The sequence below is a fragment of the Archangium lipolyticum genome (genome assembly GCF_024623785.1).
GTDB lineage: Bacteria > Myxococcota > Myxococcia > Myxococcales > Myxococcaceae > Archangium > Archangium lipolyticum.
On the sequence record NZ_JANKBZ010000009.1, the window covers coordinates 169,831 to 285,173 of the forward strand.

91 protein-coding genes (2 of these 91 only partly in view) are annotated in these 115,343 nt (G+C 70.0%); 44 read left to right on the plus strand and 47 right to left on the minus strand.

All coding sequences use genetic code 11. The features are described from left to right. The 3 genes from NR810_RS21065 to NR810_RS21075 form a co-directional block, all read right to left on the minus strand. Positions 1-295: the beginning of a uracil-xanthine permease family protein gene (locus tag NR810_RS21065; RefSeq protein WP_257454927.1), read on the minus strand. Its footprint begins 980 nt before the window's first position; the window shows 295 of its 1,275 coding nt (coding positions 1-295); its start codon is at positions 293-295; its stop codon lies beyond the left edge, outside the window. Positions 296-427: 132 nt separating this feature from the next. Then, positions 428-2,593 carry a xanthine dehydrogenase family protein molybdopterin-binding subunit gene (locus NR810_RS21070; RefSeq protein WP_257454929.1) on the minus strand — a complete coding sequence of 722 codons (2,166 nt, stop codon included), beginning with the start codon at positions 2,591-2,593 and terminating at the stop codon, positions 428-430. Beyond that, on the minus strand, positions 2,590-3,078 hold the full coding sequence (locus NR810_RS21075) for a (2Fe-2S)-binding protein (protein WP_257454931.1): 489 nt from the start codon (positions 3,076-3,078) through the stop codon (positions 2,590-2,592). The genes NR810_RS21070 and NR810_RS21075 overlap by 4 nt, the downstream gene beginning before the upstream one ends. A 242-nt stretch (positions 3,079-3,320) precedes the next feature. Here NR810_RS21075 and NR810_RS21080 point away from each other — a divergent pair, with 242 nt between their 5' ends. Then, entirely contained in the window at positions 3,321-3,920 is a 600-nt protein-coding gene (locus NR810_RS21080) for an imm11 family protein (protein ID WP_257454934.1), read from the plus strand. Between the two features lie 67 nt (positions 3,921-3,987). Here NR810_RS21080 and NR810_RS21085 read toward each other — a convergent pair whose 3' ends face one another. The 12 genes from NR810_RS21085 to NR810_RS21140 form a co-directional block, all read right to left on the minus strand. After that, positions 3,988-4,932, minus strand: coding sequence for a DUF2381 family protein (locus NR810_RS21085; RefSeq protein WP_257454936.1), 945 nt, complete (start codon positions 4,930-4,932; stop codon positions 3,988-3,990). 229 nt (positions 4,933-5,161) lie between these two features. Next, positions 5,162-6,943 carry a serine/threonine-protein kinase gene (locus NR810_RS21090; protein ID WP_257454938.1) on the minus strand — a complete coding sequence of 594 codons (1,782 nt, stop codon included), beginning with the start codon at positions 6,941-6,943 and terminating at the stop codon, positions 5,162-5,164. 121 nt (positions 6,944-7,064) lie between these two features. Then, a complete protein-coding gene (locus tag NR810_RS21095) occupies positions 7,065-7,379 on the minus strand; it encodes a Bor family protein (protein ID WP_257454940.1) in 315 nt (104 codons plus the stop codon). An 89-nt stretch (positions 7,380-7,468) separates the two neighbouring features. Next, positions 7,469-7,918 (minus strand): NUDIX domain-containing protein, encoded by a 450-nt coding sequence (locus NR810_RS21100; protein WP_257454942.1) that lies wholly within the window; start codon positions 7,916-7,918, stop codon positions 7,469-7,471. A gap of 16 nt (positions 7,919-7,934) precedes the next feature. Next, the gene (gene gndA, locus NR810_RS21105) at positions 7,935-9,371 is read right to left on the minus strand and encodes an NADP-dependent phosphogluconate dehydrogenase (protein ID WP_257454944.1); all 1,437 of its coding nucleotides are present in this window, start codon (positions 9,369-9,371) and stop codon (positions 7,935-7,937) included. A 73-nt stretch (positions 9,372-9,444) separates the two neighbouring features. Continuing rightward, positions 9,445-10,110: a 6-phosphogluconolactonase gene (pgl, locus tag NR810_RS21110; RefSeq protein ID WP_257454945.1), complete on the minus strand. Its 666-nt coding sequence runs from the start codon at positions 10,108-10,110 to the stop codon at positions 9,445-9,447. Further along, entirely contained in the window at positions 10,107-11,648 is a 1,542-nt protein-coding gene (gene zwf, locus NR810_RS21115; protein ID WP_257454947.1) for a glucose-6-phosphate dehydrogenase, read from the minus strand. Before zwf ends, pgl begins: the two co-directional genes overlap by 4 nt. A gap of 169 nt (positions 11,649-11,817) precedes the next feature. Further along, entirely contained in the window at positions 11,818-13,914 is a 2,097-nt protein-coding gene (locus NR810_RS21120; protein ID WP_257454949.1) for an ABC transporter permease subunit/CPBP intramembrane protease, read from the minus strand. 12 nt (positions 13,915-13,926) lie between these two features. After that, a complete protein-coding gene (gene ccmA / locus NR810_RS21125) occupies positions 13,927-14,652 on the minus strand; it encodes a heme ABC exporter ATP-binding protein CcmA (RefSeq protein ID WP_257455177.1) in 726 nt (241 codons plus the stop codon). Positions 14,653-14,683: 31 nt separating this feature from the next. Then, a complete protein-coding gene (locus NR810_RS21130; protein ID WP_257454950.1) occupies positions 14,684-15,016 on the minus strand; it encodes a transcriptional regulator in 333 nt (110 codons plus the stop codon). Further along, the gene (locus NR810_RS21135; RefSeq protein WP_257454951.1) at positions 15,013-15,699 is read right to left on the minus strand and encodes a hypothetical protein; all 687 of its coding nucleotides are present in this window, start codon (positions 15,697-15,699) and stop codon (positions 15,013-15,015) included. The genes NR810_RS21130 and NR810_RS21135 overlap by 4 nt, the downstream gene beginning before the upstream one ends. Before the next feature lie 215 nt (positions 15,700-15,914). Further along, on the minus strand, positions 15,915-17,987 hold the full coding sequence (locus tag NR810_RS21140) for a neutral/alkaline ceramidase (RefSeq protein WP_257454952.1): 2,073 nt from the start codon (positions 17,985-17,987) through the stop codon (positions 15,915-15,917). Positions 17,988-18,161: 174 nt separating this feature from the next. On the opposite strand from NR810_RS21140, the gene NR810_RS21145 reads away from it, so the two are divergent. Both NR810_RS21145 and NR810_RS21150 read left to right on the plus strand, forming a co-directional pair. Continuing rightward, positions 18,162-18,938: a hypothetical protein gene (locus NR810_RS21145; RefSeq protein ID WP_257454953.1), complete on the plus strand. Its 777-nt coding sequence runs from the start codon at positions 18,162-18,164 to the stop codon at positions 18,936-18,938. A gap of 89 nt (positions 18,939-19,027) precedes the next feature. Next, entirely contained in the window at positions 19,028-20,308 is a 1,281-nt protein-coding gene (locus NR810_RS21150) for a serine hydrolase domain-containing protein (protein WP_257454954.1), read from the plus strand. An 18-nt stretch (positions 20,309-20,326) separates the two neighbouring features. Here the strand turns inward: NR810_RS21150 and NR810_RS21155 are convergent, their stop codons facing one another. The 3 genes from NR810_RS21155 to NR810_RS21165 all read right to left on the minus strand — a co-directional run bounded on the left by NR810_RS21155 (position 20,327) and on the right by NR810_RS21165 (position 24,143). Continuing rightward, positions 20,327-21,346 (minus strand): alpha/beta hydrolase family protein, encoded by a 1,020-nt coding sequence (locus NR810_RS21155; RefSeq protein WP_257454955.1) that lies wholly within the window; start codon positions 21,344-21,346, stop codon positions 20,327-20,329. Positions 21,347-21,455: 109 nt separating this feature from the next. Then, the gene (locus tag NR810_RS21160) at positions 21,456-23,330 is read right to left on the minus strand and encodes a metallophosphoesterase (RefSeq protein ID WP_257454957.1); all 1,875 of its coding nucleotides are present in this window, start codon (positions 23,328-23,330) and stop codon (positions 21,456-21,458) included. Positions 23,331-23,426: 96 nt separating this feature from the next. Further along, on the minus strand, positions 23,427-24,143 hold the full coding sequence (locus tag NR810_RS21165; protein WP_257454958.1) for a YqiA/YcfP family alpha/beta fold hydrolase: 717 nt from the start codon (positions 24,141-24,143) through the stop codon (positions 23,427-23,429). 76 nt (positions 24,144-24,219) lie between these two features. Between NR810_RS21165 and NR810_RS21170 the strand changes: the two genes are divergently transcribed. The 5 genes from NR810_RS21170 to NR810_RS21190 all read left to right on the plus strand — a co-directional run bounded on the left by NR810_RS21170 (position 24,220) and on the right by NR810_RS21190 (position 31,771). After that, positions 24,220-25,011 (plus strand): SDR family oxidoreductase, encoded by a 792-nt coding sequence (locus tag NR810_RS21170; protein WP_257454960.1) that lies wholly within the window; start codon positions 24,220-24,222, stop codon positions 25,009-25,011. After that, positions 25,008-25,739 (plus strand): lysophospholipid acyltransferase family protein, encoded by a 732-nt coding sequence (locus tag NR810_RS21175; RefSeq protein WP_257454962.1) that lies wholly within the window; start codon positions 25,008-25,010, stop codon positions 25,737-25,739. Before NR810_RS21170 ends, NR810_RS21175 begins: the two co-directional genes overlap by 4 nt. Before the next feature lie 17 nt (positions 25,740-25,756). Beyond that, positions 25,757-26,548, plus strand: a complete 792-nt coding sequence (locus NR810_RS21180) for a PhzF family phenazine biosynthesis protein (RefSeq protein ID WP_257454964.1) — start codon at positions 25,757-25,759, stop codon at positions 26,546-26,548. Positions 26,549-26,744: 196 nt separating this feature from the next. Further along, entirely contained in the window at positions 26,745-27,989 is a 1,245-nt protein-coding gene (locus NR810_RS21185; RefSeq protein WP_257454966.1) for an exonuclease SbcCD subunit D C-terminal domain-containing protein, read from the plus strand. Beyond that, complete coding sequence (locus tag NR810_RS21190) at positions 27,986-31,771, plus strand: AAA family ATPase (protein ID WP_257454968.1); 3,786 nt, start codon at positions 27,986-27,988, stop codon at positions 31,769-31,771. The genes NR810_RS21185 and NR810_RS21190 overlap by 4 nt, the downstream gene beginning before the upstream one ends. Positions 31,772-31,775: 4 nt before the next feature. On the opposite strand, the gene NR810_RS21195 is transcribed toward NR810_RS21190, so the two are convergent. Continuing rightward, a complete protein-coding gene (locus NR810_RS21195; RefSeq protein WP_306818362.1) occupies positions 31,776-32,714 on the minus strand; it encodes a TIGR02266 family protein in 939 nt (312 codons plus the stop codon). 205 nt (positions 32,715-32,919) lie between these two features. Between NR810_RS21195 and cglD the strand changes: the two genes are divergently transcribed. From cglD to NR810_RS52170, 5 genes are all read left to right on the plus strand, one after another. Further along, on the plus strand, positions 32,920-36,270 hold the full coding sequence (cglD, locus tag NR810_RS21200) for an adventurous gliding motility lipoprotein CglD (protein ID WP_257454970.1): 3,351 nt from the start codon (positions 32,920-32,922) through the stop codon (positions 36,268-36,270). 180 nt (positions 36,271-36,450) lie between these two features. After that, positions 36,451-40,602, plus strand: coding sequence for an adenylate/guanylate cyclase domain-containing protein (locus NR810_RS21205; RefSeq protein WP_257454972.1), 4,152 nt, complete (start codon positions 36,451-36,453; stop codon positions 40,600-40,602). A gap of 50 nt (positions 40,603-40,652) precedes the next feature. Continuing rightward, positions 40,653-40,928 (plus strand): hypothetical protein, encoded by a 276-nt coding sequence (locus NR810_RS21210; protein ID WP_257454974.1) that lies wholly within the window; start codon positions 40,653-40,655, stop codon positions 40,926-40,928. Continuing rightward, positions 40,921-42,138, plus strand: coding sequence for a YcaO-like family protein (locus NR810_RS21215; RefSeq protein WP_257454976.1), 1,218 nt, complete (start codon positions 40,921-40,923; stop codon positions 42,136-42,138). Before NR810_RS21210 ends, NR810_RS21215 begins: the two co-directional genes overlap by 8 nt. Beyond that, a complete protein-coding gene (locus tag NR810_RS52170) occupies positions 42,135-43,493 on the plus strand; it encodes a TfuA-like protein (RefSeq protein ID WP_326522513.1) in 1,359 nt (452 codons plus the stop codon). Before NR810_RS21215 ends, NR810_RS52170 begins: the two co-directional genes overlap by 4 nt. On the opposite strand, the gene NR810_RS21230 is transcribed toward NR810_RS52170, so the two are convergent. Continuing rightward, positions 43,494-43,874 carry a hypothetical protein gene (locus NR810_RS21230; protein WP_257454980.1) on the minus strand — a complete coding sequence of 127 codons (381 nt, stop codon included), beginning with the start codon at positions 43,872-43,874 and terminating at the stop codon, positions 43,494-43,496. A gap of 136 nt (positions 43,875-44,010) precedes the next feature. Between NR810_RS21230 and NR810_RS21235 the strand changes: the two genes are divergently transcribed. After that, positions 44,011-44,760: a YceI family protein gene (locus NR810_RS21235; protein WP_257454981.1), complete on the plus strand. Its 750-nt coding sequence runs from the start codon at positions 44,011-44,013 to the stop codon at positions 44,758-44,760. Positions 44,761-44,832: 72 nt separating this feature from the next. Then, positions 44,833-45,834, plus strand: coding sequence for a c-type cytochrome (locus NR810_RS21240; protein WP_257454984.1), 1,002 nt, complete (start codon positions 44,833-44,835; stop codon positions 45,832-45,834). A gap of 123 nt (positions 45,835-45,957) precedes the next feature. Here the strand turns inward: NR810_RS21240 and NR810_RS21245 are convergent, their stop codons facing one another. From NR810_RS21245 to NR810_RS21255, 3 genes are read right to left on the minus strand one after another with little or no spacing between them, the layout of a single operon-like run. Next, a complete protein-coding gene (locus NR810_RS21245) occupies positions 45,958-46,350 on the minus strand; it encodes a DUF2914 domain-containing protein (RefSeq protein WP_257454986.1) in 393 nt (130 codons plus the stop codon). A gap of 58 nt (positions 46,351-46,408) precedes the next feature. Next, positions 46,409-48,166, minus strand: a complete 1,758-nt coding sequence (locus NR810_RS21250) for a M14 family metallopeptidase (RefSeq protein WP_257454988.1) — start codon at positions 48,164-48,166, stop codon at positions 46,409-46,411. Positions 48,167-48,200: 34 nt separating this feature from the next. Continuing rightward, a complete protein-coding gene (locus NR810_RS21255) occupies positions 48,201-49,151 on the minus strand; it encodes an MBL fold metallo-hydrolase (protein ID WP_257454990.1) in 951 nt (316 codons plus the stop codon). Between the two features lie 153 nt (positions 49,152-49,304). Here NR810_RS21255 and sthA point away from each other — a divergent pair, with 153 nt between their 5' ends. The 6 genes from sthA (at position 49,305) to NR810_RS21285 (ending at position 57,197) form a co-directional block, all read left to right on the plus strand. Next, positions 49,305-50,702, plus strand: a complete 1,398-nt coding sequence (gene sthA, locus NR810_RS21260) for a Si-specific NAD(P)(+) transhydrogenase (RefSeq protein ID WP_257454992.1) — start codon at positions 49,305-49,307, stop codon at positions 50,700-50,702. 148 nt (positions 50,703-50,850) lie between these two features. Next, the gene (locus NR810_RS21265; RefSeq protein ID WP_257454995.1) at positions 50,851-51,414 is read left to right on the plus strand and encodes an RNA polymerase sigma factor; all 564 of its coding nucleotides are present in this window, start codon (positions 50,851-50,853) and stop codon (positions 51,412-51,414) included. A gap of 82 nt (positions 51,415-51,496) precedes the next feature. Next, complete coding sequence (locus NR810_RS21270; protein WP_257454997.1) at positions 51,497-52,474, plus strand: hypothetical protein; 978 nt, start codon at positions 51,497-51,499, stop codon at positions 52,472-52,474. A gap of 161 nt (positions 52,475-52,635) precedes the next feature. After that, the gene (locus NR810_RS21275; protein ID WP_257454999.1) at positions 52,636-55,257 is read left to right on the plus strand and encodes a heavy metal translocating P-type ATPase; all 2,622 of its coding nucleotides are present in this window, start codon (positions 52,636-52,638) and stop codon (positions 55,255-55,257) included. A 130-nt stretch (positions 55,258-55,387) separates the two neighbouring features. Beyond that, positions 55,388-56,470 (plus strand): aromatic ring-hydroxylating oxygenase subunit alpha, encoded by a 1,083-nt coding sequence (locus NR810_RS21280; protein WP_257455001.1) that lies wholly within the window; start codon positions 55,388-55,390, stop codon positions 56,468-56,470. A gap of 121 nt (positions 56,471-56,591) precedes the next feature. After that, positions 56,592-57,197 (plus strand): DUF2378 family protein, encoded by a 606-nt coding sequence (locus NR810_RS21285; protein WP_257455003.1) that lies wholly within the window; start codon positions 56,592-56,594, stop codon positions 57,195-57,197. Positions 57,198-57,204: 7 nt separating this feature from the next. On the opposite strand, the gene NR810_RS21290 is transcribed toward NR810_RS21285, so the two are convergent. The 3 genes from NR810_RS21290 to NR810_RS21300 all read right to left on the minus strand — a co-directional run bounded on the left by NR810_RS21290 (position 57,205) and on the right by NR810_RS21300 (position 61,046). Beyond that, positions 57,205-58,374: a zinc-dependent alcohol dehydrogenase gene (locus tag NR810_RS21290; RefSeq protein ID WP_257455005.1), complete on the minus strand. Its 1,170-nt coding sequence runs from the start codon at positions 58,372-58,374 to the stop codon at positions 57,205-57,207. A gap of 31 nt (positions 58,375-58,405) precedes the next feature. Next, a complete protein-coding gene (locus NR810_RS21295) occupies positions 58,406-59,194 on the minus strand; it encodes an SRPBCC family protein (protein WP_257455007.1) in 789 nt (262 codons plus the stop codon). Positions 59,195-59,372: 178 nt separating this feature from the next. Further along, positions 59,373-61,046, minus strand: a complete 1,674-nt coding sequence (locus NR810_RS21300) for a PAS domain-containing protein (RefSeq protein WP_257455009.1) — start codon at positions 61,044-61,046, stop codon at positions 59,373-59,375. Positions 61,047-61,276: 230 nt separating this feature from the next. Between NR810_RS21300 and NR810_RS21305 the strand changes: the two genes are divergently transcribed. The 4 genes from NR810_RS21305 to NR810_RS21315 are packed head-to-tail and all read left to right on the plus strand — an operon-like array spanning position 61,277 to position 67,171. Continuing rightward, entirely contained in the window at positions 61,277-65,653 is a 4,377-nt protein-coding gene (locus NR810_RS21305) for a DEAD/DEAH box helicase (protein ID WP_257455011.1), read from the plus strand. Between the two features lie 39 nt (positions 65,654-65,692). Then, positions 65,693-66,601 carry a hypothetical protein gene (locus NR810_RS21310; RefSeq protein ID WP_257455012.1) on the plus strand — a complete coding sequence of 303 codons (909 nt, stop codon included), beginning with the start codon at positions 65,693-65,695 and terminating at the stop codon, positions 66,599-66,601. Continuing rightward, positions 66,531-66,785: a hypothetical protein gene (locus tag NR810_RS52825; protein ID WP_407653817.1), complete on the plus strand. Its 255-nt coding sequence runs from the start codon at positions 66,531-66,533 to the stop codon at positions 66,783-66,785. The genes NR810_RS21310 and NR810_RS52825 overlap by 71 nt, the downstream gene beginning before the upstream one ends. 14 nt (positions 66,786-66,799) lie before the next feature. Beyond that, entirely contained in the window at positions 66,800-67,171 is a 372-nt protein-coding gene (locus NR810_RS21315) for a hypothetical protein (protein WP_257455013.1), read from the plus strand. A gap of 9 nt (positions 67,172-67,180) precedes the next feature. Here NR810_RS21315 and NR810_RS21320 read toward each other — a convergent pair whose 3' ends face one another. From NR810_RS21320 to NR810_RS21350, 7 genes are all read right to left on the minus strand, one after another. Continuing rightward, entirely contained in the window at positions 67,181-67,429 is a 249-nt protein-coding gene (locus NR810_RS21320; RefSeq protein ID WP_257455014.1) for a hypothetical protein, read from the minus strand. Positions 67,430-67,518: 89 nt separating this feature from the next. After that, positions 67,519-69,312, minus strand: a complete 1,794-nt coding sequence (locus NR810_RS21325; RefSeq protein WP_257455015.1) for an ABC transporter substrate-binding protein — start codon at positions 69,310-69,312, stop codon at positions 67,519-67,521. 4 nt (positions 69,313-69,316) lie between these two features. Then, on the minus strand, positions 69,317-69,595 hold the full coding sequence (locus tag NR810_RS21330; RefSeq protein ID WP_204222113.1) for a DUF2160 domain-containing protein: 279 nt from the start codon (positions 69,593-69,595) through the stop codon (positions 69,317-69,319). Positions 69,596-69,598: 3 nt separating this feature from the next. Then, complete coding sequence (locus tag NR810_RS21335; protein ID WP_257455018.1) at positions 69,599-70,396, minus strand: carbohydrate ABC transporter permease; 798 nt, start codon at positions 70,394-70,396, stop codon at positions 69,599-69,601. After that, positions 70,393-71,265 carry a carbohydrate ABC transporter permease gene (locus NR810_RS21340; protein WP_257455020.1) on the minus strand — a complete coding sequence of 291 codons (873 nt, stop codon included), beginning with the start codon at positions 71,263-71,265 and terminating at the stop codon, positions 70,393-70,395. The genes NR810_RS21335 and NR810_RS21340 overlap by 4 nt, the downstream gene beginning before the upstream one ends. Further along, positions 71,262-72,350, minus strand: coding sequence for an ABC transporter ATP-binding protein (locus tag NR810_RS21345; protein ID WP_257455022.1), 1,089 nt, complete (start codon positions 72,348-72,350; stop codon positions 71,262-71,264). Before NR810_RS21345 ends, NR810_RS21340 begins: the two co-directional genes overlap by 4 nt. Then, entirely contained in the window at positions 72,337-73,455 is a 1,119-nt protein-coding gene (locus NR810_RS21350; RefSeq protein WP_257455024.1) for an ABC transporter ATP-binding protein, read from the minus strand. Before NR810_RS21350 ends, NR810_RS21345 begins: the two co-directional genes overlap by 14 nt. Before the next feature lie 173 nt (positions 73,456-73,628). Between NR810_RS21350 and NR810_RS21355 the strand changes: the two genes are divergently transcribed. The 7 genes from NR810_RS21355 to NR810_RS21385 all read left to right on the plus strand — a co-directional run bounded on the left by NR810_RS21355 (position 73,629) and on the right by NR810_RS21385 (position 82,986). Beyond that, positions 73,629-75,791, plus strand: coding sequence for a S8 family peptidase (locus tag NR810_RS21355; protein ID WP_257455026.1), 2,163 nt, complete (start codon positions 73,629-73,631; stop codon positions 75,789-75,791). Between the two features lie 133 nt (positions 75,792-75,924). Beyond that, the gene (locus NR810_RS21360) at positions 75,925-76,551 is read left to right on the plus strand and encodes a biliverdin-producing heme oxygenase (RefSeq protein ID WP_257455028.1); all 627 of its coding nucleotides are present in this window, start codon (positions 75,925-75,927) and stop codon (positions 76,549-76,551) included. Continuing rightward, on the plus strand, positions 76,532-78,769 hold the full coding sequence (locus NR810_RS21365) for an ATP-binding protein (RefSeq protein WP_257455031.1): 2,238 nt from the start codon (positions 76,532-76,534) through the stop codon (positions 78,767-78,769). Before NR810_RS21360 ends, NR810_RS21365 begins: the two co-directional genes overlap by 20 nt. Further along, a complete protein-coding gene (locus NR810_RS21370; RefSeq protein ID WP_257455033.1) occupies positions 78,769-79,215 on the plus strand; it encodes a response regulator in 447 nt (148 codons plus the stop codon). The genes NR810_RS21365 and NR810_RS21370 overlap by 1 nt, the downstream gene beginning before the upstream one ends. After that, a complete protein-coding gene (locus tag NR810_RS21375) occupies positions 79,212-80,387 on the plus strand; it encodes a hybrid sensor histidine kinase/response regulator (RefSeq protein ID WP_257455035.1) in 1,176 nt (391 codons plus the stop codon). Before NR810_RS21370 ends, NR810_RS21375 begins: the two co-directional genes overlap by 4 nt. 91 nt (positions 80,388-80,478) lie before the next feature. Continuing rightward, positions 80,479-82,314 (plus strand): hypothetical protein, encoded by a 1,836-nt coding sequence (locus NR810_RS21380; protein ID WP_257455037.1) that lies wholly within the window; start codon positions 80,479-80,481, stop codon positions 82,312-82,314. A gap of 6 nt (positions 82,315-82,320) precedes the next feature. Beyond that, on the plus strand, positions 82,321-82,986 hold the full coding sequence (locus NR810_RS21385) for a hypothetical protein (protein WP_257455038.1): 666 nt from the start codon (positions 82,321-82,323) through the stop codon (positions 82,984-82,986). Between the two features lie 62 nt (positions 82,987-83,048). Here NR810_RS21385 and NR810_RS21390 read toward each other — a convergent pair whose 3' ends face one another. Next, positions 83,049-83,615, minus strand: a complete 567-nt coding sequence (locus NR810_RS21390) for a DUF420 domain-containing protein (RefSeq protein ID WP_257455040.1) — start codon at positions 83,613-83,615, stop codon at positions 83,049-83,051. 167 nt (positions 83,616-83,782) lie between these two features. Here NR810_RS21390 and NR810_RS21395 point away from each other — a divergent pair, with 167 nt between their 5' ends. From NR810_RS21395 to NR810_RS21415, 5 genes are read left to right on the plus strand one after another with little or no spacing between them, the layout of a single operon-like run. After that, complete coding sequence (locus NR810_RS21395; RefSeq protein WP_407653811.1) at positions 83,783-85,810, plus strand: DUF1585 domain-containing protein; 2,028 nt, start codon at positions 83,783-83,785, stop codon at positions 85,808-85,810. Then, positions 85,810-86,469: a hypothetical protein gene (locus NR810_RS21400; protein WP_257455042.1), complete on the plus strand. Its 660-nt coding sequence runs from the start codon at positions 85,810-85,812 to the stop codon at positions 86,467-86,469. Before NR810_RS21395 ends, NR810_RS21400 begins: the two co-directional genes overlap by 1 nt. Positions 86,470-86,489: 20 nt before the next feature. Next, the gene (locus NR810_RS21405; protein ID WP_257455044.1) at positions 86,490-87,881 is read left to right on the plus strand and encodes a DUF1501 domain-containing protein; all 1,392 of its coding nucleotides are present in this window, start codon (positions 86,490-86,492) and stop codon (positions 87,879-87,881) included. 56 nt (positions 87,882-87,937) lie between these two features. After that, positions 87,938-89,428, plus strand: a complete 1,491-nt coding sequence (locus NR810_RS21410; RefSeq protein WP_257455046.1) for a hypothetical protein — start codon at positions 87,938-87,940, stop codon at positions 89,426-89,428. An 11-nt stretch (positions 89,429-89,439) separates the two neighbouring features. Continuing rightward, positions 89,440-93,192, plus strand: a complete 3,753-nt coding sequence (locus tag NR810_RS21415) for a VCBS repeat-containing protein (protein WP_257455048.1) — start codon at positions 89,440-89,442, stop codon at positions 93,190-93,192. Positions 93,193-93,198: 6 nt separating this feature from the next. On the opposite strand, the gene NR810_RS21420 is transcribed toward NR810_RS21415, so the two are convergent. Further along, positions 93,199-93,633 carry a CBS domain-containing protein gene (locus tag NR810_RS21420; protein WP_257455049.1) on the minus strand — a complete coding sequence of 145 codons (435 nt, stop codon included), beginning with the start codon at positions 93,631-93,633 and terminating at the stop codon, positions 93,199-93,201. A gap of 140 nt (positions 93,634-93,773) precedes the next feature. Between NR810_RS21420 and NR810_RS21425 the strand changes: the two genes are divergently transcribed. Then, the gene (locus NR810_RS21425) at positions 93,774-94,106 is read left to right on the plus strand and encodes a PQ-loop repeat-containing protein (RefSeq protein ID WP_306818366.1); all 333 of its coding nucleotides are present in this window, start codon (positions 93,774-93,776) and stop codon (positions 94,104-94,106) included. 66 nt (positions 94,107-94,172) lie between these two features. Here NR810_RS21425 and NR810_RS21430 read toward each other — a convergent pair whose 3' ends face one another. Next, positions 94,173-94,487 carry a hypothetical protein gene (locus tag NR810_RS21430; RefSeq protein WP_257455052.1) on the minus strand — a complete coding sequence of 105 codons (315 nt, stop codon included), beginning with the start codon at positions 94,485-94,487 and terminating at the stop codon, positions 94,173-94,175. Between the two features lie 188 nt (positions 94,488-94,675). Between NR810_RS21430 and NR810_RS21435 the strand changes: the two genes are divergently transcribed. Continuing rightward, positions 94,676-95,143, plus strand: a complete 468-nt coding sequence (locus NR810_RS21435; protein WP_257455054.1) for a ferritin-like domain-containing protein — start codon at positions 94,676-94,678, stop codon at positions 95,141-95,143. A gap of 25 nt (positions 95,144-95,168) precedes the next feature. Here the strand turns inward: NR810_RS21435 and NR810_RS21440 are convergent, their stop codons facing one another. The 5 genes from NR810_RS21440 to NR810_RS21460 all read right to left on the minus strand — a co-directional run bounded on the left by NR810_RS21440 (position 95,169) and on the right by NR810_RS21460 (position 99,820). Continuing rightward, complete coding sequence (locus tag NR810_RS21440; protein WP_257455056.1) at positions 95,169-95,363, minus strand: hypothetical protein; 195 nt, start codon at positions 95,361-95,363, stop codon at positions 95,169-95,171. A 14-nt stretch (positions 95,364-95,377) separates the two neighbouring features. Beyond that, the gene (locus tag NR810_RS21445) at positions 95,378-96,091 is read right to left on the minus strand and encodes a YcnI family copper-binding membrane protein (RefSeq protein WP_257455057.1); all 714 of its coding nucleotides are present in this window, start codon (positions 96,089-96,091) and stop codon (positions 95,378-95,380) included. 101 nt (positions 96,092-96,192) lie between these two features. Next, positions 96,193-97,926 carry a cupredoxin domain-containing protein gene (locus tag NR810_RS21450; RefSeq protein ID WP_257455058.1) on the minus strand — a complete coding sequence of 578 codons (1,734 nt, stop codon included), beginning with the start codon at positions 97,924-97,926 and terminating at the stop codon, positions 96,193-96,195. A gap of 2 nt (positions 97,927-97,928) precedes the next feature. After that, positions 97,929-98,804 (minus strand): c-type cytochrome, encoded by an 876-nt coding sequence (locus NR810_RS21455; protein WP_257455060.1) that lies wholly within the window; start codon positions 98,802-98,804, stop codon positions 97,929-97,931. Positions 98,805-98,818: 14 nt separating this feature from the next. Continuing rightward, positions 98,819-99,820, minus strand: a complete 1,002-nt coding sequence (locus NR810_RS21460) for an SCO family protein (protein WP_257455061.1) — start codon at positions 99,818-99,820, stop codon at positions 98,819-98,821. A 182-nt stretch (positions 99,821-100,002) separates the two neighbouring features. On the opposite strand from NR810_RS21460, the gene argE reads away from it, so the two are divergent. From argE to NR810_RS21480, 4 genes are all read left to right on the plus strand, one after another. Further along, on the plus strand, positions 100,003-101,163 hold the full coding sequence (gene argE / locus NR810_RS21465; protein ID WP_257455063.1) for an acetylornithine deacetylase: 1,161 nt from the start codon (positions 100,003-100,005) through the stop codon (positions 101,161-101,163). A 172-nt stretch (positions 101,164-101,335) separates the two neighbouring features. Then, positions 101,336-101,932, plus strand: a complete 597-nt coding sequence (locus tag NR810_RS21470; protein ID WP_257455064.1) for a hypothetical protein — start codon at positions 101,336-101,338, stop codon at positions 101,930-101,932. Between the two features lie 150 nt (positions 101,933-102,082). Further along, a complete protein-coding gene (locus NR810_RS21475; protein ID WP_257455065.1) occupies positions 102,083-103,768 on the plus strand; it encodes a diguanylate cyclase in 1,686 nt (561 codons plus the stop codon). Positions 103,769-103,850: 82 nt separating this feature from the next. Beyond that, a complete protein-coding gene (locus NR810_RS21480; protein WP_257455067.1) occupies positions 103,851-104,675 on the plus strand; it encodes an OmpA/MotB family protein in 825 nt (274 codons plus the stop codon). A 57-nt stretch (positions 104,676-104,732) separates the two neighbouring features. Here NR810_RS21480 and mfd read toward each other — a convergent pair whose 3' ends face one another. From mfd to NR810_RS21500, 4 genes are all read right to left on the minus strand, one after another. Beyond that, entirely contained in the window at positions 104,733-108,311 is a 3,579-nt protein-coding gene (gene mfd / locus NR810_RS21485; RefSeq protein WP_257455068.1) for a transcription-repair coupling factor, read from the minus strand. Between the two features lie 119 nt (positions 108,312-108,430). Then, positions 108,431-108,757, minus strand: a complete 327-nt coding sequence (locus NR810_RS21490) for a c-type cytochrome (protein WP_257455069.1) — start codon at positions 108,755-108,757, stop codon at positions 108,431-108,433. Between the two features lie 119 nt (positions 108,758-108,876). Then, positions 108,877-109,920, minus strand: a complete 1,044-nt coding sequence (locus NR810_RS21495) for a hypothetical protein (protein ID WP_257455070.1) — start codon at positions 109,918-109,920, stop codon at positions 108,877-108,879. Next, the gene (locus NR810_RS21500) at positions 109,895-111,319 is read right to left on the minus strand and encodes an MBOAT family O-acyltransferase (protein ID WP_257455071.1); all 1,425 of its coding nucleotides are present in this window, start codon (positions 111,317-111,319) and stop codon (positions 109,895-109,897) included. Before NR810_RS21500 ends, NR810_RS21495 begins: the two co-directional genes overlap by 26 nt. 173 nt (positions 111,320-111,492) lie before the next feature. On the opposite strand from NR810_RS21500, the gene NR810_RS21505 reads away from it, so the two are divergent. Then, entirely contained in the window at positions 111,493-112,632 is a 1,140-nt protein-coding gene (locus NR810_RS21505; protein WP_257455072.1) for an acyltransferase family protein, read from the plus strand. A gap of 21 nt (positions 112,633-112,653) precedes the next feature. Here the strand turns inward: NR810_RS21505 and NR810_RS21510 are convergent, their stop codons facing one another. Next, positions 112,654-114,582: an ArnT family glycosyltransferase gene (locus NR810_RS21510; RefSeq protein ID WP_257455073.1), complete on the minus strand. Its 1,929-nt coding sequence runs from the start codon at positions 114,580-114,582 to the stop codon at positions 112,654-112,656. A gap of 197 nt (positions 114,583-114,779) precedes the next feature. Continuing rightward, positions 114,780-115,343: the 3' portion of a hypothetical protein gene (locus tag NR810_RS21515; protein ID WP_257455181.1), read on the minus strand. It continues 1,014 nt past the right edge of the window; 564 of the gene's 1,578 nt are visible here — the last part of the coding sequence; its start codon lies beyond the right edge, outside the window — the gene reads right to left on this strand; its stop codon occupies positions 114,780-114,782.

A 115,343-nucleotide genomic window follows, 5' to 3' on the forward strand; every position in this document is an offset into this window, starting at 1 on the left:
AGAAGACGATGTACATGGCGCCGGCGGCGAGGAGCCCGCCACCGACGGCGGCGGGGCCCTCGGCCTTGAGCACGGCGATGATGGGGGCGATGAAGGCGAAGCTGCTGCCCAGGAAGATGGGCACGCCGAGCCCGGTGAGCACGTGGAAGAGGAGGGTGGCGAGCCCGGCGCCGAAGAGGGCGACGCTGGGGTTGAGGCCGGTGAGGAGCGGCACCAGCACGGTGGCGCCGAACATGGCGATGGTGTGCTGGAGGCCCAGCACGACCTTCTTCTGGAGCGGGAGGGGCGGCTGCATGGTGCGCGCTTACTCCACCGGTGACCTTGCCGGGTACTGACTTCTTGTTCGGGTGGGAGCGGGCGGTCGGAGGTGGAGAAGACGCTCGCGGCCATCCGCGAGCTGGCGTGAGCCACCGCCCCCATTCCGGCCTCACCCCAGCCGCAGGGGCAGGCTCCGCAGGCGCTTCCCGGTGAGGGTGAAGACGGCATTGGCCACGGCGGCCGCCACGGGTCCCATCGGCGGCTCGCCCATGCCGTGCGGCGTGTCGCCTTCGCCCACCAGCACCGTCTCGACGTCCGGGGCGTCCGCCATCGTCAGCAGCGGGTAGTCGTGGAAGTTCTCCGCCTCCACCTGCCCCTGCTTCACGGTGATCCGCTCGGACAGGGTGGAGCTCAACCCCATCATCACCGCGCCCTCCACCTGGGCCATGGCTCCGTCCGGGTTGATGACCAGGCCGCAGTCCACGGCGCTCGTGAAGCGGTGCACACGCACCCGGCCGCCCTCGACGGAGACCTCGGCCACCTGGGCCACCAGGGTCTTCACGTCCATGGAGCACGCGATGCCTCGGGCGCGGCCCTCGGGCGCGGCCGTTCCCCAGCCCGCGCGCGAGGCCGCCGCCTCCAGCACCTTGCGCCAGCGGCGGCCCAGCTCGTCTTCCGGCAGGTGCTTCAACCGGAAGGCCAGCGGATCCTCCCCGGCCGCGTGGGCCAGCTCGTCCATGAAGCTCTCCAGCGCGAACGTGTTGGCCAGTAGGCCCAGGCCGCGCCAGGTGCCGGTGGGCACGGGCAGCTTCACGCGCTGGGCCCGCGCCTGACGGTGGGCCACGGCGTAACGGATGGAGCCTCCCCGCCAGGCGCCGAGATCCGCCCCCAGCACCGCGGCCGCGACCTCCGGTATCAGCGAGAAGATGACGTCGCCGCTGGCCTGCTGGTGCTCGAACGCCAGCACCCGGCCGGACTCGTCCAGCGAGGCCCTCAGCTGGTGGTGCGTGGGCGGACGGAAGAATCCCTGGCGGAACTCCTCGGTGCGGTTCCACCCCACGTGCACCGGCCGGCCCGTGGCCCGCGAGAGCCTCGCGGCCTCGATGGCGGGCCGCGCGTCCAGGCGCCGTCCGAAGCCTCCTCCCAGGTAGGTGGGGAGGAGCTCGACGCTCTCCTCCTCGCGGTCCAGTGCCTTGGCCACCTGCTTGCGGATGCTCCCGGGCACCTGGGTGGCCATCCACACCCGCACCCGCTCCGGCTTCACCTCCACCAGCGCGGCCTGCGGCTCCAGGTGCGCGTGCGCCGCGATGGGCGTGCGGTACTCGGCGCTCAGGGGCTTGCCCCGTCCCAGGTGCGCCGGTGCGTCGCCCTCGTCCTGGACGATTACCCCCTCGCCCTCCTTCACGGTCGTCAGCGCCTCGATGTCCGCCTGCTGGAGGGACTCGCCCTCGGACCACTCCAGCTCCAGGTGGGCCAGGGCGGCATAGGCCTGCGCGCGGGACTCGGCGGCCACCGCGGCGAAGTCACCTTCCACCACCACCGCCACCACGCCCGGCTGCTGGGGCGCCTGGCCCTCGCGGGCACTGCGCAGCGTGCTCCCGAGTCTCGGCGGCCGGGCCACGGCGCCGTACAACATGCCGGGCAATCGCTGGTCATACGCGTACACCGGCTGGCCGGTGAGCTTGGCCTCCATGTCCACGCGCGGCATCGACTGGCCGATGAGCTGGAAGTCCTTCGCGGGCTTGAGGGCCGGAGCCTGCTCGGGCACCTCCCACGTGCCCGTGTGCTTCGCCACCACCTCGCCGTAGCGCAGCTTCCGCTCGGGCTGGTCTCGCACGCTGAACGTCCCGGCCGCCGCCACGAGCGACGCGGCCGGCACGCTCAACTGGCGGGCAGCCTCGGCGCGCAGCATCTCCCGGAGGGTGGCGGCCACCTCGCGCAGCGGGGTGAACAGGCCGACCACGGTCTGGCTGCCCGAGGTGCCTTGCGAATCCACCGGCCCACGGGAGGTGCTGGCGTGCACCACCTCCAACTGCTCCCAGGGGACCTCCAGCTCCTCGGCGGCGATCTGCGCCAGCGCGGTGTGGACGCCCTGGCCCATCTCCACCTTGGGCAGGTGCAGACGCACGCGGTCATCCGGGAAGAGCTCGAACCAGACGGTGGGATCCAGCTTGCCTTTCGGGGTGGGCATGTCGCCCTTGTCGAACCACTCCGCCACTCCCAGGCGCAGGGCGGGCAGACCCAGGGCCACGGCTCCGGTACCGCCTACGCCCAGGCCGAGCAGGAACTGCCGGCGCGTGGGACGCCAGCCCTTCTTCGGGAGCGAGTCGCTCATGGCTCCGTCTCCTCGGCCAGCTGGCTCGCCGCCGCGAGCACGGCCTTCTTGATGCGGGGGTAGGTGCCGCAGCGGCAGTAGTTGTGGCTCATGGCCTCCACCACCTGCTCGGGCGAGGGGCTCGGGTTCTTCTCCAGGAGGGCGGCGGCGGTCATCATCTGACCGCTCATGCACCAGCCGCACTGGGGGGCCTGGACCTGGAGGAAGGCCCGCTGCACGGGGTGCAGCCGCGGCTTGCCATCGGGGCCCGGGCGGGACAGGCCCTCCACGGTGCGGATGCGCTTGCCGGCCAGCAGGGAGATGGGCGAGATGCACGCGCGGGTGGCGACGCCATCCACGTGGACCGTGCAGGCGCCGCAGATGCCGGCACCGCAGCTGAAGCGGGTGCCCACGAGGCCCAGCTCGTCCCGAAGCACCCACAGCAGTACGCGGTGGGGGTTCTCGTCGGAGACCTCGTGTTCCTTGCCGTTGATGTCGAGCTTCATGGGGGCTCCCCGTCCTTCCAGCGGAGGTCCGCAGTCTGCGGAGGGTCGCCCGAAATATCCAGGAACGGTTGTGCTGGCCTGCCTGCCTGGCGTCCAGCTCAAAGGGGCCGAATGGAAGAGGAGGGTTACCGGCCCAGCAGCTTGACGGACGCACTCGCATTTCCTTGTGGTCCTGGGTGCGGCTGTCAGGCCATACAGCATCTGGGGAGGTGTGCCGAGGTGAGTGCCGCGAGGAGAGTGACATGACGCGCTACTTCAGGCTCACCGACGACATGACCAGCTCGGGGCGCTGGGAGTTGGGCACTCCCGTCAACGACCAAGGCCAGGAATGTGGGTCGCGGCTGTTCATGGCGGGAGAACCGGCTCATGTTGACGGCCTGCTTCGGGTTCCCGTCGATCATCCGGGCGAAGTGCTCGACTTCTCCCTCGCGGATGCTGGGGGATTCCCCGTCGTCACCAAGAGAGTGGCGAATGTCTTGTCCGAAATGGCTCCGGGGGATGTTCAGATCTTCCCCGTGGAGGTGGGCTCACAGCGCGAGCCGTACTTCCTGGTCAATGTCGTGCGGACTGTGAAGTGCATCGATGACGAGGCCTCCGAAGAGGTGCAGTACTGGAAGCTGGAGGATGGGGAGCCGGACAGAATCGGGGAGTACCGTGTCGTCGCCGGGATGCGCATCGACCCCTCCAAAGCAGGTGACGCCAGGGTGTTTCGCCCCTGGGGGTGGAAAGTCGTCCTCGTCGTATCCGAAGAGATCAAAGAGGCCCTCGAGCGCACAGGCGCAACGGGTATGGAGTTCACGGAGGTATTTGAAACTCGTCCTCGAAAACTGATGAGCCCGTAAAGGATGTCGAGTGGTGCTGGACCTTCTTGGTCCTCCAACGTGGCTGGGTGGTTCGGTTGGAATACGCTTACGGGAACGCCACGCCGTCGAGGAACTCGACCCTGGTGCCGCCTTCCTGGCCCCACAGCTTCAGGGTGAACGTGCCGCGCGCCTCGTTCTCCGTCGTCTCCAACTCCACCACGACGAGCAGCTTCCTCCCAGGGGGAGTCGTCTCCAGCGGCCAGAAGCTGAGGGGCTCCAACTCCACGTGATTGGAGCCCGCCAGCACCGCACCGGCGGGCGTCCAGGCCCGTGTCCCCGTGTTCTCGACCTTCATCTTCACGGCCAGGCGCACCACCTTCTGCCCTCTCTCCGTGCGCGCGGTGAGGGAGCGGTAACTGCGCGCTGACAGGAGTTGGATCGTGTTGCCTGGTCGTGCGGTGACGGCGTCACTGATGTCCTTGTATGCAACGCCCCCTTCGCCCATGAGCTCGTGGGCGATGAGACCCGTGAGCCCCACCTGCCCGGCGCACTCGGCCTGGATACGAGCTTTCTCCTCCCGGCATTGCCGCGCTTCGGCCCGCGCCTGCTGCTCACCCTGCCGATAGGACGCGAGCGTGCGCGATTGGCGAGTCACCTCCACCAGTTGTTCGGCCTGGGAGGGGTGCACCACCAGCCAGAAGGTCGCGCTCGCGGGGGCCGCGCCGTCCTCGAAGTAGACTGTCACCGGCACACGGTCCCCATCGGTCAATGCTTCCGAGGGGATGAGCGTCAGGGACACCGTTCCCGCATCCACCACCTGGAAACGTTCCGGCCTGGCCAGTTCCACGCGCGCCACTCGCGAGTCGAAGACAAGGGTGGTGGATATCCCAGGGTGGATGCACACCTCTCCCTGATTGTTTGGGGCTTCCGCTGTCAGCCCCAGGTGGCGCGTGCCCATCTCGCAGACAGGGAGTGGCGACTGTGCGGCGGCATGGGTGGGGGCCGCGAGCAGAGCCCATCCCACGAGGGCGGTGGAAGGCAGTACCAACACGGAGCGAGGACCTCCAGAGCGAGCGGACGAAACTGGAAAAGTTGGCCTCTATCACACTTCCTGCCCGGTAGTGTATAGGGTGCACTTGTCGCTCGGTGCGCTCCGCGCGTGGGCGCACAATAGGAGGAGGACCTTCCGGTCGCGCGCCGCACGAACTGGTCCGACCATCGGACCAGTTTCTCCCAAGCGCGCCCGGGAGCTCCCCTGGACAGGACCTACCCCACCTGACTCAGTCGAAGTGGTCCACCACCCGCACCTGTGCAACGGGGCTGACCAGCACATTTCCTGGTGGCTCGCTACCGGGCTTGAGGGCGAGGCCGACATTGTCACTCGTATCCAGCAGCTCCATGCACACCCGGTACGTCTCCCCGCTGGGCGTGTGGGCCGTGGTGAAGCGGCCGTACACGCGATTCTCCCCGAAGAAGAGCCGCCCGGAGAGTCGGGTGTTGGTCGGTAGAGCGATCTGTCCCTGGGCGTTTACCCAGTGGCCACCAACACGGACCGGCGTGTCTTCGCGCACGGGGACGGGCCTGCCCCGCACTTTGGACCAGTCGACCTCCGTTCTTTCTCCGATGTGCAGGCCCAGTATCTCGGTCATGATCTTCACGGCGCCCGCCGGGCACTCCTGGGGTAGAGGTTCCTGGCGCACCGGCGGCACCTGCTGCTGCGCGCTGAGACAGGCCTGCAGGGCGGCTCCAGCCAAACCCAGACATACGTTGCGCGCGGCGGTCCCCGCGCTGCTGGGCTGTGTGTCCCGCTGGGGGTCATTCGTCTTCTTTTGTTTCTTCTTCACGGGAGCTGTGTCCTTTCCGGACGCGGCGGCCGCGGGGAGTGGCTCCACCGGCGGCGGAGCCGCGGCCCGTGCAGATTCCGGCGGCGTCTCCGGGGGCGCCACTTCCTGGCCAGCACTGGCCTCTGGCGTTGGCTGCACGGCGGGGGACGTGACGGGTGAGGACCCGGTGGCCACCTCGCGCCCAGTCCTCCATTGTGCCGCGAGCCATGCACCGCCCAACACCAGCCCCAACCCCAATCCCACGCCCGCCCAGGTCGCTGCGTGTCGCGGCGTCATTCTCGCCCGCCTGTTGCCAGCCAACTCCGCCCTGCCGCTCAGTGGTACCTTCCAGGATGCGTCCGCTCGGGCCCTGAGCGTCTCCAATGCCGCGCACAGCGCCACGGCACCCGGGTAGCGCTCCTCGGGCGTTTTCGCCAGCAGCCGCAGGCACACCTCCTCCACCGCCAGGGGCACTCTCGGGTTGACGAGGTGCGGGGGCATGGGCGCCTGGTTCAGGACGGCCTCCACGTCCACGTTGCCGTGCTCACCCGGCAGGAAGGGGTCGCGCCCCGTCAGCAGCCGGTAGAAGACGACTCCCAGCGCGTACAGGTCATCTCCCACTCCGGCCCGGTAGTGCGCTCCCTGTACGCCCTTGTTCTCCCGGCCGAAGCGCCACGCCTCGGGGCTACGGTACCGGGGCGTACCCGGGGGAAACAGCCCCTCGGTAAGGGTGGGCGCCCCGTCGTAGTAGCCCACCCCGAAGTCCACCAGCACCGCCTGCCCGTCACTGCGGCGCACCAGGATGTTGGCCTCCTTCACGTCCCGGTGCACCACTTGCGCCTCGTGTGCCACCGCCAGGGCGCGTGCCACCTCCATCACCCTGTCCACCACCTGGCTCGTGTCCACGTCGTGCTCGCGCGCCCAGACGTCCAGCCTCACTCCGTCCACCAGTTCCTGTTTCAGGTAGATGAAGCGAGGGTCCTGGGCGGGCCAGCGGCCCGCCTCCAGCACCCGCGCCAGGTTGGGGTGGCGCAGGTGCAGACGCGCTCCGATGAGGGCCTCGCGCCAGGCGCGTGTCTCGCCGTTCACCAGGGGCACCATCTTGAGGGCGGAGCGGTCCCCCTTGGGGCCTCGTGTCTGGTACACAGTGCCGAAGCCGCCCGCCCCGAGCACCGCTTCCACCACGTCCCCCCCGATGCGCGTGCCGGGTGGCAGTGGGGGCGTTTCGAGCGCACTCATGGAGTCCTCGCGCCAGAGGTATCTGGAACATGGGAATGGAGATGTGAAGTCATGGGGGGCCTACCTCCCAGGACCTCAACTTAGCAGGTTCTGCGCCGGAACCGCCTCTTCCAACGCGAACTCAGGGCCGCTCTAGCGGGGTCTCCTGGACCGCGCACGTCACGGAGAGGGTGTGGGGCGTGTAGATGAGGAGCGTGCCCAGCGAGAGCAGCACGTCGATGGCGCTCACGCGCAGCTCGGTGCGCACGGGCTGTGCGCAGTAGCGCGTGGTGTCGACGGTGCCCGTCCCGATGAAGCCATTGAGGTACGTGGGAACCCGCTCCTCATAGGTGACGAGCTGATCCTCGGGAGGAGGGGGCCGCTGCTCGAAACGGAAGTGATAGCAGCCGGTGCTGCATCCCAGGACGAGCAGGGGCACGAGAACGGAGCGCATCATGTTTCCATGCTGGCCCCCTTTGCCGTGGCGAGGGAGCCACGGCGCGAGCCGTTGATGCCGGGCGAACACTCCCGCCTGGGTCTGTGAGATCAGACCACGCCGAGGTACCCGAACTCCTGGCCGCGCTCGAATGCGTCGAGCAGTGCTCTTGGGAAGAAGCAGAGCTGGCGGAGCTCTTCCTCCTCGCGCCATTCGACGCCCTCTTGATCCGGGTCTTGCTCCTGGCCCCGGATGTCCTTCGAGAGCGGCCGCTCCAGCGTGCACTCGAAGAACAGCTCCACCTGGTGGAAATCAGGTGGCAGGGCCCGATCCTCGGGGCCCGCGATGCACTCGCGAACGAACCGGAGCGGCCCCACGCGGATGCTCGCCCCGGTCTCCTCCTCCACCTCACGAACGAGCGCGGCTTCCATTCCCTCCCGATGCCGCTGCCCACCCCCGGGCAGCGCGTACCTGTCGCCCCTCTCGTCCCGGTAGCGGATGACGAGGAGCCGTCCTTCGTGACGGATGATGGCTCGCGCCGCCGTGCGGATGGTGGTCATGGTGCTCCCGCGAGCCTCAGCTCCAGTCGGAGTGCACGAAGCCCGCCTCGGGCCTGTCCCGGCGCTGGTACGTGTGCGCGCCGAAGGCGTCTCGCTGCGCCTGCGTCAGGTTCTGCGGCAGCTCCGCGCTCCGGTAGCTGTCGAAGTACGCCAGGCTCGCGCTGAACACCGGCACCGCGATCCCCAGCCGCGTCGCCACTGCCACCGTGCGCCTCCATGCCGGCGCCATCTTCTCCAGCACCGGTGCCAGGCTGTCCGCCAGCATCAGATTGCTCAGGTCCGGCTTCTTCTCGAACGCCTCCCGCAGCGGCGTCAGCAGCTTCGCCCGGATGATGCACCCCGCTCGCCAGATGCGCGCCATCTCCGCCAGCGACACGTTCCACTTGTACTCGTTCGACGCCGCTTGGATGAGCCTCAAGCCCTGCGCGTACGTCACCACCCTCGCCGCGTACAGCGCGTCGTGCACCCACGCCGCCAGGTTCGCCTTCTCCTCCGCCGACAGGCTCTCTCCCGTGGGCCCGTGCAGGATGCGGCTCGCCGCCACGCGCTCGTCCTTCATCGACGAGAGGTTGCGCGCGTCCAGCGCCCCGGCGATCGACGGCACCGGCACCCCCAGGTCCAGTGACACCTGCACCGTCCACTTCCCCGTGCCCTTCTGGCCCGCCTTGTCCAACACCATGTCCACCAGCGGCTTGCCCGTCTCCCCGTCCTTCTTCCTCATCACCTTGACGGTGGTCTCCAGCAGGAAGGACTCGGCGATGCCCTGGTTCCACTGCGCGAAGAGGTCCGCCAGCTGCTCCGCCGACAGCCCCAGCCCCCGCCTCAGCAGATCGTACGTCTCCGCCAGCAACTGCATGTCCGCGTACTCGATGCCGTTGTGCACCATCTTCACGAAGTGGCCCGCTCCGTCCGGCCCCACGTGCGTGACGCACACCCCCGCCTCGCTCCTCGCCGCGATCGCCTCCAGCACCGGCCTCACCAGCGCGTACGCCTCCGCGGGGCCTCCCGGCATGATCGACGGACCGTAGCGCGCTCCCTCCTCACCCCCCGACACCCCCACCCCCAGGAAGTGCAGCCCCTTCGCCTTCCACTCCGCCTCTCGCTTCCGCGTGTCCTGGAACCAGGAGTTCCCTCCGTCCAGCACCACGTCCCCAGGCTGCAGCAGCGGCTCCAGCTTCTCCAGCATCGAGTCCACCGCCGCCCCCGCCGTCACCATCAGCAGGATCCGCCTCGGGCGCTCCAGCGCCGCTACGAACTCCTCCAGCCCCGCGTACCCCCGCAGGCTCTCCGGCGCTCCCTTCCGGCGCAGCTCCTCGAAGCGCTCCGGGTGACGGTCCCAGACGGCCACCCGGAATCCGTGGTCCGCCACGTTGAGCGCGAGGCTTTGTCCCATCACGCCCATCCCGGCTACGCCGAACTGCGCTCGCCCCTGTTGCGCCTGTCCTGTGGTCATCGTGTTGACTCCTGTGTGTCGGTTCCGGGGGCAGACCCTCACCCCAGCCCTCTCCCAGAGGGAGAGGGAGCATTCACTGGCCCGCGGCCGCCTTGTCCATCATCCACTGCGTCCGCTCCACCTTCGCCGCCGGCAGGTCCTCCCCCGCCAACACCCGCCTCACCATCTCCTTCTTTCCCGCTCCGCTCACCAGCCCCAACACCTTCCTCGCCGACTGGAGCACCGGCAGCGTCAGCGTCATCCTCCACGGCGGCGGTTTGGGTCCCACCACCGCCAGCACCCGCCGCTCCTTCTCCTGCAACGACGTGCCTCCCGGGAACAGTGACGCCGTGTGCCCGTCCTCCCCCATCCCCAGCACCACCACGTCCATCACCGGCGGCAACAGCTTCTCGTAGTCCCTCGCCGCCTCGTCCCGGTCCGCTCGCTCTCCCGGCATCCGGAAGATTTGATGCACCGGCACCCCCAACGGCTTGAAGAGTGCCTCCTCCGCCAGCAGGTAGTTGCTCTCCGGGTGGTCCGGCGGCACGAAGCGCTCGTCCACGAAGTAGAAGTCCACCAGCGCCCACGGCACGTCCCGCTTCGCCAGCTCCCGGTACACCGGCCCTGGTGTGCTCCCGCCCGACAGCGCCAGGCTCGCCCTCTGGCCTCCCGCCACGCACTCGTTCAGCGCCTGGGCCAGCCAGTCCGCCGCCTCGCCGACCAGCTCCTCCTTGTCCACCACGATCGGCGCCGGCCTCATCCCTTCAGCTCCGTCCAGCGCCGCCCGTCGCGCGCCAGCAGCGCCGCTCCCGCATCCGGTCCCGCGCTCCCCTGCGCGTAGGTGTGCATCGGCCCTCCCTGGCCCGAGTCCAGTGACTCGATGATGGGGGTCACCCACGCCCACGCCTGCTCCACGCTGTCCTGCCGCGCGAAGAGCGTCGTGTTGCCCCTCATGCAGTCCAGGATCAGCCGCTCGTACGCCTCCGGCACCGGCTTGTTGAAGCTCTTCGAGTAGTCGAAGTCCATGGTCACCCCCGACAGGTTGATGTCCTCGCCGGGTACCTTCGACTCGAAGCTCAACCCGATGCCCTCGCGCGGCTGGATGCGCAGCGTGAGCACGTTGGGTTGCAGCCTCTGGCACGTGTCACTCGTGTTGAAGAGGCAGTGCGGCACCGACTTGTAGTGGATGGACACCTCCGTCGCCCGCTTGCTCAGCCCCTTGCCCGCCCTCACGTAGAAGGGCACTCCCTGCCACCTCCACGTGTCGATGTACGTCTTGAGTGCCACGTAGGTGGGCGTCTTCGAGTCCTTCGCCACGCCCTGCTCCTCGCGGTACCCTTCGTACTGCCCCTGCACCACGTATTTGGCGACCTCACCTCCCACCATGGGGCGCAGCGCTCGGAACACCTTGTTCTTCTCGTCCCGGATGTCCTCGGACGCGAACGACACCGGCGGCTCCATCGCGCACATGGCCAGCACCTGCAACAGGTGGTTCTGCACCATGTCCCGGATGACGCCCGTCTCGTCGTAGAAGCGTCCCCGCCCCTCCACTCCTATCTTCTCCGCCGCCGTGATCTCCACGTGGTCGATGTGCTGCCGGTTCCACAGCGGCTCGAAGATGGCGTTGGCGAAGCGGAAGACGAGGATGTTCTGCACCGTCTCCTTCCCCAGGTAGTGGTCGATGCGGAAGATCTGCTTCTCGTCGATGACCGCCGTCAGCGCCCGGTTGAGCTCCTTCGCGCTGACGAGGTCCCTCCCGAAGGGCTTCTCGATGACCAGCCGCCGCCAGGGGCGCTTCACCGAGGCGTCCTCGCGGTACAGCAGCCCGGAGCTGGACAGGCCATCGAGCAGCGCGGGGAAGGTCGAGGCCGGGGTGGCCAGGTAGTAGAGCTGGTTGCCCTGCGTGCCGAAGCGCTCGGAGATGCCGTCCAGGTGCTCGCGCAGGCGGATGAAGGACTCCGCGTCGTAGCCGCCCGTCATCATCTCCAGCTTGCTGGCGAGCCGCTCCCAGGTGGCCTCGTCCAGCGGCTGGGTGCGGGCGAACTTCTTCAAGCCCTCCTTCACCTGCGCGCGGAACTGCTCCAGGTTGTGCTCGGAGCGGCTGAAGGCCACCACCGCGAAGTTGTCGGGCAGCATCCGCTGGCGGGCCAGCTCGAAGAGCGCCGGGAAGAGCTTGCGCTGTGCCAGGTCTCCCGTGGCTCCGAAGAGGACCATCGTGCACGGGTCCGGTCTTCCCGCCCGTACCAGTGGGTCGCCCTCGCGAGGGTGGGTCTCGATGTGCAGGCCCTGCTCTTCCATGTCGTCCTCCGGAACGGCGGATGCGGGAGGAACATATGCGCTCGAGAGCTCGTGAGCGCATCAATACATCGTGACCCGCACCCGTCCCCGAGGCCGAGGGAGCCGTCCGGTGCGGGAAGGAGGCGCTGCAATCGTTGGCCGGATGACGGGCCGAGCCCGTGGGCCCTGCTTATCCATGTCTTTCCGAGCGCTCTGTTCTCGCCCCGGTCGAGGTGGAGCGCGTCAGGACCAGGGGGAGCTCCACCGGAGCAGGGTCGGGCACCGGCTCCTCGCCGCGCAGCAGCCACAGCGCCACCCATCCGGGCACGCACAGCGCGAGCGCCACCGGCCAGGTGTCCATCCACGCCCACACCTCGGCCGTTCCGGTCCGGATGTTGACCACGGAGAGGGCGTTGTTGGCGAAGTGCAGCACGACCCCCGCGAGCAGCGAGCGCGTCCGCAGCGTGGCGTAGCCGAGCACCAGCCCCAGTATCGTCGCGTGCAGCACGTGGATGGGGTGGATGTGGAGGAGCCCGAAGGCGAGCGCGCTGCCCGCCACCGCCACCACCCGTGAGCCCGTACGCGACAGCCCCACCAGCATCACCCCGCGGCACGCGGCTTCCTCGCAGAGCGCCGGGGTCAGCGCCAGCGCCGCCAGCGCCAGGGGGAGCGGCCAGCTCGCGCTCTCCTTCATCAGCAGCTCCAGCACGCGCAGGAACTCCTCCAGCCCGGGAGTCGAAGCGGCCTTCAGGGCTTTGCTCAGCAGGCTCTGCATGCCCAGGACGCCGGGCACCAGCAGGAGCACCGCGAGGGCGCCGCGCCGCGAGGGCGGGCGCAGCGAGAACACCTCGCGCACGTCCGCTCCCCGGTGCCGCACCCACCACACGGCGGGCACGAGGAAGACGCCCACCTGTATCACCGCCAGCAACCCCCACAGCGGCAGCCGCTCCCGCAGCAGGATTCCCGCGAACAGCGAGCCCACCAGGATGATGGCGAAGTAGAGCAGGGCGCTCCCGGGCGAGAAGTCGTCCCCCCTGCGCACCTTCCGGCCGAACACGTCCCGCCAGGGCCTCTCGCCCGACAGCAGCACCTGCTCGCTCTCGAAGACGCGGGCCGCGAAGAGGACCCCCGCCACCGCCCAGGCCAGTGTGCTGACGAAGACCACCGAGTAGAGGCCCACGTCCACCCGCCCGGTGAGCAGCTCGCGCAGCAGCACCGCCACGTTGACGATGGGAACGAGCGCCAGCTTCGGCGTCAGCTCCACGCTCGGAATCATCGCCCCATGGGCGAGCACCATCACCCCCAGCAGCACGGGCATCAGGTGGTTCTGTCCCTCCTTGAAGCTGCGCGCCGTCACTCCCACCGCGATGAGCAGGGCGCTCACCAGCATCGCCAGCGGCACGAGCGCGCCGAAGGCCGCGGCCAGCATCCCGGCGCTCATGTGTACCCGCCCGACCGTCCCTCCGGCGATCGCCATGAAGGCCAGCCCCATCCCCAGCAGGTTCATCAGCGCACCGCCCAGCGTGAAGAGGCTCACCACGCCGTACTTGCCCAGCACCACCTCCAGTGGCTTCACCGGCGCGCACAGCAGCGTCTGCAGCGTGCCCCGCTCCTTCTCTCCCGCGGTGACGTCGATGGCCGGGTAGAAGCCCGACATCACCAGCGCGCACAGCAGTACGTACGGCAGCATGTACGCGAGCCACAGGCCCAGCGAGCGGAAGTCCGAGTCCTCCACCTGCAGTGGCGCGGCCAGTGCTCCGGACATCCCCGCCTCCTCGAAGCGCACGCGCACCGTGTCGAGGTGCACCTGGTCGAGCACCTCTCCCAATCGCTTGCGGGCGGCCCTCGACTCGGGGCGGCCCGAGTCGAAGTAGACGCGCACGCCGAGGTTCTCCGCGGTGCCCTCGAGGGCGGAGCCCGTCCCCAGGGCGCGCTCCACGGAATCCGGCGTCAGCGCGAGCACCACGTGGGCCTTGCGCTCGTCGAGCAACCGCTTCGCCTCACGAGGGGCGTCCCCGGGCGCCTTCTCGTGGACGCCGGCCCACTCCACACGCTCCATCCCCTTCAGCGCTTCCTGGAGCATCGGCGTCGGGGAGCCCCAGACGACGAGCTTCAGCGGTTTCTCCTCGGTGCTCCGCGCGAGCGCGCCGGATGTCAGCGCGGTCACCACCAGGAGCAGCGGGTAGAGCAGCAGCGGCACGGCGACGAGCAGCGCCAGCGTGCGGCGATCCCTCAGCGCCTCGAGCAGATCCTTCCGGAAGAGGGTACGGGCGATGGACCAGCGCATGGGATACCCCGTTCAGGCGGACCGCGAGGGGAGATAGTGGAGGAAGGCCTCGGTGAGCGTGCGGACTCCGGCGCGGGCGCACACCTCGGGGATGGGACCCTGGTCGAGCACCTGGCCCTGGTGCAGCAGCACCACCCGGTCGCACAGGTAATCGACCTCGCCCATCACGTGCGTGGAGAAGAGGATGGCCTTGCCCGCGTCCTTCGCCGCGCGGATGGCGTCCAGCAGGAAGCGCCCGCTCAGCACGTCCAGCGCCGTGGTGGGCTCGTCCAGGATGAGCGCCGGTGGGTCGTGCAGGAACGCGCGCGCCACGTTCGCCCGCTGCTTTTGCCCCGCCGACAGCGTCCCGCACGGCTTGTCCGCGAACGGCCCCATCTCGAACCGCGCGATGAGCTCCTCCGTGCGCCGCTTCAGCTCCGCCGGCTTCAGCTCGTGCAGCTGGCCGAAGAAGGTCAGCACCTCGCGCGGTGTCAGCCGCTGGGAGAGCGCCGTGTCTCCCGAGAGGAAGCCCAGCCGCTGCTTGATGCCGAAGGCGTCCGTCGCGGTGCTCGACCCCGCCACCACGCCCTCGCCCTCGGACGGCGTGAGGACTCCGGCCAGCATGCGCAGCAGCGTCGTCTTCCCCGCGCCGTTGGGGCCCAGCAGGCCCACCACCTCGCCCGCGGCCACCGTGAAGCTCGCGTCCTTCACGGCCGTGGCGCTCCCGTAGTGCTTCGTCAGCTTCCGGGCTTCGATCATCACGTGTCCCTCCCCCTGGGCTACCCGGTGGCTACTCGGTGCCCCGCGGGACCCAGCTCCGTGCCTTGCCGCGCAACTGCTCCAACCGCCGCCAGTGCTGCTCCACCGCCTCGCGTCCCTTCTCCGTCACCGCGATGCGCGTGAGGGGCGTCTTGCCCTTGAACTGCTTCTCCACCGTCACCAGCTCCGCCTCCTCCAGCTTGGACAGGTGGCTGGACAGGTTGCCCTTGGACAGCCCTGTGAGCCGCTGCAGGTAGAGGAAGTCCGCGCTCTCGCACGAGGTGAGGGCGGTGAGCAGCGCCAGCCTCGCGGGCTCGTGGATGAGCCGGTCGAGCGCCGCCAGCTCCTCGAAGGGGGCCTTCATTCCGGCACCTCCGCCGTCTCCGGCTCGGGCTCGTGTCCCAGCGTGCGCGCGAGCAGCCGGTGGTCCATCACCCCCATGATGATGACGGCCACTCCCCACGTGCCGGCCAGGGTGACCGCCGCGCCATGGCTGTCCGTGGTGAAGGGCAGTGTCCGCAGCAGCGCATACACCGGGCTGGCATCCACCGCGTGCAGCCCCGCCAGCAGTGCGAAGAGGGCCGCCACGCCCAGGTAGTGGCCCGCCACACGGCCACTCCAGTACCAGTACCCCACGATGCTCCCCGCCGACAGCAGGAGGAACTCCGTGAGCGGCAGCCCCGACGCGCTCGTGGACGCGCGCAACAGCGCGGTCAGCAGCCCCGCGAAGAGCCCGAAGACCGCCGACAGGCCAATGGCCCGCTGCATGCGCTGGTGCGTGGCCGCGCTCCTGCGCACCTCGCCGAACCGCTGGCGGTAGTACGCCCCCAGCAGCGCGTAGAGCCCCGTCGCCACCAGCATCCCCCCCATGTTGGCCAGCAGCGCCACCGCGAAGTACCCCTTCGCGTCCGCTCCCTCCGGCTTCGGCAGCGCCAGCCACGCCGCGAAGAGCAGCTGCACCAGCCCGAAGGGCACGAAGCGCAGGCCCTGGAGCCAGTCGTAGTACGTCGTCACGAACTGGATGCGTTGGAGCTGTTGCTCGGACATGGCGGCCTCTCCCCTCAGGTGGGGCAGACAGGTTTGCGGTACAAACCGAGAGGTAACGCGCCTGGCTGGTCGGTGTCAATAACTGGTTTGTGGTGCAAACCACTGCCGGTTCTGGAGGGCGCGGTGGGGGTTTTGACGGGTGGTGAGGATCGGGATGTTCACGACCCTCACCCCCCGCCCTCTCCCAGAGGGAGAGGGTGCATGCGCAACTGGGCTCAGTTGACCGTGAACTCGCGCGAGGTGCCGGAGTAGGCGCGGATGAGCCCGTCCCAGCCGGACTTCCAGTCCCCGTCATGACGGATGCGGTAGGTGCCCGGCGTGGCGTCCGCCGGAATCTTCCACTCGGTGGTGACGTGCGAGCACCCGAAGGTGGGGGCGCAGTCGTAGCGCTGCCAGCGGTACTTCGTCTCCCAATCCCAGTCGTTGGCCACCGTCACCCACGAGGTGCCCGACTTGCGTTGCACCTGGAGGAAGGAGCCCTGGCGGCGCAGGTTGTTCTTCGGGTGGCCACCCCAGAACTTCACGCTCACCGTCTCGCCGCGGGTATAGGCGGCGCGTGCGTCCGCGACGAGGCCACCGAAGCTCGCCAGCAGCGGCTTGTCGTCGTACACCACGCCCGTCTGCACCGTCGTCTGCTCGTTGCGCAAATCCCTCGGGGTGGGGCCCGGCGCCACGGTGGCGCCCGTGCGCATCGCGAGGGTCAGCTTGTCCACCTCCTGCTGCACCGCCGCGAGCTGCCACGGACCGAAGTGGGTGGAGGCCCCCTCGTAGTCCTGCTTCGCGTACTCCTCGCGCGTCGTCAGGTATCCCGCGTAGGCGTTGGACAGGCCGGCGATGATCACCTGGTCCACCCCCAGCGGCGAGAGCTGCGCGAGCACCGACTTGCGCAGCCTCCGGCCCGCCATGGTGGTGGGCTCGAAGGGCACCGCCACCAGCGCCACGTTGCCCAGCTTCACCACCTGGAGCGGCAGCACCTCGGGCGTCCACGGGTAGGGCTGCATCGTGCCCATCTCCAGCGCGATGGGTTTCTCCCCCTGGCATGGCGTGGTGAAGAGGGTGCAGTTGAAGACCGTCCAGACGCTGTCGATGTCCTCGCACGTGGCGCCCTCGTAGCCGAAGCCGGGGCCGTCCTCGGCACCCGCCAGCATGGAGTCGCCGATGGCCGCCTCGCAGGTGGTGTGTGCCAGGCCATCCGCGTATTGCGGCGCCACCTGCACCTCGTCCATCTTCACGTAGGCGTGCCGGTAGTCCACGCCGCCCGTCAGTGGCACCGTCGCCGAGTCGTAGAGCGTCTTCGCCAGCGTGTACTGCTTGCGGCCGGAGAGCTCCGTGCTCTCGAAGTCGTCGGCGCCGCCGCCGTTGGTGCCACCGTGGATGTTGGGCGTCACGTCGCCCTCGTTGCTCTGCGCGAAGGCGGCCACGAAGGTGCGCTGCGCGGTGTAGTTCGCCCCCTTGTTCTTCTCGAAGAGGTACGACGCGTAACCCTTGTTGTCGCCGCTGATGAGCAGGTTGTCGTTGCCCATGGACGTTCCATGGACCGCGAACCAGTTGATGAGCCCCACCTCGCGCCCGTCATCGCCCTGGAGCCGCAGCAGCGTCATGCGCTTGTCCGTGTCGTAGGCGGACTGGGCCCGCTCGGTGGAGGGGTTGCGCAGGTAGGCCTCGGGGGAGCGGTTGATGCTCGCGTCCAGCAGGTCGCCCGAGGCCACACGGATGCCGCCGGGGGCGAGGTTGTCATGGGCCCGGACGATGGACTGGTAGATGCCGTCCACGATGGCGTCGAAGTTCTGCTTGTCGTAGCCGAGCACGGTGAGGTTGTAGAGCGCGTAGTGCGAGAAGCCCCCCGGGCCCGAGTGCGTGTGCGTGGCGCTCAGCAGCACGTTGTCATCCGTGTAGAGGGGGCCGTACCTCGCGCGCAGCCTCTCCACCACCTGCTGCCTCACGCCCTGGAACACCTGTCCGACGTCCGCGCTCACGAACACCGCGCGCTTGCCGTTGCAGGCCGAGGAGATGACGAAGGCCCGCGAGCGCAGGCGCTGGTGGATGCCCGCCGTCTTCTGGTCCACCATCGCGTAGCCCATCATCCCCAGCTCGGCGGCCGGGCCGGTGATGTCGTAGATGCCCGCGCCCACCTGGAAGCTCTGGTTGCCCGCGCATGGGTCGGCGAGCGCGTCGCTCCGTGTCGACAGGGCGTCCTCGTCCGGGGTGTCCGTGTCGCACGCACCCAGAGCGAGCGCGAGCGCCACGGCCGCCAGCAGGCGGGGGGAGGAGAAGAAACGTCGTTGCATGGGGGCTCCTGTATCGGTTTCTGAGAATTGTCGGCCCGAGCCCACCCCGATGGCAGTCCCCTTCGCCCGCCGCGATGCGTCGAGAGGGGCTTCTGTCCACCACAGGCACCTCGGACCCGGGCCGCCCGCTTCTTCCATGGAATACGGGGCACGCTCCCCCGTCCGGAGAGACATATGAATCGGTTCCTCGGCTTCGCATCCTTCGGTCTGTCCGCCCTGGCGCTCGCGGTCACCCTCCTGGGCTCTCGTGGTGAGACGGAGGCCCCCGCCCCCTCCCGCGAGCCTCCGGCCGCAGCCGCTTCACCCCAGGAGTTGGAGGCGCTCGAACGGCGGGTGAAGTCCCTCGAGGACTCCGCGCTGAGCCTGTCCCAGCGGTTGATGCTGCTCGAGCAGCGGCCGGTGGCCGCCTCCGATGGGGGCCTGGTGGCCGCGGTTCCTCCGTCCCTGGCCGCCGAGGTGGAGCAGCTCCGCACCGAGGTGCGCGGGATGATCGCCGGCGAGGCCTTGAGCTCCGAGGGCGGGCGCGAGTTCCTCAAGGGCATGGTGCGCTCGGTCCAGGACGAGATGCGCACCGAGCAGCGCGAGCTCCGCCAGCAGCAGTTCCAGCAGGCGCAAGCGCAGGCGCTGGCGGGACGCTCCGAGCGCCTGCGGCAGTTCGCCACCGACGCGCGGTTGAGCTACAGCCAGGAGCAGGAAGTCACGCGCCACATGGACAACGAGGCCGCCCAGCGTCAGGCGCTCCTCGACGCGGTGCAGGCGGGCAACAAGTCGCCCCAGGACCTGCGGCGGGAGATCCGCCAGCTGCGTGACCAGACGGACAAGGAGGTGAAGTCCCTCCTCGATGAGACGCAGCAGGCGAAGTACGACGAGATGCGCCGCGAGGAGCGGCAGCAGTCCCGTCCCGGCGGCTGGCGGGGACGGGGTGACGGCGAGCAGCGCGGGAACCCGTAGGCACCCGGGCCCGGGGCCTCACACTCCTGCCGTGAGGCCACTCCCCGGGCTTGTTACTGTCCGGCGCTTCTCTTCAAGGAGCGTCCGTCATGGTTCGATTCCCAGGAAGGTCGTGGTCGAGATTCCTCGTCGCGTTGAGTGCCCTCGCGCTGTCCGCGTGCGTGTCTCCGCTCGGACGGCAGATGAAGCCGGTGGAGGCGCTCCTGCGCGAGCAGGTGGACTCCCAGAAGATTCCGGGGGCCGTCGTGCTCCTCCAACGCACCGATGGCTCGGACTCCTATGTGAAGGCCATCGGTCACCTGGACCGCGAGAAGGGGGCGGCGCTGCGCGAGGACGCCCTGTTCCGCATCGCGTCCATGACGAAGCCCATCACCAGCGTCGCCGTGATGATGCTGGTGGAGGAGGGCAAGCTCGGCCTGGATGAGCCCATCTCGAAGTACCTGCCCGAGTGGCAGAACGTCCAGGTGCTGGCCGCCCCGCCGTCCACTCCGGGCGGGAGCTACAGCACCGTGCCGGCCCAGACGCCCATCACCGTGAAGCAGCTGCTGACGCACACCTCCGGCATCTCGTACCGCTTCATGGGCCCGCCGCTCGGTCCCCTCTACCAGCAGGCCGGTATCACCGACGGCTTCGAGCACACCTCGTTGACCCTCGCGGATCAGTCGCGCGCCCTGGCCGCGCTGCCCCTCGAGCATCAGCCGGGCGCGGCCTACTCCTACGGCCTCAACACGGACCTCCTCGGCTACCTCGTCGAGCAGGTCTCCGGAGTGCCGCTGGACCGGTTCTTCCAGGAGCGCCTCTTCACGCCCCTGGGGATGAAGGACACGTACCTCTTCCCGCCCGAGGACAAGGCCACCCGCATGCCCGCGCTGTACCGGCGCGCCGCCTCGGGTGCGCTCGAGCGCGTGCCCGAGACGGGCACCAACGTGGTCGAGGGTTTCTTCACCTACGCGCCGGACTTCCAGACCACCGGCAACAAGGGCTTCCGCTCGGGCGGCGCGGGGCTGGTGTCGACGGCGAGCGACTACTCGCGCTTCCTCCAGATGATGGCCAACGGCGGGGAGCTCGGCGGCGTGCGCCTGTTGAAGAAGGAGACCGTCGAGCAGATGACCCGGAACCAGATCGGCGAGCTGCGCGCGGACTTCGTCGGCACCGGTTTCGGTCTCGGCTTCGCGGTACAGGAGGATCCCGCGCTCGTGGAGAAGCAGGGCCCGGTGGGGAGCTACTTCTGGTCCGGCATCTTCAAGAGCCACGCCTGGGTCGACCCCCAGAACAAGCTCGTGGGCGTCATCATGGTCAACATGTGGGACCAGACCTCCGACACGCCCAACGACATCTTCCTCCGCATCTACTCCGCCCTGAAGGAGTGAGGCGCGTCCGCGCCCCGCTCAGGCCGGCTGCTCCTCCGGGGGCAGCTGGAGGGGCTCGATGCGCGAGAAGGCATCGACGATGGAGCGGATGATGGCGGAGCGCCCGGTGGCGAAGGCGCTCATGTGTCCGCCCGGGAGGTAGCGCAGCTCGGCCCCCCGCCAGTGCTGAAGCAGGCGCAGCGTGGAGGACGAGGGGACGAAGCCATCCTGGCGCGCGGCCACGAGGATGGCGCGGCGCGGGTTGGACAGCGGAGGCAGCGCGGTGGTGGCCGCCGCGGAGAGCAGCTCGGAGAGCCGCTGGCGCGCCGCCTCGGCTCCCCCGGTGGTGCGGCCCAGTACCTCCCAGTCGGGGACGGCGGACAGCACGCCCTCGGTGTAGACGGGAGCCGCCGAGTGCGCCGCGGCCAGGGGGATGACGGCCGCGGGCAGCGGGAACATGGCGGCGGCGTAGGCGGCGATGCTTCCCCCCATGCTGTAGCCGGAGATGCCCACCTTCGGGTGTCCGCACGCCAGCAGCCAGCCCAGCAGCGCCGTGGCCTCCACCGCCGTGGCGCGGAACATGAGCAGCAGGTCCGCCACCGTGCGCACCGACGCTCCCTTCTGTCCGGGCGGGCGGCGCGAGCCGTAGTAGGGATTCTCCAGCAGCAGCGCGCCCACCCCGTGCCGGGCCAGCTCCCGCGCGATGAAGCGGCGCAGGCCGAAGCCCTCGTCCCCGGAGGCGGCCAGGAAGACGCACACCGGCGGACGTGGGCCGGCATCCCCGGGCAGCAGCAGCTGGAAGCGCGCCTCCCGGCACGCCTCCGGCAGCGAGCCCACCGCGGCGGGGCTGGGGAAGCGGCCCTCCCGTACGAGCAGCCGCCCCTCGCGCCGCGCCTGGCTCATCGTCACCTCGGCCAGCTCGGGGAAGGCGAAGCCCTGGGGGCCTCGGGTGAGCTTCTCCAGGAGCGCGTTGGAGCCCCAGCCCTCCTCGAAGAAGCGGGGCTGGCGCGTCACCAGGAATCGCGCGGCGAGTGCGTCCAGCCAGTGCATGCGGTTCATTCTCGGGCTCCAGGGAAAGGCCGCCGCATCCTGTCCGCGTCCGGGCGGCATTCCAACCGGAACCCGCGAGGCGGCGGGGGCCGTGTCACCCCCGCCTCATGGGCTCGCGTTACTTCAGCTCGCGGACGACGGTGTCCGGGGGCTCGGGCGCGTCCGCCACGGACTCCAGCGTGTCGGCGGGCGGCACCGGCGCCCGGGGGCGCATGTAGGCGGGCTGCCGGGTGGGGTCGTCCACCGGGCCCGGAGGCGTCTCCATCGACATGGCCGAGACACCGGACGTCTGGGGCGCCGCCGCGGGCAGCGTCTTCGTCAGTGTGAGGCTATCGCGCACGGTGCCGCTCGGGGTGATGAACTTCGCGGACAGCGTGCCTCCATCCACCGTCACGTCGAGGTAGCCCGCGTTGGTGTTGTCGCGGAAGGCCGTCCAGCTCGGCTGCGAGCCGGGGAAGGCGCGCAGGCTGGCGCCGCCGCTGCCCACCACCATGTAGACGATGCCGCGCGTGCCCGAGGCCGCCACCGCGTCACCCTTCATGGGCTTGGAGCGCTCGTAGTTGTGGTCATGGCCGGTGAGGACCAGGTCCACGCCGTACTGCTCGAAGAGCGGGGCGAACTCGCGGCGCATCTTGAGCTGCGAGCCGTGCTCGCCGCTGCTCCACGTCGGGTGGTGGAAGAAGACGACCTTCCAGGGCCGCTTCGTGGCGGCCAGGTCCTGGGCGAGCCAGCTCTTCTGCGCGGCCAGCGTGCAGCGGTCGGACGTGGCCAGGCCGATGACGCAGTTGGAGTCGAGCGAGGCGAAGTGCACCGGACCCCAATCGAAGGAGTAGTAGCGCTCGCTCTTCTCGGGGTTGTTGGCCGGCAGGTAGAAGTTGTCGAGGTAGGGCTGGCCCTGGTTGGTGACGTACTCGTGGTTGCCCGGCGCGGGGAAGATGGGCGTGGCGCGCAGCAGGGCCGCCATGGGCTTGAACATGTGGTCCTGGAAGTCCGCCTCGGTGCCGGACTCGTACGCGTTGTCGCCGAGCGCGAGGAGGAACTCGCCGGCGCGCGAGGGTTGCGCGAGCAGCTTGAGCACCTGGCTCTGCGCCGTGCCGCCGGTGCCGAAGTCACCCATGGCGGTGAAGCGCACGCGCGTCGTCTCGGGGCCGGTGGCCGTCTTGAACTGGCGCACGCCGGCGACGGAGCCGCATGCCTCGACGACGTAGCTGTACGTCCTGCCCGGGAGCAGCCCATCGAGCTTCACCGCGTGCCGCCAGCCGGCCACCGTGGCGGTGGCGGTGCGGGAGATGTCCGAGCCCTCGCCGAAGCGGACGAAGGGCGTACAGGACACGCCGGTGCGGAAGGCCACGAGCGCGCTGGTGGGGCCCACGCTCTGCAGGTACGGCAGGCGGGGCAGCGCCGCCCCCGAGTCCGTGGTGGGCACGGTGGGAGAGGGTGTGGCGTCATCGGCACAGACGCGGGACTCGGTGATGGAGGCCCAGTCGTTGACGGTGTTGCCGTTGACGGTGACGCGCAGGTAGCGGGCCTTGCGCGCGGTGAAGCGGTACGTCTGGGCCGCGGTCGTCAGGGTGCTGTCGGCCGCGTACGCCTGGGTGAAGGTGGTGCCGTCCTCGGAGGTGGAGAGGATGAAGTGGTTCTGGCGCGTGTCGCCCTGGTGCCAGGCGATGGCCGCGCCCGCGATCGACTGCGAGGTGCCGAGGTCCATCGTCAGCCACGCACCCTTGCCCGGGCCACTCCAGCGCGTGCCCGTGTCGTCGTCCTGGGTGTTGGCGGCCACGCTGCCGGCGCCGTCATCGCCGCTGGCGCTCGTGCCGGCGGTGGTGAGCATGCGGCAGTTGGTCACGGTGAGCCCGGCCGCGGTGTCGTGCACCTCCCGGGGCGCTGGCGTTTCGGCCACCGTCGGGGAGGGCGGGGGAGTGGAGGGGGATTCACAGGCCGTGGTGAGCAGGGCACCCACCAGACAGGAGGATGAGAGGATTCGCTTGTGCATCGTGGGGCCTCAAACGGAAGGCCCCGACAGGCATTCCTCGCCGCGCCTGGGCTTGCGTGCGCTCGGCCGCTGGGCTGCCGTGGGACCCCGCTCCTCTCAACGAGGGCCCACCGTGCCATCTCCCGTCACGAGGAAGGGCCGCAGGAAGTCGTCCGCCAGGGAGGCGATGAGCCCGAGGGAGCTCACCAGCTCGTGGCCGTCGTCCACCTCGACGAGGCGGACGTGGCGTTTGCCGTGTGCCCAGGTGCGTGAGTACGAGAGCAGCGTCGTCGTGTCCTGGCGCCCGTGGATGAGGAGCGTGGGGACGCGCACGTCCGGCCAGCCGCCCGAGCGCGAGTCGATGGTGTCGATGTCGTGGAGGAGGCCGGCGTGCACGCGCGCCTTGCGCTTCTCCGCGTAGTCGGTCGTCTCCAGCCAGCCCGTTGCCTCCCACTGGCGCAGACCCTGCTCGCCCACGTTGCGCCGCATCTGCTCCGGGGAGCGCAGGGCCGGCGCCAGCAGCACCAGCGCGCACACCCGCGCGTCCTCCTCCGCCACGCGGCAGGCCGTCAGTCCGCCCAGGCTCGAGCCGAAGAGGATGGCCCTGTCCCGCTCACCGCCGATGGCGTCGCGCACCGTGCGCATCATCGCGCTCAGGCTCAGGTACTCGAGCGAGGGTTGCCGCAGGTTCAACCGCTCCAGGTGGATGCCCTGGCGCGCGTAGTGCCCGGCGAGGGCCACACCCTTGGCGGACTCCGGCCCCGAGGCGAAGCCATGCAGGTAGAGCCAGCGCGGGCCGGTGGAAGGCGGGGCGGGAGTGGAGGCGACGTTCATGGCGGCGCACTCTATCCGACACCCTCCCGGCGCAGGGGAGCGCGCGATGCGGCCGGAAGGTGCTATGCCCGGGGTCATGACTGCTCCCGTGGCGCTCATCACCGGCGGCTCGCGAGGCGTGGGCCGCGCCCTCTCCCTGCGACTCGCGAAGGCGGGTTACGACATCGTCTCCACCTACCGGCGAGACGCCGAGGCCGCCGAGGCCCTGGCGAAGGAAGTGGAGGCCCTCGGCCGCCGCTGCCGCACCGTCATCGCCGACCAGCTGGAGCCGGCCAGCCTCCATGCCGCCTTCGACCTGGTGCAGCAGGAGTTCGGCGGGCTGGACGTCTTCGTGGCCAACGCCGCCTCCACCGCCTTCACCCCGCTGATGCAGATGAAGCTCCACCAGATGGACAAGACGTTCAACGTCACGGTGAAGAGCTTCGTCCTGGGCGCCCAGCGCGCCGTGCCGCTGATGGAGGGCCGCAAGGGCCGCATCGTCATGGTGTCCGGCATGGACTCGCGCATGCCGCTGCCCTTCCACGGCTTCCTCGGCGCGATGAAGGGCGCCATGGAGATATTGGTGAAGTACCTGGCCGCCGAGCTGGCCTCCACCGGCATCCGCGTCAACGCCGTCAACCCGGGCTACATCGACACCGACTCCAGCCGCTTCTACATGGGCGACGCCTGGACCGCGCTCGAGGCCAAGGTGAAGGAGAGCGTGCCGGTGGGCTACGTGGCCAGCGCGGATGAGATCGCCAAGACGATCGAATGGCTGTGCTCCGAGGGCTCCTCGTACATCAACGGCCAGACGCTGGTGGTGGATGGGGGACTGGAGGTGAACTACGCCATGCAGTTCGCCAGCGTCCTCACCCAGTCCTCCAAGTGAGATACGCCGCCACGCTCTGGTTCTGGGCCGTCTTCGGGCTCACCGCGGTACCGGGGTTCCTGCTGGGCGTGGTGCTGTGGTTGGTGACGCTGCCGTTCGACCCGGAGCGGCGCGTGCTGCACGCGTACGTGTGCCACTGGTGCTTCCAGTACCTGCGCGCCTGGCCGGGGTGGAGCGCGCGGGTGGAGGGGCGGGAGCTGCTGCCCGAGGGCCCGTGCGTGCTGGTGGCCAACCACCAGTCCATGGCGGACATCCTCGCGGCCATGGGCCTCTTCCACCCCTTCAAGTTCGTCTCCAAGGCCTCGCTCTTCCGGATTCCCCTGCTGGGATGGATGATGAGCCTCCTGCGCTACGTGCGGGTGGAGCGGGGGCGGCCCCAGTCCATGCGCGGGATGCTGGACGTCTGCCGGGCCTGGCTGGGGCGGGGCATGCCGGTGCTCCTCTTTCCGGAGGGCACCTACGGCGAGGCGGGCCGGCTGCTGCCCTTCCGGCGCGGCGCCTTCCGGCTGGCCCAGGAGGCGCGGGTGCCGGTGGTGCCGGTGGTGATTCAGGGCACCACGGACCTGGTGGAGGGCGACGGCCCGTGGATGAACCCCCGCGCGCGCGTGTACGTCCGGGTGCTGCCGCCCGTCCGCCCGGAGGACTTCGGCTCGGACGAGGGGGTGCTCGCCGATCGTGTCCGGGGCCTCTTCCTCCAGGCCCTGGGTTCTCATGACTCCTCGGGTTGAGATAAACACGTCCCCCCATGCCCACGCGCCTGCGGCTCTACCAGGTCGATGCCTTCACTTCCCAGGTCTTCGGCGGCAACCCCGCCGCGGTGTGCCCGCTCGATGCGTGGCTGCCGGACGAGGTGCTCCAGGCCATCGCCTCGGAGAACAACCTCTCGGAGACGGCCTTCGTCCTGCGAGACGAGGTGCGCGGCTGGCAGATCCGCTGGTTCACCCCCACGCAGGAGGTGGACCTGTGCGGTCATGCGACGCTGGCGTCGGCCTACATCCTCTTCACGCGCCTGGCGCCGGGGCTTGAACGGGCGCAGTTCAACTCGCGCTCGGGGCCGCTGGTGGTGACGCAGCTGGAAGGGGACTGGATGGAGATGGATTTCCCGGCCCGGCCGCCCCAGCCGTGCGCGGTGCCGGAGGGGCTCGTCGAGGCCCTGGGCGCCGAGCCGCGGGAGACGCTCCTGTCGCGTGATCTGCTGGCGGTGTTCGACAGCGAGGAGCAGGTGCGGGCGCTGGCGCCGGACATGGCGAAGCTGGCGCAGCTGGACTACTTCGCGGTGACGGCGACGGCGCGAGGCTCGGAGGCGGACTTCGTCTCGCGCTTCTTCGCGCCGCGGGTGGGCGTGCCGGAGGATCCGGTGACGGGCTCGGCGCACTGCACGCTGGTGCCGTACTGGGCGGAGAAGCTGGGCAAGCAGCAGTTGCTGGCGCACCAGGTGTCCCTCCGTGGCGGCGTGCTCCAGTGCGAGGACCGCGGCGAGCGCGTGGGGATCGCCGGACAGGCGGTGCTGTACCTCGAGGGACACATCATCTTGTGACGCCCCCTCTCCCTTTGGGAGAGGGCTGGGGTGAGGGTCTTCCCCTACCGTTCGCTCCGGGTCCTCGGTGTAGGCCCCATTCTCACCGTTGGCACCGTGCCCGGTGGCGTGCACACTGCGCGCCGCCTGAACGTACGAGCAGGCAGCGGAACCCACCGCTTCCGGCTCGTGGCGGACACAGGAGGGGAGCGCACGGATGCGCCTGCTGCACACTTCGGACTGGCACCTCGGGCATACGCTGTACGACACCTCGCGAGAGGCCGAGCACTCGGCCTTCCTCGAGTGGCTGCTCGACACGCTCGAGACGCAGAAGGTCGACGCGCTCCTGGTGGCGGGCGACATCTTCGACACCGCCAACCCCAGCGCCGAGGCCCAGGCCTCCTGGTACCGGTTCGTCGCCCAGGCGCGCCGGCGCTGCCCCCGGCTCGACATCGTCGTCATCGGCGGCAACCACGATTCGGCCGCGCGCCTGGATGCGCCGGATCCCCTCTTCGCCGCGCTCGACGTGCGCGTGGTGGGCGGGCTGCCCAGGTCACGCGGCTCGATGGACCTGGAGCGCCTGCTGGTGCCTGTGAAGGACGCGCAGGGCAAGGTGGGCGCGTGGGTCGCGGCGGTGCCGTACCTGCGGCCCGCGGATCTACCGCTCGTGGCCGAGGAGGTGGGCGACAGGCTCGTCGAGGGCGTGCGCTCCATCTACGCCGAGGTGCTGGAGGGCGCGCGCTCCAGGCGCAAGGCCGGACAGGCCCTCGTGGCCATGGGCCACTGCTACATGGTGGGCACCGAATTGTCCGCGCTCAGCGAGCGCAAGATCCTCGGAGGCAACCAGCACGCCCTCCCGGTGGACCTCTTCCCCGAGGACGTGGCGTACGCGGCGCTCGGGCACCTGCACAAGGCGCAGCGCGTGGGTGGACGCGAGGGCGTGCGCTACAGCGGCTCGCCCCTGCCCCTGTCCCTCTCCGAGGCCAGCTACGCGCACCAGGTGCTGCTGGTGGAGCTGGACGGCGAGTCGCTCTCCTCCGTGAGGCCGCTGCACGTGCCTCGCCGGGTGGAGATCCTCCGGGTGCCCGCGCGCGACGTGGCCACGCTGGATGACGTGGTGCAGCAGCTGGAGGCCCTGCCCGAGCTGGAGGCGGAGACCCCCGATTGGCGCCGCCCCTACCTGGAGGTGTGCGTCGCGCTGCCCCGCCCCGAGCCCGCGCTGCGCCGCCGCGTGGAGGCCGCGCTCGAGGGCAAGGCCGCGCGCCTGGTGAAGCTCACCCCCGCCTATACGGGCACGGGCAACGCGCTCGCGGATGGCCGGCCGGGCCTCTCCCTCAAGGAGCGCACCCCCGAGGACGTCTTCCGCGCCCGCTACGCGCGTGACTACACCGAGCCGCCGGAGCCCGCGCTGTTCGAGGCCTTCCACTCGCTGCTCACCCAGGTGCAGGAGGACGCGTCGTGAGGATTCTCGCCATCCGTGGCCGCAACCTGACGAGCCTCGCGGGCGACTTCGCGCTGGAGCTGGACCAGCCGCCGCTCGACAAGCTGGGGCTGTTCGCCATCACCGGCGCCACGGGCGCGGGCAAGAGCACGCTGCTGGACGCCATGTGCCTCGCCCTCTTCGATCGCACGCCCCGGCTGAGCGATCGCGGAGGCGCGCCGGTGGGCCGTCCGGACGAGGACGAGGAGGCGCGGCTTCAGGCCAACGACGTGCGCGGCATGCTGCGGCGGGGCGCGGGCGAGGGCTTCGCCGAGGTGGACTTCCTGGGCAAGGATGGCAGGCGCTACCGCGCGCGCTGGTCTGTGTGGCGGGCGCGCAACCGCGCCGAGGGCCGCTTCCGTCCCCAGGAGATGAGCCTCACCGACGCGGCCACCCAGCAGACCTTCGGGCGCACCAAGTCCGAGGTGCTCAAGGCCATCGAGGAGCGGCTGGGCCTGTCCTTCGACCAGTTCCGCCGCTCGGCGCTGCTGGCGCAGGGCGAGTTCGCCGCCTTCCTGCGCGCGGATGCCAACGAGCGCGCGGAGCTGCTGGAGCGGATGACGGGGACGGAGGTGTACAGCCGGGTGTCCATGGCCGCGCACCAGCGCCACAAGTCGGCGCAGGAGGAGTTGGACGCGCTGGAGAGGGGCGTGAAGGCCATTCCCCGTCTGCCGGACGAGGAGCGCGCGGCGGTGGAGGAGAGCCGCGCCCGCGAGGAGTCGGCGCTGGTGGAGGCCCGGGCGGTGCAGGCCCGGGCCGAGCAGGCGCTCCTCTGGTACACGGAGCGCTCGCGGCTGGTGGCACAGGAGGCGGATGCGGAACGGGCCCTTCAGGGCGCGGCGGAGGCGCTGCGGGCCGCGGAGCCTCGGAAGGCGGAGCTGGAGCGGGTGCGTGCCGCGGAAGTGTTGCGTGCTCCGCTGAACCGGGCGGACGAGGAGGCGCGGCGCCTGGCGGACGCGGAGTCGGCGCTGACGGCGCGGCGCGCGGAGGCGGAAGCGGCACGGGCCTCGGAGCAGGTGCGCGAGGAGGTGCGGGCGAAGGCGGAGGCGCGGGCGAAGGCGGCGGTGGATGCGGAGGCGGCCGCGCGCCCGGCATTGGAAGAGGCGGTGAAGCTGGACGCGGCGCTCGAGCGCGCGCGGAGCGATGCCCAGGAGGCAACGCGGAAGCTGGACGAGGCCCGGGAGGCCGAGCGGCGGGCCCAGGAGGAGGTGGCGCGGGTGGCGCGGGATGAGTCGTCCGCGCGCTCGGAGGTGGAGTCCGTGCGGACCTGGCTCACCGAGTACGCACGCCTGGAGGCGCTGGCTCGCGAGTGGCCTCGGTGGGACGCGGAGCTCACCCGCTATGGCCGCGCGGCGCGGGAGGAGGCCACGGCCCGCGAGTCGCTCGCGAAGGTGAGTGCCCAGGCTGGCGCGCTGAGCGCGGACGCCGAGCGCCGTCGTGAGGAGCGCCGGAAGGCGGGCGAGTCCGTGCAGGCGGCGGAGGCCACCGTGGCCAGCGCCGAGGCCGCGCTGGGGGTGGATGCCGGTGCGGAGCGGCGGGCCCGGCGGGAGTCGCTGCTGTCGCGGCAGGAGGGGCTGCGGACGCTGACGGAGGCGCGCAAGGGCGCGAGCGAGGCGGCCCGCGCCGAGCAGGAGGCCACCGAGGAAGCCGCGAGTGCCCGTCTGGAGCAGGGCGCCGCGACGGCCGAGGCCGAGGCCGCGAAGGTGCGCCGCATCGAGCGGGAGGCCGCGCTGAAGGAGGCACGGCGGGCGCTCACCGAGGCCCGGGCGACGCTGGACCTCGCGGAGCACCGCGCGGAGCTGCGCGATGGCCACCCCTGCCCGCTCTGTGGTGCCACCGAGCACCCCTACCGCCGCTCCGGCACCGCTCTGGAGGGGCTCGCCACGAAGGCGCGGGAGCGCGTGGAGGCGCTGGAAGGGGAGCTGAAGGCCGCGGTGCAGGAGGAGGCCTCGGCCAGCGCGCGCGCGTCGGCGGCGGGCCCACGTGCGTCCCAGGCGGAGACCCGGCGTGAAGCCGCGGCGAAGCGGCGGCTCCAGCAGCGCGAGGCGTGGAGCCACTCCCGCGCGAAGCTCCCGGGCGCGCTGCCCCCGGAGGACGTGGAGGCGCCGGACGTCGAGGCCTGGCTGGCGTCGGCGCTCGCGGAGGCGAAGGACCAGCTGGCCTCGCTGAAGGCCGAGGAGGAGATGGCGGAGAAGCTGGCCCGCGAGGCGAAGGAGGCCCGGGCCGCGCTGACCGTGGCGCGTGAGCGCCTCGACGCAGTGGAGAAGGTGCTGCGTCAGTCGGAGGAGGCACTGCGCCAGAACACCGAGGCCCAGGCCGCCGCCACCCGGGACGTGGAGCAGGCCACGCGCGTCCGCCAGGAGGTGCTGGCCGGGCTGGCGGCGCCCTTCAAGGACTCGCAGCGCTGGGAGGAGTCGCTGACGGCCGACCCGGCGAGCTTCCGCGCGCGCTGCGCGAAGTGGGTGACGGAGTGGAACACCCGCGAGCAGGCGCTCCGCGAGGCGGAGGCGCGCGTGGCGCAGGCGGAGAAGAACCGGGGTCCCGCGGAGACCCTCGCCAAGGAGCGGAGCTCCCAGGCCGAGCTGTGCGCACGGGAGCTGGCGCGGCTGGAGTCCGCGCTCCAGGAGACGCGGGCCGCGCGCGCGGCGGTGCTCGGAGGGCGTTCCACCGCCGAGGTGCGTGCCGAGCTGAAGCGGGAGTTGGAGGAGTCCTCCCGCCTCTTCGAGTCCGTGCGCACCGACGCCGAGAAGGCGAAACAGCAGGCCGCCGCCGCCGCCGCGCGCGTCGAGGAGGCGGTGCGCGCCCGTGAGTCCGCGAGCGCGGCCAGGGCCGAGGCCGAGGCGGCGCTCTCGTCGCAGCTCTCCGCCCGGGGCCTCACGCTCGAGTCCGTGCGGGCCCTGCTCGCGCGGGATGCCGCCTGGTGCGCGGCCGAGGAAACCGCGCTGACGGCACTCCGCCAGGCGCACGAGCACGCGCTCTCCGTACGCAAGGAGCGCGAGGGCCAGCGCACCCGGCACGAGTCCACTGGCCTCCCGTCCATCGCCGAGGCGGATGCTCCGAAAGCGTGCGAAGACGCCCGCGCGGACACCGAGGCCCGGCGCCAGGCCGCCGCCACCCTGAAGGCCCGGCTCGACCAGGATGACGAGGCCCGCCGCCGTCAGGGCGAGCAGGCCCGGCTCCTGGAGGAGTTGCAGCGCGCCAGCGGCGTGTGGCGCACGCTCAGCGAGCTCATCGGCTCGCACGATGGCCGCAAGTTCAAGGTGTTCGCCCAGAGTCTCACCCTGGATGCGCTCCTGCACCACGCCAACGCGCACCTCGAGGAGCTGGCCCCTCGCTACCGCCTCATGCGCGTGCCGAAGTACGACCTGGACCTCCAGGTGGTGGATCAGGACATGGGCGACGAGGTGCGCGCCGTCTCCAGCCTCTCGGGCGGGGAGAGCTTCCTCGTCTCGCTGGCGCTCGCCCTGGGCCTCGCCTCGCTCTCCTCGGAGACGACCCAGGTGGAGACGCTCTTCATCGACGAGGGCTTCGGCACGCTCGACCCGGAGACCCTGGAGGTGGCCCTGGCCACGCTCGATGCGCTCCAGGCCACCGGCCGGCAGGTGGGCATCATCTCCCACGTGTCGGGACTGGCCGAGCGCATCGGCGTGCAGGTGCGCGTGGTGAAGCAGGGCGCCGGGCGCAGCCGGCTCGTCGTGATGGGCGAGCCGGGACTCCTCGCCTCCCTGGTTCCCGATGCGAGGCCCTCGGCGTCGGTGGGGTAGGGCCTCAGCTCAGCGGGCCGGCCAGGCTCGCCAGGTAGCGGTCCAGCGTCTGGGAGAAGCTGGGGTCGTCGTTGACGAAGGCGAGCCCCACGCCTCCTTTATACGGATCATCCACCACGTGCACCACCAGGGCGTCTCCCTGGAGGCGCTCGCCGTTGGGCAGCTTCACCAGCACCGTCACCACGCTGTCCACGGGCGGGCGGTGCGCCGTGCGCACGAAGAGGCCCCCGTTGGAGATGTTCGTCGCGTGCTCGCGCACGAAGTCCAGCTCCGTGCGGAACTCCATCTCCAGCTTCACCGCGAAGCGGCGGCCCCGGCGCTGCGTGTCGAACGTCTCGTAGACCTGGCCGGCGGGCCTGTCATCCGTCTCCGCCGGCTCGGGTTCAGGCTCGGGCTCGGGAGCGGTGGGCTTCGCGGCCGGCGCGGCCTCCTCGGGCTCGGGGGTGGAGTCCGTCGCGGCCCTGGCCGTGTCTTCGAAGAAGGCGATGGGCACGGAGGCGGGCCCCGGTGGAGGCCCGTCCGGGATGGGCTCGCGCACGGCGAGCTGCTGCAGGTGCCCGTGCAGCACGATGGCCGCCGCCTCGAAGTCCTCCAGGGCGTGCGTGTCCGGCCCGGTGAGCGCGCCCTCGCGGAACGCATCGCGCTGCGCCTTGGGCAGGCGCCACAGCTCCACCAGCGTCCCACCGCTCTGCTGCACCTGCTCCGTCAGCGCCTCCACCGCCGCTCGCGGGTAGCTGGGCACCTCCACCTTCAGCTCCAGCGACGCCTCCGCCTCTCGCAGGGCCACGACGATGCCAGGCGGCTTCGGCGAGGGCAGCAACGCCCCGAGCCCCTCCACCAGCTCCCGCACCCGCTCCGCACGGGCCGAGCCGTTCCACAACGCCGCGAGACCGAACACTGGCACGTCGACGGAGGATAGCCGAGCCTGCCTCCCCTGGGTCATCTATCGTGTATTTCCTGTTAATGGCCGTTCTGCAACCGGACAGCTGCAAATGTTCCAGGCGCCTGGACACCTACCATGCGGGCATCAGTCAACTGGAGACATGCGCCTAGACTCCCACCTCAACAAAGGAGGAGTGCAATCGTAGGCTTCGCGGAATGCAGTCCCCCTCTTACCACCTCCTCACTTCCGCGGGTTTCGATTTGCTATGAGTGTCCCTTCCAGATTCCTTGCGGCCGCTCTGCTCGTGGCCGCTCTCGTTACGGGTTGTCCGGGTCCAGGAGTCGATCCGGGCGAAGATGATGCCGGTCATGTCGACCCCATTCCCACCGACGACGGTGGCACCCCAGACGCCGGTGATGGAGGTTCTCCCGACGGTGGTGGCCAGAATCCCGACCAGGTCGAGATTCCGGTGCCCAGCACTCGCGATCCGAACAACAACAAGATCGACACCGACTGCGACGGCCTGTCGAACGCGGAGGAGTGGGGCAACCTCTACGCGCCGGGCAGCCTGAAGACGAAGCCGGGCGTGCGCGACTCGGACGGCGACGGCCTGCGCGACGGCGTCGAGGTGGGTCGCACCACCAGCAGCTTCAATACGACCGCGGAATGCCTGGCCCTCTTCATCGCCGACGCGGACCCGGCCACCCGGACCAACCCCACCAACCCGGATACGGATGGTGACGGCCTGAAGGACGGCCTGGAGGACACCAACCGCAACGGCAGGAAGGACCCGGGTGAGACGGACCCGGCCAACCCGGACACGGACGGAGATGGTCTGCTGGACGGCGCCGAGGACGCCAACCTCAACGGCGTGCTGGACCTGGGCGAGACCGACCCGCGCCTGCGTGACATGGACGGCGATGGACTCTCGGACAACATCGAGCTGAACGTCACCCGCACCGACCCGCGCAACCCCGACACGGACAACGACACCTGCAAGGACGGCGCGGAGGACATCAACGGCAACGGCCAGAAGGACCCGGGCGATACGGATCCGCTCAACGGCAAGGACTGCGGCACGGGCACCCGGCCGGACTCGGACAACGATGGCCAGCCGGACGACGTCGAGGATCGCAACGGCAACGGCATCGTGGACCCGGGCGAGACCGACAAGAACAACCCCGACACGGACGGTGACGGGCTGAAGGACGGCGTGGAGGACAAGGACCACAACGGCGCGGTGGACTCGGGCGAGTCGAACCCCCTCTCCAAGGACTCGGACTGCGACGGCCTGCTCGATGGCCCCAACCAGGGCACCTTCCTGGGCGAGGACGTCAACGGCAACGGCCTGAAGGATCCGGGTGAGACCGACCCGTCCAAGCGCGACACCGACGGCGACGGCCTGCTGGACGGCGTGGAGCGCGGTGTCACCACCGCCGCGGCTCCCGTCACCAATTGCGGCTACTCCGGCGACCAGGACCCGGGCACCAAGACGGACCCCCTGGACAACGACTCGGACAACGACGGCATCGCCGACGGCGCCGAGGACGCCAACCAGAACGGCCGCAAGGACCCCGGCGAGCTGGACCCGAAGAATGGCGCGGATGGCGCCGTCAACACGCCGGCCGGCCAGGCCTGCTCCGCCAACAACCTGCGGCAGGTGACGTTCCGCGAGGACAGCGGCGGTGACGTCCGCCTGGCGCTCCGCCCCGAGTTCCAGGAGGTGAAGCAGATCGTCGTGAACGGCGGCGGCAAGGGTTTCGTCGGCTATGACGACACCCACAAGGTGGCGTTCATCGCCTTCAAGCGCGGGCAGGCGGGCACCTCGACCACGGCGATCGGTGACGAGGCGTACGTGCGCGGCCTGTTCAATCCGTCGGTGACGTCGACCACGATCACCACCCAGACCTTCACCACCTGGGACAACCACCCGGCGGTGCTGGCCTACTATGACCAGCCCGCGACCACCAACCTGCGCGACTACGCCAACACCATGGCCAACTCGCTCGTCGGTGCGGGCGCTGGCACGCTCACGGGCGGCTCGGGCGTGACCGGTCCGTACAAGATCCAGGCGCAGTACGTGCACCGCTCGAACTCGAGCGTGCTGGTGGTGCTGGCCATCACTCCCGCCAACCGCTTCGTGGAGCCGGGCCTCTTCGTCATGAGCGACACCGCGGGCGGCACGGCGCTGGCCCAGTTCGGTGACGCGGACGCGGTGCAGTGCGAGACCTTCACCACGGGCAACGGCATGGCCGACTTCCTCTTCGTGGTGGACGACAGCGGTTCCATGGAGACGTCCCAGAACGCGCTGGGTCAGGCCGCCACGGCCGTGGCCAACCGGTTGAGCAACTCGCAGCTCGACTGGCGCATCGCCATGGTGAGCTCGTCCTACACCCAGACCGGCTATGGCATCCCCAACGCCGGAGTGTTCCGCGGCTTCACCAACAACATCGATCAGTTCAAGGCGTGGTTGGTGAAGGGCGCCACGTGCCCCGACCCCACCCAGGGGTGCTGGATCGGCATCAGCGGCTCCAGCGACGAGAAGTCCCTGCACAGCGCGCGCGGCGCGGTGGACCACATGACCAATGCCGGCACCGCCGCCGCCCAGAAGTACCGTCCGGGCGCGAAGCTGGTGGTCATCATCCTCACCGACGTGCGTGACACGAACGACAACACGCCCGTCAGCACGTACATCGACTACTTCAAGGGCGCGAACCCCACCGGCCAGCTCATCCAGATGCACGGCATCATCTGCGACCCGGCCGGCGGCGGCGAGTGCTACCCGGGCGAGCCCATCAACGATCAGCGGCACATCGAGGTCATCCAGGCCACGGGCGGTGTCACGGGCAGCATTCGCAGCGCCACGTCCATCCAGAACACCATCAACACCATCATGGACAGCGCGATCGCCTCCTCGGGCTACCGCACGCTCAAGCCGCCCATCGGCGCCTCGGTGCGTGTGGCGGTGGCGTCGGTGAGGGATCCCTCGCAGTGCAACGCGAGCGACCTGCCGCGCAGCCGCGTGAACGGCTTCGACGTGGACGGCGTCAGCCAGGCGCTGGCCTTCTACGGTGCGTGCCGTCCCGCCGCCGCGGGCTCGACGCAGGCCGCCATCTCCTACCGCTACTGGTCCGACCTCACGCCGAACAAGGATGGCAACCCGCCGCCCTGCTCGGGCGACACGGGCTACTACGACCCGACGCAGGCGGACTTCTGCAAGAACAACCTGGTCTGCAACCGGCAGACGAACCGGTGCGAGTGCCCGTCGAACTGCGGTGGCGGGGGCTCTCCGGGCCAGGTGTGCAACACCAGCAAGGACGTGTGCGGCTTCGTCTGCGCGGCGGACTGCGGTGGGGCGTGCGGCAGCTTCCAGCAGTGCAACACCAGCACCTGCTCCTGCCAGTGCGTGGCGAGCGCCACCTGCGCTCCGGGCTTCAAGTTCAACGCCGCCAGCTGCAGCTGCGTCTGCGACACGGCGGCGCTCAACTGCGGCTCCACCTACCAGGCCGACCCGAACTCCTGCTCGTGCGTCTGCAAGGACAACTGCGGTGGCAGCTGCACGGGCAGCACGACGTGCAACATGAGCACCTGCCGCTGCGAGGGGAAGATCGGCTAGCTCGCGTAGGTAGCTGAAGAGCCGGGGCCGGAAGCCGCTGATGTCCCAGCGGCCTCCGGCCCTTGCTTTTTTCGGGGCCGGGTTCTTCCCGGGGCCGCCACTTGCTACGCTTCCAGTCCCCGCGTAGGGGTCCAGCCCAGGCGAAACGAGGTAGCGAGCTCCGTGACCAGTCCCGCACGCATGAAGACCCTCGCGGCCTTCGTGCCAGCCTCGTTGGTGCGTGGGCTCCTCCAGGACCCTTCCCGCCCTCGAGAGGGGGCGCGCACGGACGGGCCGGCGGTGGTCCTGTTCGCCGATCTCTCCGGCTTCACCCAGCTGGCCGAGTCGCTGGAGCGCAAGGGCCCGGAGGGGGCGGAGCGTCTGGCGGGCTGCCTCGACTCCTGCTTCGCGGTGCTGGTCTCCGCCATCCTCGACCATGGCGGGGACGTGCTCCGCTTCGCGGGGGACGCGGTGCTCGCCGCATGGGAGGCCGCGTCCGACGAGGAGCTGCCGCGGATGGCCCACCAGGCGGTACGGGCCGCGATGGAGATGCAGGCCGGGCTCGAGCGGCTCGAGTTTCCCGGAGGTGGGCGGCTGCGGCTGCGGGTGGGCATGGGGGCGGGCGAGGTCCGCTTCTTCGACATCGGCGGCGTGGGCGAGCGCTGGGAGTTCCTGGCCGCCGGGCTCCCGCTGCTGGAGATGGCGCGGGCGGAGGGGCTGGCGCGGCCCGGGGAGATCCTCCTCTCCGCCTCGGCCTGGAGACTGTTGGAGTCACGGGCGCGGGGCGAGCCGCTGCCCGGTGGGGAGTGGCGGCTGCGCTCCGTCGAGCCGCTGCCGCCGTCGCATCCCGGGCCCGCCGAGCCGCCGCCCCACCTGGAGCCACGGCTGCGCGCCTACGTGCCCGAGGTCGTGCGCCGCCGCCTGGAAGCGGGGCACACCCAGTGGCTCGCCGAGTTCCGCAACGTGACGGTGCTGTTCGTGAACCTGACGGACCCGGAGGTGGCGGCGGGGATGCGCCAGGCGGAGTTGCAGCGGGCGTTCCGCGCCATCCAGGAGGCGCTGGCGCAGTACGGGGGCTCGCTCAACCAGGTGGTGGTGGACGACAAGGGCGTGGTGAACGTGGCGGCCTTCGGGCTGCCGCCACTGGCGCACGAGGACGACGCCGCGCGCGCCACCCTGGCGGGCCAGTGCATCCAGGCCTCGCTGCGGGCGCTGGGGGTGGCGCACCGCATCGGCATCACCAGCGGCCGGGTGTTCTGCGGCGTCTACGGCAACGCGCGGCGCCGCGAGTACGTGACGCTGGGCGACGTGGTGAACCAGGCCGCGCGGCTGATGCAGGCGGCGGGGGAGGGGCAGGTGCTGTGCGACGCGGCGACGGCGCGGCTGGCCTCGTCCCGCGTCCGTTTCGAGCCGCTGCCTCCCGTGCGCGTCAAGGGCAAGACGCAACCGCTCGAGGTGTACCGGCCCGAGGAGCGGGTGGTGGCGCGGGACCTGCCCGGGGCGAGCCCGGATGCACCCATGGTGAACCGGGACGTCGAGCGGGGCCACCTGGCCGAGGCGATGCGCGCGCTCGTCGAGGAGGGGAGGGGCGGAGTCGTCTTCATCGAGGGCGAGCCCGGCATCGGCAAGTCCCGGCTGCTGGCCCACCTGCTGCGGGGCGCGGAGCGGGCCGGGCTCACGCCGTGCTTCGGCGCGGGCGAGGCGCTGGAGCCCTCCTCCACCTATCTCGCGTGGCGCGCGCCCCTCTCGCGGCTGCTGGGACTGGAGGGGCTGCCGGACGTCGCCACCCGCACCGCGCGGTTGATGGAGCACCTGCGGCGCTTCCCCGAGGTGCAGGCCTGGGCCCCGCTGCTCAACGCGGTGCTGCCGGTGGCGGTGCCGGACAACGAGGTGCTCCAGTCCATGAGCGGCGCCACCCGCGCCGAGAGCACCCGGGAGCTCGTGGTGCGGCTGCTGCTGGAGGCCGCCGGCTCCCGCCCGTTGCTGCTGGTGCTCGATGACGTGCACTGGATGGATTCCTCCTCCTGGGCGCTGGCGGTGGCGGCGCGGCGGCAGGTGGAGCGGCTGCTGCTCGTCCTCTCCGGGCGGCCCATGGGCGAGAGCGCCCCTCCGGAGTACCGGCTGCTGCGCGAGCAGCCCGAGGCGGTGTTCCTGCCCCTGGAGCGGATGACGCAGGAGCACGTGCTCGACCTGGTGTGCCAGCGGCTGGAGGTGCGGTACCTGCCCCGCGAGGTGGCGGAGCTCATCCGCGAGCGGGCCGAGGGCCACCCCCTCTTCAGCGAGGAGTTCGCCTACGCGGTGCGCGACTCCGGGCTCTTGCGAATCCAGGGCGGCGAGTGCCGGATGGCGGAGCGCGGTGTGCCCCGGGCGCTCGGCCTTCCCGGCACGGTGCAGGGCATCATCACCAGCCGGTTGGATCTGCTCTCGCCGCCGCAGCAGCTCGCCATCAAGGTGGCCAGCATCCTGGGCAGGAGCTTCACCTTCCAGGAGCTCTCCGAGGTGTACCCGGTGGAGGAGGACCGGGCGCTGCTGCCCGTGCACCTGGAGGCGCTCGTCCGCATGGAGCTGGTGGTGGAGGCGCCGCGCGAGGCCGGGCCCGCGTATGCCTTCAAGCACGCCCTCATCCAGGAGGCGGCGTATGCCCTGATGACCTTCGCCCAGCGCAGGTTGCTGCACCAGTCGGCGGCCCTCGCGCTGGAGCGCAGGTGGGCGGTGGACGGCGGGAGCCTCTTCCCGCGTCTGGCCCACCACTGGCGGATGGCGGAGGAGCCGCGCCGGGCGCTGGAGTACCTGGAGCGGGCGGGTGAGGAGGCCTTCGGCAAGGGGGCGTGGCGCGAGGCCATCACCTTCTATACGCAGGCGCGGGAGCTGACGGAGGGGGTGGGGGCGGGCCTGGTGGCGCCCGACGACGTGCGCCGCGCCCGCTGGTGCGCGCGGCTGGGCGAGGCCTTCTATTTCGGCCTGGGTGACCTGGAGCGCAGCCGGAGCTATTTCACGGAGGCGCTGCTGCTGCTGGATCGGCCGCTGCCCTCCTCGCGGGGAGGCTGGCTGGTGCGCGCGGTCCGGGAGTCACTCCGGCAGCTCACCCACGTGGCCGCCCTGCACCGGTTGCGGCCCCGGACGGAGGATGACCGCGAGCGGCTCGCGCTGGCGGCACGCATCACCTCCCTGGTGGGCCGCGAGCGCTCCATGTCCCTGGACACGCTGGGCTGGTTCACCGCCGCGCTCGCCGCCATCAACGACGCCGAGGCCGCGCGCCAGCCGGTGCCCGCTTCCCAGGCCTACTCCGGACTGGGCTCGCTGGCCGGCATGGCCCGGTTGCACCCGCTCGCCCGGCGCTACTTCCTGCGGGCCCGCCACACGCCGGACTCCTCTCACGTCGCCTATGGCGACTACCTCGAGGGCTCCTACCTGCTGGGCTTCGGCCGCTGGGAGGAGGCCTTCGGCCGGGCCGAGCACTGTCTGGACATCGCCCGGTGGATGAACGACCGCGTCAGCGCGGAGCTGGGCTACACGGTGATGGCGCTGGGCACGGACCTCAGTGGCGAGCCCGCCGCCGCGCAGCGCTTGCGCGAGGCCCAGCTGGAGGCGGCGCGCGCGGCGAGGAACCTGCAACTCCAGGTGTGGACGCTCACGGATCTGGCCTCGACGCTCTTGTGTCTGGGACGGCTGACCGAGGCCCAGGCGCGGCTGTCCGAGGTGGAGCTGATGCTCTCGGGCAACGTGCTGCCGCTGCTGCTCGTGCACTTCAGCGGCATCCGCGCGCTCGCCGCGCTGAGGGCCGGAGATCTCACCCGGGCGCGGGCCGAGTCGCGGCAGGCGCTGGGGTTGATGAGCAAGAAGCTGGCGTCGAGCCTCATCATGCTCCCCTCGTACTCGGGGTTGGCGGAGACGTGCCTGGCGTTGTGGGAGGAGGCACGGCGCACGGCGGCTCCCGAGACGCGGGAGTGGTCCGCTCGCGCGGCGGAGGCGTGCCGGGCGTTGAGGAGCCTGGCGCGCATGTTCCCCGTGGTGGGGACGAGGGCCCTGCGCCTGGAGGGCGTGTGGCTGTCGCTCGCGGGCAGGCCGTCGCGCGCCGCCAGCCGCTTGCGCCGCGCGCTGGCCGTGGCCCGGAGATACGGGATGCCCTACGACGAGGGGCTGGCCCATTACGAGCTCGCTCGCGCCCTGTTGGACCCGGCGCTTCGGACCCGGCACCTCGTCGAGGCGCGCGCACTCTTCACCCGGCTGGGGTGCGCCCATCATCTGAGGGCGACGGAGACGTTGGCTCTCCAACTCGGACTCGGTGGCGCGCTCACCGCGAGCGAGGCGGCGAGCCGTGAGGATTTGACCCGCACGGGAAGTGGTGGCTAGCCTTTCCCCCAAGCCGCCTCCACGTGGAGTCGCGGCCGTGAGGGGGAACAATGAAAGAGCTGCAGATCGTCGGGGATGACGGACAGGTGTACCGGATGTCGGGGACTCCGGAGCGCATGAGCGTGGCGTCAGACCCCAATCCGAAGCCCACACAGCCGCCCAAGCCCACGCAACCGCCCACGCCGGAGAAGCCCGGGCCAGGCCCCGGTGAGCGCGAGCCCGATACCGACACGCCTCCGGCGGTTCCCATCGTCGTCCCGACGAGCAAGGCGGGTTACCGGACGTCGGGACAGGGCCGTCCCTCGCACTCCGGCACGAATGGTTGAGACACCCAAGCGATTCCAGGCGGGAACCCACCGCCTGGTGTCGCCCGAGGAGACGGTGGCGCGGCTGCGCCCCCTCCTGCCTGTGATGGGCATCACCCGGGTGGCCAACGTCACCGGGCTGGACACCATCGGCATTCCGGTGGTGATGGTGTGTCGGCCCAACTCGCGCTCGCTGGCGGTCTCCCAGGGCAAGGGGTTGGACCTGGCGTGCGCGGAAGCCTCCGGGCTGATGGAGTCGGTGGAGTCCTACCACGCCGAGCGCATCACCTCGCCGCTCAAGCTCGCCAGCCATGACGAGCTGCGCTTCACCCATGCGCTGGCGGATGTCTCCGCGCTTCCCCGCTCGTCGCTGGGCGCCTTCCATCCCCGGCTCCGGCTGATGTGGATCGAGGGGCAGGACCTGCTGAGGGACATGCCGGTCTGGGTGCCCTTCGAGCTGGTGCACACCAACTACACGCTCCCGTTCCCACCCGGCAGCGGCGCGTTCCTGCCGAGCTCCAACGGGCTCGCCTCGGGCAACCACCGCCTGGAAGCCATCAGCCACGGCCTGTGCGAGGTGGTGGAGCGCGATGCGACCTCGCTCTGGCTGAAGCGGGACGCTGAGGGACGGCGGCGCACGCGGGTGGCGCTGGAGACGGTGGACGACGCGGCGTGCCGGCAGGTGCTGGAGCGGTACGAGCGCGCCGGAATCGAGGTGGGCGTCTGGGAGATGACCTCGGACGTGGGAATCGCGGCCTTCTTCTGCGCCATCGTCGACAAGGCCCAGGAGTCGCTCCGGCCGTCCTGCGCCGCGAGCGGCATGGGCTGTCACCCGGCGCGTGGGGTGGCGCTGCTGCGGGCCCTCACCGAGGCGGCCCAGAGCCGGTTGACGATCATCGCGGGCTCGCGGGACGACATGGACTCGCGGCTCTACCAGAACGCGCGGGAGGCGGAGTGGCCCCGGCGCCTGCGTGACTGGATGGGAGAGGAGGGCCCGCGGCGGAGCTTCCGGGACGCGCCCGACGGGGCGGGCCAGTCGTTGGACGAGGACCTGGCCTGGGAGCTGGAGCGCCTGCGCGCCGTCGGCATCACCGAGGTGGTGGTGGTGGACCTGACCCGGCCCGAGTTCCAGATACCGGTGGTGCGCGTGGTGGTGCCCGGGTTGGAGGCGCTCTCCACGCTGCCGGGGTACGTGCCGGGCGCCCGTGCGCGCGGCGGGAGGTGGACGTGAAGGTCTTCGTGTTCACCGGGCCCACGCTCTCCGAGGAGGACGTGCGGCGCGAGCTCGACGCCACGTGCCTGCCGCCAGCGGCCCAGGGGGACGTGTACCGGGTCTCGCTCGAGCGGCCGGGGGCCATCGGCATCATCGATGGCTACTTCGAGCGGGTGCCCTCCGTCTGGCACAAGGAGATCCTCTGGGCGCTGAGCCAGGGCATCCACATCTTCGGGAGTGCCAGCATGGGGGCGCTACGGGCCGCGGAGCTCGCGCCCTTCGGGATGGAGGGGGTGGGCACCATCTATGAGGCGTTCCGGAGCGGTGAGCTGCGGGACGACGACGAGGTGGCGGTGACGCACGGTGCCGCCGAGGATGGATACCGCGTGCTCACCGAGGCGATGGTGAACATCCGGGGCACGCTGCGGCGCGCGGAGGAGGAGGGGGTACTCCGTCCGGCGACGAGGGCCGGGCTGGAGCGGATGGCCAAGAGTCTCTTCTACGCCGAGCGGGCCTGGCCGACGCTCCTGGCGGGCGCGAGGCGCGAGGGCCTGCCGGAGGACGAGGTGGCGGCGCTGCGCGCCTGGCTGCCCCGGGGACGCGTCGACCAGAAGCGGGAGGACGCGCTGGCGATGTTGCGGGTCATTCGCGAGCGGCTGGCGGAGGAGCCGGGACCGAAGCAGGTGCGCTTCACCTTCGAGCACACCGATGCCTGGGAGGAGATGCGGCATCGCGCGGCCCGGCTTCCGCTGGGAGGCCGTGGAGACGGGCCGGGGATGGAGGAGGCGCTGCTCGAGGAGCTCCGCCTGTCCGGGAACTACGCGCGGGCGGCCCGGGGCGCGCTGGGGCGTGCGCTGGCGCTGGAGGAGGCGCGGCGTCAGGGGCGGCGGAGCGACGAGGCGTCCCTGGGCCGCGCCGAGCTGGACCTCCGCCGCGAGCACGGTGTCCTCACGCCGGAGGGGCTCACCCGGTGGCTCGAGGAGAACGGGGTGGAGGACTTCCAGCGCCTCCTGCGTGACGAGGCGGACGTGCGCTGGGTGCACGACGTCCTCGGGTTGGAGCTGGAGCGCTGCCTGCCGGACCACCTGCGGGTCTCCGGCGAGTACGCGGCCCTGGTGGCCCGTGCGCGTGACAAGCTGCGAGTCCTCGGTGCGCACGAGCCGGAGGGCGCGGAGCCCGGGATGACGGAGGAGGCGCTGTGGCGCTGGTACTTCGTCACGCACCTCGGCCGCCCGGTGCCGGACGACCTGGAGCACTACGCGCGCACCGCTGGCTTCGGGGAGGTGCGGTCGCTGCGGCGGGCCGTGCGGCGGGAGCTGCTGTACGCGCGCCGGCGGATGGAGGAGGGGCCGGAGTCCTCCGGCGGCGCGTAGTCACTGGATGCAGGTGATCTGCTCGTTCTGCACGGCACAACCCTGACAGGTCTGCGCCGTCCAGGTGCCCGAGGTGCAGCGCAGCGCCTCATCCGGGTTGCCCACCGCGCACTGGCCCTTGTTCTCGCTCGTGGCCGGGCAGGCATCGCCCGCCTGTGCGCGCGAGAAGTCACACGTCAGGCTGCCATTGCTCTCGGTGCAGCCGCTCGGGCCGCTGCAGGGAATGGCGCGGAGCTTGCCGCTCTCGCACCACAGGGCCTCGGAGGTGCTGCTGCAGGTGGCGCTGTTGTCCGGAGCGCAGTCGTCACCCGCCTCCATCTTTCCACAGGCGGTGAGGGCGAGGGACGCGAGCAGGGTGACAAGGGAGGGAAGAGCCTTCACGCGAGGAGCTCCAGTCGTGGGTGGGGGAACGCGGTGGGCACGGTAGCAGCGCCCTCCGCGCGGCCAGAGCACATCCGGCGCCGATGTTAGAGTCGCGTGCCTCTGTTTGACACTCATCCCCAACACGGAGCCTTCCATGCGGAGCCGATTCTCCCTCTTCCTGTCCGCGACGCTGCTCGGCGCGGCCGCCCTTTCTGGTTGTGGCACCACCCCCACCGAGGACCGGGAGCGCATCACCTTCCCCGCTCGCGGTGACTTTCCCGGCGGCACCAGTGGCTTGGAGTCCCTGTCGCCCGGCACGCGCACCTACGCGCTCGACACGGACCTGGAGAAGAGCCACCTCTACGTGCAGATCTTCACCGCCTCGCTCGGGCACGACCACGTGGTGCGCGCCACGGATTGGGCGGGCACGGTGCGGTTCGACCCCTCCAACCTGTCTGGCTGCTCGGTGGAGGTGACGGTCCAGGTGGAGGGGTTGGATCCGGAGCGTGACGAGATGCGCGACCTCACCGGCCAGGACCGTGTCCCCGAGGGCGACCGGGAGTCGATCCGCGAGAACCTCCGGGCGGAGGATCAGCTGGATCTGGCCAGGCACAAGACGATCCAGTTCACCTCCAGGTCCTGCACCCTCACCGGAGAGCGGGGCGAGGGCGGACACCCGGTGGTGGAGGTGACAGGCGACATGACGATGCGGGGCGCGACCCACGAGGTGAAGCTGCCGCTGGAGGTGGCGGTGGACGATCAGCGGGTGGCCGCACGCGGGGTGCTGACGACCCGCCACACGGAGTTCGGCTTCGAGCCGTATTCGATGGCGGCGGGGCTCTTCAAGAACAAGGACGAGCTCTTCTTCGTCATCGACGTGCGCGGGCAGCGCGCGGCCCCGTGAGCCGGGCCGGGGGGATGGGTCGAGACCGGGAATTCAGCTAAAAAGGGCCATTCCCCCCCGTAGAGGATGTGAATGATGAAGAAGGTCGTCGTGGCGGGTCTCGCCGTGCTCTTGCTGGTGGTGCTGGGTGCGGCGGGCTTCGTGCTGGGAGTGATGCCGCGGTCGCGCCCGGCCTCGACCCGGAAGGTGGAGGCCACCCCGGAGAAGGTCGCGCGGGGCCGCTACCTCGCGGAGAACGTCTTCGTCTGCTTCCACTGCCACTCGCAATCGGACATGAGCCTCTTCGGGACGCCCTCGAAGCCCGGCACCCTGGGCGGTGGAGGCCAGTGCTTGAGCCCGGAGATGGGCTTCCCCGGCACGATGTGCATGTCCAACATCACGCCGGATGCCGAGACGGGTCTGGGCCAGTGGAGCGATGGAGAGATCATCCGCGCCATCCGCGAGGGCGTGAGCCGGGATGGCCGGGCGCTGATGCCGATCATGCCCTACCGCCTCTACCGGGAGATGTCCGACGAGGACGCGGAGGCACTCGTGGCGTACTTGAGGTCCATTCCGGCCATCCGCAATCCCCTGGCGAAGACGCGGCTCGACTTCCCGATGAACGTCCTCATCCGCTTTTCGCCCGAGCCCCTGGAGACGGCCGTCACCGCGCCGGCGCGCTCGGACACGGTGGCCTACGGCCGGTACCTGACCACCGTGGGAGGTTGCGTGGACTGCCACACGCCCACCGACGAGAAGCGCGAGCCGCTGCCAGGAAAGCACTTCGCCGGAGGCCAGGTGTTCGGGCTGGAGAACGACGCCCTGGTGCGCAGCTCGAACCTCACTCCGCACGAGACGGGAATCGGGGGGCTGAGCCGGGGCACCTTCATCGCGCTCTTCAAGCGCCACGCGCTGCCCGAGGCGCGGCGCCAGGTCGCCCCGGAGCGCAACACGGTGATGGCCTGGCTGGCCTACGCGGGGATGACGGAGGAGGACCTGGGCGCCATCTACGACTACCTGAAGACGCTGCCCCCGGTGGACAACGACGTCCTGCCGTGGAGCACCCCGCCTGTCGTGGCGCCCGCCACTCCGTGAACCGAGCCGAGGAGCCGCGTGTGGTGGTGAGCGCGGACTCGGGCTCGCTGTCTGTCTTTCGGGTGAGCGGCAAGCGAGGGGCACCGGGTGGGGTACACCCGGTGCTCGATCGCGCCCGTGGGGTCAGCCGGAGACTTCGGCCTTGAAGGAGGCCGAGCCAAGCTCCGCGCCATCGGCACCGACCACCTTCACGGTCCAGGAGCCGGAGTCACCCGCGCGGAAGGTGCGGTAGGCGTGGGTGCGGTAGGACGCGCGAGGCACCTTCAGCTCCGTCTTGGAGACCTCCTGGCCGTCCTTGGACCAGACGACGGTCACGGTGCCGACTTCCGCACCAGTGAGCTTCGTGGCGGCGTAGATACGGGTGTTCGGGGCGACGGTGAAGCTGTCGGAGGCGCCGGTGATCTCATACTTCTCGATGCCGGTACCGACCTTCACCTCGGCGGTGCCAGCGGCGAAGGCGGAGGTGGTGAGCAGCAGGAAGGGCAGCAGGTACTTCATCCAGGCGTTCTTGGACATGGTGTCTCCTCGGGTGAGGGACACCGACGCTAATCCAGGCCCCTGACGCGTCGAGCTTTCAACGAACTGGTTGGAGCCCCACGGGAGTCGAGTCCGTGCGGAAGACGGGGTAGAGGTTGAGGCGCGTGTCGTTGGCCGGGTGGCGCTCGTAGAAGAAGCGCAGGCGGGCGCGGGGGTTGCTGGCGAACTCCTTGTTCTTCAGCTTCTCCTCCCAGGCGGCCTTGACGGCGGGGTCCTTCGCCAGCAGCTCGCGGGCGAAGGGCTCCAGGATGTAGTCCTCGACGTACTCCTTCTGCTCGAAGTGGTTGTTGAAGAAGCCCCAGGAGAGCAGGGAGTCCGGTCCGAGCGGCTCGAGCAGGTGCGCCACCAGGGGCGCGCTCTTCTGCGCCGCCGGCACGTAGAGCGTGCCCTTGGGGAGCGGTTGGGTGTCCTTCTTCCAGTCGCCCTTCACGGAGAGCACCTGGTGGCCCTCGACGGAGGCGGGGCGGAGCTTCGCCTCGGTGGCGCGGAACACCTCCACCTGGGCCGAGGGCACATCCTGGCCGAGCCGCTGGAAGCGCAGGCCGTGCGTGGTCAGCTTCTCCGCCACCCAGGCAGCGTGCGCCGGGGGAATCAGGTAGCCGCCGGTGGGCAGCGTGGCGGTGAGGCCCGGGCGCAGCTCCTCGTAGTAGGGAATCGTCCACACCTGCGGCTTCGTGTCGTCGTAGCGGATCCACGGCTGGCCGGACACCTCGGAGGGCATGCGCTCGTAGGCGTAGCCGCGGAAGGAGATGGGGCGGCTCTTCTCGGTGTTCTCCCAGAGGAGCACCACCTCGCGGACCTTGCCGGACTCTGCCTCGGCGTCAGCGGCCTTCCGCGCGGCCATCAGCGTCTGGCCGTCCCGGGCGACGAGCCGCAGCAGGCCCTCCAGCACGTGACGCGTGGTGGCCACGCGGTGGGCGTAGGGCTTCCAGGAGTGCGTCTCCACGAGGATTCCGTAGCGCCGGTTCACCGCCCAGTACGGGTGGCTGAAGCGCGGGGGAGACACGCCGTAGCTCACGCCGGAGGCGGGGTCATCGTTCTCCCGGAAGGAGGGGTAGAAGGCGAGGGGCAGGTGGCCCTTGGACTCCAACTCGGTGAAGAGCTCCTCGCGCAGCTTCGTGCCCAACGTGCGCAGGGCCTCGGGGCCCGTCTTCTGCGGCTCCATCTGCACGCTCACGTCGTGCTCGAATTTGGCGCCATCCGTGACGTGCAGGTCCACGTAGAAGAGGGGGTCCCAGGAGTGCAGCAGCTTCAGCACCGCGACCATCTCCGGGGCATCCGCCTTCACGTAGTCGCGGTTGAGGTTGAGGTTCTGCCCGGTGACGCGCCAGCCCATCTCCTCGGGGCCCACCTGGTTGGGGCGGTTGTTGGGGCCGAAGCGCTCGTGGCCATCCACGTTGAAGACGGGCAGGAAGACGGCCGTCACCTGCTTGAGCGCGCCCGGCAGTGCCTTGCCGTCGAGCATGTCCCTGAGCAGCCAGAAGCCGGCGTCCTTGCCGTCGATCTCCCCGGCGTGGATGCCGCCCTGGAAGAAGACGACGGGGCGGCCCTTCTTCGCGGCGGCGGCGGGAGTGAGGGTGCCATCCGCGCTCGCGACGAGCACGAGCATGGGACGGCCCTCGGGCGTGGTGGCGAAGGTGTCGCAGCGCACCTTGCCGGGGTAGCGCTTGGGGAAGGCGCGGCAGAGCGACTCCACCTCCGCGTAGCGGCCGGTGCGGATCCATCCGCTCTGCTCGGCGACGGTGGTGAGGGGGGCCTGACTGAGAGCGAGTGTGAGGAGTACGGGCAGGAGCATGGCGGCCCCTACTGAGCACACCGCCCGTCCTCGCTCAACCCCGACGAGCCGCGTCGTGGCGGACGGTGAGGCTCTCGCCCACGGCGAGCACGTGGAGCGGCTCGCGCGGAAGCTGGCGGCGGTTCCACTCGGCGTCCAGCCGCTGGGGCGGCTCGTCCAGGGGCTCGTCGGTGAGCTTGAAGGTGCCCCAGTGCATGGCGAGGAATCGCCGCGCCCCGAGGTCCTCGTAGGCCTGCACCGCCTGCTCGGGGTTCATGTGTTGCTTCTCCATGAACCAGCCCGGGTCATACGCGCCAATGGGCAGCATGGCCGCGTCCAGCCCGGGGAAGCGCTGGCCTATCTCCTTGAAGCCGTCGAAGTACGCGGTGTCCCCCGAGTGGTAGACGCGCGCGCTGGAACCCTCGACGACGAAGCCGCCCCAGAGCGTCTCGTTGGTGTCGTTGAGGCTCCGGCGGCTCCAGTGCTGCGAGGGGACGAAGTGCACCGTCACCGGGCCTACCTTCGTGGAGCCCCACCAGTCGAGCTCGGTGGCCGGAGGCGAGCCGTTGCGGAAGTAGTGCGCCACCCCGAGCCCCGTGATGACGGGTGCGCCCACGCGTAGGACGGTGGGCATGTCCAGGTGGTCGTAGTGGTTGTGGGACACCAGCGAGGCGGCGATGGGGGGCAGCTTCTCCATCGGGACGCCCGGGGCCACGTTGCGGCGGATGAAGCCGGTGATGGTGTCGCGCAGCGCGGGGTCGATGAGGAGCGATACGCCGTCGAGCTGCACCAGCCAGCTCGCGTGGCCCAGCCAGGTCAGGCGCGCGCCCTCGCCGGGCGCGGGCGGAGTGGCGAGCACGGTGAGGTCCGGCTCCACGCGGCGCACCGGGGCGTGTTCCGGGCTCTTGCGGCGCCTGCCCGCCAGCTTGTCTCCGACGGCCCATTTGAAGACGGTGCCGAACGGATGCGGGCCACTGCCGTCCAGGTTCTTGAATCGTACCGCCATGAGGCTCTCCGGAGGCCCTTGAGAAGGTGGGGCCCACCCCTGTCATGTTCCGTCGGCCCCCCGGATGCAAGGGGGACGGGCGGGGGGGCTTGGTCCCTCCCTTTTACCGGGTGATTTCTTTGCCGGATGCACGGGCTCGGGAAATATCCGGCCATGAGCGTGCGGCAATTCGACGTCGTGGTGATCGGCTCGGGCCCCGGTGGTGAGGGGGCCGCCATGAAGGCCGCGAAGTCTGGCAAGCGGGTGTGCGTGGTGGAGCAGCAGATGTTGGTGGGAGGCGCCTGCACCCACACCGCCACCATCCCCTCCAAGGCCCTTCGCCACGCCATCCAGCGGCTGGTGGACGTGCAGACCGACCACCCGGAGCTCCGCGTCGAGCTGGCCCACCGCTGGAAGTTCAAGGACATGATGCGGACGGCCTCGTCCGTGGTGTCCCGCCAGGTGCAGTTGCGGACCACCTTCTACGAGCGCAACCGGGTGGAGCTCGTGGTGGGGCGGGCGCGCTTCCGGGACGCCAACACGGTCGAGGTCAGCGAGCCTCGGGGCGCCAGTGAGCTGCTCTCCGCCAAGGCCTTCGTGCTGGCCACCGGCTCGCGGCCCTACCACCCGCCGGACCTGGACTTCCGCCACCCGCGCATCTTCGACTCGGACACCATCCTCAAGCTGCGCGAGACGCCGATGACGATGATCATCTACGGCGCGGGCGTCATCGGCTGCGAGTACGCCTCCATGTTTCGCATGCTGGGCGTGAAGGTGGACCTGGTGAACACGCGCGAGCGGCTCCTGTCCTTCCTGGACGATGAGATCTCTGACGCGCTCTCCTACCACCTGCGCGAGCAGGGCGTGCTCATCCGCCACCACGAGCAGATGGAGCGGGTGGAGGCTCGCGAGGAAGGCGTGGTGCTGCACCTCAAGAGCGGCAAGCGGCTCAAGGCGGACATCCTCCTGTGGGCCAACGGACGCACCGGCAACACCCAGGACCTGGGGCTCGAGGACCTGGGCATCCAGATGGACTCGCGCGGCAACGTGCAGGTGAACGACGCGTACCAGACGGTCGTTCCGCACATCTACGCCGTGGGAGACGTGGTGGGCATTCCGTCGCTGGCGAGCGCCTCGTACGACCAGGGCCGCTTCGCGGCCACGCACATCGTCGAGGGGCGGTTGGAGCACAAGCTGGTGAAGGACATGCCCACCGGCATCTACACCAGCCCGGAGATCAGCAGCCTGGGCCGCACCGAGCAGGAGCTCACGCGCGACGGCGTGCCCTACGAGGTGGGACACGCCTTCTTCAAGAGCCTGGCGCGCGCGCAGATTACCGGCCGCACGGTGGGGATGCTCAAGCTGCTCTTCCACCGCGAGACGCGGGAGATCCTCGGCATCCACTGTTTCGGGGACAACGCGTCGGAGATCATCCACATCGGCCAGGCCATCATGGCGCAGGAGGGGCCGGGCAACTCCATCGACTACTTCATCAACACCACCTTCAATTATCCCACCATGGCCGAGGCCTACCGGGTGGCCGCCCTCAACGGCCTCAACCGGCTGTTCTGACGGGGTTGAATCCCGCCGGGCCTCGGATATGGGACAGGACAGGGGCGCGAGGTGCGCTCCGGGTAGAAGCTCGAGGTACGGAATGCGGGACGGTGACGGATACCCTCACCCCGACCCTCTCCCGGAGGGAGAGGGAGGGGGAGGGGGGATGTTGAATCCAGGGGTCGTGGAGGCGCTGGTGGGAAATCACCGGCGCTTCTTGAGCTTCCTCGAGAGCCGGGTGGGCAGCCGGGCGCTCGCCGAGGAACTGCTGCAGTCCGCCTATGTGCGGACGCTGGAGAAGGGCGGTGACCTCCAGGAGGGCGAGGGGGCGGTGGCGTGGTTCTACCGGCTGCTGCGCAATGCGCTGGTGGACCACTACCGCCGGAACGCCGCCGAGGGCCGTGCGCTGGAGCGGGAGGCTCGCGAGGCCTCCGAGGTGGGTGAGGATCCGGAGCTGACGCAAACGGTTTGCGCGTGCATCCATGACCTGCTGCCCGCGCTGAAGCCCGAGTACGCCGAGATGGTGCGTCAGGTGGACCTCGAGGGGCGGAGCGTTCCCGAGGTGGCGCGGGAGTCGGGCATCACCGCGAACAACGCGGGGGTGCGGCTCCACCGGGCGCGCCAGGCACTGAAGAAGCAGTTGGAGCGGAGCTGCGGCACGTGCGCGGCGCACGGGTGCCTGGACTGCACCTGTGGAAGGCCGGGCGGGGGCTGCGAGACACCCGTCTGACGCAGTACCCTTCGAATGGCCGCGCTGGTGACGCTGAGCCTCTGCTGAAAGCGGCTACGTCCACCGACCTCGGAGTTGCTCTTTGTCCATCGACATCGTCGTCCCGGTTGCCCCCAAGGACGTCTCCAAGCTTCCGTCCTGTCTGCGGGGGATCGTCCGGCACTCCCGGACCGCCATCCGGAGGATCTACGTCCTCTCCGAGCAAGCCCCCGTTGTCGAGCCCCTGCCCGGTGGAATTCCGGTGCACCACGCTCCCGAGTCGTGGTTTCCCTTCACGAAGCAGGACATCAGCCGGGTCCTCGCGGCGCGCGGCTGCCCCTACCCCAGTGGCGGCTGGTACTACCAGCAGCTGCTCAAACTGTATGTCTTCCGGGCCATTCCAGGGCTCTTGCCCGAGGTGCTCATCCTGGACTCGGACTATGTCTTCCTCCAGGACGTGCCCTTTCTGAGCGAGGACGGGCGCGCTCTGTTGGCCATGGGTTACCCCTTTACGTGGCTGCTCGGCACCCGGCGGTACCCGTCCACGGTGGAGCATGTGCATGCGGAATTCGCCCGGAGGTTCGTCCCCGGCTGGAGCCACCAGCACCCGTTCAGTGGCATGCAGCACCACATGCTCTTCCAGGCGGACATCCTCGAGGAACTGCTCTCCCTCGCGGAGCGGGCGCATGGGCTGCCAGCCTGGCGGGCCTTCATGAAGCAGGTGTCGGTGGAGAAGTGGAACGCGGCCTCGGAGTATGTCCTCTACCACCACTTCGCCCTGGGCAGGCACCCCGAGCGCGTGGCGCTCCGGCACCTACGGGCCTCCGACATCATTCACGACGCTGACGACGCGCGAGGAGGCCAGGCGCACTTCGACCGCTTGATGGCGCGCGGAGACTTGCAGGCCGCGGGCTGCCACGCCTTCCTGGGTCTGCGCGAGCGCCTGGAGACGATGGACTACATTCCGCCGCGGTTGCGCACGCGAATGCTCGCCGCGGACTCGCTCGTCTACGCGCTGCATCTCGAAGAGGGGTTGCTTCAATTGGAGTGCGTGGGTGAGCTGGTTCGGCGCGTGGGGTAGAGGCAGGTCTCCTGGTTGGAGTACCTGGTGGCTGTCAGAGGCCCGCTTGGCGGGTTGAAAGCCCAGGTCACCTCCCGGACCGGAATCCGGGCGCGGAGCATGACCACTGTAAGAGTCTGGCGGGCGCTCCGTCAGCCCGGGTGAAAGGAGCAGTTCCTTCAATGGCCCACGAGCACACCCATTCGCACGACCCCCATGCCGCCCACTCGCACGGCCCGCCCCCCGAGGCCTCGGGCAAGGTGCTGGACCCGGTCTGCGGCATGACCGTCGACCCCGCGAACGCCAAGGGTGGCAGCCACGTCCACAAGGGCGCGACCTACCACTTCTGCAACCCGAAGTGCCGGGAGCGTTTCGCCGCCGAGCCCGAGAAGTACCTCCCGAAGGACCCGGTGTGCGGGATGTCGGTGAACCCGAACGCCCCCAAGGGCGGCACCCACGTCCACGAGGGGAAGACGTACTACTTCTGCAACCCGAAGTGCCGGGAGCGCTTCGCCGCCGAGCCCGTGAAGTTCCTCGAGGCGAAGGGGGAGCCGGAGCCGGTGGAGGCTCCGCCGGGCACGATGTGGATCTGCCCGATGGACCCCGAGGTCCGCCAGGACCACCCGGGCGCGTGCCCCAAGTGCGGCATGGCGCTGGAGCCGGAGCAGCCGGTGATGATGACGGCGCGCACCGAGTGGGTGTGCCCGATGCACCCGGAGGTGGTGCAGGACCATCCGGGCACCTGCCCCAAGTGCGGCATGGCGCTGGAGCCGCGCACGGTGCTGCCCGAGGAGCAACCGGACCCGGAGCTGCTGAGCATGACGCGGCGGTTCTGGGTGGGCGTGGTCCTCTCGTTGCCGCTGCTCTTCCTGGGCATGTCGGAGATGATTCCGGGCCAGCCGGTGCAGCGCGCCTTCGATGCGAGGCTGCTGGCGTGGGTGCAGTTCGCGCTGGCGACGCCGGTGGTGCTCTGGGGTGGCTGGCCCTTCTTCGAGCGTGGGTGGGCGTCGGTGAAGAACCGGCACCTCAACATGTTCACGCTCATCGCCATCGGGACGGGGGCGGCGTACCTCTTCAGCGTCTTCGCCACGGTGGCGCCGGGGCTGCTGCCGCATGCCTTCACGGGCCATGGCGGCGCGGCGCCCGTGTACTACGAGGCGGCGGCGACCATCACCACGCTGGTGCTGCTCGGACAGGTGCTGGAGCTGCGCGCCCGGCGTGCCACCTCGGGAGCGCTGCGCGCGTTGCTCAGCCTCGCCCCGGCGGTGGCCCGGCGCATCCACGCGGACGGCCGGGAGGAGGACGTCTCGCTGGAGCAGGTGAAGGTGGGGGACTCGCTGCGCGTGCGCCCCGGCGAGAAGGTGCCGGTGGACGGCGTGGTGCTGGAGGGCGAGAGCGCGGTGGACGAGTCCATGGTGACGGGTGAGTCCATCCCGGTGGAGAAGGTGCCCGGGGCGCGCGTCACCGGAGGCACGGTCAACGGGACGGGCAGCCTGGTGATGAAGGCCGAGCGGGTGGGGCGGGACACGCTGCTGTCGCGCATCGTGCAGCGGGTGGGCGAGGCCCAGCGCTCGCGTGCGCCGATTCAACGGCTGGCGGACAAGGTGGCCGGGGTGTTCGTGCCGGCGGTCATCGCGGTGTCGGTGGTGACGTTCCTCGTGTGGGCCTTCGTCGGCCCGGAGCCGCGGCTGGCGCACGCGCTGGTGAACGCGGTGGCGGTGCTCATCATCGCCTGCCCGTGCGCGCTGGGACTGGCGACGCCGATGTCGGTGGTGGTGGGGACGGGCAAGGGGGCCGGGGTGGGGGTGCTCATCCGGGACGCGGAGGCGCTGGAGCTGCTGGAGAAGGTGGACACGCTGGTGGTGGACAAGACGGGGACGCTGACGGAGGGCAAGCCGAAGCTGGTGTCGGTGGTGGCGGCGGAGGGCGTGGACGAGGCGCGGCTGCTGCGGCTGGCGGCGAGCCTGGAGCGGGGCAGCGAGCACCCGCTGGCGGCGGCGGTGGTGGCGGGGGCGGAGGAGCGCGGTGCGGTGCTGGTGGGGGCGCAGGGATTCCGCTCGGTGACGGGCAAGGGCGTGACGGGGCGGGTGGACGGTGCGGAGGTGGCGCTGGGCAACGTGGCGCTGTTCGAGTCGCTGGGGGTGGACGCTGGGGGGCTGCGGCCTCGGGCGGAGGAGCTGCGGCGCGAGGGGCAGACGGTGATGTACGTGGCGGTGGACGGGAAACCGGCGGGGTTGCTCGGGGTGGCGGACCCGGTGAAGAGCACCACGAAGGAGGCGCTGACCACGCTGCACCGGGAGGGAGTGCGGGTGGTGATGCTGACGGGGGACAGCCGCACGACGGCGGAGGCGGTGGCGCGCCAGCTGGGCATCGACGAGGTGGTGGCGGAGGTGCTGCCCGAGGGGAAGGGCGATGTGGTGAAGCGGCTTCAGGCCGAGGGCCGGACGGTGGCGATGGCGGGTGACGGGGTGAACGATGCACCGGCGCTGGCGCAGGCGGACGTGGGGATCGCGATGGGGACGGGGACGGACATCGCGATGGAGAGCGCGGCGGTGACGCTGGTGAAGGGGGACCTGAGGGGAATCGCGAGGGCGAGGAAGCTGAGCCGGGGGACGCTGGGGAACATCCGGCAGAACCTCTTCTTCGCCTTCATCTACAACACGATGGGAGTGCCGATCGCGGCGGGGGTGCTGTACCCGTTCTTCGGGCTGTTGCTGAGCCCGATGTTGGCGGCGGCGGCGATGAGTCTCTCGTCGGTGTCGGTGATCGGCAACGCGCTGCGCCTGCGCAAGCTGGACCTGTAGACCCACCCACCCCTCTCCCTCTGGGAGAGGGACGGGGTGAGGGTCTGCCGGCCCGCTCGCCCGTCCAGCCCGGACGTGAAGAGACCACGAGGAAGCGTGCACTCCTCGGGCGTCTCATTAGACTGAGCCCATGTTCTCTTCTCGTGAAGAAGGGCGCGCTTCCGGAGCGCCCTCGGGACTGGTCTCGGTGGTCCGGCTCCCGCAGAGCTGGTTCATCCTCTGCACCTCGCGCGAGCTGGGCCGCAAGCCGCTCGCGCGCATGCTGCAGGGCACGCCGCTGGTGCTCTTCCGGACCGAGACGGGCAAGCCGGCGGCGCTGGTGGATCGCTGCCCGCACCGCAACGTGCCGCTGTCGATGGGGCGCGTGGTGGGGGGCCAGTTGCAGTGCGGCTACCACGGCTGGCGCTTCGACGGAGCGGGCCAGTGCCGGGCCATTCCCGGCCTCATTGGCGAGCCCGGGGCGAAGTCCCGCTGCTCCACCTGGCACGCGACGCGAGAGCAGGAGGGCTTCGTCTGGGTGTACTCCACCCCTGGTGTCGAGCCCACGCACGAGCCCTACCGCTTCCCGCTGCTGGACGCCCACGGCTACAGCACGGTGCGCCGCACGCTGAGGGCGAAGGGCTCGCTGCATGCGTTGCTGGAGAACACGCTCGACGTGCCGCACACGGCCTTCCTGCACGGGGGCCTGTTCCGCACGGAGAAGAAGCGCGCCGAAATCGACGTCGTGGTGCGCCGGGGCGCGGACCGGGTGGAGGCCGAGTACATCGGCGAGCCGCGTCCGGAGGGAGTAGCGGGCAAGCTGCTGGCGCCTGGGGGCGGCGTGGTGCAGCACTTCGACCGCTTCCTGCTGCCGTCCATCGCGCAGGTGGAGTACCGCCTCGGGGACGACAGCCACCTGCTCGTCACCTCGGCGATGACGCCGGCGGACGACTGGGACACATGGGTGTACGCGGTCGTCACCTTCCGCATGCCCCTGCCGCACTGGCTGGTGAAGCCCTTCATCACGCCGGTGGCCCTGCACATCTTCGGGCAGGACGCGCGCATCCTCGAGCGCCAGACGGAGACCATCCGCCGCTTCGGCTCGGAGACGTTCGCCTCCACCGAGGTGGACGTGCTGGGCCCGCCCATCCTGCGCCTGCTGCGCCAGGCCGAGCGCGAGAAGGCGGCCACCTCGGCGGAGGTTCAGGAGACGCGGCTGAAGATGCAGGTGTGAACGAATCGGCTGCGCGGCAGCGGACAATCCGGGACCTTCGGGGCTCGCGGAGTTTCCACCAGCGCACACAGGGGGGGGAGGGGGGTGGCCGGAAGACGGAGGGCATTGTCACCCTTCCGCCATGCCCTCCTCAGTGCTGGCCAATGAGAAACTGCTCTTCGCCCAGTCCGTGGATGCCCTCTTCGTGCGAGCCCTGGGGCCGCACCTGACGCGGGAGGGTCGGCGCCGGTTGAAGGAGCTGGGCCTGGACCTGAACGAGCCGCTGCGGCCGGCCTACCCGCTGGAGCAGTGGAAGTCCTTCCTGCGCGTGGCGGCGAGCGACGTGTTCCCGGCGGCCTCGCCGCGGGAGGCGTGGTTCAACCTGGGCGAGCGCTACCTGCAGGGCTACCGGCAGACGGCGCAGGGGCGGGCGAGCATGGCGCTCGTGACGCGGCTGGGGCCGCGGCCCACGCTGGAGCGCGTGCCGCACAACGTGCGCGCGGGCAACAACTTCAACGAGGTGCGGGTGGAGGAACTGGGCACCCACGCGGCCACGCTGTGGATGAAGGACGTGACCGCGGACAATCCCTTCTTCGCCTGTGGCTTCCTCTCCGAGACGCTGCGCTCGGCGGGAGCGGGTGACATCTCGGTGGACCCGGTGGCCTTCGACGGCACGGCGGCCACCTTCCGCCTCACGTGGACCCACGCGGCCACCCGTGCGGCGGCCGTGGGGCTGACGCGGCGCTGAGACCGGCCTACGCGGTGAGGACCACGCGCAGGCAGTGGTCCTTCTTCTTCTTGAACATGTCGTACGCCCGGGGGGCCTCGTCGAGCGCCATCCGGTGCGTGGCCACGAAGGAGGGGTCCACCTCGCCGCGTTCCACGTGGCCGATGAGCCGGTCCAGGTAGCGCTGGGCATGCATCTGCCCCATGCGCAGCGTGAGGCCCTTGTTCATCGCCGCGCCCATGGGGAACTTGTCCACCAGGGCGCCGTACACGCCCATGATGGAGACGATGCCACCCTTGCGGCAGGCCTGGATGGCCTCGCGCAGCACGTAGGGGCGCTCCGTCTCCAGCCGCATGGCCTGCTTCACCCGGTCATAGGCGCCCTCGTACCCGACCTCGTGGGCCTCCATGCCCACCGCGTCGATGCACGCATCCGGGCCCTGGCCGCCGGTGAGCTCCTTGAGGGCCTCGGGGATGTTGACCTTGGTGTAGTCGAGCACCTCGGCCTGGCAGTGCTCGCGCGCCACGGCGAGCCGGTCCGGCAGCCGGTCGATGGCGATGACGCGCCCGGCACCCAGCAGCCAGGCGCTCTTCATGGCGAAGAGGCCCACCGCGCCGCAGCCCCACACGGCCACGGTGTCGCCGTGCTGGATGTTGCAGAGGTCGGCACCCATGAAGCCGGTGGGGAAGGCATCGGAGATGAAGAGGGCCTGCTCGTCGCTGAGCCCGTCCGGCACCTTGCGAGGCCCCACGTCGGCGAAGGGCACGCGGATGTACTCGGCGTGGCTGCCCGCGTAGCCGCCCATGAGGTGCGAGTAGCCGAAGATGCCGCACGTGGCGTGCCCCCACATCTTCTCCGCCATGGCTGGCTTGGGGTTGGAGTTGTCACAGAGGGAGAACTGGCCCTTCTTGCACCAGGCGCAGTCACCACAGCTGATGACCGAGGGGACGATGACGCGGTCTCCCGGCTTGAGGTGCTTCACCTTGCTGCCGACCTCGACGATCTCCCCCATGAACTCATGGCCGAGGATGTCGCCCTTGAGCACCGAGGGGATGTAGCCGTCGTAGAGGTGCAGGTCGGAGCCGCAGATGGTGGTGGCCCGCACCTTCACGATGGCGTCCCGAGGATTGAGGAGCGAGGGATCTGGGACCGTCTCCACCCGCACGTCGTTCACACCCGTCCAGCACACGGCCTTCATGGTTCTTCCTCCATCCTCTTGGTGCGTGTCCTCAGGAGCGCGGCGCCAGCGTCCGGCCCAACCCGGAGCGGTGGCCGTGGGGCTGGGAGTCGACGGTGGCCACCTCGCCCGTCTCCATCAGCTGCTTGAACTGACGCAGACCTCGGGAGAGATGCTGCTTGGGCTCATCGCCGAGCAGCTTCGCCACCACCGCGGCCGCCCGGCCTCCGGGCACGTGGTAGCGCAGCTCGAGGTGCACCACGGTGCCACGGCCGGCCGGTGCGTCCTCGAAGCGGACGGTGCCGGTGTGTTGAATCACGGAGCCGGGCATGGTGCGCCAGACGATGCGCTCGCCGGGCCGGTCCTCCGTCACGCGGGACTCCCACTCGACGACGGAGCCCGCGGGCCCCTGGTACACCCAGTGACTCTTGTCGTTCTCCAGGTTCCGCACGGAGAGCAGGTGGGGGATGAAGCGCGGGTGCTTCTCGAAGTCGCGCCACGCCTGGTACAGCTCCTGGCGGGGCTTGAGGATGGTGGTGCTCAGCTCGAAGGCGACACCCGGCTTCTCGCCCGGCACCTCCGTCATGCCCATGAGGGCGAGCGCGCGGCTGCGTCCCGTCAGTCCCCGGTGCACGAGCGAGCCGCCCACCACGGCGAGGAGGATGGCCGGCACGGTGCGGCGCCGCAGCCCATAGCCCACACAGCCGAGTCCCACGACGAGGGAGATGAGCCGCTCTCCGGGGCTGACGTTCACCCCCTTGGTGCCGTGTTGGAGCGAGGGGTCGAGCTGGGGCTTGTGGGCCCCCCGGGTCGAAATCAGTTCGCTTTCCTGCAGCATCATCCGGGCGTTCCTCCTACATGCGGTGCAGGAAGCTCTACATGCTCGTGGATGGGACCCACTGCCCCGCTGGACGAGATGGGTGTTCACTGTCATCGGGTTGCGCATGCTCCCTCTCCCCCTGGGAGAGGGCGGGGGGTGAGGGTCGTGGGCTCGGTGCCCCGATAGCCGAGCGACCTGACTAGCCGTCACCCTGTGCGGCGCTGCCGATCAACCCCACCGCGTTCCGCTCGCCGCGTTCTGCCTCGGAAACCTGCTCTTGCAGCACGAGACTGGTCCGTTGTCCGTGGAGGGCAGGCTCACCCATCGCCACGCGCGAGACATTCCGGGGGCGGCGGAGGCCCGAGGGCGCGGGAGCCACGTCCGCGCGAGGATCCACCTCGACGCTCAAGGCGGGAGTCCGCCCCGACAGGTCCTCCAGCACACCCAGCACGCGGAGCTGCCCCTGGGCGTCGGCACTCGCCCGGGTCCGGAGTGAGTGCCGCCGTTCGGAGCCATCTGGTGCCAGCACCCGGTACGTCAGGGACACCTCCCCCAAACCCGTGGCGCAGCGCGCGAGGGCCTCGGACACCCCCGGCTGGTCGTCCGGGTGGACGCGGGAGAGGAAGGACTCCATCGGCTCCTCTGGGGCGAGCGACTTGAGCGCGAAGGAAGCGGCGGCTCCACGTTCCCAGCGCAGGCGCCGCTCCGGCAGCCGCAGGTCCCACAGCGTCAGCGACGCGGCCGACAGCGCCTCCAGCACGCGCGCCTCGTTCTGCCGCAGCGCCTCCTCGAGCAGCTTCAGGTCCGTGATGTCGCGCGAGATGCCGAAGAGGCCGAACACCACACCGGCCTCGTCGCGCAGTACGCCCTTGGTGGACAACCACACCCGCTTGACCGGCCCGGGCTCCGAATCCGACTCCTCGTAGGTGAAGGTCTGCCGGAAGGCGAGCACCTCGCGGTCATGGGAGAGGGTTGCGCGGGCCGCCTCGGGCGACCACAGCTCGGCGTCGGTGCGGCCGATGATGGCCTCGGCGGGCTTGCCGATGAGCCGGGCCCCGGCGGTGTTGATGCGGGTGTACCGGCCCTGGAGGTCCTTGGTGTAGATGGCGTCCGTGGCGCCCTGCAGCACCGCGTTGAAGAGGGCGCTGGCGCGCCGGGCGGCATCCGAGGTCCGGTGGTGCGAGGTGACGTCGCGCAGGTAGACGAGCACCCCGCTGTCCGAGGGCACCGCCGTCACCTCCAGGTGGAGGCCGTTGAAGCGCTCCTCGAAGTCCACGGGGGCGCCCGTGGCCAGCGCGCGCTGCACCTGGGAGCGCAGCATCGAGCCGGGCTCCTCGGCGTACTCCTGCCAGAGGTTGCGGCCCACGAGGAGCTGGCGCCGCTTGCCCAGCAGCCGCTCCGCGGCCCGGTTGACGTAGACGAAGCGGCACTGCCGGTCGAAGGCGAGGAACGGGTCCGGCATGCACTCCATGAAGGAGAGCACCTTCTCCTCGAAGGCGGCGGTCTCGCTCACGAAGCGCTCGGTGTCCGTCACGTCCGACAGCCACACCGCCAGCAGTCCTTCCTCCACGCGCGCGGCCCGGGCCATCACCCGGCGCGCGTCCAGACCCCGGCCCAGCGCGAGCAGGTGCGTGCCCGTCACGCCCGTGGCGAGCACCTGGCCCCAGGTCTTCACCGCCTCGACGAGCTCCGGCCGCCGTGCCAGCAACCGCCGGCCGATCAGGTTCTCCTCGAGCAGCGCCTCGGAGGCCGGGTTCGCGTACTCGCAGAGGAAGTCCTCGGGAGCGCCCTCCACGCCGCCTTCCGGGCGAAGGGCGAGGAACCCATCCGGGTTGATCGCCTCGATGGCGTAGCGGCTGCTGGGGGGAAACATGGGGGACTCCTCACCCTGGGAAGTAAGCACGGGCTCTCCTGGCCGCTGGCGGAGTGGGTCGGGTTCGGGGTCCCGAGTGGGGAAGAGGAGACAGTCCCATGTCGGCGCTTGTGCAGTGCTGTACGTGTGCCCTGTCTTCACGCGAGGTCCGTGCAGTGACGCTGGACGAGCAGGCGGGCGGATGCGTTGACGCTCCTCCTAAACCGGTGTTCAGTCTGAGGGAGAGCGCCATGGCCCCTCAGATTGCCCTCGATTTCGCCGAGTCCCAGGCCGCCCATCCGGCCCTCGAGTCGTTCCACCCGGTGGTGCGGCGGTGGTTCGCCGAGCGGCTGGGCGAGCCCTCGCGTCCCCAGGTGGAGGGCTGGCCCCTCATCCAAGCGCAGCACGACGTGCTGATCGCCGCGCCCACGGGCAGCGGCAAGACGCTCACGGCCTTCCTCGCCGCGTTGGACCGGCTCTTCCGCCTGGCCATGGAGGGGCGGCTGCCGGATCAGACGCAGGTGCTGTACGTGTCGCCGCTGAAGGCGCTGGGCAACGACGTGCAGAAGAACCTGCTCCAGCCGTTGGAGGAACTGCTCCAGCGGGCGCGTGCGGCGGGCTACACGCCCCAGGAACTGCGGGTGCAGGTGCGCACGGGGGACACGTCCGCGTCCGAGCGCTCGCAGATGGTGCGCCGGCCGCCGCACATCCTCATCACCACGCCGGAGTCGCTCTACCTCTACCTCACGGCGGACCGGGCGCGGGCGACGCTGCGCGCGGTGCGCACGGTCATCGTGGACGAAATCCACGCGCTGGCGCGGGACAAGCGGGGCAGCCACTTCGCGCTGTCGTTGGAGCGGTTGAAGGCGATCACCGAGGTGCGGCCGCAGCTCATCGGGCTGTCGGCGACGCAGAAGCCGCTGGAGGCGATCGCGGGCTTCCTCACGGGAGAGAAGGCGGGGGAGTGCCGGGTAGTGCAGGTGGGGCACCAGCGGCCGTGGGACTTGAGGGTGGAGATACCGGACGCGGAGCTGGGCTCGCTGGCCACGAACGAGATGTGGGGCCAGGTGTATGACCGGCTGGTGCAGCTTGCGGGGGAGCACCGGACGACGCTCGTCTTCGTGAACACGCGGAAGATGGCGGAGCGGGTGGCGCACGACCTGGGGGAGCGGCTGGGGCCGGACAAGGTGGCGGCGCACCACGGCAGCATGTCGAGGGAGATGCGGCTGTCGGCGGAGGAGCGGCTGAAGGGGGGGCAGCTGTCGGTGATGGTGGCGACGGCGTCGCTCGAGCTGGGCATCGACGTGGGGAACGTGGACCTGGTGGTGCAGCTGGGGACGACGCGGTCCATCGCGGTGCTGTTGCAGCGGGTGGGACGAGCGGGCCACTACAAGGGAGGAATCTCGAAGGGAATCCTCATCGCGATGACGCGCGACGAGCTGATGGAGTGCGTCGGGCTGTTGAACGCAGTGCGCGAGGGGGACCTCGACGCGGTGCGGATGCCGGAGAAGCCGCTGGACGTGCTGGCGCAGCAGGTGGTGGCGGCGTGCGCGTGCGAGGAGTGGGACGAGCGGGCGCTCTACAGCCTGTTCCGGAGGGCATACCCGTACCGGGACCTGACGTACGAGGAGTACGAGAAGGTGCTGGAGACGCTGTCGGAGGGCGTGTCGTTGCGGCGGGGTCGTGCGGGGGTGCACCTGCACCGGGACCGGGTGAACCAGCGGCTGAAGGCACGGAGGGGCGTGAGGATTACCGCGCTGACGAACGGTGGAGCGATTCCAGACACGTTCACGTTCAACGTGGTGGCGCAGCCCGAGGGGAAGGTGGTGGGGACGCTGGACGAGGACTTCGCGGTGGAGTCGACGCCCGGGGACATCTTCCTGCTGGGGACGACGGCGTGGAGGATCCAGCGGGTGATGGGGGCGTCGGTGATGGTGGAGAACGCGCACGGGCAGCCGCCGACGGTGCCCTTCTGGCGGGGCGAGGCGCCTGGGCGCACGGACGAGCTGAGCGCGCACGTGGGCCGGCTGCGCGAGGAGCTGCTGGCGCGTACGGACGCGGCGGTGTTCCTGGAGAAGGAGCTGAAGGTGCCGCCCGCGGCGGTGGACGCGCTGCTGGCGTACCTGAGAGCGGGGCAGCAGGTGCTGGGCACGGTGCCGAGCCACACCACGGTTGTGGCCGAGCGCTTCTTCGACGAGGCGGGGGGGATGCAGCTCATCCTGCACGCGCCCTTTGGGAGCCGGATCAACCGGGCGTGGGGCCTGGCGCTGCGCAAGCGCTTCTGCCGCACCTTCGACTTCGAGCTGCAGGCGGCGGCGACGGAGGATGGCCTGCTGCTGTCCCTGGGTGAGCAGCACTCCTTCCCATTGGAGGACATCTTCCAGTTCCTGAATCCGGAGAACGTGGAGGAGGTGCTGGTGCAGGCGGTGTTGCAGGTGCCGCTGTTCGGGACGCGCTTCCGGTGGAACGCGACGCGGGCGTTGTCGCTGTCGCGCTTCTCGGGAGGGAAGCGGGTGGCGCCGAACCTCCAGAGGGCGAGGAGCGAGGACCTGCTGGCGGCGGTGTTCCCGGCGCAGGTGGGGTGCCAGGACAACCACGGGGGAGCGGACGTCGAGCTGCCGGACCATCCATTGGTGAAGCAGACGATGGAGGACTGCCTGCGCGAGGCCATGGACATCGAGGGCCTGCGCGAGGTGCTGAGGAGGATGAAGGACGGGCGCATCAAGCTGGTGGCGAGGGACGTGCCGGAGCCGAGCGTGTTCGCTCACCAGATGGTGAACAGCCAGCCGTACACGTTCCTGGACGACGCACCGGCGGAGGAGAGGCGGGTGCGCAACGTGGTGCTGAGGCGCACACTGCCGGCGGAGGACGCGGCGTCGTTCGGGGCACTGGATGCGGACGCCATCGAGCAGGTGGTGAGGGACGCGGCGCCGCCGCTGCGGGACGAGGACGAGTTGCACGACGCGCTGCTGCAACTGGTGCTGATGCCAGAGGAGCAGGTGCCACAGCGCTTCGTTTCGAGCCTGATGGCGCAGCGCCGGGTGGCGTGGCTGGAGACAGGCGAGAAAAGGTTCCTCATTCCGGCGGAGCGACAGGGAACGATCCGGGCGTTGTTCCCCGGGGTAGCGCTGCAACCGGAGCTGCAACCCCTACCGGGAGACAAACCGGTGGATCGGGAAGCGGCGGTGGCGCAGGTGGTGCGAGGGTGGATGGAGCAACTGGGGCCGACGACGGCGAGGGAGCTCGCGGAACAGACGGCGTTGGACGAGTCCGAAATCAACCTGACGTTGCACCAGCTGGAGGCAACGGGAGGAATCCTGAGAGGCCGATTCCGTCCCTCGAGTATGACCCTCTCCCCCTGGGAGAGGGACGGGGTGAGGGTATCGGAGACCTCGGATTCCCCCTCGACCGTGGTGGAGTGGTGCGACCGTCGCCTCCTACAACGAATCCACCGGCTCACGGTGGGGCGCCTGCGCAAGGAGATCGAACCACTCAGTGCACAGGACTTCATGCGCTTCCTCTTCCGGTGGCACCACCTGGAGGAGGTGGACGCCCTTCGAGGCTCCACGGGCCTGGCGAAGGCGATCAGCCTGCTGCAGGGCTACGAGGCACCGGCATCCGCGTGGGAGCGCTACCTGCTACCGGCGCGGATGAAGGGCTACCTGGGGGACCTGCTGGAGCGGGCCTGTTACTCGGGAGAAGTAGCCTGGGGCCGACTGACGATGAAGGATGCGAAGCCCGCGCCGGGCCCGCGCCGGGGAGCGCCCGCGACGCCACCCGAGCCCGAGGCGCCCCGGTCTCGAGCGGCGACACCGAACCGGAACGCGAGCCTCACGTTCGTGAAGCGCGAGGACATGGACTGGATGCTGTCGGCGGCTCGTCCGAACGCGGTGCTGGCGGACGGAGGGGTCTGGGTGCCACCGGACCTGTCTGGACCAGCGAAGGACGTGGTGGCGGTGTTGGAGCAGCGGGGCGCGTGCTTCTTCAACGACCTGTGCTCGCGCTCGCGGCGGCTGCCGGCGGAAGTAGAGGACGCACTGTGGGAGCTGGTGGCGCGGGGCCTCGTGACGGCGGACGCGGTGCAGAACCTGCGAGTGCTGCAGAGCCCGGCGCAGCGCAAGCGCCAGAAACTCCTGCAGCGAGGCGGTCCAGGCCGCTGGAGCCTGCTGGTGCCGTCGGAGCCGAAGCCGGAGGACGAGGTGCGGGACGCACTCGCGCGACTCTTCCTGCAACGCTACGGCATCGTCTGGCGGGACCTGGTGATGCGCGAGTCGTTGGCGCCCTCGTGGCGCGAGTTGCTGTACGTGTACCGGCGGATGGAGGCGCGAGGGGAGATCCGGGGAGGCCGCTTCGTGGCGGGCTTCGTGGGGGAGCAGTTCGCGCTACCGGAGGCGGTGGACGTGGCGCGAGCGGTGCGAAGGCAGAGCCCTTCGGGAGTGCGAGTACAACTCTCGGCGGTGGACCCACTCAACCTCACGGGAGTGGTGACACCGGGCCCGCGAGTGCCCGCGACGGTGGGCAACATCGTCACCTACGTGGACGGTGTACCCCAGGGCTTCGACGCACAGGGAGACGAAGAAGAAGGGGAGGGCGAGGACAGCTCTGGAGAGGTGGCACAGGTCAGCTAACATCGAGCGCTCCTGTCGTTCGGCCGGAGGATGCTCTGCGTGAAGGGCCTTGCCTTTTGTTTGACCCTGCTGCTGGCGTTCTCCGCCTCCGCCAACTCCCTTGAGGATGCCCTGTGCAGGACGACGTCCCTGTCCGTGGCACGGATGGAGAACTCGGAGAAGCTGTGTCGCTCGTTCTCGCGGGCCCTCGCGAAGCTACCGGCGACGATGACGGATGACGCCAAGGCCCTACTTACCCCCGAGAACCTTGCTCTCATGGGGACCCTGACGGTTGCATGGATCGGGTCTCAAGGTGTTCCGGTCGTTGGCGAAGTGGTGGACGCCGCGCTGCTCGCACTCGGTGTGACGCTCCTGGCTGGGCAAGCAGTAGAGCTCACACAGTTCCTGTGGACCTACGTGAACCGGGCCATGACAGCCAGGGACGCGGCTGCTCTCGACGAAGCAGCCACATACCTGGCGCGAGCCCTCTCGTTGGTGGGCATCAACGTCGTGGCCTTCATCCTGACGAAGAAAGCCATGGCGAAGGCGCCCCGGGGACCACCGCCGCCGCCCGGGGAATTCGCATTGCCTCAAGGGGTCCGCATTGCCGCGGGGTCGATGGAGCGGGCACCCTCTTCGGCGAGCGCTCCCGCGGTCCTGATGGCGGGAGGGGCGGGTAGCGGGCGTGAGCCCCCCGAGCGCGAGGGCCGCCCACCCAAGAAGCCGGACCCCACTGCCTTCGACAAGTGGATCCAGCAAGCCGAGCGAAAGCCGGCCTTCGAAGAGCCGGGAGCAGCTTCTGACTTCCAAAAGAAGCACGCGGGAACGCAGGAGATTCTGGTCGAAGGGGGGAGGAAAGCAGATCTGGGCGGACGGCGCTCGTGTCAGCGATGCGCACCTGCTCGAGACCAAGTACATCGAAAAGCCTGGGATGAGCCCCTTCATCGAAGGATCTGCATGCAACGATGACATCAGGCAGATCATCCGAACAAAGCAGGAGAAGGAGTTCGGACGGTATGCCGCGGTCATCTTGGACCCTGCTACTCCCGCCGTAGGGCTCGAAGTGATTGTCAATGATGCCCGTGCTCTCCCTTTCTTTCGGGAGTTGATGAGCGAGCTTGGGATTCCAGGCAGAGTCGTGGTCAAGCAGTGACCAGGAGATGCAAGGTGAATTACTTCATCATCGTCAAGACGGGGTGGGTCTTTACTGCGCAGGAGTTCTCGAAACAACTGCGTGATCGGTGGCCGGTGAGCCTGATCAAGGAGGTTCAAGATCCCCGCGATAGTGAAGCCCTGGAGTTCGAATTGCCGATGGAAAATTCAAAAATCTATGGTTCGCTCAACAGAAAGGGAAATGCCGTCATCTTCATTGGTAGCCTCCAGGATTGCGCGGAGTTCACTCAATGGTGCCGTTCGTTCATCCCTCCTTCCGAGGAGGTTGTCTTCTGTGATGAGTCGATGAGCATCAACTTCGAACTGGCCGCTGGAATGAGCCCGGCCGATATCGTTCAGGCAATGCGCGCTTCCGAATATGGATGAGGTGACTGCTCAGGGCTTTGGGGGGAGCAAACCCTCCTGAGCAGCGTAGCGCTTCGTAGTCTGTATCTCCTCCTCCAGGAGGACATTCGGATCGGGTTGCAGCCCGGCGAGATAGAGCAGGTTGTGAGTGAATGCAGGGCATTCATCAGCGAGCGCTCGGTGCAATCGCAATTGCTCAGGGTTCCCACGCTCGCGCTCACCGGCTTTCCTGGCCGCCTCGAACTTCTGGACCAATTCTTCAAGGCTGGGATGTGCCATGCGCTCCACCTCACAGCTTGTTTCTTCTCAGAGGCGGACGGGGAGGCGGGGGACACATCCCCACGCCTCCCCCGGGTACCGCGGGGCGCCTACTTCACGCGCCCTTCCTTCCAGGCCTGCACGAGCTGCTCATAGGGCACGGTCTCGCCCTTGGGCTTCTCGTTGGCCAGCTTCGGGTGCGGGGCGCCCGGCGCGTCGAACCAGGTCTTCGCGTCCTTCTCCGGGTTGAGCTTCGGCGGGCAGTTCTGCATGCCCGCGCGCTCCAGCCGCCCCATCACGTCGTCCATCTGCTTCGCCAGCGTGTCCATGGCCTCCTGCGGCGTCTTCTCGCCCTCGACGGCCAGGCTGATGTTCTGCCACCACAGCTGCGACAGCTTCGGGTAGTCCGGCACGTTGGTGCCCGTGGGCGTCCACGCCTCGCGCGCGGGGCTCCGGTAGAACTCCACCAGGCCTCCCAGCTTGTCCGCCACCTTCGTCACGTGCTCGGAGCGCACGTCCGAGTCACGAATCGGCGTCAGTCCCACCAGGAACTTCTTGAGCGACGTGCTCTTGGCCACCACGAACTGCGCGTACAGCCACGCGGCCTTCCGGCGCTCCAGCGGCGTGCTCTTGAGCATCGTCCACGAGCCCGTGTCCTGGTAGCCCAGCTTCGTGCCCTCCTGCCAGTACGGGCCGTGCGGCGAGGGCGCCATGCGCCACTTCGGCGTGCCGTCCGCGTTCACCACCGGCAGGCCCGGCTTGGCCAGCTGCGCCGTGAAGCCCGTGTACCAGAAGATCTGCTGCGCCACGTTGCCCTGGCCCGGCACCGGTCCCGCCTCGGAGAACGTCATGCCGGCCGCCTGCGGCGGCGCGTACTTCTTCAGCCAGTCGATGTACTTCGTCAGCGCGTACACCGCCGCCGGGCCGTTCGTCTCGCCGCCGCGGGACACCGAGGCGCCCGCCGGGTTGCAGCCCTCCACGCGGATGCCCCACTCGTCCACCGGCTTGCCGTTGGGGAAGCCCTTGTCGCCCACGCCCGCCATGGACAGCCACGCGTCCGTGAAGCGCCACCCCAGCGACGGGTCCTTCTTCCCGTAGTCCATGTGGCCGTACACCTTGACGCCGTCGATCTCCTTCACGTCGTTGGTGAAGAAGTCCGCGATGTCCTCGTACGCCGACCAGTTCACCGGCACGCCCAGCTCGTACCCGTACTTCTTCTTGAACCGCTCCCGCAGGTCCGGCCGCGCGAACCAGTCCGCGCGGAACCAGTACAGGTTGGCGAACTGCTGGTCCGGCAGCTGGTACATCTTCCCGTCCGGGCCGGTGACGAAGCTCTTGCCCATGAAGTCGTCCACGTCGAGCGTGGGCAGCGTCACGTCCTTGCCCTCGCCCGCCATGAAGTCCGACAGCGGCACCACGTGCCCGTAGCGGATGTGCGTGCCGATCAGGTCGCTGTCATTGACATACATGTCATAGATGTTGCGGCCCGACTGCATCTGGGTCTGCAGCTTCTCGATGACGTCGCCTTCCTGGATGAGATCGTGCTTCAGCTTGATGCCGGTGATCTCCTCGAAGGCCTTGGCCATCGTCTTGGACTCGTACACGTGCGTGTCGATGCTCTCCGACACCACGTTGATGGCCATGCCGCGGTAGGGCGCGGCGGCCTCGCGGAACCACTTCATCTCCGCGAGCTGCTGCTCACGGGTGAGGGTGCTCGGCTGGAACTCCTGGTCCACCCACTTCTCGGCGGCCTTCTCCAGCGCGGCCACGTCCACCTGCTGGGGTTGCTGTTGCTGCTGCCCGGCGGCGGGCTTCTCACCTTCCGCCGGTTTCGACTCCTTCTTACATCCGTACACGGGGACTGCCAGGGCCAGGGCCAGCGTCCATCTCAGCGCGTTCTTCAACGGGTTACCCCCATCGTGCAATGAAGACCATGAACAGCAACGACAGACCTACGGCGAACCAGACGGAAGCATCCGTCACCCCCACCCAGGCCAGGTGGATGAAGGCGCTGCCCAGCAGCCCGACGAAGAGGCGGTCTCCCCGGGTGGTGGTCATGGGCAGCAGCCCCTTACGGGGCAGGGAAGGGGAGCGCATTCCCCAGACGGTGTAGACCGCGAGCAGCAGCGCGATGACGATGAAGAAGCTGGCCGTCGGCGCCGTCCAGGCCATCCATTCGAAGTCCATGGCTCACACCCTCCCCAGGGCGAAGCCCTTGGCGATGTAGTTGCGGACGAAGTAGATGACGACCGCGCCCGGCACGAGTGTCAGCACGCCGGCCGCGGCCAGCACACCCCAGTCCATACCCGCCGCGCTCACCGTGCGCGTCATGGTGGCCACGATGGGCTTGGCCTCCACCGACGTCAGCGTGCGCGCCAGCAGCAGCTCCACCCAACTGAACATGAAGCAGAAGAACGCCGTCACGCCCACGCCCGAGCGGATGAGCGGCAGGAAGATGCTCAGGAAGAAGCGGGGGAAGCTGTAGCCGTCGATGTACGCCGTCTCGTCGATCTCCCGCGGTACTCCGGACATGAAGCCCTCCAGAATCCACACCGACAGCGGCACGGTGAAGAGCATGTGGGCCAGGGCCACGGCCCAGGGCGTGTCGAACAGGCCGATGCTCGAGTAGAGCTGGAAGAAGGGAAGGAGGAACACCGCCGGAGGCGACATGCGGTTGCTCAGCAGCCAGAAGAAGAGGTGCGAGTCCCCGAGGAAGCGGTAGCGCGAGAAGGCATAGGCCGCGGGCAGCGCCAGCAGCACCGAGAGCACCGTGTTGATGCCCACGTACGTGAGCGAGTGGACGTAGCTGCTGCTCCAGTCCGCGTCGGTGAAGATGACGGCGTAGTTGGCCAGCGTGGGGTTGCGCGGCCAGAGCGTGAAGCCTCCGAGGATCTCCTCGTTCGTCTTCAGCGACATGCCCACCAGCCAGTAGATGGGGATGAAGCTCAGCAGCAGGTAGAGCGGAACCACGAAGCGGGAGAGCCTCATCGCGCCTCCTTGCGGTCCGCGCTCGTCATCGCGGTGTAGAAGACGTAGCTGAACAGCAGGATGACCAGGAAGTAGACGAGCGAGAAGGCTGCCGCCGGACCCAGGTCGAACTGTCCCACCGCCAGCCGCGTCAGGTACTGGCTCAGGAACGTGGTGGCGTTGCCGGGTCCGCCGCCGGTGAGGACGAAGGGCTCGGTGTAGATCATGAAGCTGTCCATGAAGCGCAGCAGCACCGCGATGGTCAGCACCCCGCGCAGCCGGGGCAGCTGGATGAAGCGGAACGTGGCCCACGCCGAGGCGCCGTCGATGCGCGCCGCCTGGTAGTAGGCCTCGGGGATGGCGCGCAGGCCCGCGTAGCACAGCAGCGACACCAGCGGCGTCCAGTGCCACACGTCCATCAGCAGCACCGTGAGCCAGGCGTCCAGCGCGTTGGCCGTGTAGTTGTATTGGAAGCCGAGCGAGTTGATGAGCACGCCGAACAGGCCGATGTCACCCCGGGCGAAGATCTGCCAGATGGTGCCCACCACGTTGAAGGGGATGAGCAGCGGCAGGCCCAGCAGCACCAGGCTCACGGACGCGGCGCGCCCCTGCCTCGGCAGCACGAGCGCCAGCGCCACGCCCAGCGGAATCTCCAGCGCCAGCACCGCCAGCGAGAAGCCGAGCTGCCGGCGCAGCGCTCCGTGCAGCTCCGGGTCCCTCAGCACCTTGCGGAACCACTCCGTCCCCACGAAGACGCGCTGCTCCGGTCCCAGGATGTCCTGCACCGAGTAGTTCACCACCGTCATCAACGGGATGACGGCGCTGAACGCGACGGCCACCAGCACGGGCAGCACCAGCAGCCAGGCGCGGTTGTTGATGGGTTTGCTCATGAGATGGCACTGCCTCCGGCGTACAGCGTCGTCCAGCGCGGCGGCAGCTCCAGCCAGCAGGACTCGCCGGGGGCGAGCCGCTCCTCCTCGGGCAGCCGCACCTTGAGGGTCTGTGTCCCCAGCCGCGCCGTGGCCAGCTTGTGGCGCCCCAGGTCCTCCACCTGCGTCACCTCGACGCGCACCGAGGAGGGCGTTCCCTCGGCCACCCGCCGCAGGAACTCGGGCCGGATGCCGAGCCGCAGCTCGCCTCCGGCCGCCCGCGCCCTCGCGCACACGCCCGCGTCCAGGGCGAGCCGCTGCCCCTCCACCACCACCGCGCCTTCCTCCACCGCGCACGGCAGCAGGTTCATCCCCGGGCTGCCGATGAAGTAGCCGACGAAGGTGTCCGCCGGGCGCTCGAAGAGCTCCTGCGGCGTGCCCACCTGCACCACGCGGCCCTGGTTCATCACCACCACGCGGTCCGCGAGCGTCAGCGCCTCCACCTGGTCGTGCGTCACGTACACGAGCGTCACCTTGAGCTGCTCGTGCACCTGCTTCAGCTTGCGGCGCAGCAGCCACTTCACGTGCGGGTCGATGACCGTCAGCGGCTCGTCCAGCAGGATGGCCGCCACGTCCCGCCGCACCAGCCCGCGCCCCAGGGAAATCCGCTGCCGCATGTCCGCGGACAGCCCGCTCGCCCGCTTGCGCAGGTCCGGGGTGAGCTCCAGCAGCTCCGCCACCTCCTCCACCCGCGCCCGCGTCTCCCCGGCACCCAGACCCCGGTTGCGCAGCGGGAAGGCGAGGTTCTCGGCGACGCTCATCGTGTCGTAGATGACCGGGAACTGGAACACCTGGGCGATGTTGCGCTGCTGCGGCGGGGCCGCGGTGACGTCCACGCCGTCGAAGAGCACCTGGCCCCGCGACGGACGCAGCAGGCCGGAGATGATGTTGAGCAGCGTCGTCTTCCCGCAGCCCGAGGGCCCCAGCAGCGCGTAGGCGCCGCCGGGCTCCCAGACGAGCTCCAGGGGTCTCAGCGCGTAGTCCTTGTCGGACGCCGGTGAGGGCACATAGGCGTGGGCGATGCCGCGGAGCTCAATCCTGGCCATTCGCGGGCTCCTCGGGGGTGAAGGGAGGGGCGGCCATGAGCCGGCCCTCGGGGCTGAACACGAACATCCGGGAGGGCGGGACGAACAGCTCCACCGGCGCGCCGTACGGGTGCCGGTGCACGCCCTCCACCTGCGCCGTCAGCGACAGCTTTCCGTGCGCCGCGTGCACCAGCGTCTCCGAGCCGCTGATCTCCTCCACCTCCACGTGCGCGGGGATGCGGACGTCCTCGGGCGAGCCGGGCTCGAGCCTCAGGTGGTGGGCGCGGAAGCCCAGGCGGTAGCGGCCCGGCGCCAGGCCCTTCAGGTGTCCCGACAGCGGGAAGGCCACCTCGGGCGAGAGGCGCGCTCCCCCGTCCGTGGAGACCTCGACGTCCAGCAGGTTCATCTGCGGATCGCTGAAGACCTGGCCCACCTGCTCGGTGGCGGGCGCCTGGTACACGTCCAGGGTGCGGCCCACCTGCAGCAGGCGCCCCTCGTGCAGCACCGCGGTCCGTCCGCCGAGCAGCAGGGCCTCGGTGGGCTCGGTGGTGGCGTACACCACGACGGCGGGGCGGTTGCGGAAGAGCTGGCGGATCTCCGTGCGCAGCTCCTCGCGCAGCTTGTAGTCGAGGTTGGCCAGCGGCTCGTCGAGCAGCAGCAGCGAGGCCTCCTTCGCCAGCGCGCGGGCCATGGCCGTGCGCTGCTGTTGCCCGCCACTCAGCTCCGCGGGCAGCCGGTGCAGGTAGGGCTCCAGCCGGAGCGCGGCGGCCGTGTCCCGCACGCGCTTGTCGATGTCCTGCTTGCCCAGCTTCCCCGCCAGCCGCAGCGGCGAGGCGATGTTCTCGTAGACGGTGAGCGAGGGGTAGTTGACGAACTGCTGGTACACCATGGCCACGTCGCGGCGGCGCACGTCCACGTGCGTCACGTCCACGTCGTTGGCGCGCAGTGTCCCCGTGGTGGGCTTGTCCAGCCCCGCCATGAGGCGCAGCAGCGACGTCTTTCCGGCGCGCGTGCGGCCCAGGAGGATGTTGAAGGAGCCGGGTTCGAGCCTCAGGCTGATGTCCGCCAGGTGCGTCTCGCCCTCCACCACTCGTGTGACCTTGTCGAGCTCGATGCCGTGCTTCACCCGGTGTATCCCCTCAGATGCGTGTGCCGTGAGCGACCGCGGGCGCGCATCGTAGGGAGAAGGTTCGCGCGGGGTCCAGAGAACAACCGAGCGGCCAGGGGCGTCTGGACGCACCCGCCCATGCGGTTCTAGCGTCCGGCGCGAACCACACCTGCATCTGAGGACAATTTTTCATGATTCGCCGTCTTGCCTTCCTGGGGCTGTTGGGCCTCTCCACCTGTACCTTCCCCGAGGAGCTCCTCGGGCCCACGGGCACGGTGCGGGGCTCGCTGACCCCCTTCCGTCTCCAGTCGACTCCCGCCGCCACCGTCTCGCCCGCGCTCCTGAAGGACGCCGGTCTGCGGCGGAAGCTCTCCCAATCCATCGGCCAGGCCGTCGCCGCGAAGAAGGGCATCCAGCGCGCGGAGCTCACCACGGGCACGTCCACCGAGGGCGACTCCATCCCCGGTGACGTCATCGTCCGCTTCGAGGAGGCCCACCTCCCCGAGGCCGCCGCGCTCGCCCGTGTGCACCTGCCCGGCTACCGCGCGGTTCACAAGGGTCATATCTCCGAGTACCTGCACGTCATCGGCTACGCGCCCCTCGAGCGGCGCGCCATGAAGGCCGGGGAGACGGGCGGTCTGGTGCGGCAGGTGGCGAAGCTGAGCGGCGTGCGCTACGCCGAGAAGAACGGGCGCGTCCAGGCCCTCGCCACGCCCAATGATCCGGGTTACTCGCGCCAGTGGCACTACCCGATGATGAACCTGCCCGCCGCCTGGGACGTCACCACGGGCTCCTTCAACTCCTCCACGGGCATCAGCAACGTCGTCATCGCCGTGCTGGACTCGGGCATCATCCGGCACTCCGACCTGGACAGCCGCGTCCTGCCGGGCGCCGACCTGGTGTCGGATACCACCTCGTCCCTGGATGGTGACGGGCGCGACGCCGACCCCACCGACCAGGGCAAGGACCAGCCCAACGGTGGCTCCTCGTACCACGGCGCGCACGTGGCCGGCACCATCGCCGCCGCGACGAACGACGGCCGGGGCGTGGCCGGCATCTACTGGGGCGGCCGCGCCATCCTCCCGGTGCGCGTGCTCGGCAGTGGCAGCGGCTCGTTCGCCGACATCGCCGCGGGCATCCAGTGGGCCACGGGGGTCAGCGTCCCGGGTCTGCCCGTCAACAAGTACCCCGCCAAGGTCATCAACATGAGCCTCGGTGGACAGAACAGCCCCAGCCAGTCGCTCCAGGAGGTCATCGACGCCGCCGTGGCCAAGGGCGTCATCATCGTCGTCGCCGCGGGCAACTCGAACATCCCCGCCAGCCAGTTCTCGCCGTGCAACCAGCAGCGCGTCATCTGCGTGGGTGCCACGCGCTTCAATGGTCAGCGCTCCAGCTACTCCAACTACGGCAGTGGGGTGGACGTGATGGCCACCGGTGGCGAGACGGCCGAGGACCTCAACGGCGACGGCAAGCCGGACGGCGTGCTGTCCACCATCCTGGATGATGACGGCCAGGCCGTCTGGGCCTACTACCAGGGCACCAGCATGGCCGCTCCTCACGTGGCCGGCATCGTGGCCCTCATGAAGGACGTGAACCCCGCCCTCAGGCCGGCGGATGCGGAGCAGATCCTCAAGGACACCGCCGACCCGTCCAGCCAGTGCTCCGAGGGCTGTGGCGCCGGCCTCGTCAATGCCCAGGCCGCCGTGCTGCGGGCCATGGGTGAACAGCCGGACCCCAACGCGCCGCCGAGACTCGGCGTGGGCTCCAACCAGCTCTCCTTCCCCCCGGGTGGAGGCACCCAGCAGCTCATCGTTCGCAACGTGGGGGGCGGCACGCTCACGGTGACCGCCGCGGCCAGGGGCTCGCAGCTCTCCGCGCTGTCCTTCCCCGAGGGCAACAGGCTCACCCTGCCGGCCTATGCGTCGGACGCGCTCCCGGTGGCCGTCAACACCGCGGGGCTGGCCAATGGCAACTACGAGGCCCGCATCGCTCTCACGGGCAGCAACGGGGAGAGCACCGAGGTGCTGGTGAAGATCCAGGTGGGCACCACCCAGGACAAGGACGCCGTCATCGCCTTCGCCTACGTGGACGACGCCGGTGAGTGGCAGGTGGATGACGAGGGCGTGGCGCTGGTGCCCGCCTCCGGTGGTTACGCCTACAGCGTGGATCTCACCCCGCGCACCTACTTCGCGCTGGCCACCATCGACGACGATGGGGACAACGAGTTCTTCGAGGATGGGGAGCGCGTGGGCTTCTGGCGCGATGCCACCAACATCGAGCCCATCCTCCTGCTGGAGGATGACACGGTGAGCGGCGTCAGCTTCACCCTCGTGCCCTACCGTTCGGAAGAATAGTCCGGCCCGAGGCCCGGGCGGGCGGGGAGGGGCGCACTCCGTGCTTCCTCCCCTTCCGGGCTGGCGGAATGTCGACACTCCTACGTCACGAGTATTTCCCGGTACGCCGCTCGTGCGCATGCTCGGGGGAGCCTTGTTCTCCTCCGAGCCCCGCACCCTGTTGCAGACGTTGAAGGCGGAAACCCGCCCCCATCATGAGCGCGCCGAGCGTGTGGTGCGTCTGATGGAGCCCCATCTCACCCTGGCCGGGTACCGGCGCCACCTGGAGGCGCTCTACGGCCTCCATGCCTCGCTGGAAGCACTCCTCGCCGCGCGGCTGGCGGGTCTCTTCCCCTCGCTGCGCCTGGACGAGCGCTGGAAGCTGCCCCTGCTGGCCGAGGATCTCCGGGCGCTCGGTCACGACGAGTCCTCGCTGGCGCGGCTGCCCCTGCCCGCGAGCCCGCCCTCCCTGCCCGGCGTGCCCGAGGCGCTCGGCTGCCTCTACGTCCTGGAGGGCTCGACGCTCGGAGGCCAGCTCATCCTGCGACACCTCCAGCGCCACTTCGAGGGCGTGGCCGCGGGCGGCTTCGTCTTCTTCCGGGCGTATGGCGAGTCCGTGGGACCCATGTGGAAGGCCTTCGGGGAGGCCCTCGTCCGGGCCTGCCCGGATCCGGCGCTCGCCCCAAGGGTGGTGCGGGGCGCCCAGGACACCTTCGATGCCTTCGAAGGCTGGCTCCGCGAAGTCCACGAGGTCCATGGTGATGCGTCCTCCCGTCTCTGAAGCCGATCTCTCCCAGTGTGACCGCGAGCCCATCCACCTGCTGGGGGGCATCCAACCACATGGGGTGTTGCTGGCCTTCTCCGAGCCGGATCTCACCCTCCAGGTGGTGAGCGCCAACACCGAAGCCCTGCTGGAGCGTTCGCCGGAGTCGCTCCTGGGTCGGTCCCTGGCGGAGGTGCTCCATCCGTCCTCGCTCGTCCTCCTCTCCCGGGCCCTGTCGTCGCACTTCCCCACGGGAGGGCTGCGCGTCGAGGCCGCGGGCCGCTACTTCGTCGGCCTGCCGCACCGCAGCGATGGCCTCACCGTGCTGGAGCTGGAGCCCGCCGCCGAGCTCACCAGCGAGGAGGAGTCGCTGGCCATGGTGGACCTGCTCCTCTCGCCGCTCTCCCGCGCCCAGGGCCCGCAGGGGTTGCTCCAGTCGGCGGTCGATGCGGTGCGCGTGCTCACCGGCTTCGACCGGGTGATGGCTTACCTCTTCGACGCGGACTGGCACGGCGAGGTGGTGGCGGAGAGCCGCGACGAGGCCATGGACAGCTTCCAGGGCATGCACTTCCCGGCCAGCGACATTCCCGCCCAGGCCCGCGCCCTCTATACGCGCAAGACCCTGCGCCTCATCGCCGACGCGCGAGCCGCGCCGGTGCCCCTGGTGCCCTCGGTCCTCCCTTCCCTGGGGCGGCCGTTGGACCTCTCCCACTCGGCCCTGCGCAGCGTGTCACCGGTGCACCTGGAGTACCTCGCGAACATGCGGGTGGCCGCCTCCATGTCCGTGTCGCTGGTGCGGGAGGGCCGGCTCTGGGGCCTCATCGCGTGCCACCACCGCGCTCCGCTCCTCGTGCCAGCCGCCACGCGCCGCGCGTGTGACGTGCTGGCCCGCCTGGTGTCGCTGCAGCTCGCGTCCGAGGAGCGCGCCGCCGCGGCCGCCGAGCTCGCCCGCCGCGCCGAGCTCCAGTCCCAGCTCGTGGGGCGGCTCTCCGCGGAGGCGGGGACACTGCGGACGGCCCTTCCCCGTCAGGGTGACCTCCTCCTCGGCCTCACCGGCGCGGGCGGCGTGGCCCTGCTGCTCGGCGAGGCCCCCCTGCTCGTGGGGGCCACGCCCTCCCTCGCGGAGGTGGACGCGCTGGCACAGTGGCTCGCCGCGCAGCGCTTCGAGGGCGCCTTCCATACGGACCGGCTCTCGCGGCTCCACGAGCCGGCCGCCGGGTACGCGGACGTGGCCAGTGGTCTGCTCGCGGTGCGGTTGGACGAGAACGCGCCCCGCTTCGTCCTCTGGTTCCGTCCCGAGGTGGCCCGCACCGTCACCTGGGCCGGCAATCCCCAGAAGCCGGTGGTCCCCGGGCCCGGGGCCAGCCGCCTGCACCCGCGCGCCTCCTTCGACGCCTGGCAGGAGACGGTGCGCGGGGTGAGCGTCCCCTGGGCCGCCGCGGACGTGGCCGCCGCCACGAGCTTCCGCGGCGCCCTGGTGGGCGTGCTGTTGCGCCAGGCCGCCGCCCTCGCCAGCTCCAACGCGGAGCTGGATGCCTTCAGTGGCACCGTGGCGCATGACCTCAAGGAGCCGCTGCGGGGCATCCAGCAGTACGTGGGCTTCCTCACGGAGGACTACGGCGACCTCCTGGGAGAGGAGGGCCGCAAGCAGCTCGAGGAGGTGCGGTGGCTGGCCGGGCGGACCCAGGGACAGCTGGACGCCCTCTTCGAATACAGCCGGGTGGGGCGTGTGGAGCTGGCCTGGGGCGAGGTGGACATGGGGGCGCTGGTGGACGAGGTGCTGCTCACCCTGTCCGCCCGCCTGCGGGAGAACCAGGTAGAGGTGCGGACTCCGCGTCCATTGCCCCGGGTGGAATGCGACGGGGTGCGCATCCAGCAGGTCTGGGCCAACCTCCTCATCAACGCCACCAAGTACCACCAGCCCGGGAAGCCGCGCTGGGTGGAGGTGGGCTTCGTCGCCCCGGGAGAGCCCCTGTCCGCACCGGCACGGCGGCGGCCAGATGAATACGTCTTCTTCGTGCGAGACAACGGCATCGGCATCCCCGAGCGGTTTCACGAGGCCATCTTCGAAATGTTCCGCCGGTTGCACCCCGCCCATGCCTACGGTGGAGGGAGTGGGGCGGGGCTGGCCATCGCTCGCCGGCTCGTTCGTTTGCATGGGGGCGAGATGTGGGTGGAATCCCTTCCCGACCAGGGCTCCACCTTCTTCTTCACCCTGGGAGAGAGGCCTCGGTAATGGAGAAGCAACGGCCCCTGCTGCTCGTGGAGGACAGTGATCCGGACGCCGAGGCGTTGCTTCGCGTGGCCCGCAGGATGCCGCTCTCCGCGCCCGTGGTGCGGGTGCAGGATGGCGAGTCCGCGCTCGACTACCTCTACCAGCGGGGGGCGTACGCGGAGGCACCCCGGCCCGTGCTGGTGCTGCTGGACCTGAACCTTCCCGGCATTGGCGGCAAGGAGGTGCTCTCCCAGCTCAAGGCCGACCCGGAGCTGCGCTCCCTGCCCGTCATCATCTTCTCCAATTCCAACCTCAAGCAGGACGTGGATGGAGCCTACGCCGGGGGAGCCAACAGCTACCTCTTCAAGCCCGATGGGAGCGAGGAGATGAAGGAGGCCGCGCGAGCCCTGGAGTGTTTCTGGTTCAGCGCCGCGTTGCTGCCTGGCGCGGGGGAACCCACGGAATGAGCCTGCGAGTGCTCCTCGTCGATGACAGCCTGGCCGATCAGAGGCTGTTGCGGCGGGCACTCGAGAAGGACACCGAGGCCCGGTGGGAGGTGGAACTGGTCAGCTCCTCCGAGAGCGCGCTGGAGCGCCTGCGCCAATCTCCGCCGGTGGACGCTCTCGTGGTGGACTATCACCTGCCGGGCATGGACGGGCTGTCCCTGCTGCGCACGCTGCGCGAGGAATATGGCCAGCGGGCGCCAGCGGCGGTGTTCTTCACCGGCAGCGGCAGCGAGCGCGTGGCGGTGGAGGCGATGAAGTCCGGCGCCCACGACTACATCCTCAAGGAGGGTTTCACCCCGGAGCGCCTGCGCCACAGCCTCCACAACGCCGTGGAGTCGGTGCGCATGGTGCGCGAGCTGGAGGAGCGCCGCCACCAGACGGAGCGCGCGGAGCGGGCGGCGCGCGAGGCCCTCGCGGTGCGCGACGAGTTCTTCGCCATCGCCACGCACGACCTCAAGGGGCCGTTGCAGAGCATCCTCCTGAGCACGCAGTTGCTGCGCCGCCAGCTGCCCGCGGAGGTGCGCAAGGGCGGGGTGGAGGCGCGCTTCGAGCAGATATTGCGCGGCACCCAGCGGATGGGAGAGCTCATCGACCACTTCCTGGAGGTGACGCGGGGCCAGGAGCGCCCCCTGCACAGGGTGCCGGTGGACCTGCTGGGGCTGGTGCGGACGAAGATGCAGGAGCTGGGGCCGCTGGCCTCGACACATCCGGTGCACCTGCACGTGGAGGGCACGGACTTCCTGGGCCAGTGGGACGCGGCGAGCCTGGAGCGGGTGTTGGACAACCTGCTGAGCAACGCCGTGAAGTACAGCCCGCGGGGAGGCCCCATCGACGTGGAGCTGAGCGAGGAGTCTCCGGGGCCCGACGGGTGGGTGCGGCTGCGCGTGAGGGACCGGGGGATGGGGATACCGGCGGCGGACCTGCCGCACATCTTCGAGCGCTTCCGCCGCGGGAGGAACGTGGCCCCGGCCATCTCCGGCAGCGGCGTGGGGCTGGCCAGTGCGCACCGCTTGGTGGCCCTGCACGGCGGAACCCTCTCCGTGGAGAGCCAGGAAGGCCAGGGCTCCGTCTTCATCATGCGCCTGCCACGCGGGGTGGGCGTGGAAGAGGCGCGGCCGGAACAGCCGGCCTGAGACGTCCGTCCGGTGGCTTGACGGCTCCAGCGGCGCCCCCTTTGATGCCGGGCCTTCGCGTTCCATCCCACGCTTGCTGGGGAGATGAGGCATGTCCACCCGTCGTGTTCGTCCGTGCCCGGCGGGAGCGCGGCGGCGCCACGGGTGGGACGTGCTGGCCCTGGCCGTGCTCGTGCTCCAGGTCGCGTGCGCCATGGGCGTACCTCGGGGTGCTCGGCGATGGGGTTACTCCTCCCAGCCGTTGACACCTCATGGCGTGGCGCAAGCAGTGACGTCGTGGGGGGCGCCTCCCGATTCCCGCGGTGTGGGCGGTGTGGATGGGGGCTCCAGCCGGGAGTCGCTGCGGCAGCGGGCGCGACAACGGGAGGAGGCGAGGGTGGGCGTGCTGGTGCTGGCGGCACGGCGCGAGGGCCGCGAGCCAGAAGCCGCGCGGGAGGCCGAGGTGGCCAGGATGGTGGCGCGGGTGGTGGACCTGGCCAGCGGTGTGGAGGAGGTGGGGACGGTGCTGGCCTTCACCTTCTGGGCGGAACAGGGCGCGCTGACGCTGGTGGATTACCGGGAGGATGGGGGCGGCGGGAGCGCGGCGCGGACAGGGGATGCGGCGGTGTTGGAGCGAGCGCTGCGCCACGTCTTCACCGGGTACGTGGGCCAGCGTACGGGGTTGGGGGTGCTGAGGCTGCGGCGCGAGGAGTCGCGCTGGGCGGTGGAGTACGACGCCACCCGGCAGTCGGCCCGCCCCGCCGAGGCGAAGACGCTTCCGGTTCGCACGCAAGGCACCCCGGCCCACACCTTCCTTGCCTTCCACGACCTGGCCAGGGAGCGGCTACGGGCCGTGCGGGTGCCGGCCGGGGGCACGACGCGAGTGGCGCTCGAAGTCCGGCTCGAGGACGGCCGGCTCGTCGACTGGCAACTGCGCGAGGAGGTGCGGCACTCGCGTGAGGGGATAGGAGGTAACACACGGCCGTTCTCGCCCCAGGGGACGGGGCAGCTCGTCCAGGTGCTGCTGCCTTTCACCGAGGGACTGGGCCCGCGCACGGTGCACGTGGTGCTGCGCGCCGAGTACCGGCTGGGGGAATCAGAGGCCCGGTGCCGGGTGGAGTCGGCCCGGGTGGAGCGACCCCCGGCCGTGCCGGAGCTGAGCTGGTACCGCTCCATGCACGAGGCCCTGCTGCTGCGCTGGCGCGAGGACGTGCGTGAGGGCTCGGCCTGGTTGGCGCAGAAGGGAGTGGAGGAGGCGGCCCTGTGGTTCGCGGCGGGCATTGCCGCGAAGGGCGCGGGCTTCTTCGCGACGAAGGGGCTGGAGTGGGTGCCGAGGGCACTGGGGCGCGAGCCCGAGGTTGCGGCCGGGTGGTTGCGTACGGCGCTCAAACGGCTGTCCGGGGAGGAGAAGAAAGCTCTCGAGCAGCTCTGGCGCAAGGTGGCGTTGGATGGAGAGCAGGCCCTGACACACAGCGAGCGCGAGGCGCTGCGACGCCTCTTCGTTCGACTGGAGCAGGTCATTCAGCAACCGTTGGATGACACCCTGAAAAGGGACCTGCGAAACGCAGCTCGTGACTATTACATGGAGCTGTACCCGCAGTTCGCGGATGCCCTGAGACAGCTACGAGGAAAGCTTCAAATCCATCATCGGCGTCCCATGCAGTATGCCCATCTCTTTCCCGCTGAAGACATCAATGCCGGGGAGAACCTGGCAATGGTGCGAGAGCATGTGCACAAGGAAGTCAACCTCCTGTGGGGGAGGTTTCGACAGGCCCGCCCCAGCCCTACGGCCGATGAAGTGAGGCGAGCCGCGGAGATCATCGATGGGCATTTCGAGTCCTGGTATCACCGGCCGTCGGACCCTCCAGGACTGGTGAAGACCACGGCAGATGCCAGGGACGCCGCACTGCGCGAGTTGCGGAGTCAGTTCCCTGGCTTCGACTGGTAAGGAACGATGGACCCCATGGACCTACCCGGGTTGGAACGGCTGTTGGACGTGTGCCAGCGGTTGAATCTGGGACTGAGGACCGGGCCGCCGGCCCGTGAGCCGTTGAAGGCTGGGAGCTTGGTGGAGGGCGTTGACTTCGATCCGGTCCTGGCGAGCGTCTATTCGCGCCTGGGACACGCGGCGTTCGCAACGGAGGTGATGTGCTGGGTGCTCACCCGCTCCGACGAGCAGGTGCATGAGCTGGCGGAGGAGAACAAGTGGTGGCGGGAAAACTGGTGGGAAGAGCTGGGTGCGCCCGTGCTGGTGTTCGGGAGTGAGATGGGACTGGCCTACACCTATGCCACCGTGCCTGGCCTCGCGGATGCGTGGGGAAGGCAGCCCGTGGTGATGGTGGATACCCACGAGCCCGAGCCCAAGGTCATTCCCGTCGCCTCGAACGTGGACCGGTTCTTCGATAGCTACTCGCGCTATCTGGAGGCACTGGTCTCACACCCGGCTTATCGGGAGTCGGGAGAAAAGGAGCTGACCTTTCCCTGGGACGCGACCGGGATTCTCTCGCGGGATGAGCGGCTGGTGGAACTGCTACGCGCGGGGCGCTTCGACCTGTTGATGACGCATGTGGACGATTCGACACGCCGCTGGGCCGCGAAGGTGATGGGCTCGGGGGCGTGACCGGGATGGGGCCGTCATGACCCGGTCGGCGGGAGCACCGAGGCTCCCGCTTCGTCCGCCGTTCAGGGCACCGCGGGCAGGCTGCCGCGCAGCATGAAGAAGATGACCACGCCCGTCACGGACACGTAGAGCCAGATGGGCGCCAGCCACCGCGTCACCTTCCGGTGCTTCGCGAAGGCGTTGCGCCAGGCGAAGTAGAAGGCCAGCAGCGCGCCCGGCACCACGAACAGCGACAGCAGCACGTGGCTGGCCAGGATGAGCAGGTACACCGTCCTCATCATCCCGGTCCCAGCGTAGCGCGTGTCTCCGTGCACGAAGTGGTACGCCAGGTAGCACACCAGGAAGAGCGCCGAGGACGCGAACGCGGACACCATGAGGTACTGGTGCACCCGCCGTGCTCCCCGGCGGATGGCCACCCAGCCCGCGGCCAGGAATGTCGCCGCCAGCGCGTTGAAGCTCGCGTTCACCGCCGGCAGGAAGCGCAGATCCACCCCCTCCACCGGTCCTCCCCGGCGGATGAGGAGGATGTACGCGAGGAAGGCCAGCGCCGCGGCGGACACCACCGCGGTGAAGATGAAGAAGTTGCGATCGCTCACCCGGGTGAGCGGAGCGTGGGCGGCATCAGACATGGCACACCTTTCTGTCCTGCTTGTGCCTTGCATGCAACCGGCGCCTCACCCAGGACGTTTTTCTCATTTTGTTTCACTCTGAGTAGTGTGGGCATATAGCAATTAAGTTGAATTCCTGGCATAAGTGGCGCCGTCGTTTCCCCCCGCTGCGCCCCCCGGAGGTTCCCGTGCGATTCGCACGCTGCTTCCTCGCTCCCCTGGTAACCACCGCCCTGATGGGCGCCACCGCCGCCCTGGCGGATGGTCCGGTGTGTGCCCCGGTGTCGAAGGTTCCCCTCGAGCGCCACCTGCGCCAACTCTCCCTGGATCTGCTCGGCCGTCCACCCACCTATGAGGAGTACAAGGCCGCCCAGGCCAAGGGTGAGGTGACGGTCGAGGATGTCCGTGCCCTCATGCAGAAGGAGGAGTTCTACTCCCGCATCCGCGCCTACCACCGCGCGCTGCTGTGGAGCAACGTGAGCTCCAGCGTCAACAACAACGGCAACTCGCGCCTGTCCGGCGCGGGCTCCGCCACGGACGCGTACTCCCTGCGCGGCAACAGCAGCCGCCAGTTGCGCGGCGCCAACGGCCAGGGCTGTGACAGCTTCATCCCCCAGGACTCGTGCAACAGCCCGCGGCAGGATCCGCATGCCGAGCCCACCGCCGCCAAGACGTGCTACGACACGCGCGGCGTCCCGCTGCCGGTGAGCTGGGACTACGACACCACCTACTACCGCTGCGACCGGTTGGATCAGAACCCCACCGACGCCACCATCACCTCGTGTGAGCTGGCGGTGTCCAAGGGGCGCATCCCCGCCAAGTACCTCTACTTCTGCGACATGCGGCGCCAGTCCAACGGCACGCTGCTGCCGCACCTGTGCCTGCCGGATCCGACGAAGACCAACGCGGCCGCGCTCTCGGAAGAGGTGCTGGCCACGGACGGCTCGGGCCGGGTGGTCGGCTTCAAGCACCCCAATCCCACGTCCTCCACGCCGCTGACGCGGCTCGACCGGTGCTCGCTGGAGCTCGGCGAGAGGAAGGACAACCGGGGCTTCCCCATCAACGGTGCCTACCAGCCGCAGAATGGCTGCATCCAGCGCGAGGGCTACGTGACCCGGCCCGCGCCCTTCTGGAGCACCACGGGGGCCGAGGTGCGGGTGTGCGCCATCGAGGCGCAGACGCGTGTGTCCAACCCGTGGACGATGGAGTCCTGCACCACCACGCGCTTCAACAACGATCGCAGCTGCGGCTGTGGTGATCGAATGGAGCGCTGCGAGGTGGCCGACAACACCGTCAACGTCCACAGGCTGCGCGTGGATGCCATCAACGCCGAGCCCGAGCTCATCGCCGACTCGGTGGTGCGCCGCGACGAGCCCTACTTCAACATCCTCACCACGCCGCGCTCGTTCCTCAACGGCCCGCTCTCCGAGCTCTACCGCAGCCCGCAGCAGGGCCTGGGCGTGTTGAGCATCAGCCCGCCGGCGGACGCCACGGCGCTGCCCGTGGTGCCCTTCGCGGAGACGGCCACCTGGAAGGAGTACGTGCGCGAGTCCGAGCACTCGGGAGTGCTCACCACGCCTTCCTTCCTCTACCGCTTCCCCACCCAGCGCGCCCGCGTCAACCAGTTCTACGCGGCCTTCCTGTGCAAGTCGTTCGCCCCGCCGGACAACGCGCGCCAGCCGGCCGCCGAGGACGCGTGCAACCGGGAGAACAACCTGGCCAAGCGCTGCGGCTGCAACTACTGCCACGCCACCATCGAGCCCACCGGCGCCCACTGGGGCCGCTACGCCGAGCGCGGCGCCCTCTTCCTGGATCCCTCCCACTTCCCCCGGTTCGATCCCAAGTGCCGCGACTGCGCGCTCTCGGGCAACACCACCTGCAACAACGAGTGCGGCCAGTACGTGATGCAGGCCTACGACGGCGACGGCGCCAGCTCGCTGGGCATGCTCAAGACGTACCTCTACCGCACCGCGGACGAGGAGCAGAACATCGAAGGCGGCCCGCAGCTGCTGGTGCAGCGCATGATGCAGACGGGCGAGCTGGAGCGCTGCACGGTGCGGCGCGTCTGGCAGGAGTTCCTCGGCCGGCCCATGTCCGCCGAGGAGAAGCGCCTCTACCTGGAGCCGCTCGCCGAGGATTTCGCGCGAGACGGCCACCGCTTCAAGGCGCTCATCGAGCGTCTGGTGATGACCGACGCCTACCGGAGGATCGACTGATGCGCCGCCTGCTCATGCTCGCGCTCGTCGCGCTCGGCGCCGCCGCGTGCGAGAAGACCCCGTCCACTCCTCCCCCGGAGGAGGGACAGATGCAGCCCGTCATCAACCCGCACGCGTCGTCGGTGACGCCGCTGCCGGACCCGGAGCTGCAGGACGGCCGGGTGGGGCGCTCGCCGCGCCGCATCACCGTCAACCAGCTCGCCCGCTCCATCGAGGTGGCCGTGGGCCGGCCGTGGACCGGGCTCGAGGGCGTGGCCACCTCGCTGGGACGGCCGGACTACGCGCTCATCAACCAGGAGAGCACCGAGCCCAACCTCGTCTTCGCCAAGTTCCTCGAGGACGGGGCCCGCGAGGTGTGTCTGGCCCAGGCGGCGGCCGAGGTGAAGCTGACCGACCCGGCGCAGCGCGTGCTCAGCCGCACCCTGCCCACGGGGGCGGTGAGCGACCTGCGCAAGCTGTCGGACACCCAGGTGCGTGACATGCTCGGCTACCTGTCCACCCGCTTCTGGGGTGCGCCGCTGCAGGGCGAGGAGCTGACGCGCTGGGCGGGTTTCTTCACCCAGGCGGCCACGCGCGCCGAGACCATCCAGAAGCGAGACCAGGCGCTGGCGGCGGTGTGCATCGCGCTGATGACGGACTCGCGCTTCCTCACCTACTGACGGCACGGGGAGATGCATCCATGAAGAAGAACCCAGAGACCTCTACCGGCCGCCGGACCTTCCTGAAGGCCGCCGCCGGCTTCATGGGCGCCACCGTGTTCGGTGGCCTGCCCTTCCGCGCCTTCGCCCAGGCCTCCGCCCTGGCGCCCGCGGACCGCTGCTTCGTCTTCGTCTACTTCTCGGGAGGGTGGGATCAGCTGCTCGCCTTCGACCCGAGGGATCCGACGATCTTCACCGTGGACAGGATCGCCGAGACGCGCATCCAGCCGGGCTACGACCTGTTCACCGACGCGCGCTTCCCGAACCGGCCCGTCGTGCCGCCCACGCGCTCGGGCGCGGCGCCTTCCAAGATCACCTTCGGTCCGGCGGTGGGCGACAGGCTGGCCGCGCACTACGACCTGATGGCGGTGGTGCGGGGCATCAACATGACCACGCTGGCGCATGAAGAGGGCATGCGCTACTTCATCACCGGAAAGCGTCCCATCGGGGCCGCGGCGCGCGGCTCGTCCACGGCCACCGAGGTCGTGGGGCAGATGATGCCCCGGGTGCCCATCCCCTCCATCGCATACAACGTCGAGACGTACAACGACACCTACCCGGGCACGGCCAACGCGCTCAAGGTGAGCCAGGCGAAGGATCTGCTGCTCACGCTGGCGGCCAGCCCGCGGCAGCTCGACAGCGAGCTGGAGAAGCAGCTGGTGGACTTCCGCGGCCAGCCCATCAGCTGCGAGGAGGCGGCGTACGGCGCGGGAGGCGTGGGCGCCACGTACGGCACGAGCCGCGACCAGATGCGGCAGGTGCTGTCGGGCCGGCTGGACAACGCGTTCCGCTTCGAGCTGGCGGAGAACGCGGAGGTGCGCTCCTTCTACGGGCTGCCAGCCTCGGGCCCCTACGACAACGCGGCGGGCCGCGCGGCGCTGGTGGCCACGGCGCTCAAGAAGGGCATCAGCCAGTGCGTGTCCATCAATCTGGCCGGTGGCCTGGACACGCACTTCGGCACGCAGACGACGCACGCCATCAACCAGCGCACGGGCTTCGACGCGCTGGGCGCGTTGGTGGATGATCTGCGGAGGACGGCGCACCCGGCGGGTGGCAACTTCATGGACCACACCACCATCCTGGTGTTCTCCGAGTTCGCCCGCACCCCGGTCATCAACTCCACGAGCGGGCGCGACCACCACCAGACGAACAGCTGCCTGCTGATGGGCGCCGGGCTGAAGCACAACCTGACGTTCGGCAGGAGCGGTGACATCAACATGGCGCCGGCCGTGCTGGACCTGAACACGGGTGAGTCGGACCCGAACAACGGGACGAACATCCTCCCCGAGCACATCATCGCGACGGTGCTGGCGTCGGCCAAACTGGACTACAGCATCACGCGCGTCGAACCCCTCAAAGCCCTGTTGGCGTAATGAACACTCGAGCTTCGTACCGTGTCGGCGCCCTCTCCCCCTGGGAGAGGGTTGGGGTGAGGGTCTACCCCTTCCTGCTCGCGGGCCTGATGGCGGCCTGCAACTCGCTCCCCCAGGACAAACCCAAGCCGGAGGCCTTCCAGCCCGCGCAGGTGAAGGCGCAGGCGGAGGTGGCGCCCTCGTCGGCTTTCGCGGACCAGACGGGAGGAGGCGTCTTCGTGACGACGGCGGGCGAGCTCGTCCGCCTGCGGCTGGACGGGACGAAGGCTCCGTTGGAGAACCACCCGGGCAACCCGGTGACGCCGGGGCGTGGTCGCTCCGTCTTCCGGATGGGGCCGGGCTCGGCGCTGGTGGAGACGGACAACGGCCTCTTCCTGGCGCAGGCGGGGTGGATCATCGCCCCGCCCTGGAGGGCCGCGCTGAGCGTGGGGATGAGCGCCTCGGTGGTGACGCCGGATGGCTCGGCGTGGCTCGCGCATGCCTCGGGCCTCTTCCAACTGCGTGACGGCGCGCTGTCCCAGCTCAAGGTGGACGGCCAGCCGCTGGTGGGCATCAGCTCGCTGGTGGTGGCGCCGGCCGAGGGCGTGTCCCCGGCCCTGTGGTTCATCCGCGAGGAGAAGCTGTGGAACGCCATCCAGACGGCGGCGGGGACGTGGCAGGTGCGCCAGGCCCAGGTGCCGCTGAACAAGGAAGAGGCCGTCGTGGGGCTGGCGGGGCTGGGAGAGTCGGAGAAGGGGGCGGCGGAGGTGTGGCTGCTGACGTCGGAGCGGCTGCTGCGCAACGCGGCGGACGGGTGGCGGGAGGTGGCGCTGGAGGAGCCGCCGGAGCAGGTGGTGGCCGCGGGGCGCTTCGTCTGGGTGAAGACGGCCGATGGGCTCTTCCTCCATGACGCGGACAAGGGCACGTGGGGCCAGGCCTCGGGCGTGGACACGGGCAACCTGCGCCTGCTGACGGCGGACGAGAGTGGCTGCGTCTGGGCGAAGGTGGGCGCCGACACGGTGGCGTTCAGCCGGGGCCCGGTGCCGCGCGTGCTGGGCCTGCACGAGGGCATGCGGGTGGTGGAGGACTCGCTGGTGGTGCGCGCGCGCGTGGCGCCGGGCGATGCGCCGGAGAGCGTCACCTTCCAGGTCGCGGGCATGGACTTGCCGGTGAGCGGGCCGGCCTTCAGCCTCGGCGGGGTGGAGGCGGACGGGACGCCCAAGCCCTTCTCCTTCGATGGGCTGGCGCCGGGCGTGCACACGCTGAGCGCCGTGGCGCGCTACGCGAATGGCACCGAGGCCCGCCGCGCCGTCTCCTTCTCCTACCAGCCCGTCTCCACGTCGGTGCTCAGCTGGGAGAAGGACATCCGCCCCATCCACGTGGCGCGGTGCGCGAGCTGCCACACCTCGGGTCCCGGCCGGCAGCTGTCCACGTATCAGCTGTGGAAGGACAACGCGGCCCTCATCGTCGCGGCGGTGCGGGATCAGCGCATGCCCGCTGACGGTCCGTTGGATCCTCAGCTCATCTCCATCATCCAGCGCTGGGCGACTGCTGGCGCCAACCCCTGAGGCATTCCTCCATGAATCGAATCTTCCGCGCGTCGCTCGCGTTCGCGCTCCTGGGCGCGGCCTGCAACCCGGAGGAGGAGCTGCCCGAGCTGCCTCCCTCGGTGAATCCCTGCGCGGGGCTGCCGCCCCTCACCCTCACCGCGAGCCCGGACCGGGTGCACGTGAAGAATCCCGTCACCCTGACGGCCACGGGAGGCACCGGCTACTACAGCTTCCGCGTGGAGGCCGGGGGCTCGTCGGGAGAGATGCGCGGGTCGCGCTTCATCGCCGGCTCCACGCCCGCGACGGACACGCTGGTGGTGGAGGACGCCCGCTGCCCGGGTGATGCGCGGGCGCAGGTGACCGTGGTGACGGGCTTCGACGTGGCGCCCGGACGGGCCACGGTGAAGCCGGGCACCACCTTCCAGGTGCAGGTGTCGGGGCAGCTGGGGACGCCCATCTTCACGCTGGAGCGCAACGCGGCGGGCAACAGCACGCTGTCGGATACGGGTGTGTACAAGGCGGGCACGGGGCAGGGCGTGGACCTGGTGCGCGTGCGGGATGGACGCACGGGCGAGGAGGCCGTCCTTCAGTTCGAGGTGCGCGCGGACGCGCAGCTGCGCGGAGACCCGGCGCTGATGGCGGTGCCGGCGGGCTCGTCGGCGCCGCTGGGCTCGGTGGGCGGCAGTGATCGGGTGACGTGGACGAAGGTGTCCGGTCCGGGCACTCTGGCCAACGGCTCCTTCTCGGCCGAGCCCGATGCGAAGGGCCTGGCGGTGCTGGAGGTGGCGGATCCCTTCACCGGACAGAAGGCGCGCGTGTCCGTGCGCATCCTGGACGAGCTGAAGCGCGACACCCGGGCGCACGGGCGGCTCACGGACATCGTCTCGGTGGTGACCGCGGACTTCGATGGAGACGGCATTCCGGACGTGGCGGTGGGGCAGGCGGAGAGCGACCTGGCCAGGCCCCAGGGCGGCGCGGTGTTCATCTTCAAGGGGAGCCCGGCGGGACTGCCCGACAAGCCCACGTGGACCCTGACGGGCGAGACGCGCACGGCCCGCTTCGGCGAGACGGTGGTGGCCGGGGACCTGGACAAGGACGGCAGGGCGGAGCTGGCGGTGTCGTCGCCGGGCGCGGACTTCACCGCGGATGACGCGGGCGCGGTGTACCTGTACCGCTTCGGCGCGAATGGGCCGGAGCTCCTCCGGGCGCCGCTCGCGGGCGTGGGACGGAGCGGCTCCTTCGGCGCGGGTCTGGCGCTCGCGGACGCGGACGGGGACGGGGACGTGGACCTGGTGGTGGGCTCGCCCACGGGCGACCTGACGGGCTCGGTGACGCTGAAACGGGGCGTGGTGGACATCTTCCTGCTCACCCCGGGCGAGGCGGTGTCGGATCTGCCGACCATCCGTCTGGGTGGACTGGACCTGGGCAAGACGGGGGCCGTCGAGTCCCGGGGTGGCACGGAGCTGGGTCGCGTGCTGAAGGTCGCCGACCTCAACGGGGACGGGCTGCCGGACGTGGCGGCGCTGAGCAAGGTGACGCGTCTCAAGGAAGATGGCACCACCGACATGGGGCAGCAGGCCGTGTCCGTGTACCTCGCGCGCTCCTCGGGGACGCGGTTCCGCGAGTCGCCGGACGTGTACGTGCTGCCCGCGAACATCGCCAATCTCAAAGACGACGAGGGCCTCTGGAAGCTGGACGTCGTGCCGGGCGAGGGGACGCGGCCCGCGCTGCTGATGGCGCTGGCGGATCGTGCCGACTCGCCGGACCTGAAGGCCAGCGGTGGCCAGGGCGCCATGACCGACGCGGGCGGAGCGCTGCTCTTCGATGTGAGCGCGTACAAGCCCACGGGCGAGCCCGCGGCCACGCCGGCGCAGGTGAAGCGCGACGCGGCCTGGGCCCGGCTGTATGGCGACGCGGGCAGCATCCTGGCGGGGCGGAGCTGGGCGGTGCTGGACGTGGACGGCAAGCCCGGTCCGGAGCTGCTGCTGGGCGCGCCCCACGCGAGCCCTCCGGCCCCGGGGAACACGACGCTGCGCCTCGGTGGCAAGGTGCTCGTCTACCCGCTGGCGGACCTGAGCCGCGGCGCCGTGCTCAACAAGTCGCTCTCCTTCCTCCCGGGACAGGCGAAGTCGGATGTCTTCGGCGCGGGGCTCGCGGCGTGGCCGCTGCCGGGGAGCGCCGGGCTGGTGGCCTTCGCGGCTCGCGCCTCCGCGCCCGGGCTGGCCTTCACCGGACGGGTGGATGCCTTCGTCAAGGCGGGCGACTCGCTCGCGCAGTGGACGCGCACGTCCGCCATGGCGCCGGCGCGGCCGAGCGTGGAGCTCTTCGGTGAGAAGGTGGCGGTGGCCAGGGGCGTGACGGGCGCGGTGGCGCTGGTGGGCTCGCCGGGCTTCTCCGGTTCGGGCGGCGCCAACGCGGATGGCTACGAGCCGTCCATCGGCCGCGCCTGGTCCTTCAGCCAGGACGGCAAGGCCTCGCTCGCGGGCGAGGGGAGCTTCTCGTCGCTCGTCGCGGGGCGCAACGTGGGCACGGACGTGGCCTTCACGGACTTCAACGGTGATGGGCGTCAGGACGTGGTGATCGGCGCGCCGGGTTTGTTCGTTCCGGGGACCGCCTCGAAGGCCACGGACATCACCCCGGTGTACCACCTGGAGCGCCCCGAGTGCCTTCCCGCCACGAACCAGCAGCTCGGCGGCGTGCTGGTGTCGCTGGGCCAGGCGGATGGGAGCTTCAAGCCCGCCTACCGGTTGTGGGCGCCGGGAACCATCGAGGGGTGCACGGCCGTGGGCAACACCAACAACTGCAAGCGCCAGAGCATGGGGCGCGGAGTGTTGGGCGGCTTCGACTTCAACGGGGACGGCAAGCAGGACATCGCGATGCTGCGCACCAACGGCATCGACATCCTCCTGGGCCGCGCTCCGGATGACGTCTCGCTGACGAAGCTGACCATGGGGTGCGATCCGATCTACACCGCGCCCACGCTGATCCTCCCGGGCAATCCCGGACAGCCGCCCTCGCTCGTGCAGCAGACGTCGGCACCGGCGGCGCTGGGTGACCTGAACGCGGATGGCTGCGACGAGGTGGCGTGGCGCTACACGGACGGCGGCCAGCGCGGTGGCGTGGTGGTGGCGTTCGGTTACGACCCGAACGGGGTGAAGTGTGGGACGCGCAAGGTCCCGTCGACGGTGCGGCTGGCCGCGGACTCGGAAGTGGGCATGACCTTCATCAGCCTGGGCGTGGCGACGGCGCGCGCGGGCCGCGTGCTGGGCAAGACCGGCCCGGACTACCTGGCGGTGAGCGCGGCGAACGTGACGTACAACGGAGTCACGCAGCCCGCGGTGCTGCTGTTCGACATCGCGCAGCTGGTGAGCCGCCGGCCGGCCTCGGGTGAGGTGGTGGTGGGCGCCATGGACAGCGCGCTGATTCCCAAGGTGCTGGTGCACCGCTCGCGGGCGGTGGGCTTCGGGACGTCGCTGGCGGGTGGGGTGGATCTGACGGGCGACGGCGCGCCAGAGCTGGTGGTGGGCGCACCGGGCGCGTCGGTGGCCTCGGACGGTGGCGGCGCGGTGTTCGTCTACGCGGGCGGGCCCACGACCACGGGCGCGGTCTCGCCGCTGCTCACGCTGACGGGCGACGTGACGGAGCGCTCCAACTTCGGGAGCGATCTGGCCCTGGTGGCGGGGAGTGGAAGCATGCCGCCCACCCTCGTCGTCGGCGCGCCGCTCAGCTACCGCACGGGCACGGAGAACGGCACGGCCTACCTGGTGACGCTCGGCTTCTAGCGGCCCTCAGTGCGCCAGGGACACGGGTGGCTCGGAGATTCCCTCGAGCACCCGCCCGGCGAGCGTCTGGTCCTCCATCTCCATGGCCAGGTCCCCCAGGGAGACGATGCCGACGAGGCGCTCGTGCTCGTCCACGACGAGCAACCGGCGCACCTGGAGCTCGCGCATCTGATGGGCGACGTCCTCGACGTCGTCGTCCACGGAGCACGTCTGCACGTTGCGCGTCATCACGTCCGCGACGGAGGCGCTCTGGGGGTTGAAGCCCAGGGCGAGGCCTCGCACGACGATGTCGCGGTCGGTGATGATGCCGACGACGCGCTCGCCGTCCATGACGGGGAGTGAGCCCACGTTGAGCAGGCGCATCATCTCGGCGGCGCCCATCAGGGTCGTCTCCGGGTGGGCGGCGACGGCGTCCGGAGTCATCACGTCACGAATCTTCATGGCGCACCTCCAGGCTGCGGGTTGGGGTTCATTGGAGGGAGGGTGTGTCCGCTCCGGCGGGGATGCCGCGCATTCCCTTCCGCGCTCCGCCAGGCCGCCCGCCCGTCCCACGGGGGAGGGCCCGTCCTGTCCCCGAGGACATGCGCATCGTTGAGCGTATGGGGAGCGAAGCCATCGGGTGGTTCAGCTCGTTCGTGTTGGTGCTGACCATCGGGAATCAGGTGTACAAGCAGTGGAAGTCGGGCACGAGCAAGGGCGTGTCGAAGTGGCTCTTCGTGGGGCAGATCACCGCCTCCACGGGCTTCACCTTCTACAGCCTGCTGGTGCGCAACTGGGTGTTCGTGGTGACGAACGCGCTGATGTTGGTGAGCGCGCTGGTGGGAATCGTCATCGTGATGAAGCACCGGCGAGCGGAGCGGCAGTGCGAGGGCCGGAGCGAGGCGCCCACCGGAGCGAGTCCCGCGAGGGCCTGAATGTGCCCCCACCCCTCTCCCTCTGGGAGAGGGACGGGGTGAGGGTAGGCGCATCCGTCAATCCGCTCAGCTCACGGGCTGGGGCGACATCTGGCGGGTGAGCTCCTCGGGCGACTTCAGCAGGGAGGCGTGGTCGCCATGCCGGACGCGCTCGTGCTCGTCGATGGGAGCGGAGAACGTCTTGGCGATCTTGTTGTAGGTCCCGAGGATGAGGATGGTGGGTGCCCACTGGCCGACGAAGTTCGCCCAGGTCTTGCGGCCGGTGACCATCAGCAGGGCGCTGGCGGCCATGCACCCGATGGCGACTCCGAGGAAGCTGATGGAGGGAATGCGCCGCGTCTGCAGCTCGACATTGGTGGTGACCGCGTCTTCATTCTTCATGGCAGATGCCTCCGTTGGTGAGAGCCATGGAGGGAATGTGCGCACGGCGAAGGCGTGACGGGACACCGGGGAGGAGATGCCGCCCTGCCTGCTGTCCGAGCGGGCGCGGAGGCGGTGGGGTTGGCCGTGCGGGCGGGTCCACGCACATTGCCCGGGTCGATTTTTCATGAGGGCGGGGGGAGGACGACATGGCACGCAAGTCCGAGGTGGAGAAGCTGCGCAGCCTGGCTCAGCTCGATGTGGACGCGGTGGGGGCGTATGACGCGGCGATTGCCCGGGTGAAGGAGCCGCTGGTGCGCGAGCGGCTGAACGAATTCCGGGTGGACCATGTCCGCCACGTGCAGGACCTCAACGCCTTCATCCTCCGGTTCGGCGGCGAGGCGGTGGATCTGCGGCCGGATCTGAAGGGCGCGGCGATGAGGGGCCTGACGGCGATGTCGAGCCTGATGGGGACGGAGGCCGCGCTGGTGGCGATGCTCGGCAACGAGGAGTTCTCCAACCGGGCCTATGAGCTGGCGCTGAGCTTCGACTGGAGCCCCGAGGTGCGCACGCTCATCGAGAAGAACCGCCGCGACGAGGAGCGGCACATCCTGTGGATCAAGGAAGCGGTGCGGAAGCGCCCGTGGGTGGCCGAAGGGGCGGAAGTGCAGGCCTGACGTCCTCCGCCTCGAGCTCTCCGGTTCAGTGACCGGGGGGCTTCAGGTCACCCGGCAGCCCCGGTCCCGTGGGGGGACGCTCCTGGTGGGAGGTCGGGGGCTTCAGCTCCGCGGGAAGCCCGGCGGAGGGGGTCTCTCCGGGCTTGTCCGATGGAGCGGGAGTGCTCGAGGGACAAGCGCAGAACAGTGACAGCGCGGCCAGGATGAGGAAGGGACGCATCGCGGACTCCTCGCTCAGTACTTGACCCAGATCTCAGTGCCCGGATGGAGCTCCCGGAGCGTCTGGGTGTCTGGCTCCTTCGCGATCAACTGCTGGGTGGCCGCATTGGGGCTGTAGGCGGCGTTTCCCGACCAGACGATCTGGGCGTCGTTGAAGACCGAGAGATCGTGCACGTGCTGGTCCACGGTGTACTTGTTCCAGCCGGGCGTGCGCGCGGGATACAGGAAGACAGAGGGGGCCGGCTCCTCCGTGGGCGTGGTGCCCGTGTTGCCGTCGTGCTGGTGCGGAGTGGTGCCCACCCACTCGGTGGTCGACTCGGTGCCATCCGCGGCGCGGCAGGACTGGATCGTCGGGAAGAACAACGGGGTGAAGGGCGCGTCCGGCAGGGAGGCGCTCAGCGTGAACTTGTAGAGCTGGGTGTCTCCGGGCAGTACGTCGGCGGCGGCCTTCGTCCAGGTCACCGACTTCACCTTCCCCGTCGCCGCGTCCTTCGAGACGACGGCCTTGCCGAACACCGAGTCCAGCGGGCGCACCGAGGTCACTCCGTCCGGGATGCGGATCTCCACGCGGAAGGTGTCCGCGCCGTTGCAGCCGTGACCGACCTTGAACGTGAGCTCCTGGCTCTTTCCCGCGAAGGCGGGACCGGAGACCACCGAGATATGGGCCTGGGCGGTCTGGCACAGCAGGAAGACTGCGACGGCGAGAAGCGGGGGCGAGTGGGCCTTCATCCGTGTTCCTCCAGGGGAGACGTCGGCCCGGCTTGTAGGCTGGATGTTTCGCACGAGGGATGGGACATGTTGTCGCACCCCGCGAGCGTGGCGCCTCCGCTTCACCGGTGATTCGGGGACGGCAGTGGAGCGAGCCCGCGTTGGGGGGCGGAGAACACGTGCCACTCGAGCCACTCGCCTCCGGTGAAATGGTTGGGCACGTGACAATGGACGAGGAATCTTCCCGGCGCCTGGGGGAAGCCGCCGGGCTGGCCGAGGAGGAGGGTCCGTCCACGCCCCGGGCTCAGGAGTTGGGGCGGTTCGCCGCCGCCGCGGCGCTCGTTCCCGTCGTGCACGTGGTGGACGTGGAACTCCGCGCTCCCCGCGTGCGCGAGGCGTAGTTTGACGGGCTCGCCCAGGTACGAGCGGAGCGCCGGTGTCGCCAACCTCCGGCGAGGGGAGGGGCGCCGCTCGCCGTCTTCCGGGAGGTGCTCCTCCCGATCGAACCGGGGCTCACTGCGGTAGTTGACGCCGAATGCTCCAGCCCGGAAGGGGCCCGCCATCTCGTCCAGCACGGGCAGTGGGGCGCCGCTCGCGGAGCGCACGTCGGCGGACTCGGGGGGACCCAGGGCATGGTAGAGCAGCACCAGCTCCCGGAAGTGCTCTCCCGAGGGGACGTCGATGAGGGCCTCCCAGCCCGTGCCGTGCCGCAGCGGCTCGCCCGTGGAGGCGTCACGGTACCTGGCGCCCGCGGGCTCCAGGACGAGGACTCCGAAGAGCCCCCGTGCCTCCCGCGCTCCTCCCTCCTCCGAGTCGTGAAGGAGGTAGGTGCCCTCCGCCTCCGGTGACTCGGGAAGGGCGAGGACATACGTGAGGCCCCGTCCGGGCGGTACGGAGGTTCCAGGGACGAAACCGCCCTCGGGGCTCCTGCCGCTCACGGTGGCTGGCAGGCCCTCGATGCGCAGCGCCGCGGGCCCGGTGGCCAGCCGGTTGGTGAAGTGGAGGAGGAGGCATTCTCCCAGGTTGGCGCGCAGCACGAGCGGCTGGATGGGCTCGCCGTGCAACCCGGGGGCGGTGCGCTCCTCCTCGAGAACGTACATGAGGCCCTGGGGTTGATGATCGCCGTGGGCATTGAGCGGACGGTCGACGGCGATGGCGGCCACGGAGTACGTCCTCACGGGCGCTCCAGGGCGGCACACTCCCTCGCCTTGCTGAAGAGAGGACAGGCGGGGCGACGGGGGCCCTCCATCGGAGCGCCAGCCACAGAGGATTCCCAGGAGGAGGAGCGGCCCGAGCGCCGGAGTGGCCGCGCGTGCTTCGGAGGCGGTGGGCCTCGAGCGGCGGCGCAGCAGCAGCAGCGTCAGGGGAAGGACGGGGACCTGAAGCAGCAGCGCGTCCCTCATCCCCGTCCACGCCGTCGCCATCGGCGAATCACTGGCCGGCTCAGGAGAGATGGCGGACACGTCCGCGCCCACGGTCGCGCAGAGGAAGCGGCCCTCGTCCCCCAGCGCCGGCTCCGTCGCGGAGAGGGCCTGTCCCTCCATGGCTTCGGACGGGGGAGGACTCGCCTGCTGGCGTTGGAGCACGGCTCGTCCGGCGGCCACGGGAAGAAGCAGCAGCAGGAAGCACAGGGACAGGGCGGCGCCGTCGCGCGGCTTCTCCGGACGCGTGCGCCACAGCGCCACGAGCCAGAGGGGAAAGAGGAGCATCGCGTCCCTGGCCAGGCGTGGCGCCAGCGCGCTCGCCGGGACATCGAAGCCGCCCGAGAGCAGCTCCAGCAGGCACAGCTCCCAGCCCAGCATGCCGAGCGTGAGCAGGACCGCGAGCGCCAACCGTTGCCGCCATGCCTCCCTCATGCTCACCCTCCTCCCCGCAGGCTCATGAGGTAGCTGACGAGGTCCGCCATCTCCTGGGGCGACAGCGACTCTCCGTACAGGGGCATGAGGGTGGGCCGTGTACAGGGCTGACGCTCGGCGCACTCCGGGGGGATGAAGGCGTCGGGGTCGAGCAGGGACTCGTAGGCGTACTGCGCCGCGCTCTTTCCCGCGACACGGGTGGCGCCCACCCGGGCGAAGTCGCCGAGGAAGGGCGCGATGCGCGGGCCCTCGGGCCGTGCCAGGCCGCCATGGCAGGACGTACAGGCGAGCCGTCCATGAAAGAGGGCCGAGCCCGCGGCCTCCCTGCCCGGTGGGAGCTCTTCCACGCGCAGGGGCCACCCGGGTTGTCCTTCCGTGTCGCCAGGGCTCGCGGGGCGCTGCGTGAGGAGGAGGGCCTCGCGCTCCGTGCCTCGCTCCCACTCCAACCGCACGGGCCCCTGCGTCGCGGGGACGTCGAAGCTCAGCGTCACGGGCAGCAGCTCCGCGGGGCGCAGGGTGAAGACGCCGCGGCCTCCCACCGAGGGCCGCCACACCGTCCCTCGCGCGGCCTCTGAGAGGAGGAGCTCCCCGGGTTCGAAGTTCAGGGGCGTCCTCCCCGGGTTGAAGACGGTGACCTCGACGATCAGGCGGCGCCGCCCCGGTCCAGGTGCGCCCTCCGAGGTGGGCAGGCGCGCCGCGTCTCCATGATCCGTCGGCTCATGCATCCAGACGGCCCGCTCCAGCCGCATCCGCAGCCCACCCAGCTCCACCTCCCGGCTCGGCTGGACGGCCCAGGCGCGCAGCACGAGCATGCCTCCAGCGAGGGTGACCAGCAGCGCGAGCACCCCGAGAACCTGCCTCCAGGAGGGCGGAACCATGGTGACTCCGGCGCTCAAGGCCCGTCCGCGCCCGGCCCCGAGGCGGGAACGGTGAGCTGAACGGCGCCCGCCCGCTCGAAATGGAGCGTGAGGTGGATGCTCCCGGGCGAGCCCTGGACGGAGTACAGCATGAGGTGCTTGCCTCCCGGCTTCAGCTCGACGCGGCCTCCCGCCGGTACACCGAAGCCCTCGGGCCTCGGGAGCATCCGCAGGACTTCTCCCTCCGCGACCACCTCGTGCAACTCCACCCGCCCGGCGGAGGAGGCCTCGGCGGACACGAGCCGATCCTCCCGCCCGGCGGTATTCACCAGCGTGAAGTAGACGGCCCCGACCCGGGCGGGTGTCAGACGCGCGAGCGCCCCCTCCACCCGTACCCCGGGGACGGACGCGCGGGGCTCCCGCTCCGCCAGGAGCCGCTCGACTCCCGCCCGTAGCTCTCCGGCGGGCACCGAATACGGCAGGCGCTCGCGCAGCACGCCCCGCTTGTCGATGAGGAAGTAGGCCCCCGTGTGGTCCACGGTGTAGGGGATGTCTCCGGCGAACCGGTGTTCGCGGTAGCGCGTGGCGTCCGGATAGCGGCGGGAGGCCGTGACGCGGTAGCCGGACAGCACCGCCGCGAGCGCGTCTCCCTCCAGGCGCAGACCCGTGAAGCGCGGGTGGAAGGCGTGGACGTATGTCTCGAGCCGCTCCGCGCTGTCGCGCTCCGGGTCCACCGAGACGAACACCACCTCCACGTCCCGGGCGGCGGCGCCCAGCTGCTCGTAGACGCGGCGGAGCTGGGACAGGGTGGTGGGGCACACGTCCGGACAGGCCGTGTAGCCAAAGGAGAGGAGGACCACCTTTCCCCGCTGCTCGCTCAGCCGGAACATTCCACCCGAGGCCCGAGGTGCCTCCAGGGCTGGAGCGGGCTGCTCGGGGACCGCGGCGATGGCCTGGGCCTCGTCACGCCGGCACCCCGTGGCGAGCAGCAGCGCGGCCAGTATCGACAGCAGCCCTCGTGCGCCTCCTCCCGCCATGTCTGGCCTCCCTGCCACGCAGGTGGGGGCTGAATTAGGGAGCGCGGGCCGGAGCGGCGAGGTGTCCCGGGGGACGTGTCTCCTGTCGGATTCCGCGCACGGGGCGCCTGGACTCCTTCGGGAGGGGTGTGGGACTTTCGCGGGTCCATCTACAGTAGTGGGTGGATCCGGAGGCCCCATCCTTGAGTGACACCCTGCCCGCGCTTCGCACCACCCTGTCGGAACTCATCGCCCTGGACACGACGTCCTCGCGCCCCAATACGCCGCTGGTGGACCTGGCCCAGGGGCGGCTGGTGGAGGCGGGCTTCCGGGTGGAGCGGGTGCCCTACAGGGACGGGGCGGGGGTGGAGAAGGTGAACCTCGTCGCTGTGAAGGGCGGCGGGGGAGAGGAGAGGGCGGCGCTGGCGCTGGTGGGGCACACGGACTGTGTGCCGTACGACACGGCGTGGACGGACGCGCTGCGGCTGACGGAGCGGGACGGGAAGCTCTACGGTCGTGGCGCATGCGACACCAAGGGCTTCATCGCCTGCGCGCTGCACGCGGTGACGCACTACACGGGGCCGCTGCGGGCCCCCCTCATGGTGCTGCTGACGGCCGACGAGGAGCTGGGCTGCGAGGGCGCCAAGCACCTGGTGACGCTGGGCAAGGGCCGGGCGCGGCACGCCATCGTGGGCGAGCCCACCTCGCTGGTGCCGGTGCGCGCGCACAAGGGCTACTGCCTGGCGGAGGTGGAGGTGCGGGGCAAGGAGGGGCACAGCGCGTACCCGGACGAGGGCGCCTCGGCCATCTTCCGCGCGGGGCGCTTCCTGCAGAAGCTGGAGACGCTGGCGCGCACGCGGCTGCGCGAGGAGCGGGACGAGTCCTTCGAGCCGCCCTTCACCACGGTGAATGTGGGCGTCATCGGCGGGGGCAAGGCGTCCAACGTCATCGCCGGGTCGTGCCGCTTCGTCGTGGAGTGGCGCCCCATCCCCCGGCAGCCCAAGGAGCGGGTGCTGGAGCTGTTGGAGTCCATCCGCCAGGAGCTGGTGCGGGACGAGCCCGGCTACGAGGCGCGCATCCGGCTGATGCGCTCGGAGCCGGCGGTGGACACGCGGGCGGACGCGGAGGTGGTGCGGGTGCTGGCGGAGCTGTCCGGCAACGCCCCCATCACGGTGCCGTTCGGGACCGAGGCCCCGCAGCTCACGGAGCTGGGCGCGGAGGCGGTGGTGTTCGGCCCGGGGGACATCCGCGTGGCCCACCAGACGGGTGAGTACGTCCCGGTGGAGGACCTGGTGCGGTGCGAGGCGTACCTCTCGCGGGCCATCGCGCGCTTCTGCGGCGGTGCTGGAGACTCCGGGCGCTGAGCGTCAAGACGCACCGGGTCATTCTCCGCTTCAGGCCAGGACCTGGGCGCGGGCGGAGCCGTACCCGGGCTTGTCCCCGGACATGACCTGGGTGGTACAGTCCTCCCCCCGAGGGGCCGGATGTCATCCGGTGGACGTGCCGCTCAGTGTCACGGCCAGGGAGTCCATGCACATGCAATTCGTCCCGTTCGAGGATGGCATCGAGGTCATCGGCCTGGCGGTTCGCTCCGTGCTGGATGGCTTCAGTCAATTCGCGGTGCTCGCGAGTGCCTATCTGTTGGATGAGGGCATTGGCCGGCCGGGCCCCAGCGGCGTGGCGCACCTGGAGCTGGACGCGTGGTACTCGCAGCAGGCGTGGCTCCTGTGCTTCCAGCAGATCAGCAAGCAGCTGGGGGACGGGGTGGTCACGCAGATCGGCATGGCCATCCCCCGGAACGCGGCCTTCCCCCAGGGGACCCAGGACATCCACAGCGCCCTCAAGTCGCTCGATGTGGCGTACCACATGAACCACCGCAAGCACGGCAGGCCGATGTTCGACCCGGGGACCGGACACATGGAAGAGGGCATCGGTCACTACGGCTACGAGCCGGTGCCGGGACAACGGCGTATCATCACCGTGTGCGCGACCCCCTACCCGTGTGCGTTCGACATGGGCCTGCTCATGTCCCTGTGCCGCCGCTACGAGCGGAGCGTACGCGTGACGCACGACGAGAAGAAGCCCTGCCGCAAGACCGGTGGGCCGCACTGCACCTACGTCATCACCTGGTGACTCCCACCCCATCCCCTGACGCGAGCCCCGGGACTGCTGGCAGGGGTGTCTCGCCCGGCGGGCGGGGAGTCAGCCAGGTGGACGAAATATCGCCCCCCCTCATCCATCCGCCCCCTCCACTCTGATAGCCTCGAGGGCAGAACGGACCCCATGGCAGCGCTTACTTCCCTCGGCACCTCCGGCCGCGTCCTCCTCGTGGACGACAGCCCCATTGCTCTTGAAGCCATCGGCTCCCGATTGAAGGAGAGCGGATTGGATGTGGTGATGCTGACCTCGCCCCGCGAGGCGCTCGAGCTCGCCACGGATGGACCCCACCCCTTCGACCTGCTCATCCTCGACGTCATCATGCCGGGCCTGGATGGCCACGAGCTGACGCGCCGCCTGCGCGACCATCCGCGCACCGCCAACACGCCCATCCTCCTGCTCACCTCGCTCGACTCGTCCGAGGACCGGGTGACGGGCCTGACCGTGGGCGCCGACGACTTCTTCACCAAGACCGCGCCGGATGCCGAGATGCTGGCGCGCGTGCGCTCGTTCATCTCGCTGGGCAAGATGCGCGCCCAGCTGCTGGCGCAGCACGAGGCCATGGCCCGGGTGATGCGCGAGCAGGAGGCGCCCACCCCGCCCCAGGCCCGCGTGGAGATCATCCACCACATGCCCGTGGTGGGTGAGCGGCTCGCCCGGGCCCTCCGCGGCTCGCCCGTGGGCAGCGATTTCCACCTCACCCAGCGCGCCTCCGCGCAGCGCCTCACCAACACGGACGCGGATCTGCTCATCGTCAGCTACTCCATCGCGCTCGAGGGCGAGCAGCCGCTGCTCAAGCGCTTGGGCTTCGACGAGGAGGCCCCTCCCATCATCGTGGTGGACGACGCCGAGTCCACCCCGCGGCGCGTGACGGCGTTCGACTCCGGCGCCGACGACTACCTCACGTTGCAGACGCCCATGGCCGAGCTGGCCGCCCGCATGGGCAGCACCCTGCGCCGCCAGCGCCGCCAGCGCCAGCTGCGCACCTCGCGCGACCGCGCCATGCTGGTGGCGGTGACGGATCCGCTCACCGGGCTCTACAACCGCGCCTACTTCCACGAGGCGCTCGGCGTCGAGTTCCGCCGTGCCCAGCGCTACAAGCACCCGATGACGCTGGTGCTGCTGGACCTGGACCTCTTCAAGCAGGTCAATGACAACCTCGGCCACAGCGCTGGAGACCAGGCCCTGCGCGAGGTGTCCTCGCGGCTGCGGCAGACGGCGCGCTCCACGGACGTGGTGGCCCGGCACGGTGGCGAGGAGTTCGCGATGATCCTCCCCGAGACGGACCTGGAGCACGGGCTCATCGCCGCCGAGCGCTTCCGGGCCGCCGTGGAGGGCGCCACGGTGCACGGCGCGAGGGGCGGCAGCCGCTCGCTGACCATCAGCGTCGGGGTGGGCTGCTTCCCGGTGCACGCCACCTCCATCTCGGACCTGATGGAGCTCACCGACGCGGCGCTCTACTCCGCCAAGCGCCAGGGCCGCAACCGGGTGTGCGCGGCCTCGCTCAGCACGGATCCTCCGCCGCCTCCGCCGGTACCGGCCGCCGCTCCCCACTCCACGACCAGCAGTGTCATGGAGCGGCTGCGCCGGCTCGTGGCGGAGGACGTGGAGGGCCCCCTCACCGCCACGCGCACCGCCGCCCGCATGCTGCACGATGCCTCCGCTCCGGGAGACACGCTGCACACCATCACCTCTCAGCTCCGCAACTCCTCCGACGAGGTGCGCCAGGAGCTGCTGCGGGTGATGGACGACCTGTCCCGCGCGCTCGTCGAGGCGGGCCGCTCGGGACCGCCCCGGAGCGATCACCGCTGACGAGGGCGGCGGGCACTTCCCGCTGGCCAACGCGCGCTCAGTCGGTACCATTTGGGCTCAAACCATCTTGGGAGAGCTCAACATGAGAACCGGACTGATGACCGCGCTGTGCACGCTCGTGCTGACCACGGGGTGCGTCACCCAGGGCAAGTACGACCTGGCGATGCAGAACGCCCAGACGCTGGAGGAGCAGCTGAAGGCGGAGCAGGGCGCGCGGGCGGCGGCCGACGAGAAGGTGAAGGGGCTGGAGGAGCAGGTGGCCGGGCTGGAGCGGGACAAGGAGGCACTGGCCACGCGGCTCAACACCGCCGAGGCGAGGCTGACGGCGGGTGCGGCCGAGCGCCGGGCGCTGGAGCAGAAGAACGCCGAGCTCACCGCGCTCAATGACGAGCTGGCCAGCTCCAAGCGCAAGCTGACCGAGGCCAAGGAGGCGCTGGAGAAGAAGAGCGCCGAGTACGAGAGCCTGGCCAAGAGCCTGGAGCAGGAGATCTCCGAGGGGAAGATCGAGCTGTCCGAGCTGAAGGGCCGGATGACGGTGAACCTCAAGGACAAGATTCTCTTCGCCTCCGGCTCGGCGCGGGTGGGCAAGGAGGGGCAGGCGGCGCTGGCGAAGATCGCCGAGGCGCTCAAGGGGGTGCAGGGGAAGATCATCCGGGTGGAGGGGCACACGGATGACGTGCCGACGGATGCCAAGGGCCCGTTCCCGAGCAACTGGGAGCTGAGCCTGGCGCGGGCGATGGCGGTGGTGCGGTCGCTGCAGGACGCGGGGGTGGACCCCACCGTGCTCTCCGCCGCGGGTTACGGCCCGTACCAGCCGATCGCGGCCAACGACTCGCCGGAGAACCGCAGCCTCAACCGGCGCATTGAAATCGTCCTGGCGCCTGGGATGGGCACGGGCGGGCGCTGAGGCGCGCGGAACGGGTAGGCGTGAGGCGCGATGGGCAGGGCCATCGCGCCGGCCCGGCTATGCCTGCGGCAGGGCGCAGGTGCCGAGATCGCGCAGCACCTTCTTGGCCTCGGCGATGAGGGCCTGGTCCCGTATCTCGGCGCCCAGCTTCACCACCAGCTTCATGTCCGGGGTGAGCCGGTAGAAGCCCTTGGACTTCTGCACCAGCGCCGCCACCTTCATGCCGTCCAGCAGCGCGTCCGCGCCCAGCGTCACCACCAGCCGGCCCGGACCTCCCTCCAGCGCGCGCAGCCTCAAGTCCCGCATGTCGATCTTCAGCAGCGTCTGCTCCGAGAGGTTGTCCACCTCGTCCGGGGCCTCGCCGAAGCGATCCACCAGCTCGGAGCGCAGGTCCTGCACCTCGTCCGGATTGCTGGCCTGGCTGAAGCGCTTGTAGAACACCAGCCGCTGGTGCACGTCCGGCACGTAGTCGTCCGGGATGAGCGCGGCCAGGGGCATGGTGATCTCCGGCTCGATCTGAACCCGGGGCGGCTCGCCCCGCACCTCCGCCACCGCCTCCTCCAGCAGCTGCGCGTACAGGTCGAAGCCGATGGCCGAGATGGAGCCCGACTGCTCGGCGCCCAGCAGGTTGCCCGCGCCGCGGATCTCCAGGTCGTGGCTGGCGATGGTGAAGCCCGCGCCCAGCTCGGTGAAGCGCTGCAACACCTCCAGGCGGCGCTGCGCGTCCTTGCTGATCGTCGTCCGCGCCGGCACCAGCAGGTACGCGTACGCGCGCTCCTTCGAGCGGCCCACCCGTCCTCGCAGCTGGTAGAGCTGCGCCAGTCCGAACGTGTCCGCCCGGTTGACGATCATCGTGTTGGCGCTCGAGATGTCGATGCCGCTCTCGATGATGCTGGTGCACAGCAGCACCTGGTACTTCCGCTCGGTGAACTCCAGCATCGCCTTCTCGAGCTGGCCCTCGCCCATCTGCCCGTGCGCCACGCCGATGGAGACGTTCGGCACCAGCTTCTTGAGCGTGTCCTCCATCGCGGGCAGTGACTCCACCCGGTTGTGCACGAAGAAGACCTGGCCCCCTCGCGCCACCTCGCGCTCGATGGCGTCCTTGACGGTCTGCTCGTCGAACTTCATCACGAAGGTGCGGATGGCGCGCCGGTCCTGCGGCGGCGTCGCGATGATGCTCATCTCGCGCACACCCGACATCGCCATGTGCAGCGTGCGCGGAATCGGCGTCGCCGACAGCGTCAGCACGTCCACCATCGCCCGCAGCTTCTTGATCTGCTCCTTGTGCTTCACCCCGAAGCGCTGCTCCTCGTCCACCACCAGCAGCCCCAGGTCCTTGAAGGCCACGTCCCCACCCAGCAGCTTGTGCGTGCCGATGAGGATGTCCACCTTGCCGTCCTTGGCGCGCTTGAGGATCTCCCGCACCTCTTGCGGCTTCTTCATCCCGGAGATGACCTCCACCACCACCGGGTAGTCCTTGAAGCGCTTCTTGAAGGACAGGTAGTGCTGCTGCGCCAGCACCGTGGTGGGCACCAGCACCGCCACCTGCTTGCGATCCAACGTCGCCTTGAAGGCGGCCCGCATCGCCACCTCCGTCTTGCCGTACCCCACGTCACCGCAGACGAGCCGGTCCATCGGCTCGGACTTCTGCATGTCGCTGAGCACGTCCTCGATGGCCTTCGCCTGGTCCGGCGTCTCCTCGAACTCGAAGTCCGCCTCGAACTGGGCGAAGTACCGATCCGGTGCGCTGAAGGCGTGGCCCGGGTGCGCCCGGCGTGCCGCGGCGATGTTGAGCAGATCCGCCGCCATCTTGAGCAGCTGCTCCTTGACCTTCTTCTTCGTCTTCTCCCAGGACGTCGTCCCGAGCTTGTCCAGCGTCACCTTGGTGGGGTCTCCACCGGTGAACTTCTGGATGAGCCGCATGCGGCTCACCGGGAGGTAGATCTTGTCCCGGCCCGCGTACTCCAGGACGAGGAAGTCCCCGGGCACCCCGTTCACCTGCATCTTCGTCAGGCCCGCGTAGCGGCCCAGGCCGAAGTCGGTGTGGACGATGATGTCGCCTTCCTTCAGATCCTTGAAGCCCGCGGCGAAGGCATCCAGGCTCTTCGAGCGCCGCACGCGCCTGCGGGCCCGCGCTCCGAAGATCTCCTCGTCCGAGAGCACCGCCAGTCCACCGACTCCATCCACGAAGCCGTGGCTCACCTCGCCCGTGAAGAGGTGGGCATGCACCGAGGGCTCGTAGAGCTTCGATGCATCCACGAGCGGCTCGGTGTGGACGCGGACCATCACGTTGCGGTCCAGCAGCAGGCGCTTGAGCTTGTCCGCCTGGCTGAGCGAGCCGCACGCCACCGCGCAGGCGATGCGGGTGTCGCGCCAGCGCTGGAGTCGCTCGACGAGCGGCGTGAGCGCGCCCTCCTCTCCGTGGTGGGCGAGGATGGCCTCTCGCACATCCTGCGTGGTGCCGAAGGGGAAGTGCACCGGCGCCTCGCCCTGGGTGAGCGACAGGCCTCCGCCCTCCATCACGCGGAAGGCCGCGAGCCGCTCCTCCGCCTGCTCATGGGTGAGGAAGTGCTCCGCTGGCGGATAGGCGAGATCCTGCCGCGCGTCGGACGCCTCGGCGGAGCGCTCCACCTCCTTCCACAGCTCCCCGGCCACGCGCTCGAGGCCCATGGGGTCGTCCAGGTAGAAGAACGGCTCCGCGTGCCACCGCGTCAGGTAGTCGAAGAGGGTGCCCAGGCCTCCCTCGAAGAAGCCGGGCAGCAGCGCCTCCAGACCGAAGCCGGGCAGGCCCTCGCGGATGGCGTCGAGCCGCTCGCGCAGCTTCGTGGTGGGCAGGTTGATGCGGTCCGCCACGCTCCGGGCGGCGGCCTCGGCATTCGCGCGCGTCTGCTCGGAGAAGATGACCTCGCGCGCTGGCAGGAGGATGATCTCCTTGAGCGTGTCCACCGTGCGCTGCGTCTCCGGATCGAACGCGCGGATGGACTCGATGGTGTCGCCGAAGAACTCGATGCGGACGGGCTTCTCGTAGAGCGGGCTGAAGACGTCCACGAGACCGCCACGCACGGAGAAGGTGCCCAGGTCCTCGACCAGCGGGCTGGACTGGTAGCCCATGTTGGCCAGCTTGCGGGCGAGCTCGTCCCGGTCGAAGTCCTGGCCCACGACGAGGCGCTCGGACAGCTCGCCCATCACCTTCGGAGGCAGCACCTTGCGTAGCAGGCCGCGCAGCGAGAGCACCAGCGCGGGAAAGCGCGTGCCCTGGTGGAGGTGGAAGAGGGCGCCGAGCCGGTCCGCGACGACGTCCGCGTCCGGGGATAGCTCGTCGTAGGGGAGCACCTCGTCGGCCGGCAGGCGCAGGACGTGGGGCTCGAGCGGGGTGCCTCGCCCGCCCAGGAAGAAGGCGAGGTCATTCGCGAGGGCATCCGCGGACTCCTCGTCGGTGGTGACGCAGACGAGCGGCGCCTTCAGGGTGCGCGTCAGCTGGGCGAGCGCATGGCCTCGAGCGGCCCCCTGGAGTCCTTGCGTGCGGACACGCTGCCCGGCGCGCAGCAGCTCCAGCACTCGGGCGAAAGGGTCCCCAGCCATCGGAGGCGCACGCAGCGCCTCCACATCGAGCTTCTGGGTAAAAGGAGTGTCCATCCGTGGAGCGCCTCGGAGCGCCCCAGGGTAATTAGGAGCCGGATGGGTGTAGGTCAACGGGAGAGCGAGGGGCCCGGTTGGCGACAGTCGCCCAGGGCACCGGGCCTACAGCCACCTACTCAGCCCTTCTTGAAGGTGCGGACGAACTTCACCAGGGAGTCGATCTGCTCGGGGGTCAGCTTCTCCTTGTAGGGCTTCATCTTCTTGTTGCGGGGAGAGCCGTCGGAGATGACCTCGCGGATGTCCTCGTCGGTCTGGGCCTTCTGCCAGGCAGGCTGGGACAGGTCGACGATGGACTCCTTCTTGCCCATCTGGGTCTGCGCGCGGCCATCCGGTCCGTGGCAGGACTTGCACTTCTGCGTCCACAGCTCGGCGGCGGTTTCGTCGGAGGCGGAGGCGGTGGTGGCCAGGGAGAAGGACAGCAGCAGGGCAATCCGGGTCTTCATGTTGGGGGGGTCTCCTCGGAGGAGCGGATCGGGAAGGCGCTCAGTGTCGACCGGCCGGGAGGCCGGTGGCCAGAGGCAAACCACCCGGGGCCGTGCACCCGCACATCGCGTCCGGGTGGTCAGGGAGTGCGGGTAGCCAACCCGCCGGGTGCCTGGCGAAGCAGCTCCTGCCCGAGCAGGTGGGTGAACCCGGTGGCCGCGCGGGAGTCGAGGTGCGAGCCATCCGGGCACTCGAAGCGGGCCAGCGCGGGGCTGTCCTCGAAGGAGAGGCCCTGGCTGCCTGTACGCTCGAGGAGCCGCTCCCAGTACAGCGCACGCGGGTAGCGCGTGTCCTCGATGCGCCGCACCGTGCCCGAGGACACCATCCGCACGAAGACGACCTCTCCGCCGCGCGACCGGATGCGCTCCACCTGGGCGGATACCCGCTCCAGCAGGGCCTCCAGCTCGGCGGCCTCCGGCGTCCTCCCGTGCGCGTCCTGGTAGCGCCGCTCCCACGCGTGACGCAGGGCCGCGACGTCGACTCCCTCGAAGTGGGAGGGCTGGTGGCGGTCGGCCCGGGTGCGGTTGAGGGGCGGGGGCGGCAGCGTCCGGTTCACCAGCAGGTGGTGCAGCACCCCCTTGGGCTGTACGGCCGACAGCAGCACCACGAGGTGCTCCTGGAAGGGCAACCGCAACGCCGTCTCCCAGTCCTCCACGAAGGTGCGGTGGGCGTGTCGCGCCACGTACGAGGCGGGCCGCGCGCGCACCTCGTTCGGCTCCACCGAGAAGAAGAGCGTCGGGCTCACCTCGCACAGCACCAGCCCGCGGAAACGCTCATCCGCGGCGAGGTCCTCCAACACCGGCAGGCTGCTGGAGCCGCTGATGGAGAGCTGCATCACCCGTGCTCCACCCAGCGCCTGGGACAGCACCTCGGGCACCAGACCCACCTGGAACCGCGACGAGCCCAGCATCACCACGGCGCTCCCATCCCCCTCGCTCGCACGGGCCCGCTCCAGGGACCACAGCTCCGGGGTGTCCTTCACGCTCGGCTGGAAGCCGCGGACGCGCCAGCCCCACTCGGCGCCCGCCAGGAGGACTCCCGCCGCGAGCAGCGCCACCCACCACACCCGCCCCAGCGCGCCGGACGCGGGCGCCTCGCTAGAACTGGAAGTAGATGAACGCACGGTCGACTCCGGTGGCGGTGACGAGGGCCACGAGCATCACCGTCATGGCGCTCGCCGAGGCCCACCAGGGGACGGACGTGAACACCTCCGGCAGGGGCACGTCGCGGTAGCGCCACTGCGCGGCCAGCAGCGCGCCCACGGTGAGCACCGCCAGGCCCATGTCGAACTGGCTCAGCAGGCCGCCCGCGTCGGCTCCCGAGCCGCCCACCATGGCGCGCACCACGGTGAAGGCGGTGGCGAAGTCCGGGGCGCGGAAGAACACCCAGGCGAAGCAGACGCCCACGAACGTCACCGCCACGCCCGCGAACCGGCCCACGGGAGCCCGAGCCCAGCGCGGCTTCTCCAGCAGGGGCCGCAGCATGCGCTCGGCGATGAGGAACAGCCCGTGCAGCCCGCCCCAGACGACGAAGGTCCACGAGGCCCCGTGCCACAGCCCGCCCAGCAGCATCGTCAGCATCAGGTTGACGTGCGTGCGCGCGGGCCCGTGCCGGTTGCCGCCGAGCGGGATGTAGAGGTAGTCGCGCAACCAGCTCGACAGGGAGATGTGCCACCGGCGCCAGAAGTCGCTGAAGCCGATGGCCGCGTAGGGGCTCTGGAAGTTGTCCGGCAGGTGGAAGCCGAAGCACAGGGCCACGCCGATGGCGCACAGCGAGTAGCCCGCGAAGTCGCAGAAGATCTGCCCCGAGAAGGCGAGCGCCGCGCTCCAGGCCTCTCCACCCGAGGGCTTCGCGCCGGGGGCGAACACGGTGTCCACCAGCGGCGCGAGCAGCCCATCGGCGAGCACCGCCTTCTCGAACACGCCCAGCACCAGCAGCAGCAGACCCCACTGGAGCTGGGACGGGGTGGCGCGCCGCGGCTGGGTGCACTGGGGCAGGAAGTCGCGGGGCCGGACGATGGGGCCGGCCACCAGATGCGGGAAGAAGGTGAGGAAGAGGGCGAAGTCGAGGAACGAGTCCCAGGGCTTCTCGTGTCCCCGGTAGACGTCGAGGGTGTAGGCGAGCGATTCGAACGTATAGAAGGAGATGGCCACGGGCAGGACGACGTCCACCCGGGGAACGTGCAGGGGCACGCCGAGCGCGAGGAAGAGGGCGTTGGTGTTGTCCGCGAGGAAGGGCCCGTACTTGAAGAAGGCGAGCAGTCCGAGGTTGCTGGCGAGGCTCACTCCGAGCAGGGCCTTGCGCCAGGCGGGTGTCCGGGCCGAGGCGAGGGCGCGCGCGAGGAACCAGTCCAGGGTGATGGCGTACCAGAGCAGTGGCAGGAAGAGGGGATTCCAGGCCGCGTAGAAGAGGCTGCTCGCCACCAGCAGGTTGAGCTTCCGGACCCGCCACGTGAGCGGCAGGTGATGCAGCACGAGGCCGAGGGCCAGGAAGGCCAGGAACGACAGGGAGTTGAAGACCATGTGTGCCGGTGCCCCCGGCGGCCGATCTTCGGTGGCCCGGCGGGAGGCGCGCGGGCTCGGGGGGCCGCGAGGGGAGCTACCTGCCATTCAGGCAACAGTCCGGATGCAGGCTGTGTTCATTGACAGATGGGCCCGCGTTGGAAACCATCCGCCCCCCTGATGAAAGGTGCCGGGTGACATCGCCTCAGACGACGGAGCTGCAGCGGGCCAACTATCTCCCGACGCTCGATGGCTGGCGGGCCATCGCCATCATCGCCGTGCTGATCTGCCACGCGTCCGATGCGCCACTGCTCGCGCGTGAGGGGCCGGGGGGCTTCTGGCACGACCTCACCCGGTACGGCGCCGAGGGCGTGTCCCTCTTCTTCGGACTGAGCGGCTTCCTCATCACCTACCGGCTGTTGCAGGAGCAGCAGCGGACGGGCGGCATCAGCCTCCGGCGCTTCTACGGGCGCCGGGTCCTCCGCATCCTGCCGGCGTGCCTGGCCTACCTGCTGACGGTGACGGCGCTGACGGGCGCGGGGCTGCTGGCCGTCCACCGCGAGGACCTGCTCAGCTCGTTCCTCTTCTACCGGAACTACCTCTCGCCCGCCCAGGTCGGCACCTGGTACACGGGGCACTTCTGGACGCTGGCCATCGAGGAGCACTTCTACCTGCTCTGGCCCGGCCTGCTGGTGCTCGCTGGCTCGCGGCGCGCGCTCTGGCTCTCCGCCCTGCTGGGCGCGGGCGTGGCCTTCTGGCGTTGGATCGAAATCCGCTTCCATCCCACCGCGGCCTGGCTCACCCAGATGGACATGTCCGTGCGGACGGACATCCGCATCGACGGCCTGCTGTGGGGCGCGTGCGTGGCGCTGCTGCTCTTCCACGGCTCGCGGGAGCAGTGGCTGCGCAAGCTGTTCGCCTCGCGGTGGACCTGGGCGGCCCTGGTGGTGCTGGCCGCCATCTGTCTGAAGGGCTCGTTGCTGCCGTTCAACGGCATGTGGTGGGCGCTGCTCATCCCCTTCTTCTTCGTGGGGACCGTGCTCCATCCCACGGGGCTGCTCGGCAGGCTGCTGGAGTCCCCGGTCCTCACCTGGGTGGGGCGGCTCTCCTACAGCCTCTACCTGTGGCAGCAGCTCTTCCTGGTGGGCGCGGTGATGAAGCGCCCGCTGCCCTTCGGCCCGTTCCAGGAGCTGCCGCTGAACATCGTGGCCGCCTTCGCCTGCGCGGCCCTCAGCTACTACGCGCTGGAGAAGCCGCTGGTGGGCGTGGGCAAGCGCCTGTTCTCGGCGGGCGAGCGGCGGGCCCCTGGGGCCGAGCCCTCCTCCGCGCGGTAGCCCCAGGCGCTTCGGTAGGGTTCAGGGCACGAAGACCCAGGCCGAGCCGAACGTGTGGGCCTCGTGCGTGCTGCCCCGGTAGCGCGCCACCTGGGCCTCGCCACACTGGAAGCAGACGATGGCGTCCGGCGAGAAGCCCGGATCGGCGAGCCGGCTCGAGACGTTGCGCACGTCCACGTTCTCCACCCGGATGGGGGAGGGCGAGCCGGAGAGCAGCGCCCAGAGGGGGTACTCGCGCTGGTTGTTGGCATCGCCTCCGAAGACGAGGCCGACGCGCGTGCGCCCGTGCTCCAGGACGTAACGGGCCGCTCCCTCGTAAGCGTCCCGGTCGCCGGTGTCGCTGAAGTACTGCTCCTGCCGGCTCCGCGTGAGGATGGAGTTGTGGCCCACGAGCGGCCGGGTCTCGTTGCCCAGGGCCCAGACGAACGAGGCCAGCAGCAGGACGAGCATCACGGCGTCGGCCCGGCGCTGCTTCCAGTGCTCGGCGAGCCCCACGGCCACCACCGGGGCGCTCAGGATGAAGAGCGGCAGGTGGAGCCGGCTGTTCCAGGGCTGCCACTTGAGCGCCAGGCAGAAGATGAGGAAGCCTCCCACGAGCGCGGCGAGGTAGGCCCGCTGCTCGCCCGGAGTCCGGCGCCACCGCCAGAGCAGCACGCAGGCCGTGGCCAGGAAGAGGACGAAGTGCAGGGGGTTGCCCGCGTAGTTCTCGTTGCGGAAGGCCCCCGCGAGCCCGGCGGTGAACGAGGTGGTGACCCAGGTGGTGCGCGGGTCGTTCACGTCGAAGCCGATGAGCCGGTGCACCCCGCGCACGAGCCGCTCGGTGAAGTGGACGTTGAAGCGCCCCACCGGTGTGCCCAGGTGCAGTGCCGCGTTCCTCAGCGTGTTGGACACGAGCGCCGAGGGCGACAGCACCTCGTTGTAATAGACGTACGAGTCGCCCTCCTTGTAGACGTTGACCTCGCCCGCGGGACCCGTGGGACGGCCGTAGAGATGGTAGTTGCGCAGGTAGTGCCCGCTGCTCGGCGCGAGCGTCAGCACCGAGATGACGAGCGCGGGCACGAGCAGCCGCCGGAAGGACTCGCGCGAGCGCAGCATGTCCACGGCGAACCAGAGCACGAAGGGGAAGGCGTAGAAGTACGCCGTCATCTTCGTGAGGATGGCCAGACCGAGGCTCGTGCCCGTGGCGAGCACGAGGCCCCAGGTCACCCGCTCCCGCAGCCGCAGGAGGCTGTAGACGAAGCACAGCAGCCAGAAGGCGTGCACGTGCTCGTTCTTGGTGCTCGAGGCCTGGAGGATGCCCATGGGCACGGTGGCGGCGAAGACCGCCGCCCATGCCTGCACCGGGGGCCGGGCGCCCAGCCGTGCCGCCACCAGCGACACCGCCACGAGGTTGAAGGCGAGGAAGGTCCACTGCACCAGGTTGGCGAAGCGGTCGCCTCCGCTGAGCACCTGGAGGTGGAGGATGATGAGCTCGGCGCCCGGGTTCTGATGGAGCTGCGCCAGCACGTGCGTGGGGTAGTGCGCGATGCTCCGGTTCTGCGCCCAATGGGCCACCCGGCTCATGTGGTAGTACAGCGAGTCCCCCGTGTTCGGCGGCGCCACCAGTGCCGTCACGCCGATGGCGAGCAGCAACAGCGCCAGCAGGCCGAACGCGAGCCGTGTGGCGGGCTCTCGCGGCGACTCGGGCTTCTCTTCCGGGGTGGACCCGGTTGCGCTCCGGCGCCGGAGCACGAGGAGCCATCCCGTGAGTCCTGCGACGACGACGCCCCAGAATCCCAGGAGCGAGGCGAAGGTGATGAGCTCGAAGAGGCTCAGCACTTCCGTGACGACCGTGAGCGCGAGCGTCCACACGAGGACCGCCCAGAGCAGCGCGGGGCGGCGTCCGGCACCGAGGTGCCTGCACACCAGGTACAGGAGCGTGAGGGCAAGCGGGAGAAGCAGCGCGGGCATTCAGAGAGGTTTCTAGATGGACAGGGTTGTGTTGCGCATGCTCCCTCTCCCTCTGGGAGAGGGCGGGGGGTGAGGGTAGTCGCCTCCGTGTTCCGATGCCCGTGTGGCCCGCGGGATGGGAAATACCCTCACCCTAGCCCTCTCCCAGAGGGAGAGGGGACATGCACGGTATGTCCGGTGGGTTCACGGATTCTCCATCAATTGCTGGTGGGGGAGGGCCAGAACTCCACCATTCGGCCGGGCGGCGCGAGCCATTGCTGCTTCAGGAAGCGCACCGCCCCCCGGTCCGCGTCATGGTGCCTCACCGTCACCACCTGTGCACCGAGCAGCGCGGCGAGCATCGCGAGCCCCGCTACCAGGGGGACCGGGCCGGGCACGCGGGCCTCGAGCCACACCAGCCGCACGAAGACCCACCCAGCCAGTCCGAGCAGCGCCAGGAGGAGCAGCACGCCGGCCACGGGATTCCCCATCCCCATGAACTGCGGGAGGCTCGGCGGCAGGTAGCCGTCCTTCAACAGCGGCACCGCCAGCCCGAGGAACGCGTTGGACACGTCATCGGGGATGTAGTTGACGAAGGTGGCCGCGCCCGTGAACACGAGGGACGCGGTGCACAGCGCCGCGCTCGCGCCCAGCAGCGCCGGCCGGTCTCCGTTCCGCAGCCGCTCCAGCAGCAGGCCCGCGGGCAGCAGCAGGAAGGGCACCAGTCCCGTCAGGTGACGGGGACCCGTCGTCCAGCCCCACGAGTCATACGAGAAGGACGA

Bases quoted from the DNA above. Each gene is read 5' to 3' on its own strand.
- NR810_RS21255 (WP_257454990.1), bottom strand. From the start codon at position 49,151: ATGGCGGTACGATTCAAGAACCTGGACGGCAGTGGCCCGCATCCGTTC.
- NR810_RS21335 (WP_257455018.1), bottom strand. From the start codon at position 70,396: ATGAGGCTCTCCCGCTTCGTGGTTCCGCTCTACCTGCTGCTGAGCTTC.
- NR810_RS21370 (WP_257455033.1), top strand. From the start codon at position 78,769: ATGGAGAAGCAACGGCCCCTGCTGCTCGTGGAGGACAGTGATCCGGAC.
- NR810_RS21355 (WP_257455026.1), top strand. From the start codon at position 73,629: ATGATTCGCCGTCTTGCCTTCCTGGGGCTGTTGGGCCTCTCCACCTGT.
- NR810_RS21295 (WP_257455007.1), bottom strand. From the start codon at position 59,194: ATGATGCTGCAGGAAAGCGAACTGATTTCGACCCGGGGGGCCCACAAG.
- NR810_RS21320 (WP_257455014.1), bottom strand. From the start codon at position 67,429: ATGGCACATCCCAGCCTTGAAGAATTGGTCCAGAAGTTCGAGGCGGCC.
- ccmA (WP_257455177.1), bottom strand. From the start codon at position 14,652: ATGATCGAAGCCCGGAAGCTGACGAAGCACTACGGGAGCGCCACGGCC.
- NR810_RS21195 (WP_306818362.1), bottom strand. From the start codon at position 32,714: ATGACCCAGGGGAGGCAGGCTCGGCTATCCTCCGTCGACGTGCCAGTG.
- NR810_RS21165 (WP_257454958.1), bottom strand. From the start codon at position 24,143: ATGAACGTCGCCTCCACTCCCGCCCCGCCTTCCACCGGCCCGCGCTGG.
- NR810_RS21265 (WP_257454995.1), top strand. From the start codon at position 50,851: ATGTTGAATCCAGGGGTCGTGGAGGCGCTGGTGGGAAATCACCGGCGC.
- NR810_RS21075 (WP_257454931.1), bottom strand. From the start codon at position 3,078: ATGAAGCTCGACATCAACGGCAAGGAACACGAGGTCTCCGACGAGAAC.
- NR810_RS21375 (WP_257455035.1), top strand. From the start codon at position 79,212: ATGAGCCTGCGAGTGCTCCTCGTCGATGACAGCCTGGCCGATCAGAGG.
- NR810_RS21250 (WP_257454988.1), bottom strand. From the start codon at position 48,166: ATGCTCCTGCCCGTACTCCTCACACTCGCTCTCAGTCAGGCCCCCCTC.
- cglD (WP_257454970.1), top strand. From the start codon at position 32,920: ATGAGTGTCCCTTCCAGATTCCTTGCGGCCGCTCTGCTCGTGGCCGCT.
- NR810_RS21210 (WP_257454974.1), top strand. From the start codon at position 40,653: ATGAAAGAGCTGCAGATCGTCGGGGATGACGGACAGGTGTACCGGATG.
- zwf (WP_257454947.1), bottom strand. From the start codon at position 11,648: ATGGAAGAGCAGGGCCTGCACATCGAGACCCACCCTCGCGAGGGCGAC.
- NR810_RS21430 (WP_257455052.1), bottom strand. From the start codon at position 94,487: ATGAAGAATGAAGACGCGGTCACCACCAATGTCGAGCTGCAGACGCGG.
- NR810_RS21245 (WP_257454986.1), bottom strand. From the start codon at position 46,350: ATGTCCAAGAACGCCTGGATGAAGTACCTGCTGCCCTTCCTGCTGCTC.
- NR810_RS21155 (WP_257454955.1), bottom strand. From the start codon at position 21,346: ATGAACCGCATGCACTGGCTGGACGCACTCGCCGCGCGATTCCTGGTG.
- NR810_RS21090 (WP_257454938.1), bottom strand. From the start codon at position 6,943: ATGAGTGCGCTCGAAACGCCCCCACTGCCACCCGGCACGCGCATCGGG.
- NR810_RS21100 (WP_257454942.1), bottom strand. From the start codon at position 7,918: ATGACCACCATCCGCACGGCGGCGCGAGCCATCATCCGTCACGAAGGA.
- NR810_RS21180 (WP_257454964.1), top strand. From the start codon at position 25,757: ATGCCCACGCGCCTGCGGCTCTACCAGGTCGATGCCTTCACTTCCCAG.
- NR810_RS21280 (WP_257455001.1), top strand. From the start codon at position 55,388: ATGTTCTCTTCTCGTGAAGAAGGGCGCGCTTCCGGAGCGCCCTCGGGA.
- NR810_RS21500 (WP_257455071.1), bottom strand. From the start codon at position 111,319: ATGGTCTTCAACTCCCTGTCGTTCCTGGCCTTCCTGGCCCTCGGCCTC.
- NR810_RS21330 (WP_204222113.1), bottom strand. From the start codon at position 69,595: ATGGACTTCGAATGGATGGCCTGGACGGCGCCGACGGCCAGCTTCTTC.
- NR810_RS21080 (WP_257454934.1), top strand. From the start codon at position 3,321: ATGACGCGCTACTTCAGGCTCACCGACGACATGACCAGCTCGGGGCGC.
- NR810_RS21160 (WP_257454957.1), bottom strand. From the start codon at position 23,330: ATGCACAAGCGAATCCTCTCATCCTCCTGTCTGGTGGGTGCCCTGCTC.
- NR810_RS21400 (WP_257455042.1), top strand. From the start codon at position 85,810: ATGCGCCGCCTGCTCATGCTCGCGCTCGTCGCGCTCGGCGCCGCCGCG.
- NR810_RS21340 (WP_257455020.1), bottom strand. From the start codon at position 71,265: ATGAGCAAACCCATCAACAACCGCGCCTGGCTGCTGGTGCTGCCCGTG.
- pgl (WP_257454945.1), bottom strand. From the start codon at position 10,110: ATGAGGCCGGCGCCGATCGTGGTGGACAAGGAGGAGCTGGTCGGCGAG.
- NR810_RS21440 (WP_257455056.1), bottom strand. From the start codon at position 95,363: ATGCGTCCCTTCCTCATCCTGGCCGCGCTGTCACTGTTCTGCGCTTGT.
- NR810_RS21480 (WP_257455067.1), top strand. From the start codon at position 103,851: ATGAGAACCGGACTGATGACCGCGCTGTGCACGCTCGTGCTGACCACG.
- mfd (WP_257455068.1), bottom strand. From the start codon at position 108,311: ATGGACACTCCTTTTACCCAGAAGCTCGATGTGGAGGCGCTGCGTGCG.
- NR810_RS21130 (WP_257454950.1), bottom strand. From the start codon at position 15,016: ATGAAGGCCCCCTTCGAGGAGCTGGCGGCGCTCGACCGGCTCATCCAC.
- sthA (WP_257454992.1), top strand. From the start codon at position 49,305: ATGAGCGTGCGGCAATTCGACGTCGTGGTGATCGGCTCGGGCCCCGGT.
- NR810_RS21510 (WP_257455073.1), bottom strand. From the start codon at position 114,582: ATGCCCGCGCTGCTTCTCCCGCTTGCCCTCACGCTCCTGTACCTGGTG.
- NR810_RS21275 (WP_257454999.1), top strand. From the start codon at position 52,636: ATGGCCCACGAGCACACCCATTCGCACGACCCCCATGCCGCCCACTCG.
- NR810_RS21300 (WP_257455009.1), bottom strand. From the start codon at position 61,046: ATGTTTCCCCCCAGCAGCCGCTACGCCATCGAGGCGATCAACCCGGAT.
- NR810_RS21290 (WP_257455005.1), bottom strand. From the start codon at position 58,374: ATGAAGGCCGTGTGCTGGACGGGTGTGAACGACGTGCGGGTGGAGACG.
- NR810_RS21070 (WP_257454929.1), bottom strand. From the start codon at position 2,593: ATGAGCGACTCGCTCCCGAAGAAGGGCTGGCGTCCCACGCGCCGGCAG.
- NR810_RS21460 (WP_257455061.1), bottom strand. From the start codon at position 99,820: ATGGCGGGAGGAGGCGCACGAGGGCTGCTGTCGATACTGGCCGCGCTG.
- NR810_RS21185 (WP_257454966.1), top strand. From the start codon at position 26,745: ATGCGCCTGCTGCACACTTCGGACTGGCACCTCGGGCATACGCTGTAC.
- NR810_RS21435 (WP_257455054.1), top strand. From the start codon at position 94,676: ATGGCACGCAAGTCCGAGGTGGAGAAGCTGCGCAGCCTGGCTCAGCTC.
- NR810_RS21345 (WP_257455022.1), bottom strand. From the start codon at position 72,350: ATGGCCAGGATTGAGCTCCGCGGCATCGCCCACGCCTATGTGCCCTCA.
- gndA (WP_257454944.1), bottom strand. From the start codon at position 9,371: ATGACCACAGGACAGGCGCAACAGGGGCGAGCGCAGTTCGGCGTAGCC.
- NR810_RS21450 (WP_257455058.1), bottom strand. From the start codon at position 97,926: ATGAGGGAGGCATGGCGGCAACGGTTGGCGCTCGCGGTCCTGCTCACG.
- NR810_RS21095 (WP_257454940.1), bottom strand. From the start codon at position 7,379: ATGATGCGCTCCGTTCTCGTGCCCCTGCTCGTCCTGGGATGCAGCACC.
- NR810_RS21470 (WP_257455064.1), top strand. From the start codon at position 101,336: ATGCAATTCGTCCCGTTCGAGGATGGCATCGAGGTCATCGGCCTGGCG.
- NR810_RS21140 (WP_257454952.1), bottom strand. From the start codon at position 17,987: ATGCAACGACGTTTCTTCTCCTCCCCCCGCCTGCTGGCGGCCGTGGCG.
- NR810_RS21205 (WP_257454972.1), top strand. From the start codon at position 36,451: ATGAAGACCCTCGCGGCCTTCGTGCCAGCCTCGTTGGTGCGTGGGCTC.
- NR810_RS21215 (WP_257454976.1), top strand. From the start codon at position 40,921: ATGGTTGAGACACCCAAGCGATTCCAGGCGGGAACCCACCGCCTGGTG.
- NR810_RS21425 (WP_306818366.1), top strand. From the start codon at position 93,774: ATGCGCATCGTTGAGCGTATGGGGAGCGAAGCCATCGGGTGGTTCAGC.
- NR810_RS21120 (WP_257454949.1), bottom strand. From the start codon at position 13,914: ATGCGCTGGTCCATCGCCCGTACCCTCTTCCGGAAGGATCTGCTCGAG.
- NR810_RS21150 (WP_257454954.1), top strand. From the start codon at position 19,028: ATGGTTCGATTCCCAGGAAGGTCGTGGTCGAGATTCCTCGTCGCGTTG.
- NR810_RS21240 (WP_257454984.1), top strand. From the start codon at position 44,833: ATGATGAAGAAGGTCGTCGTGGCGGGTCTCGCCGTGCTCTTGCTGGTG.
- NR810_RS21385 (WP_257455038.1), top strand. From the start codon at position 82,321: ATGGACCCCATGGACCTACCCGGGTTGGAACGGCTGTTGGACGTGTGC.
- NR810_RS21445 (WP_257455057.1), bottom strand. From the start codon at position 96,091: ATGAAGGCCCACTCGCCCCCGCTTCTCGCCGTCGCAGTCTTCCTGCTG.
- NR810_RS21365 (WP_257455031.1), top strand. From the start codon at position 76,532: ATGCGTCCTCCCGTCTCTGAAGCCGATCTCTCCCAGTGTGACCGCGAG.
- NR810_RS21170 (WP_257454960.1), top strand. From the start codon at position 24,220: ATGACTGCTCCCGTGGCGCTCATCACCGGCGGCTCGCGAGGCGTGGGC.
- NR810_RS21420 (WP_257455049.1), bottom strand. From the start codon at position 93,633: ATGAAGATTCGTGACGTGATGACTCCGGACGCCGTCGCCGCCCACCCG.
- NR810_RS21475 (WP_257455065.1), top strand. From the start codon at position 102,083: ATGGCAGCGCTTACTTCCCTCGGCACCTCCGGCCGCGTCCTCCTCGTG.
- NR810_RS21390 (WP_257455040.1), bottom strand. From the start codon at position 83,615: ATGTCTGATGCCGCCCACGCTCCGCTCACCCGGGTGAGCGATCGCAAC.
- NR810_RS21415 (WP_257455048.1), top strand. From the start codon at position 89,440: ATGAATCGAATCTTCCGCGCGTCGCTCGCGTTCGCGCTCCTGGGCGCG.
- NR810_RS21490 (WP_257455069.1), bottom strand. From the start codon at position 108,757: ATGAAGACCCGGATTGCCCTGCTGCTGTCCTTCTCCCTGGCCACCACC.
- NR810_RS21455 (WP_257455060.1), bottom strand. From the start codon at position 98,804: ATGGTTCCGCCCTCCTGGAGGCAGGTTCTCGGGGTGCTCGCGCTGCTG.
- NR810_RS21145 (WP_257454953.1), top strand. From the start codon at position 18,162: ATGAATCGGTTCCTCGGCTTCGCATCCTTCGGTCTGTCCGCCCTGGCG.
- NR810_RS21235 (WP_257454981.1), top strand. From the start codon at position 44,011: ATGCGGAGCCGATTCTCCCTCTTCCTGTCCGCGACGCTGCTCGGCGCG.
- NR810_RS21285 (WP_257455003.1), top strand. From the start codon at position 56,592: ATGCCCTCCTCAGTGCTGGCCAATGAGAAACTGCTCTTCGCCCAGTCC.
- NR810_RS21305 (WP_257455011.1), top strand. From the start codon at position 61,277: ATGGCCCCTCAGATTGCCCTCGATTTCGCCGAGTCCCAGGCCGCCCAT.
- NR810_RS21405 (WP_257455044.1), top strand. From the start codon at position 86,490: ATGAAGAAGAACCCAGAGACCTCTACCGGCCGCCGGACCTTCCTGAAG.
- NR810_RS21380 (WP_257455037.1), top strand. From the start codon at position 80,479: ATGTCCACCCGTCGTGTTCGTCCGTGCCCGGCGGGAGCGCGGCGGCGC.
- NR810_RS21135 (WP_257454951.1), bottom strand. From the start codon at position 15,699: ATGTCCGAGCAACAGCTCCAACGCATCCAGTTCGTGACGACGTACTAC.